A 108,967-nucleotide genomic window follows, 5' to 3' on the forward strand; every position below is an offset into this window, starting at 1 on the left:
GCATAGGAAATCAGGCCGCGTTCCTTGCCCAGCTTGTCCATGACGTCGTCGCAGGCATCGATGCACAGGGCGCAGGTGATGCATTCGAGTTGCTGGCCGTCGCGGATATCGATCCCCATCGGGCAGACAACGACACAGGCGTTGCAATCGACGCAGTCGCCGACGGGCTTGCCCTCGCTGATGGCCTTCTTGGCGTGCCGGGTCCGCGGTTCCCCGCGCCAGTCATTATAGGTCACGGTCAGGGAATGCTCGTCCAGCATGGCGGCCTGGATGCGCGGCCAGGGACACATATAGGTGCAGACCTGTTCGCGCATGAGACCGCCGAAAGTGTAGGTTGTGGCCGCGAGCAGGGCCACGGTCAGGTATGCAGAGGCCGGCGCCTGCAAGGCGAACACATCGGACCACAGGCTGGGCGCGTCGGCAAAATAGAAGATCCAGGCGCCGCCGGTGGCAACGCCGATCAACAGCCAGGTGCCGTGCTTGGCGATCCGCCGGGCCAGCTTGCCCGCCGACCATGGCGCGGCATCCAGCTTCATCCGCGCGTTCCGGTCCCCCTCGATGAACCGCTCGACCACGAGGAACAGATCGACCCAGACCGTTTGCGGGCAGGCGTAGCCGCACCATGCGCGACCGACGGTCGAGGTGATCAGGAACAGCCCGACGCCCGCCATCACCAGAAGGCCGGCGACGTAGTAGAATTCCTGGGGCCAAATCTCGATGAAGAAGAAAAAGAACCGCCGATTGGCCAGATCGATCAGCACGGCTTGGTCGGGAAGGTACGGACCGCGATCCCAACGAATCCACGGCGTGGCATAGTAGACGCTCAAGGTGAGCAGCATGACCAGCCACTTGAAGCGCCTGAAATTGCCATTGGCGCGCTTGGGGAATATCTTCTTGCGCGGGGCGTAGAGCGGCTGCCGGATCTTGGCGGAATTGACCGCTACGACATCATGGACCTCGTCGGCATCGAGTGTGGGCTGGTTTATGTTCGACATGATTTCTCGCCCCGTGACCCGGGCAGAACTCGCACCGAAGTGCGGGAGCGACTTTGACCTGCGTCAAGTGCGATGAGAAAAAGGAGGTGCCACGGCACCCCCTTATCGGACACGGTCATTGCTGCATGTTGTCCGCGCCGAATTGAAGGGGATTACTGCCCTCCGCCGAGGCCATGCACATAGACCGCCAGTTCCTTGATGCGGGTATCGCTGAGCTTGCCGGTCCAAGCCGGCATGACGCCGTGGCGTGGCTTGCCGATCTGCTGCTCGATCGCCGCCAATGAGCCCTGATAGAGCCAGATCTGATCGCTCAGATCGGGCGCGCCATTCTCCCTCATGCCTTTGCCCGTCGGGCCGTGGCAGGCCGCACAATTGTCGGCGAACAGTTGCCGGCCTTCGGGCGTATCGGCGCCACCTTCCAATCCGGACAGACTGGCAACGTAGCCGGCAACGCTCTGGATCGCCTGTGGATCGAGAATGCCGTCGGAGCCGAAATTGGGCATTAGGTTGAACCGCGTGTCGGGATCGGTTGGCGAGCGCGCACCGTGGGAGATGGTTGTATAGATATCGTCGAGGGTGCCGCCCCAGATCCAGGCGTCATCGTTCAGGTTTGGGTAGCCGGCGGCTCCCTCGGCCCCGGTGCCATGGCATTGGCTGCAGTTGACCTTGAAGGTCGAGGCACCCGACACCGTCGCGAAGCGGGAGAGATCGGGGTCGGCGGCGATCTCCTGGAGCGGCAGTGCGGCGATGCGCTGCACCGTCGCCTGCTGGGCGGCGCCGACATCGCTCATTTCCTTTTCGAGATCGGCACGGCTCGAATAGCCGAGCACCCCCGGCGTTGCAGAGGTCAGCAAGGGCCAGGCCGGATAGAGCACCGAGTAGATCAGGGCGATGGCAATGCAGCCGTAGAATGTCCAGAGCCACCAGCGCGGCAGCGGGTTGTTGAGCTCCTTGATGCCGTCCCATTCGTGACCGGTGGTTTCGACGCCGCTGAGTTCGTCGACAGGCTTGTTGCCGTGATCAGGCGTCATGGTGGTCGCCTTTCATGCCATCGGCATCAGATAGCGGGATCAAGGCGGCTTCGCGGGCGCGCTCGCGGGCTCCGGGACGGAAAATGAAGGCGGCCGCCAGCAGGAAGATGGCCAGCAAGTAGACCAGGCCCCAGGAGTCCGCGAAGTGTCTCAGATTGTCGTAGTGCTGCATGGTCGTCCCCCTACCTGAAGTTGGCTTTTGCGTCGTAGGTGTCGAAGTCGACCAGGGTGCCGAGCATCTGCAGATATGCGACCAGCGCATCCATCTCGGTCACGTGCCGGGAATCGCCGTCGAAGTCGCCAAAGACGGCCTTGGGATAGCGCGCGGCGACGTCGGCCGTGTCGGCATCCGGGGTTGCCTGGGCGAGCAAGTCAGCCTGGGCCGCCGCGATCATTTCGGGTGAATAGGGGACCCCAACATAGGCGTTGGCCTGCAGGTTGGAGGCGATGTTGCTGTAGTCCAGCGACGCTGTGCCCAGGAAGGCATAGCTTGGCATGATCGATTCGGGCACGACCGACCTCGGGTCGTTCAGATGCTGCACCTGCCATTCGTTGGAATAGCGTCCGCCGACACGCGCCAGATCGGGCCCGGTGCGCTTGGACCCCCATTGGAACGAGTGGTCGTACATGGATTCAGCGGCCAGCGAGTAATGCCCGTACCGCTCCACCTCGTCGCGGAACGGGCGGATCATCTGGCTGTGGCAGCCATAGCAACCCTCGCGGATATAGATGTCGCGCCCGGCCAGTTCGAGCGGGGTATAGGGCCGCATGCCCTCGACCTTCTCGATGGTGTTCTGGAAGTAGAACAGCGGCGCGACCTCGACGATGCCGCCAATGCAGACGACGATCAGCGATCCGATCAGCAGGTATGAAGCGTTCCGTTCGATAACGCCGTGTTTGTCCAATATCGACATGATGAGCGGTCCTATTGCGCGGGCTGGAGCTGGGCGGCGACAGGCATGGGCTTTTCATCGCGAACCTTGCCGGCGATCGTCATGGCGACATTGAAGGCCATGACCAGGCCGCCCGCGAGATAGAGTGCACCGCCGGCGGCGCGCATGACGTAGTAGGGATGCAAGGCAGCGACGCTCTCGGCGAACGAATAGACCAGGAAGCCTTCGCTATCGTATTCGCGCCACATCAGGCCCTGCATGATGCCGGAGACCCACATCACGGCGGCGTAGACAACGATGCCCAGGGTCGCCAGCCAGAAATGCCAGTTGACCATGCGCAGCGAATAGAGCCGCTCGCGGTTCCACAGTCGCGGCACCATGAAGTAGACCGCGCCGAAGGAGATCATGCCGACCCAACCCAAAGCGCCGGAGTGCACATGGCCAATGGTCCAGTCGGTATAATGGCTGAGGGCGTTGACCGACTTGATGGACATGACCGGACCCTCGAAGGTCGACATGCCGTAGAACGCCACCGCCAGCACCATCATGCGGATGATGGGATCGGTGCGCATCTTGTCCCACGCGCCGCGCAGCGTCATCAGGCCGTTGATCATGCCGCCCCAGGAGGGCATCCACAGCATGATCGAGAACACCATGCCAAGCGTCTGGGCCCAATCGGGCAGAGCGGTGTAATGCAGGTGATGGGGGCCGGCCCAGATATAGAGAAAGATCAGCGCCCAGAAGTGAATGATCGACAGGCGATAGGAATAGACCGGACGGTTCGCCTGCTTGGGCAGGAAGTAATACATCATCCCCAGAAAGCCTGCAGTGAGGAAGAAGCCGACGGCGTTGTGGCCGTACCACCACTGGGTCAGGGCGTCCTGGACGCCCGAAAACAGGGAATAGCTCTTGGAGCCGGCAAAGGACACCGGCACGGCGAGGTTATTGACGATGTGCAGCAGGGCGACAGTGACGATGAAGGCCAGGTAGAACCAGTTGGCGACATAGATATGCGGCTCCTTGCGCTTGAGCAGCGTCCCCATGAAGACGACGAAATAGGCGACCCACACAATGGTGAGCCAGATATCCACGTACCATTCCGGCTCGGCATACTCGCGGCTCTGGGTGATCCCCAGCAGGTAGCCGGTAGCCGCCATGACGATGAAAAGCTGATAGCCCCAGAAGGCGAACCAGACCAGGTCGCCGCCGAACAGGCGCGCCCGTGTGGTGCGCTGCACGACATAGAAGCTGGTCGTCATCAACGCCGTGCCGCCAAAGGCGAAAATCACCGCGGAGGTGTGCAGCGGGCGGATACGGCCGAAATTCAGCCAGGGCCCGAAATTGAGCTGGGGAAACGCCAATTGCATTGCCGCCGTCAGTCCGACAGTAAAGCCGATGACGCCCCAGAACACGATCATGATCGTCCCGATGCGGATCGGGCCGTCCATGTAGCTGTCGGGGCTTTCGACCACGCGGGTACCCGTTCCTCGCATCGCGTAGACAGCCGCGGCGCCGAGGATGAAAGCCAGCAGGCTCATATGAAGCCGGAAGGGATTGTCCACCGCCAGTCCGGCCATGAACACCGCTCCCAGCGCGCCGCATGCCAGCCCGATCACCCATCCAGTATATTTCACGGCCGCCCCCTGCTGCACGGACCCATTGGGCCTAGTCAGTTCGGAATAGCGGCGGCATCGGCCCGGCACATTGATCTATGTCAAAGTCGTCGGAGCGTTTCCGGCCGAGGCTTGGATGCTATCCCGCTAAGGGGAGGATGCCATGATGCCGGACATTGACGAGACTGCGCAAAGGGGCCCGAATTGACACTTCCGGTCTCCCTGGTTTGGGGTCTTTCGCTGGGCTTCGCATCCAGCCTGCATTGCGCGGGAATGTGCGGGCCGATTGGCTGTTCCATCCTGATGCTCGATCCGGCATCGGCCAGTCCCGCGTCCCGCGCCAAGCGAATAGCGGTGGCGCAGGCCGCTCGGATCCTGGTCTACGGAGCGGGCGGGGTGGCGTTCGGGATTTTCGGCGCTGGATTGTACGGCGTGGCAAACCTCGAGGCGGCACACGGCATCCTGCAATGGATCGCGGCGATCACCATTATGTGGACCGGTCTGTCGGTCGCGGGCCTGGCGCCGGCAATCGCCGGCGTTGACGGGTTCATGCTCCCCGCGGCGCGCCTGGTCTCGAAAATGCGCCATCGAGGTTCGGGCACCGATCTGATCGGAGCGACCCTTTCAGGTCTGGTCTGGGGCCTGACCCCCTGTGCGATCGTTTATACCGCTCTGTTCAACTCATTGCTGGCCGGGTCCATCGAAGACGGAGCAGCGTTGATGATCGCCTTTGGCATCGGTACCGTCCCGGCCGTCACAGCCTCCTCGCTCGGTCTCTACCGCGCGACGCTGGCGGTCCGCAGGAGTTCGCGGCTTTGGGCCGGAGCGGCATTGGTCGCGGGCGGGGCTATCGGGTTGTTGCTGACCGCCCCGGGCAGTCCGCTCTGCGTAACCCACGCCTGACCTGATCTCGATGTTCCCCTGACGTCCACCATAAAGAGAACTCGCTTCCGTACTCCCATCCTCAACAGTCGCACGCCATGTTTGCTGCGGCACAAAGAAAACTCCTGCGGAAGGCGGTAGCCATCATGCAGGAGGAGCCATGGGTGAAATCCGGAAGCTGGAGGATATGTCAGTGCTGGCGATCATGCAGAAATGGCCGCTGACCGTCGGCGCCTTCCTGGATTTCGGGCTGCATTGCGTGGGATGCCCAATCGGCCCGTTTCATTCGCTGGGCGATGCATCGCTCGAGCATGCAGTGGACCAACAGCTTCTGGTCGATGCCATTACGGCATCGATACGACGTTCAAAGCAGGCAAGGTGACTGGCCATCCGCAATCATCAGCAGCCGGTGCGGATCCTTCAGCAGCAGCTTCTGGCGCCCGCCTTCGACCAGTCCGGCCTGCTCCCAGGCCGTCAGGACGCGCGAGACGGTATGCAGCGTGGTGCCGGTCATCTCGGCGATATCCTGCTTGGACACCGGAAAATCAATCCGGATCCCGGCGGTTTCCTTCTTGCCCGACTGATTGCCCAATCGCAGAACCGCGTGGGCGACGCGGCGCTCCACCTCCTCGGTGGCCAGTTCGCGCAACCGGGCCTGAGCCTCCTGCAGCCGCCCACCCATGGTCTGCATCGCGTTGACGGCCAGCGCTGGGTACTTGTCCATGAACGACGACCACTTGCTGGTCGGCCAGGCCAGGGTGAAGCTTGGCGACGCCGCGGTCGCCGTGCCGGGATAATCGTCGCGTTGCAGGGCCTTGGCGATGCCGAAGAGATCGCCCGGATTGACCATGCGCACGATCACCTGCTGCCCCTCGCTCGTGACCTGCGTCACGCGCAGGCGACCGGACAGGAGCACGAAAAAATGGCTGGCGTCCTCACCCTGCTCGAACACGATCTCGCCCTGAGCCACGGACTTCCCCGTGGCGGCGGCGAGGATTTCGTCCAGCTGCACGTCGTCCAGCGCCGCGAAAATGGCGAGCGACTTGACTGAACCCCTATTGATGGTGGCCATGCATGGCTCCCTTTGATGTCGAAGCGCTACCGTACTCGATCCTGAAATGGCAACGCGGCATGTTGTACAGCGTCCGATCTCGGAGTCGCCAAAAACTCGATCTCACAGTACATTGCGGACAGTCAGTCTCAAGGATTCGGATGTTCCCGCTATTGACCCGCTTTGCCGGCCGCTGGAAGGCTCTCGTACCTGCCGCGGCAGCTTTGGCGTTGGGATTTGCGTTGCGCCTTGCCTTGAACGACGTCCTCGGGCCCTCAGGGGCGGGCCTGCTGTTCGTGCCCGCGATATTGCTTGCGGCCCTGTTGGGCGGCCTGATCCCAGGCGCTCTGGTGACGCTCGCCTCGCTGCCGCTCTCCTACTATTTTGCCGCAGGGCAACCCCCGGCGGCGGCCGCGGCGACCAACCTCTTCTTGCTGCTCACGGGTATCGTGGTTTCCTGGCTCGCGAACGCCCTGCGCCAGGAGCGCGAAAAATCCAGGCAGACGCTCGTTACCATCACCCGCCAGCAGGATCACCTGCAGTCAATCCTGGATACTATCCCGGATGCCACCGTGGTCATCGATGCCGCGGGCCTGGTGGAATCGTTCAACATCGCCGCAGTCCGACAGTTCGGTTTTCAGCCCAGTGAGGTCATTGGCCGCAACATCAGCATGCTCATGCCGGAGCCCTACAAGGAGCAGCACGACGGTTACCTGAACCGGTATCTGACGACGGGAGAAAAGCGCATTATTGGCATCGATCGCGTCGTGGTCGGCCAGCGCAAGGACGGATCCACATTTCCCATGAAGCTGACGGTGGGCGAGACACGTTCAAGCGAGCGTCGTTATTTCACCGGCTTCATCCGCGACCTCACCGAGCGGGAAGAGTTCGCGGCCCAGCTGCAGGTCGCCCATTCGGAGCTGGCGCGCCTGGCCCGGCTGAACGAACTGGGCGAGATGGCGTCAACTCTGGCCCATGAGTTGAACCAGCCCCTGTCGGCGATTGCCAATTACGTGCAGGGCTGCACGCGCCTGCTCGACCGGATCGACGATCCGAGTGCCGAGCAGCTGCGCGGCGCCCTGAACGAGACCGCCAAACAGGCGCTGCGGGCCGGGGACATCATTCGCCACTTGCGGGAATTCGTTACCCGCGGCGACACCGAGAAACACCAGGAAGACATCCGCAAGCTCGTCGAAGAGGCGGGCGCCCTTGCCTTGGTCGGCTCGCGCGAACGCGGCGTAAAGTCCGTGTTCGACTATCCGGTAGGGGATGGCACCGTCATGGTGGACAGGGTTCAGATCCAACAAGTCCTGATCAACCTGATGCGGAACGCGATGGACGCCATGAAAGACAGCCCGATCCGCGAATTGACCGTCTCGGTCAAAGGGCCTCACGCTGGCGAGCTGACGATTGCAGTGTCCGACACCGGGCCGGGCATTTCCGACGACATTGCGCCGCAATTGTTCCAGCCCTTCGTTACCAGCAAGCCGGGTGGAATGGGGATCGGTCTTTCCATATCCAAGCGGATCATCGAGTCGCATGGCGGCTCGATTTCCGCCGCCAGGAACCCGGCTGGCGGGGCAACGTTCGCGTTCACGCTGCCGGTGACAAGGGAGAGAGCGGTTGAGTAACGTCGATGTCGTGGTCCATATCGTCGATGACGAGGAAGCGGTCAGGAATTCGCTGGCCTTTCTTTTGGGAACCTCCGGGTTTGCCGTTCGGATCCACGAGACGGCGACCTCGTTTCTGGCGATAGCGCCATCGATCCGCAATGGCTGCCTGATTACCGACCTGCGGATGCCCGATATCGATGGCGTCGAGCTGTTGCGGCGGCTGGGCGAGATCGGCGCGATGCTGCCCGCCATTGTGATCACTGGCCACGGCGACGTTCAGATGGCGGTCGAAGCCATGAAGAATGGGGCCCAGGATTTCATCGAGAAGCCGTTCAGCGAAGACGTGCTCATCGGCTCGATCACTAAGGCGGTGGACCGTGCCGCCGCACGGTTGCAGGGCGAGGCCGCCAACGACGCCATCCTGGCGCGCATCGCGTCGTTGAGCGAGCGTGAGGGTCAGGTCATGGGCGGGGTGGTTGCCGGAAAACCGAACAAGACCATCGCCTTCGATCTGGGGATCAGTCCGCGGACCGTCGATGTCTATCGGGCGGGGTTGATGGGCAAGATGCAAGCCAAGAGCCTGCCCGAATTGGTGCGCATGGCCATGGCGGTCGGCTGGAAAGATCCGACGGCCTAGAGCCGAAATGGCGCCCGGGATTTGACCTAGCGCAATGCAGCGCCGCGTTTCCCCGCTACGATGACCTCAGCGCCCGTCACTAGGTGACATTACTTAGAGCCGAAGCGGAATTTCCCGAGAACCCCGACGCAGACAGTATCGGCCCATTGATTTCAGCGGGGCGCGATAATGTTCATTCAGACCGGTTTCAGGCAGCAGACCAATTCCAGCGCTTGCCGCACTATGTCGCCCGATGTTCCCGCGCTCCTCGCCCATACCTGCCCAAGTGCGGTGAGCCTTTATACGCCCAATAGCGAGATCTTTGCCCAGGGCGAGCGTGCAGGTCCCCTTTATCTCGTTGAGTTCGGCACCGTCCGCATCTGCCGCCTGACGGCCGATGGCCGCCGCCAGATCAGCGCCTTCCATTTTGCCGGCGAAGTTTTCGGTTTCGAGTATGGCACGGAACACCATTTCTATGCCGAGAGTGTCGACAGTTCGGGCATTCGCGTGCTTCGTCCCAGGCTGGACGACATGATGGCGGACGCCATATTGCCCTTGGCCCTGAAAAGCCTCACCCGCGCGCAGGAGCATCTGCTGGTCCTGGGCCGACAGAATGCAGCCGAGAAGATGGCGGCATTCCTGCTGGATCTCGCCGATCGGCAGGGCAACACCAGCGTGATCGATTTTTCCATGCAGCGGAACGATATTGCCGACTACCTCGGGCTTTCGTTCGAGACGGTCTCGCGCATCCTGACGCGGCTCAAGCTCGCCAAAGTCATCTCCATCCCTCATGTGAAGCAGATCGAGATGCTCGATATCGAGGCGCTCGAAGACCTGCGCGGATAGCGGCTGGCCTGCTGGTGTCGACCCCGGTTGAATAGCGAAATGCCGCGCAGATGCGCGGCATTTTTGTGTCTCCGGCCGGGCCGCGCGGACGTCGCCGGCGCGTCATTAGACCCTAACCGTGCCCGACAGTTCAGCCATGTCGAAGTCGCCACTGCGGGCCTCCGCCCGTACCTTCCAGACGCCATCGATGCTCAATTGCACGCCGTCCGTGGCCCAAGTTCCGTCGGCGGCCATTGCGGCCGTGCTCTTCAACAGCGGCATGTCGGTTCCGGGACGCGAAAAATACAGTGTAACGGCCTGGGGATGCAGGGAAGCGCCCCGTGCAAGCGTCAATTCGCCCATCCATCCGTCGCCATGCAGGTGAGCCACGATTGGTGGGGCCGAGGCGGCAATTGCGGCCCTGGGCGGCGGCGTGAAGCGCCACAAGGCAACGGAGGCGAAAATCGCCGCAACGAGCACGACTTCAACCAAGATCGCCCATCTGAGCAACCAGGCGGCCAGCGGAAAACCAGCCAGCGCTGGGCCCGTCAGCAACCAGCGATTGACGAAGGCCGTGGCCAGTAGCGCAAATACCAGCGTCAGCTTGCCCAACAGGATGGCGCTATACCAGCCAAACCAGCTGGGCCCAGGAACGCCCAGCTGGATAATGGCCAGAACCAGCCCCGAAATGGCGAGCACCGCGACCGGGTAAGGGATGAATTGCGAGAACAGCAAGAGACTTCGGAGCGACGCCTGGGACCTGCCCGACATCCTGACGGCCAGAAAAGGCAATGCGCCGACCCAAAGCGTCAGGCTGGCGACATGCAGGACCACGGCCGGTCGGGTCAACCATTGCGGCGCCGCAGTAGCGGCCTGGCCACTGGAGGCCATGGCGGCGGATACCGCAACCAGGGCGCCCAAGGCGAGCACGAGCGACCAACGGCTGGGGAGAACGAAGGACGCCGCGCCGAACGCAATGGCCACCAAAACCAGGATCGTCTTGGTGCCGAAGGACGATTGCAGCGGCATCTGCCAGGCCGCTACATTGAAAAAATCAAGCGCCGGCAGACCGAGCATATAGGCGCCCTGCATCGGCAGCACCGCCAGCGCGGCCAGCGCGCCGCAGGCCAGCATTGAGAATGCGTAGATGCGACCCAGTCTCGTTGTGCCTCCGCTCGCCGCGCAGAACGCTGCACCACCGATGCCGAAGAAGCTGCCGAGATAGGTCAAGGCAATGGCCAACCAAAGTGGAAACACCACCGCATTAGTGCTGTGCGCGGCCACTGTCGCGGCGCTGTCTGCAGTGCCCGACGACAGGGCGACGGTCCCGGCCACCGGATGGCCATCGTCCGAAACAACCCGCCAGTACACGAGAAAATTGCCCTGGGCCATATCGCCCGGCAATTTCACCATGATCTGCCCGGCAGTCCGCTCCGCGCTCAATGTCAAAGTCGATCCATCAGGAGCCACCAGGCTGAACGCGATGGGCTGCACGGTCTCGCTGAAGGTCAGCGCGACGGCAGACGGCAGATGTGCAAGGCTGGAACCGTCGGCAGGCCGGCTGGCCAGCAGGACGGCGTGAGCGTCGCTCGCTGTCACCGACGCAAACAGCAGCACAAATACCAGCGTAAGTCGTTGCACTGCTTTCAAGGGGCACATGGGGCTGGTCATTCCGCCAGTGTGATGGTCATGGACAGAGCCGGCATCTCCGCATCGGTGGCTCCGGACGTATCGATCCAAGGGTGATCGAGTTCGCCGCAGGTCTGGATGAGCGGAAATGAAACCCGGCTGTAGACCGGCAAGGTGGCGTCGATGGAGCTGCGAAACACGAACTCGTCGTGCCAGTCGTCTGGCAGCTCGCCACCTGACCAGCTGATCTCCGTCACGCCCTGCGTTACCGCCTTGCCATGGGAGTCGTAGCTTTTGGCGTAGTCGCCCGTCACTGTCGCCAGCGTCCGGCCCGCCGTCGCTTGAGGTTGCTCCGGGGAAATATGGGCCCAAGCCGGTTGGGCGAGCAAAGACTTGCTGAATTTCATGGGATTCCCCTTGGCGCGACTGCCGTGCCTTACAGATCTCACGTCACCGACCGGCCGACTTTGACCCGGATCAAGAAGCCGAAAATTGGCCAGCGCGGCTTGCGCCAGCTCAAAGAAGGGTCGGTCGCCGGGCGCTAGACCACTGATCTGGCGAAAGGGTGAACCGTTGACGCAAGCGCAATCGAAAATCAGGACCCCCGTCCCTCGCGGGCTCGGCCGGACCGGACCCATCATCCTGTCCTACGGCTTCCGGCCGTTTTTCCTCGCGGCGGGGGTCTGGGGAACGCTCGCCATGGTGCTGTGGATAGCGGCCCTGGGTTTCGACCTTGAAATCGGCGGCACCTATGGCCGCGCCGCCTGGCACGGCCATGAAATGCTGTTTGGCTATTCCTCTGCCGCGCTGGCGGGGTTCCTGCTGACCGCAGTGCCGAACTGGACTGGCCGATTGCCGGTGGCGGGACTACCGCTGGCAGGTCTGCTTGCACTGTGGGTGGCGGGCCGACTTGTGCTGCTTTGCCCTGACGTCCTTGGTCTCGTGCCCTCGATGGCGATCGACGCGGTCTTTCTGCCGGCCCTGCTGGCGGTCTGCGCGCGGGAGATCATTGCCGGCAGGAAATGGAAAGATCTCAAGATACTGGCCGGCATCGCGGTGCTCGCCTGCGCCAATGCCGGCTTTCACCTGTTCGACCTGGCCGGGTGGGGCACAGCGTTGCCGGGCCGAGGCGCCGTCGCCGGATACGTATTGCTGATCATGATCATCGGCGGGCGCATCCTGCCGAGCTTTACCCGCAACTGGCTGGCCAGGAATGGCACGAACCGCTTCCCTGCCCCCTATGGCCGTTATGATACGATGGCGATCGCGGTCGGCCTCGTGGCGCTGGTGTCATGGGTGTGGGACGCCGAAACGCTGGCGACCGGCATCCTGGGCCTTGCCGCCGGGGCCCTGCATCTAGTTCGCCTCTATCGGTGGCGCGGATGGGAATGCGCACGGGAGTCCCTGGTCCTGGTGCTGCACATCGCCTATGGCCTCATGGCAACGGGCCTCGCCGGCATCGGAGTGGCCGCCCTGGGATATTTCCAGCCGGTCGGGGCCTTGCACATCCTGACGGTGGGGGGAATTGGCACCATGACCCTGGCGGTCATGTCGCGGGCCAGCCGGGGTCATACCGGGCTCCCGCCGCAGGCCTCGTCATTGACCATTTGCAGCTATGTGGCGATCACCATAGCCACACTCCTTCGCCCAATCGCCTGGATCCTGCCCGATAGCGAGATGATGCTGCTCGAGGCAGCTGGCTGCGCCTGGGTGATCGCGTTCGCCCTGTTCAGCTTCGAATACGCTCCGATACTTCTGTTTCGCCGCAAGGAATTGCCGATCTCGCGGGTAACCGCCTGAGGCTTGCGCGGGGCGCCTGCCAACGGCGTCGCTTCTCCCCATCGCGTTCCGTCATCGCCATCGATAAGGACAACATCATGCCATCCGCCCGGTCTGTGGCCTGGGCGGCTAGAACCCGTTCATCAGGGCCCCCGAGGCGAGGCGGTCGCAGGCGGCCGCCAACCGGGACTGCCGTTCGGGGCCGTCGTATTGCGATATACTCTCGACCAGCTCGCCCAATCGCTCGGAGACCTCGACGATCAGCGAGGCGCTCTGCAGCGGAAACGCGACCATCGCGCAATCGAGCATCAGGTCCGTCCAGAGCCGCAGCTCGGACGAGCCGAGCAGCTGCGTGGCGAGCGACATCCAGTCCCAATCCACTTCCGGCAGCGAGCCGAGGGTCAATGCCGCTCGAAACAAAGCATCCATGCGCTGCTCCGCCTGTTCCCAGCGATTGCCGACCAGACGATTGAGGGACGCATGAAGCGCCGGCTCCCGGCGCGCCCGGTCGCTGAACAGCGCCACCAGGACCGCCGGATCAGCGTCGTCGAAATAGGTGGACGGATCCAGGGAAGAAAAGGGCATTCGCGATCCGAAGTGACGTCGACCATGGGCGATCGCCGGACGGGCTGCGGACAATACCGCGGCCCGCCTCGATCGGCCTAGAGACCTGCGGCGACGAAGTCGGCTGCAAGGCGCTCGGTGGCCTTGGGCGGGAGTCTGACAGCCTTCAGTGCTTCGACATTGGTTGGGGCGTCACCCACGACGACCAATGCGACCATACCCATGCCGACATGGGGGGAGCACTTCACCGCATAGGCTCCGGACACCGTGAACGTGACGACGATCTCCTTGCCGGATTGGCCCTTGAAGGGCTCCGCACCCTCGGGAATCATGTCCTTGATGCTTTCGGCATTGTGTCCCTTGTCGGTGGGAACGAAGGTGACGGTGTCGCCGACGGCCACCTTGGTGTAGCTGGGCTCAAATACCATGGTGCCCGCTGCCCCCTTGTTCAACATCTGAACCTGGAAGTCGGCCGCGTAGGCCGGGAAGGCCGCAGCCGCAAGAACGGCGACGACAGCGAGCTTGTTAAGCAATTTCATTTGGTAACTCCGAAGTTAAGGATACGGCCCAAGCCGAACCTTTCGCCGCTATATCCTCCCGTCGTCGCGAACGTTCTTTGACGCGCATCAAACTACATCGACGTTCGCGAGTAATTCTTTCCAGCGATTGCCTGCTTTATTTGACCCGCATCAAAGAGGGCCGACCGGGCTGGCACTATCCAGATGACGACCACGGGCCGATGCGCCCGATCAGGAGAGACCGGTTATGGAAAACGACGAACACATCAACGTTTCGAGGCGCACCCTTCTCGCCGGTGCAGCCTTTGCCGGCGTCATCGGCTCGGTGTTGGTGAACCTACCGTCAGCAGCCGAAGAAGCCGTGCCGGTCGGTCCGGCTCCTGACCTCGGTTCGCTCCAGCGCGTCAAGGTGGACTTGGTTAAGCCGCCGTTCGTTCACGACCATGAACAGGTAGCGACCGGTGGCCCGAAGGTTGTGGAATTCACCCTGACCATCAAGGAAATGCCGCTTACGATCGACGATGCAGGCACGGTGATCCAGGCGATGACCTTCAATGGCTCGGTACCCGGCCCGTTGCTGGTCGTGCATCAGAACGACTATGTCGAGCTGACGCTGGTCAATCCCGAGACCAATACCTTGCAGCACAATATCGACTTCCACGCCGCCACGGGAGCTCTCGGCGGTGGCGGATTGACGCTCATCAACCCTGGCGAACAGGTTAAATTGCGCTTCAAGGCCACGCGTGCCGGAGTATTCGTCTATCACTGCGCGCCCGGCGGCCCGATGATTCCGTGGCATGTCGTATCGGGGATGAACGGCGCGATCATGGTCCTGCCTCGTGAGGGCCTCAAGGACGGCGCCGGCAACGCGATCACCTACGACAAAATTTATTATGTCGGCGAGCAGGACTTCTACGTCCCTCGCGATGAGGACGGCAATTACCGGGCCTATGAATCGCCGGGCGACGGCTATGCCGACATGCTCGAGGTGATGAAAACGCTGACGCCAACGCATGAAGTATTCAACGGCGCGGTCGGATCGCTAACTGGCGACAAGGCGATGACCGCAAGTGTCGGCGAGACTGTCCTGATCATCCATTCCCAGGCCAACCGCGATACGCGGCCCCATCTGATCGGCGGCCATGGCGACCATGTCTGGCCGGGCGGCAAGTTCGCCAACAAGCCGGACGTGGATCTCGAGACCTGGTTCGTTGCCGGCGGCTCGGCGGGCGCAGCCGTCTATACGTTCCTGCAGCCGGGACTTTATGCCTATGTCAATCACAACCTGATCGAGGCCGTGGAACTGGGGGCGACCGCCCATTTCAAGGTCGAAGGCACCTGGAACGACGACCTGATGGCCCAGGTCGAGGCACCAACGCCGATCGCCTGACCGATCCCGCGGCCCGCCTCCGGGCGGGTCGCCCCTTTTGCCGGAGGCAGGCCATGGTTTCCCTTGCGCTCAAACGCCTGGATGCAGTTCCGCTGTTCGTTCCTGCCATCCTGCTCCTCGGATTGCTGGGGGTCGTGGCGGGCCAACTGGATCAGCTGCCGCATTCGGTTGCGGCTGCGCCCTTTCCCGAGACCGTGCGGATCGAACCCCGCCCCTATTCCTATCGGGCGTCTGGCGATTTCCAGCAGGACGGCGTCCCGATCAATGGACCACTGGTTTCGCTCGCCGCCCCCGCCCCCCTCGACATCATGCGGTTCGAAGTCCGCGAGGACGAGTACCGCCGATGCGTCGAGGCCGGGGCCTGCGAGGCGACGTCTGCCCGCGGCATTCGGGACGATTTTCCGGTGACCGGCGTCAGCTTCGAAGACGCGACCGCCTATGCCCGCTGGTTATCGAGCGCCACGGGACAAACATGGCGGCTGCCAACAATAGAGGAATGGGCGTTCGCGGCAGGCTCCAAAGCGGTCGATCACGCCCTTAAGGTGGAGACCGATGGGTCCAATCAGGCCGATCGCTGGCTCGCGACCTATGACCAGGAAACGGCCGCGGTGGTGGAGGGTCCTAGCGCGCCCGGGCCGTTCGGCAACTTTGGAGTGAACGAATTCGGCGTCGCCGATCTTTCCGCTAACGTCTGGGAGTGGACCGAGACCTGCCTGACACGCACGACCCTGCCCACCAATCCACACGACGATGCCACCTCGATCGTCTCCTGTGGCGTGCGTTATCTCGAGGGGCGCCATCGCAGTCCGATGAACGTCTTCGTCCGTGATGCCCGTGGAGGGGGATGTTCGGCTGGCGTGCCACCGGAGAACCTGGGCTTCCGACTGGTCAGGCAGGCGCCTTGGTATGCCGGCGTGGTGGGCTGGTTTTCCTGGCCTTGAGCGAAACGGCTTACGTTTTGGCCTGGAGTGGTGACTGCCAGGAATTGCCGGTGCGAGCTTCTGACTCAGATCACATTCGACGCTGACCATCCTCATCCCGCGACTCCGGCCTGCAGTCCCGAAATGGCCCCGACGGCAGCGCCGACCGAAGCGACAGCGCTCCGGCGCCATAAAAATCGGCTCCACCGAACGCGCCGGCCCGCCCTCACCGCGGGCCAGTGCCTTTTCGAGTCGAAAACAAATCGGACTAAAGTTTGTGCCGACTTGATCTACGGCAAGAGACGCCGCCGACAAGGGGCGTAGCAACAACCAGAACGCCACGAATCCAGTCGATGGTGGGAGCCGTCTTCATGCCGCGCGTACTGATCGTTGCCCCCGACTTGGACCTACGACGATCGCTTGAGTTTTTGCTCGAGGCGGAAGGTTACGCCGTCGTTTCCTGCGCAAGTATCGGCGCCGCTCGCGACGTGGGCAGTTTGGATTGTGCAATCCTGGACCATCAGGCGATTTCGCCTCCACACGAGACTGTGCTGGCGTTTTGTCGAGAGGCGAGGCCCGTGATCCTGCTGTCCGGATCAGCCGACCCGTGGCTGGCGGAAGGCATTTTCCAGGTCGTGCAGAAGCCGCTGCTGGGCAAACCACTTCTTGCCGCCGTCGAGGACGCCCTGCGTTCGATGGAGATCAGCGAGACAAGTCTATAGAAGCCAACCGCCGGCCTGTCGCCGCCCTTCCCCACGCGCTGCGGGCTTTACGGTAAAGTGGATCAAATCCAGATTTCAGTCGATTGGGTGTTTCGCTGGCTTTCGGCCTTGAATGGGGCCGGACGCAACGCGGCGAGGAAGGTCACCAACGCCCTGCGGGATTTCGCACCCTCGCTGAGCGACCGCCCGCGCATAAAAATGTCTCAGTCCATCGTCACTGGACTGAGACATCTGCTCTGCCTATGGCAGCTACTGATCAGGCCGGCACGGCAACCTTGGCGGCGATGCCCGTCGCGGTGCCCTCTGAGAAGTCCAGCACCACGCGCCCCTCGATCTTGCCAGCGGCCAGCCGTTCGAAGACGGCATTGATCTCGCTGAGCGGCGCCTTGGTGATATGGGCTTTCACCTTGCCCTCAACCGCGAAGGCGACGGCTTCATCCAGATCGCGCCGCGTTCCCACGATCGAGCCACGCAGCGTGATGCGCTTCAGCACGACGTCGAAGATGGAGGTGGGGAAATCGCCCGGTGGCAGACCCACGAGGCTGACCGTTCCCCGGCGTCGAACCATCTGCAGCGCCTGCCCGAAGGCGGGCGGAGATACCGCCGTGACCAGCACGCCATGAGCGCCGCCGCCGGTGGCCTTGAGCACCGCTTCTATGGCGCCCGGAGAGCGCGCATCAATGGCCAGATCGGCTCCGGCTGCTCTGGCAAGCGCGAGCTTTTCGGGTGCAATATCCAGCCCCACCACATGCAGGCCCATGGCCTTGGCATATTGGACCGCCACATGGCCCAGACCGCCCAGGCCGGAAATGACGACCCATTCGCCCGGCTTGGCTTCGGTTTCCTTGAGGCCCTTATAGGTTGTCACCCCGGCACACAGGATCGGCGCGATGGCAGCGAAATCGACATTGTCCGGCAGCCGCGCGACGAAGGCCGCGTCGGCAATGACATATTCGGCAAAGCCGCCATCGACGCTGTAGCCGGTATTGTGCTGGCTCTCGCACAGCGTCTCCCAGCCGGTCTGGCAGTACTCGCAGTCCCGGCAGGCGTCATGCAGCCAGGCAACGCCCACGGCGTCGCCTGGTTTGAACCCGGTGACGCCAGGTCCCATCGCGGCCACCCGGCCGGCAACTTCATGGCCGGGAATGAATGGCGGCGTCGGCTTGACCGGCCAGTCGCCATTGGCGGCATGCAGATCGGTGTGGCACACGCCGCAGGCGATAACCTTGACCAGTATTTCGCCCGGACCAGGCACGGGAATTGACACATCCTCGATCGTCAGCGGCTTGCCGAATGCCCGCACGACTGCGGCTTTCATTGTCTTGACCATGTTTGGCTCCTGGCAGCCCAAGCGGCTGATTTCGGCCGGAACATTGCACCGATCGGCACCCCATTCCTTGATCTAGCGCAAAGCAAGAACTGGCCAGAAGGTGAATATGGCGAGATCGACGCAGGTCTGGCCGTGGAGGCCGAACCCGCCGGCTACAAGGATAGAACCATGTCCCAGCACTCGCTCCAATTCGTCCGCACCAAGGGCCACCTGCCGGCCCGGTACGACAACTTCATCGGCGGAAAATGGGTCCCCCCACTCGATGGGCAATATTTCACGGACTACAGCCCGATCGATGGGGAGCGCCTCGTCGATGTCGCCAAGTCGACGGAGGCGGATGTCGAGCTGGCCCTCGATGCCGCCCACAAGGCCAAGGATGGCTGGGCCCGGCTGTCACCCGCCGAACGGTCGCGCCTGCTCAACAGGGTCGCCGATCGCATGGAGGAAAATCTCGAGCTGCTGGCGATCGCCGAAACACTCGACAATGGCAAGCCCATCCGTGAAACGCGGGCCGCGGATGTGCCCCTCGCTATCGACCATTTCCGTTATTTCGCCGGCTGCATCCGGGCCGAGGAAGGCGGTATCTCCACCATCGACAACGACACCATCGCCTATCACTTCAAGGAGCCATTGGGCGTGGTCGGACAGATCATTCCGTGGAATTTCCCGCTCCTGATGGCAGCCTGGAAGATCGCCCCGGCCCTGGCCGCCGGCAATTGCACAGTCATCAAGCCGGCCTCCAACACGCCCCTGACCCTCTTGATGCTGGCAGCCATGACCGCCGACATCCTGCCGCCTGGCGTGCTCAACGTCGTGACCGGTCCTGGCGGCTCGGTTGGCCGAGCGATCGCGGCCAACCCGCGCATCGCCAAGATTTCGTTCACCGGCGAAACCACGACCGGCAAGCAGATCATGGGCTACGCGGCCGAGCACCTGATCCCCCAGACCATGGAACTGGGCGGCAAGTCGCCCAACATCTTCATGGCCGATGTCATGGATGCCGACGACGAATTTTTCGACAAGGCCCTGGAAGGCTTCGCCCTCTTTGCCTTCAATAAGGGCGAAGTCTGCACCTGTCCGTCGCGGGCGCTGATCCAGGAATCGATCTACGACAAGTTCATGGAGCGCGCCGTTGCTCGCGTCGCCGCAATCCGGGTCGGCAACCCGCTTGATCCACTGACCCAGATGGGCGCCCAAGCGTCCCAGGATCAGATGGTCAAGATCCTCGACTATATCGAAATCGGCAAGCAGGAAGGCGCCAAGTGCCTGACCGGCGGGGAGCGCGCCAACCTCGGTGCGAATTTCGAGAAGGGCAATTTCCTCAAGCCCACGGTCTTTTCCGGCAACAACAAGATGCGCATCTTCCAGGAAGAGATTTTCGGGCCGGTTCTATCGGTAACGACGTTCAAGACACTGGATGACGCTATCAGCATCGGCAATGACACGGTCTATGGCCTGGGCGCCGGCGTCTGGTCGCGCAATGGGACGGACGCCTACCGGATCGGGCGGGGCATCCAGGCGGGCCGGGTTTGGACCAATTGCTACCATGCCTATCCCGCGCACGCCGCCTTTGGCGGCTATAAGGCATCCGGCTTCGGTCGGGAGAATCACAAGATGATGCTCGATCACTATCAGCAAACCAAGAACCTGCTGGTCAGCTATTCGCCCAAGGCGACTGGCCTGTTCTAGCGTTCACTGGACGACCCGACATCGGGATGGGGGCAAGCGTCCCATCCCGATGCCTTGCATCAGGCGCCGCAGGCTTGGGCGATGTTCGGCGCTATGGCGCCAAGGTCTTTTCCAGCATGACCAGCGTGGTGTCTCCCGGATATGCCGCGGAGGTAAACCCCAGTTTCTTTTCCAACTGGATCGCGGCCTACGTCTCCAGGCAGATGCCCGGAACCCTCTCGCGGGTACATGACATGATCCTTGCCAAGGAGATCTGGGTCGGCAGGTTAGCCGGATCGGAGAAGCCATACTCCTCGATCTTGATCCGAGCCGATCAGGTCAAAGCTGTCATCGCGCCGGATAGCTTGGATACATGGCAGGTCGCCAAAGCCGCGGGCCTTCGCTACAGGTTGGTCAAGGAAATGGTGGCCGCGGGCCACCTGGTTTCGGAGGTGAGCATGAACCCGGCGGGCCGATTGGCGAGACGGACTTTCGACCAGTCGGAGGTCGACAAGGTGCGCTCGAGCTTTACCGACCTCACGTCGCTGGCGAAAAAGAGCGGCCACCGCGCCAGTGCGGTCCTGACCAAATTGGAGGCAGCTGGCGTGGAGCCGATCCGTGCTGTCAAAGACGGCAAGGTCATCCTCCGGCTACATCGACTAGAGGATCTGCAAGAAGTCAGCTTGTAACAAGAAACCGATATCTGTTCAGGCCTGCCACCTTGGGCGACCCTTTTTTCGTCTATGCTTATCTCCAATATTGGAATTACCGCTGTCGCATTGAAAATTCCGACATTGCTGAAGGGCCAAGACCGATGCTTTGGGCCTTTTCTGGAAAATCCGTTATCGTCGCAACACTTGACCGCTCGGTCACCCTCACAGAAGCTGTGCGAAAAGCTGCTTCGCTTGCTGCGATCCTACCAAAATGCCCGGAAAGCCCAGACATGAAAGCCGTTGTCATCCACGCTGCCAGGGATCTTCGCCTCGAAGATTGGGATATGGCAGCAATCGGAGCGGGTCAGGTCGGCATCGCCATTGCTGCCGGGGGGATCTGCGGGTCGGACTTGCATTATTATCAGCATGGCGGGTTTGGCGCCGTGCGGTTGCGTGAACCCATGGTGCTCGGCCATGAGGTAGCGGGAACAGTCTCCGCAGTCGGCTCAGGCGTGGCAGGGCTCAAGAGTGGCGATCGCGTCGCGGTATCGCCTTCCCTGCCCTGCAATCGCTGTGAATACTGCTTGAAGGGGCAGCAAAACCAGTGCTTCGATATGCGCTTCTACGGCAGTGCGATGCGGATGCCGCATGTTCACGGGGCTTTCCGGCAGCAGCTGGTTGCCGATGCGTCGCAGTGCCATCAACTGGCCGATAGCACGACTTTTGCCGAAGGTGCGTTTGCCGAGCCGCTGGCGGTCACGCTGCATGCGGTGAACCGTGCTGGATCGATGCTGAACAAGCGCGTGCTGGTGACCGGCAGCGGACCAATCGGCGCCTTATGCATATTGGCCGCCCGGGCCCATGGCGCCCGGGAAATCGTCGTGACCGACATTCACGACGCACCGCTGGCATATGCAGATGCCGTGGGCGCCGACCGAACCATCAATGTCGCCACCTCAGCCGAACAGCTGGCCGAATATGCCGTTGGCAAGGGCAGCTTCGATGTGATGTTCGAATGCTCCGGCAACGCGGCAGCGCTCACCACAGGCATCAATGTGCTTCGCCCACGCAGTGTGCTGATCCAGCTCGGCCTTGGTGGCGAAATGAGCCTGCCGCAGAATCTCGTCGTGTCCAAGGAGATCGAAATCCGTGGCTCGTTCCGGTTTCACGAAGAGTTTGCCCTAGCGGTGGACCTGATCAACCAGCGCCGCGTCGATGTAAATCCGTTGCTGACGGACACCTTCGGCATTGATGACGCCGTTGCTGCGTTTGAGGCGGCTGGCGATCGATCGCGGACCATGAAAGTGCAACTGGCATTTTCATGATCGAGGCAAAGCGAGGTCATCCAATTTGGTACTGGTTGCTCACTATCGCGGCACTGCTGCTCCCGACCCCGGCGCAGGCGAACAACGACGCAGCCAAACGCGCTGCGCTGCTCGCTGGCTATCCGGGTCTGTTCACCTTTGAAGGCAACGATCTGGTCTTTCCCGACGGCAAGCATATCGTCTGGGACGATGGCAAAAGCCGAACGGCGCAACAGTTGATCGAGGCGCCGGATGTCGAGGACATGTTCCATTACGCCTATCCGCTGGCTGACAGGGGCGAGCTGATACCGGCGCTGGATTTCGATCCGGGCCGGGTTCGCAATGAGGAATTCTTCAAGGAAATCTACGGTGCCAGCGCCAAAGCAGTTGGCGCACATATTGTTTCGGCGCAATGGGTTGGCGGCAAGCAGCCGGTAACGAAACTGTTCGGGATCGACCGGCGGCTCGCCGCTGTCGCCGCAGCGATGACCGGTCCGTTGCATGACTATGGTCGCAATCCGGGTGGCGGTTTTGTCTGGCGGGTCATTGCCGGCACCAGCCAGCTGAGCGTTCACTCGTTTGGCGCCGCCTTCGACATCAATGTCGACTATTCCGATTACTGGCGCTGGGCCAAAAGTACCGGTGGCACCATTGCCTACAAGAACCGCATTCCGCTCGCCGTTGTGAAGCTGTTCGAGGCGCAGGGCTTCATCTGGGGCGGACGCTGGTATCACTATGACACCATGCACTTCGAATATCGCCCCGAACTGCTTGCTTATGCCAAAGCACATTAGGCACGAACGACATCGTCCTGCCACATCCGGCGCGTCTTGATAGCGCGATGTAACGTTCGGGCCGCTTACCCGTTTCGCTAAAACTTTATCGAATTGGTTCTGAGCGCCTTCAGGCTGTTTCCAGACGTCCCCTTGCCCGCAAGGTTCTGGTCATTTCCATCGCCGAATGTAATGGCATCAGGGAGCCGGCCAAATGCACACTAGCGCTGAAAAATCGGTGGTTTACTCGTGGTGGAGCCGCGAACAGCGTCCATTCACGCTGGGTGAACTGATTGCCGATGGCGTGGTGCATATCATCGGCCTGGTCCTGGCCATTACCATCGGCTCCGTCCTGCTGGTTTATGCGCTGACCAATACCGCTCCCCACGAATTTCCCGCATTGGTTCTGTATGTCGGCACGCTCGTCGCAGTGCTCAGCGTCTCGTTGGCCTATAATTTGTGGCCGGTCTCACCGGTCAAGATGGTGCTGGCCCGTTTCGATCAGGCCGCGATCTTCCTGTTCATCGCCGGAACCTACACGCCCTTCCTCGCCGTGCTCGGCGGGACGACTGCGGGCACGCTGTTGACCACCTTCGTCTGGGGCGCCTCGCTGGTTGGGATTGCGCTCAAGCTCATCGTCCCCGAGCGCTTCGGGCGCCTGGCTATCGCACTTTACCTGGCGATCGGGTGGAGCGGCGTGTTTGTGTTCAAGTCACTCGCCACCAATCTGCCGCCGCTGACCATGTGGTTGATGCTGGCCGGCGGGATCGTCTATTCCCTGGGCATCGTTTTTCATCTGTGGGAAAAGCTAAAGTTTCAGAACGCCCTGTGGCATGTCTTCGTTGTCGCGGGCGCCAGCCTGCACCTATGGGCGATCCTGGAATGCATGGTGATCAGCCGCCTCTGACAGCTATTTCAGCGTGCTAACCCGCGGATGAACCATCGTATCACCGGCCTTGAGGCCGATTTCCACCGAACGTCCACCTGCGATTTCCAGCACGAACTGTACCGGCGCGCCTGACGGAATCGCTGTGGTATCCAGTGGCCGCGCGTTCACATGAACCGATTTAACCACGCCCTTGGCGTCGATGAACACCATATCGAGCGGGATGAGCGTGTTCTGCATCCAGAACGACACCGGGCGCTGTTCCTTGAAATCGAACAGCATGCCGGCATCCGGGGCCAGCTCCTGCCGGAACATCAGCCCCTTGGCGCGGCCGGAAGGCGTATCGACGATTTCGAGATTGAATGCGAAATCACCCTTGGCGGTATGCATTGTCAACCGGTCTTCCTGACTGCACGCAGCCAGCGTCAGGCTCAACAGGAATGCGACAGTCAGTGCCGCGGCCCGGACCGGGCGCGCCGAAAAGCTCAGGCGGGGTGCCAAGCTGAACATGAATTCAAATCCTAGTGGGACGAAGGAGCGTCACCCCAACCATCGGGCCGGATTTCGGCGACCATAAGACCTTTGGGTCCATTGCCGTAACGCACCAGCACAAACTGGCCCGGCCGCAACTCGGTGATGCCGAAGCGCCGCAGTGTTTCCATATGCACGAAGATATCCGGGGTGCCCTCACCCGCCGACAGGAAACCGAAGCCACGGATGCGGTTGAACCACTTCACTTCCAGCCGCACCATGCCCGAGGTCGCCTCGACCGTGACATGGGTCCGCGGCGCCGGCATTTGTGCCGGATGGCGCGCGGTGGACTCGTCCATGGAAATGATCCGGAAGGCCTGCATGCCACCCGGACGGTTGAGCGCCTCGCAGACGACACGCGCACCTTCATAGGCGGTCTGGTAGCCGTCGCGGCGGAGGCAGGTTACGTGCAGCAACACGTCAGGCTTGCCATCGTCTGGAACAATGAAACCGAAGCCCTTGCCGGCATCGAACCACTTGATAGCGCCAACCACCTCGATGGTATCGAGGCTGCTGTCGCGAACGCCATCATTAGCTCCAGCAACATTGGACATACCGGCCTCTTCAAGCCGGATATCACTATCGCTGTCTTCGCCAGACGACTTGGCCCCCATATTCCTCTTAGCCTTTTCGCACTCGCCCCGCCGCCGCGAGGTACTCCACAATACGAAAGCACATTGGCCGATTCATCGCCAAAAGTTAAGAAGATGTTGCCACTTTGTTTGAAAACCGTCCATACCCGCACATGCAGGATCAATTTGCCTGCCGGGCATGCTCTTGCTGACCCGATTATCTAATGAAATCAGCCCCGAGGAACCGGCAATGCAATATCTCCACACGATGGTGCGCATCACCAATGTCGACGACAGCCTCCGATTTTACTGCGAGGGCCTTGGCCTTGCCGAAGTGCGTCGTCACGACAACGAGAAGGGCCGCTACACGCTGATCTTCCTCAAAGCGCCTGGCGATTCGGGCAGCGAGGTCGAACTGACCTATAATTGGGACCCGGAGGAGTATACCGGCGGCCGCAATTTCGGCCATCTGGCCTATCGCGTGAAGGATATCTACGCGCTTTGCCAGCATCTGTCGGACATGGGCGTGGTGATCAATCGCCCACCGCGCGATGGTCACATGGCGTTTGTGCGTTCACCCGATGGCATTTCCGTCGAACTGATCCAGGATGGCACCCTGCCCCCGCAGGAGCCGTGGCTGTCGATGCCAAACACTGGCAAGTGGTAGACCTCGGCTAACGCTTTGCTAACCACGGCGATTAGGCCGTGGTTAGCGACATTGATCGTATTTTAGCGACTTCGAAGGACCCGGTATTGTGCGTTGCGCAACTGCAACAGCCGGGCCTGGGAAGTCGCTATGAACCGTCTTGTCGCACTCGCCGCCGTCCCCCTTGCAGCAGCCATGGTCCTGACCGGCTGCGTGCCGCTGGCCATGTTTGCCAGCAGCAGCGGCTCGGCCTATCGCGGTTTGAAGTCCGATTGGGGAACCTACGTGGCCAGCCGGGACGTCAATGCCCTGTGCCTGACGCCCAAGCTACGGCTCGCCATCTGGGATTTTGAAGGCCATTTCGGCCGCAAAGTGGTGATGAATTCGGGGTTTCGCGACGAGAGCCACAATGCGGCGGCCGGTGGTCAGGACAATTCCTACCACAAGAAATGCATGGCGGCGGACTTCCAGATCCCCGGCGTTCCCAAATCCGAACTGATCAAATTCGCCATGTCGAACGACAGCGTCGGCGGATTGGGCTGCTATCCCGCGCGCGATTTTATCCATGTCGATGTGCGAGACCGGCCACGCGGCTACCGTCGCCCCGTCACCTTCAGCGGCTGCTGAAAAAACCCGCCACCTTGATGACAAATTGGGGTTGCGCATCACCAACAAGCCAAATATACGAACCCAGCACTTAGCGCGCCCATCGTCTATCGGTTAGGACGGCACCCTTTCACGGTGCAGAGCGGGGTTCGATTCCCCGTGGGCGTACCATCCCTTCCTGTCAGGGATAGCCGCACTTCTAAGACTTCAGAGCCTGGCTACGCGCCCATCGTCTATCGGTCAGGACGGCACCCTCTCACGGTGCAGAGCGGGGTTCGATTCCCCGTGGGCGTACCAGCATCTTAGCAGCACATCTTCACAAATTGAATCAATGCCGGTTCCGGTCAGGAACGCGCGACATATCATCGGCAGAATGACCTTGAGGTCGAGTCTGGGCGATCACTGCGGCGCTTCCGCTGCGTGCCGCCCCATGCTAGGCAGACCGCGCAGTAACGGCGGGAGCGCTCCGTGACACCAGATTTCAGCGGCCGGATCGGCTTTGTGTCCAGCGGTACGCCCGAAGCCGACGCCGCCGCCAACGAACTCCGCGTCATCTATGGCGATACCCCGTTCAGCGAGGCTGCGGTTGTTGTCGCGCTCGGTGGGGACGGCCTGATGCTACAGACGCTGCACCGGGTCATGCGCAAGGGCATCCCGGTCTATGGCATGAATTTCGGCTCGGTCGGCTTCATGATGAATGCGCTGTCGCAAATCGACCTGTTAGAGCGCCTCGCTGCCGCGCAGCCAACCCAGATCTACCCGCTTTCGATGCAGGCACTCGACCGCTCAGGCGCAATCCATTCGGCGCTGGCACTCAATGAAGTATCGCTGTTTCGCTCCAGCTATCAGACCGCCAAGATCCAGATCGTGGTGGATGGCGAAGTGCGGCTGGACGAGTTGATCTGCGATGGCATCCTGCTGTCGACGCCTGCCGGCTCCACCGCCTACAATCTGTCGGCGCATGGGCCAATCCTGCCCATCGAGGCTCAGTTGCTGGCGATGACCCCGATTTCCCCCTTCCGGCCCCGCCGGTGGCGCGGTGCCATCCTGGGCAACCGCGCCACCGTCAAGTTCATTGCCCGCGAAGCCGAAAAGCGCCCGATCAGCGCCGTGGCGGACAATGTTGAATTCCAGAATGTGCTTGAAGTCACTGTGCGCGAAGACCGTAGCCAGGGCGTTACCTTGCTGTTCGATCCCGGCACGAGCCTGGAAGAACGGGTTCTGAGCGAACAGTTCCGCTACTGATCAGGCCGCCGGCAGGGCCAGCAGATTGTCCTGCCCAATAGCCGGGATACGCATCGGCGTAGTGGTCTCGCTGGCGAATGACGACATCACCCCCCGGGCAGCGCGGCGTGCCAGCATGATGTTCTGTTCGCTGAGGTAAGCGAAGGCCTCTTCCAGATCGCTCGGAATGACGCCGTCGTGTTCTACGATCAGTTCGTCGGTCAACGCGGTGACAACGAAATGTCGCGCTGCCACGTCGTCGGCCAGATCAGCCGAACGGGCATGCAGCACCAGCCGCACCAACAGATTGCGCACGCCCTCGCCCAGCCCGCAGCGGACGAGCAAAGCATTGAGTGCAGCACGGCTGCCATTTTCGAGCAGCGTGAAAACCTTCTCGCGCGGGCTCTCGCTTAGCTCCGACAGGCAATCGGCAAAAAACATCACATGGCCGCTGACAATGGAATGCAGCATGACCCGCGTGCTGAGCTGATCGGCAGCAACCAGCGCAGCGGCATAGACCATGCCCGGCTGCCCAGCTTCACGCTCTCCGATCACCGCCAGCGCCGTATCGGTGCTGTCCCGCAACAAGCGCGCCAGGCGGTCCGCCGCAATCGCACCTTTGACGATGCGCGCGCCAGCCAGCGCCTCGGTCACCTGATGCACCAGCAACAGTCGCGCCTCGGCCGGCAAATCCTTGCGTCCAAGCAGCGCCCCGCGCAGTTCAGCGTCATTGGCACAGGTTTTGGCCAATTCCAGCAGGCAGGCGTCGCCCAGCGCCACATCGGCACGACGCGCCAGTCGCATCGTTACCGGCCGCTCATTGCGGGCCAGCAGCGCCAATGCCAGTCGTGAACTCACGGCGGTGCGCAAGGTCATCGACAGCAGCATGGAGAGGTCTGCGCTTTTGACCAGGCCGATCATGTCGGCATCGATCAGGACCGGGCAATATTGCAGTACGGCGCGCGCGATAATGGCGCTGTCATGCAGCAGCGCCAGCATGATCGGGCGCGGCGCAGTGGTCGCGTGCAGCAGGCCATAAGCGAGCGCGGCGCGCACTTTGACGGAGCGATCGTCGAGGAAACCGATCAACGACGCATAGAGCGCCGCCTGCTCGTCAGCCGGACCATCATGGTTGAGATAGGCCAGCGCCGCCAGATGTGCCGCCGTACCGCGTTCCTCGCTGTCACTCGATTGCGACAAGTCAAAAAACTGCTGATACGCGACCATCGAACTCTCCACACACCTGCGGAGAACCCTAAAGAACAAGGTTTAAGGAACGGTTCACCATAATCGAACGCTAGAAACGAAAAAGCGCGATGGAAACCACCGCGCTCGGTTAGCCTTTGGACTTCTATGTCAGACGGCGCTGGCCACGAACTGGAACAGCGAACTGGCGGTGGCACTCACTACGAACACCAGGGCCCAGGCACCCGCTGCGAGGCCCACAATGGTCCAACCGCGCGGAATGGGACGGCGTACGGTTTTTGCGGCAGAAGAGGCATGTTTCATCTCAGAACTCCTCCGTTCCAGACTGGTGTTCCTTGCCTCCCGATTAAGCGCCGGGGGTTTTAACGAGTCGTAAATTGGCTCGCTAAGGCTTTCTGCAAACGCCTTCTTTCATGGACGCTTTGGAACACTGGCTAACGAGATATTAACGGCGCACCGTCGGCGCCGTTCCGCTACTTCGCATAAAGTTGAGTGAAGAACGCACTGCCACCGGCGTCCGGCGCCGCTTCCAGCGGCGTCGACACACCCGTTTCGGGCTCGGTGCGGAACAGCCCGGTGAACGACATGTTCTCCGGCGAGAACCGCGACGGCAGTGCATGCTCGACCGGTCGGCCGGTGGATTGGCTCGGCTGGCTGGCCATTTGCTGCACGTTGAAATTGGTCGACGCGCCGCCGTTCACATCGTGCTTGGCCACCAGCGCGCGATACACATCGCGAATGGTGCGCGCCTGCCCGCCAGAGTAAAATATCGCCTTGTTGGCCGCTGCCTGCTTGGGGAACAGATCAGCCGCGATCTGATCGGGATCGCTCAACCCGGCGGTGAACATCTTCTCGGCGCCCTGCGCTCCCAGAAAATGGGCGATATAGAGTTCACCGGCGCTCGGCATCCGCCCGAACTTGGCGCGCAAATAGTCGCCGTTGGATTTGGTATAGGCCGCCGCCAGATCGGAGGCGATCTGCGGATCTTCGCGCAGTTTCAATATCTTGGCCCGCATATCGGGATCAGCCACGGTATAGCCGCCATCGCCATCTGACTGAATCTGATCCGCATATTGGTTGTAACCAAGCCGTGGACCTTCCTGCTTCATCACCTGCATCCAGGTGCCGGAGAGGAACTGGAACAGCCCGGTGGCGCTGGAGGTGCCGGCCTTGGCCGTGGGGTCGAGGCTGCTTTCGCGCATCGCGGTTTGCAGCAGATAATCGAAATCCACCCCATTCCTGTCGCCCGCAGCGTTCAGGACATAGGCCAGACTTTGTGGAACTGCGATCGCTTGCACGGCCATCGGGCGACGGTCTTCCCGGAATCACTTTGCGTTAACATTGCGCTAATGTTGGTTAACCCCGCGTTAACCCTGCCAACGCGTAACGACAGCATCCAGGTCGGGACGGGGACGATCCTCGATTACAGCGGTCGGGGTGCCGATATGAACGAACCCGACGAACCGTTCGCCCGGCCTGGCGCCGAGCATCGCGGCAGCAGTTTCATCATAGGCGAACCACCGCGTCACCCATTGCGCGGCAAAGCCCAGCGCATAGGCGCCGTGGACGAGGTTCAGCGCCACATTGCCGGCCGAGATCAACTGTTCGAACTGCGGTATCTTGACGTGCTCCTGCGCCGTCGACAACACGCCGATGGTCAGTGGCGCGGGCAGGAACTGCCGACGTTCATTGTTCAGCGCCGCCTCTTCAATAGCCGGGTTCTTCGCCTTGGCGATCTGCGCCAGTTTCTCGCCGGCAGCGGCACGCGCGTCGCCATCGATCACGACCAGCCGCCACGGCGCCAGCTTGCCATGATCAGGCACTCGCGTCGCAATGGTCAGCAAGGTCTTGAGCTGGCCGGCATCCGGTCCGGGCTCCTGCAGAAACGCCAGGCCGACGGAACGGCGGGTCAACAGATAGTCGCGCACGGCGGCATTGGCAGGCATCTTGTGTCCTTTGGCTCGAACGAGCAGCAGTCATTCCACAATCTCTCGCACAGGTCACCGGCCCTGCCGAACCCGCCCACATGAAATCGCCGTGATGGGCGCGCCAACTGTTTCAATCCTGCTGGCGCTATGACACAGCTTCTCCCCAATCTGCACCTAGCTTTCGCCGCAAGAATCCGTTGTCTTGCAACGGCGAGCTGCACATGGCCTGTGCGAGGGAGACGACATGCGGCTGAAACACTGTCTGGCATTGCTGGTATTAGCCTTGGCGCCGCTCGGCGTAGCCTTGCCGATGTCGATTCCAACCGCTGCCTTTGCCCAGGACGCCACAAGCGAAATGCCGCCAATGCCCAAGGCCCGCCCAGAGCACAACCCGGGCGATCCGGTGTTGCCGGCCGATGCCAATAGCAATCCCGACGAAGTCGATGCGCCCGCACCCGCACCGGTGCCCGCTGACAACCCGGCCACGGCCGCCATCTCAGCCGCAGCAGCAGCACCGCAGCCAGTGACACTGACCGCCAGCATCACCGATGGCGGCGCGACCATTCCCGATGGCCTGGTCTGGCGCATCTTTGACACCAAGACCGACGCCGCTGGCGAACTGGCGCTAGTGGCCAAATCTGACTCAGCCACTGCCAAGGTTGAACTGCCGCCGGGTGAATACGTGGTTCACGTCGCCTATGGCCGCGCACAAACCAGCGATACCCTGACCGTAGTGGACGGCGACAACACCAAGGCTATCGTGCTCGGCGCAGGCGCACTGCGCCTCAACGCCGCCATCGACGGCGACATTCCGATCCCGATCAACCTGGTCAGATTCGACCTGTTTACCGCCGGCTCGGACGCCGACCGCCAGATGGTAGCGGAAAACCTGGCGCCCAATGACATCGTCACGCTCAATGCCGGCACCTATCACGTGGTGTCGCATTTCGGCACCATCAATGCCGTTGTGCGCGCCGACCTGCGCGTCGAAGCCGGACAATTGACCGATGCCACGCTCTATCACCATGCCAGCCAGATCTCGTTCAAGCTGGTGTCCGAATCCGGCGGCGAAGCCATTGCTGACGTTGAATGGACCGTCAAAACCGCCGATGGCGCCACTGTGTTCACCGATCTCGGAGCGTTCCCGGCCACCGTCCTGGCGGCGGGCGACTACCTCGTCCTCGCCAAGCAGGGCGACAAGGTGTTCAACCGCGAGTTCCAGGTGCTGCCCGGCGCCAGCAAGGAAATCGAAGTCCTGACCACGGTCTACTGACGGCAAGCAAGCTGGCCGATGACCATGCCCGGCATCCCCCCTTTAGGTATTGCCCCGTTGTGCCGATTGGACCATCTTGCGCACCAAGCCTGCCACCATTGGAGAACCGTACGATGAATTGGAAATTTCAATCGCGCAAACGCCTGGCGGCAGTGGCCGCAGCATGCCTGATCTCGGTGGCCCTCCCCGCCATACCGGCCACGGCAGCCAAAATCAAAGACAAGGGCGCCTCGGGCGGCATGGCTCAGCCGGCCGCCCCCGCCGCACCGATGGAATACAAGATCGACATCCCGACCATTGAAGCCATCGGCGCCAATGTCAGCGACGCAGTGTTGCGCGAAATCGCCAGCGGCAATATCGCCGGCCATGCCGAAGAACTGGCCAAGCTCGAAGCCACCAGCATCACCATCCCTTCGGTCACCATGACCTTCTCCGCACCCGGCGCCGACGGCGCGGTGGTGAGTAGCGAAGTCACCTATCATGATCTGGTGCTCGACAAGGTTGTCGGCGGTGTTGCCACCAGCACCTCGATTGGTGGCGCGGACGTTTCCAGCAGCACCGGTGAGTTCAAAGCCAGCTTCGGCAAGATGTCGACCGGCACGCTCGATATCGGCGGCACCCTGGGCATTTATGGCCTGGTCCCCGCAGCGGCCGACGCAGGTTTCAAGCCGATCTACACCGATCTTGCCATGGCGGGCGGCACGCTCTCGGCGACCAACGTCGATTGCAAGATCGGCGCGATCAGCGTCGCCTCCTTTGAGGCCAGGCCGCTCAAGACCAGCTTCAGCGAGATGATGAAGATCGCTTCCGACATGGAAGCTCAGAAGGGATCGCCCTCCCCTGAATCGATGGGCAAGGTCTTCAAGATGTATGCCGACTTCCTGACCGCGTTCAAATCGTCGCCGATGGACTTTGGCGGCATCGATTGCTCCGGCAAAACCGATGATGGCCAACCGATGACCATCGCGCTTGGTGGCATGACCATGAGTGGGTTTGAACCCGGCCACTACCCGGAAATTTCGCTGAACGACATCAAGGCCGATGTCGGCACCGACGGCAAATTCAGCCTCGCCAACTTTACCTCCAAGACCTTCGATCTCACCAGCGTCATCGCCGCCATCGAAGCGGCGCCCGCTGCCGTCGATGAGGCCTGGTTGACCGCCAATGCCCGCAGCCTGATCCCGTCCTATGCTGGCCTGTCGTTCAAGGATTTCGCAGTCGATGCGCCCAATCCGGACACGCCGAGCGAGCGCGTCAAGGCCACGATCGCCGGCTTTGATCTGTCGCTGGCCAAATATCTCAACGGCATTCCAACCGCGATTACGAGTTCGGCCAGCAACGTGGTGATCGGCATCCCGACCGATACCACCGACGAGCAGATGAAGACCTTGATCGACCTGGGCGTTACCAAGCTCGACCTGGGTTTCGGCCTTGACCTGGCTTGGGATGAAGCCACCCAGAGCATTGCGATCAACGACCTGTCGCTGACCGGTGCCGATCTGGCCACCGTCAAGCTGGCGGGCGGCCTGGGCAATGTACCCACGGCGCTGTTCTCGATAAGCAATGACGAAGCGATGGGCGCTGCCATGGGCATTGTGGTCAAGACGCTCAATCTCGACGTGCTCGACGCGGGTCTGTCTGACCTGATCCTGAAGCGCGCCTCAGCCGATCAAGGCATGGACCCAGCCACCATGCGGACCGTGTTCTCGAGCCTCGCCGAAGGCACCATCATCAGCTATCTGGCCGGCGCCGCCGAAGGCGGCAATGTCGGCAAAGCCGTCAGCAAGTTCGTTTCCGGTACCGCCAAGTCGCTCAACATCAATCTGGTTGCCAAGGACGAACCGGGCCTGGGCCTGATGGACTTCATGGCCGCTGAAAGCGATCCGACCCAGTTGATCGGCAAGGTCAACATCACTGCGACCGCGAAGTAGATTTGCTGGCTCTGCTCCCCTCTCTGAGGAGAGGAATGTTCACTCTGGATTCTGGGCGCAGCCAACTCACCCCCACCCCTGTCCCCTCCCCACAAGGGGGAGGGAGACCTGACTGTTACTTCGATTCCTGCGGAAAATCCGCAGTCGTCTCCCTCCCCCTTGTGGGGAGGGATCAAGGGTGGGCTACGCGCGCCCGCCCAAGAGTTTCAAAATAAAAGTTCCCCTCAAGCGAGGGAGCCGTGCGGCGCACGCGGAAACAGCGGCACCTTGTCAGGCTTACTCTTCCTCGACGCCAGTGCCGCGCATGCGCTTGATCGCGCCGCGCTGCGCCTTGCTTTCCAGCCGCCGGACCTTGGAGCCCATTGTCGGCTTGGTCGCCACCCGGGGCTTGGGCGGAATGGCCGCCTGCCGCAGCAACATCACCAGTCGCGCCAGCGCTTCCTGACGATTCTGCGGCTGTTCGCGGTAGGTATTGGAGGTGATGACCAGAACGCCGTCCTTGGTCAACTTGCTGCCGGCAATGCCGATGGCCCGCAACTTGAGCCCCTCCGGCAGGGACGGCGAGTTGCGCAGATCAAACCGGATCTGCACCGCGCTCGAAACCTTGTTGACGTTTTGCCCGCCCGGGCCGGAGCTGCGGATAAAGCTCTCGGAAACCTCGGTGGGATCGAGAAAGATGGTCCGGGTGATGGCGATTGGCTCTACCACGGACCAGCCCCTCAGCGCTTGGAGCGGCCGCGCCAGGCCTGCTCGTCGTGAATGTCGATGCCCTTGTCGGTAATCTTGTATTTATCCGCCGGGCCGGCGGGCTGAATCCAGCCTTTTTGCAGCATCAGTCCAAACACTTTTTCGCCGATGTCCGTGAAGTCATCGGGACCCAGCACGCCATCGGCGCCCATATTGCCAAGGACTTTGAGTTCGCGGTTGCTGGGACGTTGCGGCATGATCGGTCTCTATAAAAAGCCCGCACGGCAAGGCCATGCGGGCTCGATTGACGGGTTAGGCAGCAGCCTGCTTCAGGTCCGGCGCAGTGCCTTCGGCCATCAGCGCCACGATGGCATCCATTGCCGGCATGACCTTTTGGCCTTCGGCACCCAGACGACGCACCGACACAGTGCCCTCGTCGGCCTCGCGCTTGCCCACCACAAACATCAGCGGCACCTTGCCGACCGAGTGCTCGCGCACCTTGTAGTTGATCTTCTCGTTGCGCACGTCGAGCTCGGCCCGGATACCGGCATCGCGCAACTGGCGGACCAGCTTTTGCGCATACTCGTCGGCTTCCGAAACGATGGTTGCAACGACCACCTGGGTCGGGGCCAGCCACATCGGCATGCGACCGGCATAGCTTTCGATCATCATGCCAAGGAACCGCTCCAGCGAGCCGAAAATGGCGCGATGCAGCATCACCGCGAACTGGCGCGAACCGTCTTCGGCCACATAGGTGGCGTTCAGGCGCTCCGGCAGCACATAGTCGAGCTGCAGCGTGCCCACCTGCCACGAGCGCCCGATGGCGTCCTTGAGGTGGAATTCCAGCTTGGGCGCATAGAACGCTCCCTCGCCCTCGGCGATCTCGAAATCATAGCCGGTGGCGCGCAGCGCATCGCCTAGCGCCTTCTCGGCCGCGTCCCAGCGCTCGACGGTGCCACCGAACTTTTCCGGACGGGTGGCCAGCTTGATCACCACATCGGCAAAGCCCATGTGCTCGTAGACCGAGTACAGCAGATGCACGAAATGCTCGGTTTCGGCCTGGATCTGGTCTTCGCGGCAGAAAATATGCGCGTCGTCCTGGGTCATCTGCCGAACGCGCATAAGCCCGTGCAACGCGCCGTGGGCTTCGTTGCGGTGGCAGCAGCCGAACTCGGCCATGCGCAGCGGCAGGTCGCGATAGGACTTGATGCCCTGGTTGAAAATCTGGATATGGGCCGGACAGTTCATCGGCTTGAGCGCCATCAGGTCGCTCTTGCCCGACAGCACCGGACCTTCATCATCGGTCCCCGGCACTTCATCAGGCACCACGAACATGTTTTCGCGGTACTTGCCCCAGTGGCCCGACTGTTCCCAGAACTTGGACGACATCAGCTGCGGAGTTTTGACTTCCACATAGCCCGATTTGTTCAGCCGGCGACGGATATAGGCTTCCATCTGGTTGTACATGACGAAGCCCTTGGGATGCCAGAACACGCTCCCCTGCGCTTCGGGCTGGAAGTGGTAAAGGTCCATCTCCTGCCCGATCTTGCGATGATCGCGCTTTTCCGCCTCGGCCATCATGTGCAGGTAGGCGTCGAGTTCTTCCCTGGTCGCAAAGGCAGTGCCGTAGATGCGGCTCAGTACCGGATTGTTGCTATCGCCGCGCCAATAGGCGCCGGCCACCTTGGTCAGCTTGAACGCCAGACCAACATCCTTGACCGAACGCATATGCGGGCCACGGCACAGGTCGATCCACTGACCCTGCTTGTACATCTTGAGCGATTGGTCAGCCGGAATGGCATCGACCAACTCGACCTTGAAGTTTTCGCCGCGGGCATTGAAGAAGGCCTTGGCCTGATCGCGCGTCCAGATTTCCTTGGTGAAGGCAGCACCGCGATCAATGATTTCGGCCATCTTCTTTTCGATGGCCGGGAAATCCTCTTCCGAGAACGGCTCGTCACGCTTGAAGTCGTAGTAGAAGCCGTTGTCGATCACCGGACCGATGGTGACCTGCGTGGTTGGCCATAGCTCCTGAACGGCTTCGGCCAGAACGTGGGCCGCGTCGTGACGGATCAGACCCAGCACATCGGCCGAACCATTGTCGCGCGTTACGAACTCGATCTTGCCATCGGCCTCCAGCGGATCGGAAAGATCGCTGAGCACGCCATTCCAGCGCATCGCCACCGTCTTCTTGGCCAGCGACTTGGAGATGGATTCGACCACGGTGGTCCCGGTGGTGCCACGCGCAAAATCGCGAGCTGCACCGTCGGGGAACGTCACCTTGATCATTTTAGTCTCCATGAATTCAGTTGGCTCCGGCGATCATCGCCGGAAGGCCGGTTGTCTAGCACGGTTTGCGCGCGTTGCCAGCCCATAGCGCTGTGGCGCCTACCGCCACCGCCCATAACTCCAGGGCAGATACCACTTGGCTCCCGCCGGGATCGTCTCAGGCACCGGATCATAGCCATGCGTGCCGCCCGGGCGGCAGCGGCTGAAGCGGGCAAATCCCATCCAGCCGCCGGGCCAGAAGCCGTATTTCCAGATCGCTTCCTGGGTAAATTCCGAACAGCTCGGCGCATGCCGACATGTCCGCCCGGCAAAGGCCGAGAGCGTGTAGCGATAGATGGTGATCAGAAACACGGCCGCGAATTTGAACGGCAAGTCGATGATGAACCATAGCCAGTAGGTGAATCTATGCATCAGGACGCAACGCTAACCGATTCCGCCGGCTGCACTTTTGCCAGCGCATCGGCCACCGCATCAAACACCAGGAGCGTTGAAACATGCCGCGCCCGGTAGTCCCGCACCGGCTCCAGATATTTGAGGTCGCCCCATTTGCCGGCTGGCGGCATACCATTGTCCTTGAGCATGGCGTGCATCTGCGCGCGGAGACCGAGAAATTCTGCGACCGGCGTGCCGACAATCTCCCGCGCCACGATGGCAGTCGAGGTTTGGCCCAGCGCACAGGCGGAAATCTCGTGGCCGAATCCGACAATGACCGCATCGGCAACCCGGACATCCACCTCGATCAGCGAGCCGCAAATCCGGCTCACTTTTCGCGCCGACGCATCCGGATTGGCCAGCCGCACCGCCTTGGGGGCGTTTGCTGCAATATCGAGGATCTTTTCGGAATAGAGATCGCTGAGTTCCATAAACCGAACAATTCTGTTTCTTGTGAGCGTGGCACCACCTCCTATATAAGGTGCTGCAACCGGACTGTCAGGGCAAGGCGACGCTCTATTTGTGGTCCAATCGCGATTGCCGCGCGTTATAGCGAGGCCCAAAGCGAAGGAACTGAGCATGGACGCCAGCGTAACGCCGATCACGGCCGCCATTCCGGGTGACCTGCCCGTCCGTCCCACCCAGGAAGAAGTCGAAGCAGCGGTACGCACCCTGATCGCCTGGGCCGGCGACAACCCCCACCGCGAAGGCCTGCTGGAAACCCCTGCGCGCGTCGCGCGGTCCTATAAGGAACTCTTCGCCGGCTACGAACAAGACCCCAGGGCGATCCTGCAAAAGACCTTCAAGGAGGTCGGCGGCTACGACGATATCGTGCTGGTGCGCGATATTCCGTTCTCTTCCCATTGCGAACACCACATGGTGCCGTTCGTGGGCAAGGTGCATATCGCCTACCTGCCTCATGATGGCGTCGTCGGTCTTTCCAAACTTGCCCGCCTGGTCGAAGTCTATGCCCGGCGACTGCAGACGCAGGAAAACCTGACGGCGCAGATCATTGACGCCATCAACGAACACCTTGGCCCGCGCGGCGCCGCCGTGATGATCGAAGCCGAACACATGTGCATGTCGATGCGCGGCGTGCGTATCCATGGCTCGGCGACCATTACCCACCGCTTTACCGGGGTGTTTGCCGAAGACCGCGTCGAGCAGGACCGGTTCTTTGCCATGATCGGCAAGCGCTGACCGCACTTGCCTAAACCGCAATCCCAATCAAGTCTTGTGGGGTGGCCTGTGCCATAGACGGCGCTTGAACGCAGGAAACCCATGTCCGGCATTGCCAAATCCATCTGGTATATCGAAAGCCGCTTTCGCCAGGATGTCAGCCTCGACGATCTTGCCGATATGGCCGGCATGTCCAAATTTCACCTGTCCCGTGCCTTCAGCCTGACCACTGGCTATACCGTCAGCGGCTATCTGCGTGGTCGCCGGTTGACCGAAGCCGCGCGCACCCTGGCTGCCGGCGCACCCGATATTCTCGCTGTCGCGCTGGATTTCGGCTATGGTTCGCACGAGGCCTTCACGCGCGCTTTCCGCGACCAGTTCGGCCGAACCCCCGAAGAAGTCCGCCGCCAAGGCAATCTTGATGGGCTGCGGTTGGTGCAACCCATGTCCATGCACCCCGCCACTCCATCGACCTTGATCGAGCCAAGCATTGAAACCATTGGTCCGCTGCGTCTCGCCGGGCTGATCAGCCGGCACCCCGTTCAAACTGGGGCGAGCATTCCCGAGCAATGGCAGCGGTTTCAGCCCTTCCTCGGCAATATTGATGGCCAGGCCGGCGGCGGCAGCTACGGCGTCATTGGCGAGGTGTTTGACGACGGCACCTTCGACTATTTCTGCGGCGTCGCGGTCACCGATCCGGCCGATCTTCCGCCCGAATTGACCGGCATCGAAATCTCGCGCCGGCAATATGCCCGCTTTACCCATCCCGGCCACGTCACCACCATCCGCGCCACAGTCCACCACGTCTATGCCAACTGGCTGCCCACTGCCGGCCGCGTTCCCGATCCGGGCTGCGCCATGATCGAGCACTATGGCCAGGACTTCGATGGTCGCACCGGCTTCGGCACTATTGAAATCTGGCTGGGGCTCAAAGGCTGATTGGCAAGTCCGGCCGGGAGCGCTAAAACCCGCCCATGACCCTGACCTTCACCGATCCCAAAACCCTGACCCACGAAGAACTCGACGAAGGCACTGCCTTCGCGCCGCGTTTTGACGCCAATGGGCTCGTCACCGCGATCACCATGGAAGCGGGCACCAATGAACTGCTCATGGTCGGCTTCATGAACGCCGAGGCGCTGACGCTGACCATCGAAACCGGGTTCGTGCATTACTGGTCGCGGTCACGCGGCAAAATCTGGAAAAAGGGCGAAACCTCGGGCGAACTGCAGCGCGTCGTCGAACTGCTGGTCGATTGCGATCAGGACGCCATTCAGGTCATCGCCGAACAGACCGGCCGCGGTGCTGCTTGCCACACCGGCCGCAAGACCTGCTTTTATCGTCGGATCGAGACCGGCGATGGCGCTGTCGCGCTCAAGGACACCGGCCTTGTGCCGCTGTTCGATCCCAGGCAGGTCTACTGAGGTGGCATAACGCGGCGTTCAAACAGCCCGACCAGCAGCAGGCCGGCGATAAAGCCGCCGATATGGGCCTGCCAGGCGATCTGCAAATCCGAGCCAGTGAGCAGCGGCAACAACGGCACCGCGCCATTGGCGATCAGCCAGAACAGCGTGAAATTGCGGGCGCGCGGTTCGCGCATCAGGCCGCTCAGCGACGCCAGGCGCTGGCCCAGAATGATCCGCTTCCCTGTCGTCGGGTCTTCGCTGACCAGCAGCGGCTGGAACATGAAGCGCACCGCCGCGCCGGTCAGTCCGGCAATGCCGCCGGAGGCACCGACCAGAAACTGTCCGGTATAAAGCGTCGTTACCGCAAATAGCGCGGCGCCAGCGGCGGCGCACAGGAAGAACATCACCAGCGTCGGCACGGACCCGTAGCGACGGGCGACGGGCGTCGCAAAAATAGCCAGCCAAGCCATATTGAGCAGCAGATGCTCCCAGCCGGCATGGAGCAGCGCGTGGGTAAATGGCGTCCATAACAACGGCAGAGCCAGATCGATTTGACTGCTGGCGGCGGTGATCCGTGCCGGCAAAAATGCAAACCAGAACACCAGTTGCTGCTGACCCGCTTCGTTAAGAACCAGGGTTGCCGCAATATGAATGGCCACCATCAGGCCAATCAGGCCGGTGACCACATTGGGGAGCAAAAAGATCGGCTGATGCTCGCCATTGCCCCGATTGCGGGGATTTGGGCCCTGCTCACTCATACTCTGTCTCCGACTCGCAGGCGCTGCGCCTTCTCCCCGATGTTTTCCACATCCCGGCTGCCGCGTTAACCTTAAGGATTGTTTAAGGGCGCTTTTACCCGCCGATTTTGCCAATCTCGGTTTTGCGGCGGACGTTCCAGACCAGGAACCTCCCGAACTGTCAGCTGGGTTGGGGCGAATGAAAAAATCGAGCACGAAGACGCTGTACGACTACTGGAATGGTATCCGTGGTTCGCGCAGCGCGCCTGACCGCAAGGACATCGATCCGACGCGCATTCGCGACGCGCTCGCCAATACCTTCATTCTCGAACTCGACGACAGCAACGCGTTCACGTTCCGGCTCGCCGGTTCGCACCTCTGCACCGCCTATTCCCGCGAACTCAAGGGGCGCTCGTTCAACGCGCTCTGGCATGAGCGCGACAAGGAGGCCATGGGCACGCTGATCCGCGCCGTCACCGAGGATCATGCTGTGGCGCTGGTAACCTTTCAGGGCACCACCGCGGTCAATACCAAGACCAGCTTTGAAACCATCCTGATGCCACTGCGGCACAATGGGTCGACCCAGACCCGCCTGCTTGGCGCCATGACCGCAGTGGATGAGCCCTATTGGCTTGGCGTGCAGCCGATTCTGGAGCAGCGCATCACCGGCCTGCGCCTGATCTGGCCAGACGATGTGGCGTCCGATGATCTGGGGCGTGACGTGGCGGCCAAAGTCGCCGGCGAGGTGGCTTTCAGCCAGTCCATGGCTCCAAGCGGCATCCCTGCCATGGTCTATGGGCGCTCGGCCCGCCGCTATGCGCATCTGGCAGTAATCGATGGGGGGCGGCAGTAAACCTGCCCCTTCCCGCAAACCGACATTTTTGCCTGATTTTGCAGCAAGCTGCAGCGCCCATTCTTACTATGCGTTAACCAAAAGCCGATAGCTTACCGGGGATAACCACACCTCCCAACGGTTGGCGGGCGCATGCTCAGCGACGACATTCCCTCCCCGCAGTTCATCGCCCCTTTGCGCACCCGCGCTGAAAAGGCGAAATATCAGCGCGTCAAAGTCTCGGTGCTGGGCCGCTACATGCTGGCTGACCGCCGCGAATTTCCGTGTCAGGTGCTCGAAATGTCGCCCGGCGACGCCGTCGTCATCGCCCCGGCCTCCGGCCTCGAAGGCGAAAAGGTCATCGCCTATCTCGACCACATCGGCCGCGTCGAAGGCACCATCCTGTCGCCCATGGATGGCGGCTTCGTGATGGATATCACTGCTTCCGATCGCAAGCGCGACAAGATGGCGGCCCAGCTCACCTGGCTGGCCAACAAGGATATCCTTAATCTGCCCGAGGATCGCCGCCACGAACGTGTCGTGCCCGACAACCGCCACTCCACCGTGGTGCTGGACGATGGCCGCCGTTACAATTGCAAGATCATCGATATTTCGCTGTCCGGCGCCGCCATCGAACTGGCGGTTCGGCCGGCCATGGGCACCCCGGTGACGTTGGGCCGCATGCGCGCCCGCGTCGTCCGGCATTTCCAGAATGGCGTGGCGGTCGAATTCGCCTCGGCCCAGGAAATGCTCACTGTCGTGCAGCAGAACCTGCGGATCAACTAGCCCAACGCATTGGCGATATACGGCAATGTGTGTCGTCAAACCGTCATCATTGGCCTAGGGTCCGGCATGCGCCCACGCCTGCTCTCATTGCTCCCATGGCTCCTGCTCGTCGCAATTATCGGCGCGACGCTGTCGCCCATCCAGTTGCGGCCCCGAACGCCCGAGCCGGCTCAGGTCGAACGCTTCCTTGCCTATGCCTTGCTGGGGCTGAATTTTGCCGTCACTTTCCCAAAACATTGGCTGTTTACGCTGATCGGCTTGCCCGTGCTTGCACTGGCACTTGAACTTGGCCAGTTGCTGACCCCGGATCGCCATTGGGGCATGGCCGACCTGATCGCCAAAGCGTCGGGAGGGGTGGTCGGGCTGGCACTCGGACTGGCTCTAGTGTGGCTGGTAGCTTCGGTGCGCCACCGCACTGCACCTGCCCCAACCCCATGATCTGCAGACGCACAGCCGTTTTCGCGGCGGCTGTCCTTGCCATGACCACGCCGGTCGTCGCCGACGGGCGCGCTGACTGGCAGGACTACGCCTGGCAGACCATTGCCTATTCCGATTGCCCTGCCGCCGCGACGGACGCCCTTGGCCTGTGCCCGGCCTATCACCAGAAATGGGATTGGAAGCGCAACCAGTGGGTCGATATCGCCTTCCGCTTCAATCCCGCCAATGGCAAATTCATCCTCTCGCAAACCCTGACCAATAACGACCGCGCCGATGACGATGATGTCTGCGTCACGGCGCTGTTCGTGGATGCCAAGGGTCATGATCTCTACGTCTATCACCAGAACTGGCACAGCCTGGCGCGCGACGCCATGCGGCAGACGCTGCGGGCCACCTTGCGGCGCAGCATTTTCGCCACTGCAACCAAGGTGATCATCGGCTCCAAGCAGTGCCGCCGGGGCGCCCAGCAGGACGACGACAAATTTGCGGCCGTCAAAGCCACCATCGGCCAGTAAGTGCCTCGCCGGCCTGGTTAATCCGAACTGAATTCAGTCGATAAAACTTGCATAAAAACTGCATGGCAGTTTTCGGATCGACGAAATCGGCCCCCTTTAGGTTGGTCTCCATCAGGGAGATCACCAAATGCTCACACCGAAAAAGGGACTGCGAGGCGCCATCTGCGGCGTACTGATCGCGCTCTTTGCCGTCGCCACCCCGGCGCTGGCGCTGGACACCAACAATATCGCGTTCGTGCAGACCGCCAGCAAGCCAACCAGCATTCCGGTTGGCGCTGCCGAGTTCTGCAAGTCGCATGCCACCGAATGCCTGCCCAATGCCCATGTCGTTGAACTTATGGAGTTGACCCCGGCGCGCTGGACCCAGCTGCTGACCATCAACGCCAATACCAACAGCGCCATCGTTCCGGTCACTGACCAGGATCTGTATCACGTTGCCGAATTCTGGACTTACCCGAACGGCTATGGCGATTGCGAAGATATCGCGCTGGCCAAGCGCCGCGACCTGATCAATGCCGGCTGGCCCGCCAGCACGCTGTTGATGACCGTAGTGCGCCAGACCAATGGCGATGGCCATGCCGTGCTGCTGGTCCGCACCGATCGCGGCGATCTGGTGCTCGACAATCAGGAAGGCGCCATCAACGTCTGGAATGCCACGCCCTACCAGTACATCAAGCGCCAGTCGCAGGCCAATCCCGGCCAATGGGTCGACATGTTCGACAACCGTCCGATCATTGTCGCTGCCCTCGCCAAATAATCAGTTTCCGGACCCCGCCCCCTACCCCTGATAGGGGTCTGATGAATGAAGCCCGCCTCGGTTCTCCGAAGCGGGCTTCATTGTTTCTGGAATCTGAGAAGCAGTTAGTAGCGGATCGCCACGTAAGCGCCCATGAACAGTAGTCCGGTGATAAAGGCCCAGCCAAATGCCACCATGGCCGCGACCAGTGCGGAACCGACCGACAGCGTGCCGTCGTCCTCCTGGGTCCAGCCAAGTTGCAGCATCAGATACGGGCCGCAGATAAAGCTCATCGCCACATTGCCCATCGAGGCAACAAAGGTTTCGCCATCATAGCGCAGCAACGCGCGCTGGCGCGACACCCATTGATAAAGATGTGTGCCCGCCCCCGCGACGCACAGCCCAACACCCATGATGAAAGCCGCCAAAAGCAGTTCTTTGACCATCCAAGCCGTCCCCACTGTCCGTCGCTTGAACCCGCGCGGACTTATTAACCCTTCATTAATCATATTGACCCCCCTATCGACTGTCACCCCTTCTCGGCAAATCTGGTTAACAGCGGCGATGAGCACTCAAACCGTCCCCACCAACCCACCGCGGCAGGTCCATTCCATCGGCTACAACCTTGCGGGCATTGCCATTTTGGTGCTGCTGCTGGCGGTCGGTGCGGCCTATCTGGTCGATGGGCTGGAGCGCGCGGACAAGGTCCCGCCACCCAACCAGGCCGATATGCACAAGATTTCCGTGACCATTTCGGGCCAGGAGCTGGCTATTCCTGCGTCCTGGTTCCGCTACGAAGGGCAAATGCAGGAAGGGTTTTCCAGCCAGATCGATTTGCGGATGACACTGAAGTCGCGCGACGGTGCAACCAGTTTCCCGATCGACGTGACCCTGGTGCCCCGTAGCCGGGCACGCCCCAGCAGCGTGCTGCTCGATGGGGTCTATCTGCACCAGTTCGACAAGGCGGTGGTTTCGGGCGTGCCGGGCCTGGTGGGCAAGCCATTGCTGGCCAACGCCGGCTTCAGCGGCGAAACCGTTTGGTACGACGCGCTGTCGCCCAATCCATTCGTCGCCAAATGCCTGGCGCCAGTGGAAAAAAAGCTGGATGGGCGCTGCCTGCGCACGGTGTATCTGGAAAGCGGCATCGCGGCGATCTACAGCTTCGATGCCAAGGCTTTGGTGTCCTGGCAGAGTTTCGATACGCAAATGCAGAAGTGGCTGGCCGAGATCGGGGCCATCTGACCCCGACCCGACAGATCGGCCTTAGCTGATGTCTTCGAGATCGATATCGAGGATCGACATATTGAAAATGTAGGACTTGTCGCCATCCTCGTCATCGAGATGGATCAGACCGATCGACTCGTCACCGATAAACACCTCGACGGAATCGTTGAGCTTGGCGCGCGGGCGCACATCAATATTGCGGTTGCCAAACTTGAGCTGCAGAAATTTTTGCAGCTTGATGATTTCGGGGTGGTTCACGGGTTTGTCCTGCTTTTATGGCGATGCGCAACTGTAATGCCTGACGCCGCAGGGGCAAGCCCCACGGCCCGGCTTTAGCGGTGAAAACTTCAGTTCAGCCGTTGAGATCGTGAACCGTGATCATCTGGTCCATGACCAGCGCCGGCTGGGCGCAACCGGCTTCGCCAATCACTTTGGCCGGAACGCCGGCGACGGTGACCCGCGGCGGCACTTCCTTGAGCACCACAGAACCGGCACCAATCCGCGAGCAATCGCCGACCTTGATATTGCCAAGTACCTTGGCCCCTGCCCCGATCAGCACGCCATTGCCGATCTTGGGGTGACGATCCTGGTCCGACTTACCGGTGCCGCCCAGGGTGACCCCCTGCAGCAGGGAGACATTGTCCCCAATGGTCGCGGTTTCACCAACCACCAGCCCGGTGCCATGATCGAGCATGATGCCATGGCCGATCCGTACGGCGGGGTTAATGTCCACCTGAAAAACCTGGCTGGCGCGGCTCTGCAGATAGAGCGCAAAATCCCGGCGCCCGGCCTTGAACATGGCATGGGCAAAGCGATGGGTCTGGATCGCCTGATAGCCCTTGAAGAACAGCAGCGGCTCGACCGCCCGATGACAGGCGGGGTCACGCTCCAGCGTCGCTGCCAGATCGACGCGCGCGTCAGCGCCAACGCCGGGATTATCCACTAGCGTTTCGGCGAAGGCCTGCCGGATCAGGTCTGCAGAAACGTCGTCATGGTCCAGCCGTGCCGCCAAACGATGGGCAAGCGCCTGCTCGAAGGTGTCGTGATTGAGAATCGCGGAGATCACCATATTGGCCAGCGACGGCTCATTGGCCACGATCTGCCGCGCACCGGCCCGAACGGCCTCCCAGACAGGATCAACCGATTTGATCTCCGCCGACTTCTTGGCGCTGGCGCTCATCGCAATGCTCTCCACGTATCGCTGAATACCGATATAAGCCATGTCGTACCTGGAAACAAATCCCTCGCGCACATTTGGTTCACTACTGATGGCCTGGCGCGAAATTTCGTCCCAGGAAAGCCAGCACCGCCTCCTTGAATTTTGGATCGCCCGTCGCCCGCATATGATCGCGCTTGGCAATGACGAACGCCTCCCCTTGCGGCAGCAGATCGGCCAGTGCCTCCGGCGGCCCGGCCATGACATCCTCGGCACCCACCGCAACCAGCGCCGGCACATCGATGCGTCGCACATCCGAGCGCGGCATCGGGTCGCGCGAAGTTTCCATACAGGCCGCCAGCGCCGCGCGGTCGGCCTTGGTGTGATCGGCAAAAATCCGGAATTGCCGCGCCGTTGGATGGGTCAGTTCGGCCAGCGTCGGCGCGCGCAACCCCGCAATGATGTCGTTGCCGTCGCTCAGGCCGTTGATCAGATTGATCCCCATGCCGCCAAACACCGCACAGATCACCCGCTCAGGATTGGTAAAGCTCAGAAACGCGGCGATCCGCGCGCCCATCGAATAGCCCATCACGATTGCCTGCCGGATGCCCAAATGGTCCAGCAGCCGCAAAGCGTCATCCGCCATAGCTTGGGGATGATACAGTTCCGGATCATATGGCTTGTCCGACAATCCATGCCCCCGATTGTCGATGGTGATCGCCTGGTATCCGGCCTTGGTCAGCGTATCGACCCAGCCCGTATCGAGCCAGTTCACCTTGCCGCTCGAGGCGAAGCCGTGAATGCACAACACCGGCGGGCCTTCACCATAGACTTCATAGGCCAGCATCAGGCCATCGGATTGAAATGTGGGCAAGCTGGTCTCCTGCATGGTACGTCGTCATCGCCCGAATGAGCACAAACTTCAACCGGAACGGCAGCCAAACCCTTTCATTCCCGCCTGCCCTTCGCTAATGTCCGGCCAACCAAATCACCCTTGCAGGTCTTCTCTATGGCACACGGCACCACGCCCCATTTCCACAATACCGAGGGCCTTGCCCGGATCGCTGTCGGCTCCAAGGAATTCCAGTGCGTCGGCGCCCTTCCTCCCTTCGATCATCCCCATATCTATCTCGACATGGGCAAGGACAGCGAAGTGGTGTGCCCCTATTGCTCGACGCTCTTTGTTTATGACGCAGCCCTTGCCGTGGGCACATCGAACCCGCTTTCGGCCATTTTTCACGCCGACGCGGCTTGAGCCAACCCGATAGCCCGGCCCCCGGCCGTACCTTCTATATCGTCGGTGCCGGCATTGCCGGGCTGACGCTGGCCTTGGCCTTGGCCAAGTTCGGCGCCACCGTCGTGGTGCTGGAGCGCAACGCCGCCATATCCGAGTTCGGCGCCGGCCTGCAGATCAGCCCCAACGCGCGCCGCGTCCTCAATCAGCTTGGCCTCGACAGCGCCATCGCCGCCAAAAGTCTCGAACCGTCAGGCATCGACATTTTCCCTTATGGCCGCAGGAAGCCACTGGTGACCCTCGCTTTGGGTTCTGCCGTCCGCAGCGAATTTGGCGAACCCTATGTGGTGATGCATCGCGCTGATCTTGTTGACGCGTTGTTCAAGGCCTGCCGACGCTTCGCCAATATCGACATTGTCTTCAACGTGCGTGAATGGGACGCCATCAGCCACGCCCGTGGGGCCTCGATCACTGTCGATCAGACCACCGGCGGCGGCCGCAGTGGCCGCGCCTTCGCAGTTGTTGGCGCCGACGGCGTCCACTCGCAAGCCCGAACCCGGCTGCTCGAAGGGCCTGAAGCCAAATATGCTGGCCGCGCCGCGTGGCGCGCGCTGGTGCCGATGGCGGAGCTGAGCGATGTGCTGTCCACCGAACGCACCTCGGTGCTGTTCGGCCCGGACTTTCACCTCGTGGCCTACCCGCTGCCGCACCGGGGCCAGTTCAATATCGTGCTGTTCTCCAAAATGCGCGTCAGCCAGGCCCGCAGCAACAAGGTCCAGACCACCCCGGCGCTGCCGCGTGCCCTTCTGCCAAGCGCCCGGCTCAACGCCATTCTAAGGGCAACCAGGACCCACTGGACCTTCTGGCCGATGTATAAGGTCGACACGCCGCGCTGGTCGGCCGGCGCCATCGGCCTGATCGGCGATGCCGCGCACGCCATGCTGCCATTCCAGGCCCAGGGTGCAGCGATGGCCATCGAGGATGCCGCCATTCTGGCGCCGCTGCTGATGACCGAGCCGGACGCCGTCAGCGCCTTTGCCCGCTATGAGACAATCCGCCGGCCGCGTGTTGCCAGAGTCGCCCGCACAGCGGGCGCCAATGGCAAAATCTTCCATCTGAAATGGCCATGGACGATTGGCCGCGATCTGGTGCTCCGGCTGCAGGGCCCCACCAGCCATTTCAGGCGGCTGCGCTGGCTTTACGACTACCACGTCGCCCCGGAGACAAGTGGCAAAGTGATTTCACCACCCCCCCGTTGAACGGCATTCGGTCTTGCTTTGACCACCACGCCTGTGTCAACTGCGCGTCATAATTAGGAAATCAGCGACCACCGTATGCCGTCAACAGCCCGATCAAGACTGACTCTGGCCTGTATATTGGTCACGATTCTGCTCGACATGGTTGGTGTCGGCATCGTCGTTCCCGTGCTGCCTGAATTGCTCAAGGAATTGACCGGCGGCAGTGTCGCCGACGCCGCAGTCATTGGCGGCTATCTGGTCTTCGCCTACGCTTTCATGCAGTTCGTGTTTTCGCCGGTTCTGGGCAATCTGTCTGACCGCTTTGGCCGCCGCCCGGTGCTGCTGGCCTCACTGCTTGGGCTGACCTTCGACTACACCATGATGAGCATCGCGCCCTTCGTCTGGTATCTGTTTATCGGCCGCATCATTGCCGGCATCTCCGGCGCCGCCGTTGCCACCGCCACCGCCTACATGGCCGATATCACCCCGCCGCATAAACGCACCCACCGCTTCGGCCTGATCGGCGCCGCCTTTGGGCTGGGCTTCATCATCGGCCCGGTCATCGGCGGCGAACTGGGCGCCTGGGGCCCACGCGTCCCGTTCATGGCCGCTGCCGGCCTTGCCATCACCAATTTCTTCTTTGGCCTGCTGGTGCTGCCGGAAAGCCTGCCGAAAACCTCGCGTCGCAAGTTCGATATCCGCCGCGCCAATCCGTTTGGCGCGCTGGCGTCGTTGCGCCAGTATCCGGTCGTGCTCTGGCTGCTGGCCATCTTGTTTTCCTTCTCGCTGGCGGCACAGGCATTGCCATCGGTGTTCAGCTATTTCACCGTCGAAGTGTTCAATTTCACCTCCAGCCAGATCGGGCGATCGCTCGGCGCCTTCGGCGTCGGTTTTGCCATCTGCCAGGCCTTTATCGTCGGCCCGCTGGTCAAGCGCGTCGGCGAAACCCCGGTGGTGTTCCTTGGCCTGTTTGCCGCCATTGCCGCCTTTGCCGGCGTCGCGTTCACCAGCGAGGTCTTCTATCTCTACGTGTTCATCATGGTCGGGGCGATCAGCGGCCTTGCAGCGCCCGCCATCAATGGCGTGCTGTCGCGCCAGGTGCCCGATAACGCCCAGGGCGAGTTGCAGGGGGCGGTAAACGCCTCCAATTCGCTGGCAACCATCATCGGCCCGCTCGCCGCCACCCAGATTTTTTCCTATTATACCCACTCGCCCAGCGCGCCCGACTATTTCCCCGGCGCGCCATTCATCGCGGCGAGTATCGCCGTCGTACTGGCGCTGGTGCTGTTTGCGCTGGCCAACTGGCGCTTTGGGCTGTCGCGGCGCCCCAGCATTGCCGACAAACCCATCGTGCCGGAAATGGCCCCGCCCGGTCAGATCCTGGTCCCCCGCGACGAAGCCGGCAAACCCGATGCAAATCCGCCTCGCCGCTAAGGCCGATTATCCCGCCATTCTCGCCATCGTCGCTCCGGTACTGCGCGCCGGACAAACCTATGCCTTGCCGACCGATTTCACCGACGCGCAAACGCTGGCCTATTGGCTCGGCCCCACCCACGAAGTGTTCGTCGCCGAGGCCGATGGCGAAATTCTTGGCACTTACTACCTGATGGCCAACCAGCAGGGCGGCGGCAGCCACGTTGCCAACTGCGGCTACATCACCGCACCGGCCGCCCAAGGCAGAGGCATCGCCCGCCAGATGTGCCAGCACTCGCTGATCCGGGCGGCCGAACGCGGCTTCCGGGCCATGCAGTTCAACCATGTGGTCTCGACCAATACCCGCGCCGTGGCGCTGTGGCAGTCGCTGGGCTTTGCCATTGTCGGCACCCTGCCCGGCGCGTTCCGTCACCCCCAACACGGCTATGTCGACAGCTACGTGCTGTTCAAGACGCTTTAGAGCCCAACCAAGCATTTACCATCGCCATCACGGCAACGGACTGGGACAAGTAAAACTCCATAACTTCATCCCATTTTTACGGATAACTGTGAAAAGTACTCGCATAGTTTGGGCGCTTTGCTCTTCCGAGACCGTTTATGCAAACAGTTTTGTCGACCCTGTTTTACCAGCACGATCTGCGTCTTGTTGCGCTCGCTGCGTTGATCTGCGGTCTATCCTCGTTTGCCGGGATGAGCCTGCTCAGCCACGCGCGCAAAGCCTCCGGCGCCATGAAACATGCCTGGCTGGCCGTTGCCGCCGTCTCGGTCGGCTTCGGCGTCTGGTCCACCCACTTCGTCGCCATGCTCGCCTACGCCATCGGCATGCCCACAGGCTACGATGTGATGACCACGCTGATATCGCTCGTAGTGGCGATCTGTTTTGCCGGCGCGGGCTTCTGGTGGGCCACTGTGGGCGCTCGCCGTTCGGACGCGGCTCTCGGCGGCGCCATTGCCGGCGTCGGTATCGCCGCGATGCACTATGTGGGCATGTCGGCGCTCAAGATGGGCGGCGCCATCATCTGGGACCCGGTTCTGGTCTCGTCCTCGCTGATCCTTGGCATCACCATTGGCGCCATAGCCCTGTTCGTCGGGTCGATCGGCCATGAGCTGCGCTGGCGCCTGGTGGGCAGCCTGCTGCTGACAGTGGCGATCTGCGCCATGCACTTCACCGGCATGGGGGCAGCCGACACCAGCCACTGCTATCCAACCGTCAGCATCTCCGACGCCACTCCACAAAATCTGGCGTTCGGCATTGCCGTGGTCAGCATCATGATCCTGGTAGCAGCACTGGGCGGCATCTATCTCGATCTGCGCGACCAGCGCCGCAGCGAGCTTGAAGGCAATCGCATGCGCGGCCTGGCTGATGCCGCAGTCGAAGGCCTGATAGTCTGCGACGGCCAGAGCATCGTCACGGTCAACGCCAGCTTCCTGCAACTGGTTGAGCGCCCCAATGCCGATCTCGCCGGGCAAAAGCTCGGCAGCTTCTTTTCGGCGGAGACCTGCAGCGCCCTCGTCGGCCGGCCCAACACGCCGATCGAGACCGAACTGACTGTCCGGGGTGGAACCGTCATTCCGGTCGAAGCCATTCTGCGGGATGTTGATTATGGCGGTCACCCGCACCATGCCATCGCGGTGCGCGACCTCAGCGCCCGCAGGCAGGCCGAACAACACATCCGTTTCCTGGCCCATCATGACGCGCTGACGGGCCTGCCCAATCGCGCCAACTTCAATCGCCAGCTTGAAAACGAAATCGCCCACGCCGAACGGCAGGGTCAGCGCTTCGCTGTGTTCTGCCTTGATCTTGACCGGTTCAAGGAGGTCAACGATCTGTTCGGCCATCCGATGGGCGATCTGCTGCTCCAGCGTGTCGCCCAGTCGCTGCTCAAATCCGTCGGCGACAAGTGCATTGCCGCCCGCCTCGGCGGCGACGAATTCGCCGTCATCGTGCCGGATATCCACATCGCCGAGCGCGCCGGACGTGTTGCCGAGCAGGTGCTGGACGGCTTCCGGTCCAGCAATAGCGAAACCACCGAAAACGCCGCGATCTCGGCTAGCATCGGCATTGCCATCTATCCTGACAATGCTGAAGACGCGCAGCACCTGATGATCCACGCCGATACCGCACTCTATCGTGCCAAACACGACGGCCGCGGCATCTATCGCTATTTCGAGAGCGAAATGGGCGCCAAGGTGCATGAACGGCGCATGCTGGAAAACGACCTGCGTCACGCCATTTCGCGCAACCAGTTGCGTCTGGTCTATCAGCCGCAGGTCGACATCAAGAGCGGCGAAGTCACCGGTTTTGAGGCCCTGGTGCGCTGGGACCACCCTGAACGGGGTGCCATACCCCCCGGCACCTTCATTCCCATCGCCGAAGAAAGCGGACTGATCCTGCAGCTCGGCGAATGGGTGATGAAGCGCGCCTGCACTGACGCCGCAGCATGGACCAGCAAGCTCTCGGTGGCGGTCAACGTTTCGGCAATGCAGATGCAGAGCGCCCAGCTCGCCCCGATGATCGTTGAAACGCTGGTGCTCACCGGCCTGTCGCCGAACCGTCTGGAAGTCGAAATCACCGAAACGGCCCTGGTCCGCGATATCAATCGCGCGCTGACCACCTTGCGCCAGCTCAAGGCCATGGGCGTCCGCATCGCCATGGACGATTTCGGCACCGGCTATTCGTCGCTGGCCAACCTGCGCGCCTTCCCGTTCGACAAGATCAAGATCGACCAGTCGTTCATCAAATCAGTTGATACCAATGAGCAGTCGGCTGCGATCGTCCGCGCCGTGCTGGGCCTCGGTGCTGGCCTTAATCTGCCGGTGATCGCCGAAGGCATCGAGCGGATCGAGGAGCTGGACTTTCTGCGTGGCGAAACCTGCGCCGAAGCCCAGGGCTTCTTCCTCGGTCGCCCGGCCGACATTGCCACCTTCTCGAGCATCACCGACGGCACCGAGAAGTCGCTTCCCGCACCTGCTGCAACCGAGATCAAGCGCGCCGGGTAGCTGACGCTCAAGCGGCTAAAGGCTGCTTGCGCAACAACTGGTGCGCCAGTGCGTGATAGATGCCTTCAGGGCAGATCAGCTTGGACACTACGCTGGCGATGAAACAGGCCAGCATGGCTGGCAGGATCAGCGCCTGATTGCCGGTCATTTCGGTGACGATGACAAACGCCGTGATCGGCGCCTGCAGCACTGCTGCCAGATAGGCCGCCATGCAGATGATCGTCAGCGCACTGACCGGCATGCCGGTGAACGGATCGAGCACGCTGGCAATCCCCGCCCCGATCGACAGCGCCGGCGCAAAGATACCGCCGGGTATGCCGCTCACTGATGTTGCTATCGTCGCGATGAATTTGAGTGGTGCAAACCATGCCGTGACCTGTTCGCCGTTCAAGATCTGTGTCGCCTGTTCCGAACTGGTGCCGAACACTACCCCGCCGGAGGCGACGCCACAGATGGCGACCAGCAATCCACAGCCGGCGGCGAAAGCGATGGGGTGCGCCTTGATCAGCCGACCAAGCCGCCCCGGTAACCCGCGATTGGCGGCAATGATTGCGGCACTGAACAGCCCGCCAAAAATGCCGCAGATGACACCGACCACGGGTATCCACAGCAGGTTCCCATCAAACGCCATGCCAATGTCCGACCGGCCAAAATAGGTGTAGTTGCCCACCAGGGCCAGCGAGGTCATCCCGGCGGCAATGACCGTGCCCAGCACGAGGCCACTGGTGCGCAGCTCAAAAGAGCGGCTCATTTCTTCGATGCCGAAGACAATGCCGGCCAGGGGCGCGTTGAAGGCCGCTGCTACGCCGGCTGCAGCACCTGCCAGCAACAGGCCGGGCTGACGGTGCGGCGCGAAACGTCCTAGCCAGAGCATGATCGCCGCGCCCACCTGCGCCGTCGGACCCTCGCGTCCGGTCGACGCGCCAAAGGCCAATCCAAGATTGAGCAGCAACACTTTGCCAATTGCGACGCGCGGCGAAACCAGATGTGCCTTGTCGACAAATTCATCGATCTGCCGGGCAGCAATGACCTGTGGCAGCCCGCTCCCCTGGGCGCCGGGCGCAAACCGCCGGGTCAGCCAGGCCAGCCCGGCAAACGCCGCCGGCGTCAACACCAGCGGCAGCAGCGGCAATCGGCGTTCGACAGCAAAAAATCCTGCGGAGGCGGTCTGCGCCAGATAGGCCATCAGGATCGCGGCCAGACCGACCAATACACCGCCGATCAGAAATAGTGCCCGGCGCCGCAATTTAGGCATCCAGATACGCCGCCAGCGCAGACCAAAACTCTGGCGAAACGTCCGCGAAGCCATCATTGCCCTCCAAAAACTTCGGGGGCCACTCGGCCCCCGTTTATCGTTTTGCTTACTTGCCCAGCGTCGACGGCCAGGTGCCGTGCTGGTCGGGACCACGTCCGGCGATTTCGAAGCCATGGGCGCCGAAGAAGTCGCGCTGGCCCTGGATCAGGTTGGCGGTGCCCTGCGCCTGACGATAGCTGTCAAAATAACTCAGCGCCGCCGACAGGCAAACCATCGGGAATTCGCCCACGGCAGCGGCGGCAACCACCTTGCGCAGCGACGGATGGCTATCCTTCATCAGCGCCACGAAATCCGGCACCACCAGCAGATTGGTATTGCCGCCCTTGGCGTAGGCAGCGGCCATCTGGTCGAGAAAACGCGAGCGAATGATGCAGCCAGCGCGCCAGATCTTGGCAATGGTCGACAGCGGTAGCGCCCAGCCATTTTCGTCCGAAGCCTTGGCGATGACGGCAAAGCCCTGTGCATACGACACGATCTTGCCGGCCAGCAGCGCCTTTTCGAGGTCCGCCAGCGTCACATCGGCCTTCTTGGCGGTGCGCTTGCCATAAATGCTTTCTGCGGCAACGCGCTCATCCTTGCGGGCCGAGATCGAACGGGCAGCGACCGCGCCTTCAATGGCCGTCGCCGGCACGCCCATCTGCTGCGCCGCGATGGCGGACCAGACGCCGGTGCCCTTCTGGCCGGCCTTGTCGAGGATCAGCTCAACCAGCGGCTTGCCGGTGGGACCGTCGACGGCAGCCAGAACGTGACCGGTGATTTCGATCAGGTAGGAGTTGAGCGGACCCTTGTTCCATTCCTTGAAGACTTCCGCGCAAGCAGTTGGATTCATGCCCAGACCGTCGCGCATCACGCCATAGACTTCGGCGATCATCTGCATGTCGCCATATTCGATGCCATTGTGGATGGTCTTGACGAAATGGCCAGCGCCGCCTTCGCCCAGATAGGCGCAGCAGCTTTCGCCGTTGAATTTTGCCGCAATCGCGGTCAGCACCGCTTCAGCGTTGTGCCACTGTTCCTTGGAGCCGCCGACCATGATCGACGGGCCATGACGCGCACCTTCTTCGCCGCCGGAAACACCGACGCCGAGATAACCGATGCCCTTGGGCTTGAGATAATCGAACCGGCGCTGCGTATCGGTGAACAGCGAATTGCCGCACTCGATGATCGCGTCGCCCTGTTCCAGGTGCGGCAGGAGATGTTCGATCATTTCATCGACCGGAGCGCCGGCCTTGACCATGATGATGATCGAGCGCGGGCGCTTGACGGTCAGCACGAAGGCGGCAAGGTCGGCCTCGGGAATGATCTTGCCATCGAGCCCCTGCTCTTTGGCGGCGACGACGAAATCGTCGATCTTGGCAGCAGTGCGGTTGTGGACCGCGATGGTGTAGCCCTTTTCGGCAATATTCAGCGCCAGATTGGAGCCCATAACCGCCAAGCCAATAAGACCGATGTCTGCCGTCGCCATGCTTAGTCCTTCCGAGGATCACGCTGTAGAACCACGCAGGCAGCCCCGCGCGGCGCGGGGAACTGACCACAAACTGCGCCTAGACGGAAGTCTAATCTGCGCACTTTTTGGCCATTCTGGCCTTTCGCTGCGCAAACTGGTGCTTGCCCAAGTCCGAGCCTGCATCATAGGCTCCGCGAAAAATCGGAGTTGCCGCGTGGACACGCTTTCTCTCTTCAGCCTCAAGGGCAAACGCGCCCTCATTACCGGCTCCAGCCGAGGGATCGGCTATGCGCTAGCCGAGGCATTTTCCGGTGCCGGCGCCTCCATCGTGCTCAACGCCCGCGACACGGTTGCGCTGGGCTCTGCCGCCAAGGATCTGGCAGCCAAAGGCGCTGCGGTCAGCGCCGTGGCCTTCGATGTAACCAGCCGCGACAGCGTCAATGACGCGATCAGCCATATCGAGGAAGAGATCGGCCCGATCGACATTCTGGTCAACAATGCCGGCATGCAGTTTCGCGGCGCGCTGGATTCATTCCCGCCCGAAAAATTCGACCAACTCATGACCACCAATGTCACCTCGGTGTTCAATGTCGGCCAGGCCGTGTCCCGCCACATGATCGCGCGCGGCCATGGCAAGATCATCAATATCTGCTCGCTGATGTCGGGTCTTGCTCGTCCATCTATCGCTCCATACGCGGCTTCCAAAGCCGCCGTGGCCAATCTGACGCGCGGCATGGCCGTCGACTGGGCCAGGCATGGCCTCAACATCAACGGCATCGCGCCCGGCTATTTCGCCACGGAGCTCAACGAGGCATTGGTGAAGGACGAAAAATTCACCGCCTGGGTCGAAACCCGCACCCCGATGGGCCGCTGGGGCCAGGTCGAAGAACTCGGCGGCGCGGCGATCTTCCTTGCCTCCGAGGCCGCCAGATTCGTCAACGGCCATATCCTTTATGTCGATGGCGCCTTCACCGCGACCGTCTGAGATGATCCCAGCCCGCATCATCATCGTCATGGGCGTCAGCTCATCCGGCAAAACCACTGTCGGACAATCCATCGCGCGCCGCTTGCACGCACCGTTCCTCGATGGCGACGATTATCACCCCGCTGCCAACAAGGACAAAATGCGCGCCGGTACACCGCTGACCGATGCGGATCGCTGGCCCTGGCTGCAAACGCTGGCCCAGGCACTGGCCGTAGCCGCCAATGGCAAGGGCTGTGCCGTCGGGGCGTGTTCGTCGCTCAAGCGCGCCTACCGCGATTTCCTCACCCAGCAGGCCGGCGAGCCGATCCTGTTCGTCTATCTGCAAGGCACCAAAGAGGTCATCGCGGCCCGCATGGCGCAGCGCCAGCACGAATACATGCCCACCAGCCTGCTCGACAGCCAGTTCGCAACACTGGAAGTTCCTGACCCGACGACCGAAAACGTGCTGATCGTACCGGTGACCGACCCTATCGAAAAGATTACGCTCGCCACCCTGAAAGCGACGCCGCATTTGAAGGCTTTCAAGCGCTGGCAATAGCCAATCTGCGCAGCTATCGGGCGATAGCTTCACGACCGCGTGATTGGACCGGTGTTGTTGTTAAGGACAAGTGCAAAATGATTCGAATGTGACTTGCACAAGGCCGTCCGCTGGCATTTGATTAAAACCTCAACCGAGGTTGGCCGTTGGGGGGTCAATGTCAAATGTCGTTCGAGATCAAGGATTGCCAGCTACTCTATTTTGGACCGCACCCGACCTTTAAGGGCCGGATTACCGGCGTGGTCCGCGTGAAAATTCACGAGAATTTCCTTGGCAACGACAGCCTCTACAAGCTCGATCTGAAGGTGCGCACCGAAACCGGTGAGGGCATGCCCACGGCCGATGTCCGGCACGCCCTGCTCGCGCACGCGGCCCACCAGCTCAACCGCCTCAAGTCACGCCGCATCAACGTGCCCGCCATGGCAGCTGAATAGTACCTCGCCAGGGGAAAATTTCTAAAACCCAAATCCGAGTTGCCCGGCTTCGCCCGGCAGCCCACGCACGCCCTCCAGCGCCAGCATCCGCATCTTGGCATCGGCGCCGCCCGGCGCTGAAAACCCGCCGCGCTTGCCGGCGCTGGCCAGTACCCGATGGCACGGAATAATCAACGGGATCGGATTGGCGCCCATCGCCTGCCCAACGGCGCGCGATAGCTGCACATCGCCCAATTGCCGCGCCAGCGCGCCATAAGTGGTGACTTGGCCATAACCGAAGCGAACCAGCAGTGCGTACGCTTGGCGATGGAATTGGGGCGTGCCAGCCAGATCGAGTTTTACCGCCTTAAAGTCCACCTGTTCGCCATCGGCATAATCCTCGATCGCGCCGATGACCGCCTCGACCCAATTTGGCGGCTCGCCGGGCGTGGCTCCTGCTCGATTGATCCGCGCCAACAGCGCATCCGGTTCCAGCCCCGGCAATTGCACGCGGGCGATGCCGTCATCGGTCCAGCCGATGCCGAACCTGCCCAGTGCCGTCTCGAAGGTGGTGGTTTGCATAGGCGGCAGACTACCTCCGCCACGCTCCAACCCAAACAGCAAAAAACCGCCCCGAGGGGCGGCCTTTCACCGTAGCCAACTGAGTGACTTAGTTCTTCAGCGCGTCGCGGGTCTTATCCTTGGCTTCGCCGACCTTGCTCTGGACCTTGCCCACAGCCTTATCGACCTTGCCTTCAGCTTGCAGCTTGGTGTTGCCGGTAAGACCACCGACCGCGTCCTTCACGGCGCCCTTGGCCTGGTTGGCGGCGCCTTTAACCTGATCTTTGTGCATGAAAGCCTCCTCTGGGTTGTTGTGCCTGAACAACTCGCGACCCAGAGAGCAGGTTGCATTACAAATCGATCAGACCGCTGGATTGGTCGGGGCCGCCGGCCCTTCCGCCGGGCCGCCATGACCGATCCAGCCCGCCGCCTTGTCCTTGAGCTTGCCAAACTTCTTGGACACCGAGGTCAATCGTGCATCCCACTGCGCATCCGGCACCTGGCCTTCGATGGTCTTGAAATAAACCTCCATCATACAGGCAATGGCGAATGGCTCGATCAACGCTGCCTTCACCGCCCAGGCAAAGATGATGGCGAAGACGAAGCCGCCGGCCGACCAGCCGCCCGGGATCAGCCAGACCACCGCTGCGGCGGGAGCCAGCATGACAAGGAAGACCAGGAATGACAGGCCATAGGTAATCACCGTCAGCCAGGCGGCGTTCTTGAGCATCACTTTGTAATTCTGCCCATACAGCACCAGCGCGGTGCGCGCCGAAGCCCATGGGTTTTCGGCACGCGTGCGGATCGCGTAGGCCAGGATCACTTCGTCCACGAGCCCCACCGCAATCTTGAGGAACGCCCGGATCAGCCCGACAAACTGCTGCAGGCCCGGGATCGGAATGAACGAGGCAATGCCCTCGACCAGCCCGGTGATCGCTCCCAGTACGCCCTTGACCAGTTGATCGATGGCAAACAGCACATTGGCCTCGGCAAACCGCGCCTTGACCACGCTCGAGGCATAATCGATCTGCGAGCGCCCCTGCGGGATCGGCCGTCCGTCCATCAGTTCCACCAGCACGGCAATGTGCCCGGCCTTGACGATGTAGAGGATATATTCCCGCAGGAAATACAGCACGCCGGCCGTGAGCACGAAGCCCAGCCCGCCGCCCCAGAACGTGGCACTGATGTGGAAATCCTCATCGCCAAAGGCGCCAACGCCCCAGCCAATGCCCGCACCAATACCGGTCACCAGCACATAGGCCACGGCGATGCCGAAATAGACCACCATGCGGAATAGGATAAACGGCATGGTCTTGCCCATCATGCCCAAGGCCCGGCTAATCGAAAAATCCCACATGCTGTGTCCCTCAGCAATTGATGATGCAGTTTCCAGCGAGTCCAAGACGCGCACAATATCTTTACGGCAACAGGTCCAACTGTTTTTGCACGCAAAACCCTGCTAACAGGCGCGCATGCCCGGACCCATGCCGACCCTGACCAATTACTTTCCGCCACTTGAACCGTATCTGAACGTCGTCCATGTCGATGACGATATTCTGGTGCTCGACAAGCCCAGCGGCCTGCTCAGCGTCCCCGGCAAGGATCCCTCGCTGTGGGATTGCCTGGAATACCGCGCCCGCAAATCCTACCCCACGGCCGGCATGTGCCATCGCCTCGACAAGGACACCTCCGGCATTCTGGTAATGGCGCTCAACAAGCGCGCCCATGGCAAGATCGGCAGCCAGTTCGAACACCGCCAATCCACCAAAAGCTACGTCGCCCGCGTCTGGGGCGAGATGGAAGCCGAGAACGGCCTTGTTGACCTGCCCCTTGCCACCGATTGGGAAAACAAGCCGCGCCAGCGCGTCGACCCTGAAAATGGCCGCTCGTCGCAAACCGAATGGCAGGTGATGGAGCGCGAACCCGGCATCACTCGCGTGCGCCTCACCCCGCTCACCGGGCGCACCCATCAACTCCGGGTACACATGAAGGCCATCGGCCATGTGATTCTGGGCGACGTGTTTTATGCCGATGCCGAGCCCCTTGCCGCTGCCGACCGGCTGCAACTGCATGCCGAAAAACTCGGCTTCACCCATCCAACCACCGGCGAATTCGTCACCTTCATCGCGCCCTGCCCGTTCTAGCCGAACGGCAAGGGCCGCGCTAAGCTCGGCCGACCAAATCGGATCCGCTCGATGAAACCAGGTCTGTTCGTCGCTCTGTTGCTGATGCTGTCATGCCCCGCCATGGCATTCGAGCCGCTGGATAAATTTCTGCCGGTGCTACCGGCAAATCTCAATGAAGCGCCGGTAGTCTTCACCTATACCGCGCCCCATAGCCTGCAAATGTCCGAGACCGGCAAAACCGCCCTGATCGGCACTACCGACCAGGGCCTCAATGCCGCTTTCTATGATGCGGCCACCGCCAAAACCGCAACCGGCATCGACTTTGACCTCGTCTATGGCGTGCTGACAGCAGGCGACCCGCCGCAGAACGTCACCGTCCTTCTCGGTGAGGATCGGTTTGCCGCGGACGCGCCGACAGTGCTGACCGCCCATGGTTACACCACATCCGAAATCGCCGGACTGCCGGTGCTCAGCGTGGGCGAAGACTATGCGCCGAGCAGCGAACGCGTCGGCGATCCACTCGGTTCCGGCGTGGGCAAGGCCGTCCGCCTCGCGATCGGCGACGGCTTCCTGCTGCGCGTCGCGGCGACCGAGGGCATCGCCTACGTCGCGGCGGCGATGAACACGCCGGACGCTTGTGTCAGCTGCAAATTCTGGAAAGCCCTGCTCGACGCCTTGAACACCGCATCGGGTCCTACCTCGTCGCTCGATGCTGCAACCGGCTTTACCCCGCCGGCGTTTTTCCAGCCCAGCGATTCCGGCGCCGCGCCATCGGAACTGCCTCAATACGGCCTGGTCATTCTCGCCGCGACCAGCACCGACACTAGCAGCACGGCCCACGTCGCCGTCATCTTCCCCAGTGTTTCCGACGCCCGCACCGGCGCCAAAATGATCAGCGATCGCCTGCTGCAGCAGCCGCTGCCTGCCAACGTGCAACCCAGCACGCCCCGCATCGCCATCACACCCGGCCCCGGCGGCAATATCGCGGTGATTTCCATCGACTTCCCCGCCGATGGAGCACAGGACGGCGTCGATACTTATTTGAACTGGCTCAACCAGATCTACGGTCGCAGCTTTCCACCGCTGGCGCTGGCGAACTAGGCTTCGCCGAGATAGCCAACCTCGATGCGGTGAAAGAAATCGCCGGCCTTCATCGTCTCCAGCCAGCGATGAAATGCCGCCACATCGGCAAACCCGGCGCGCCTGGCATCGGCATTGGTGACGTCATGCGGGCTCATCTCGACGATGGATTTGATCGCCAGCAGCCCGACCTTGGTCTTCAGCGTGCCACCCGGCTTCACCGTCGGACGGCTCCAGCGGCGAAAGATCACGTCAACTTTCCCGGCTTTGATTTCTTCCAGCAGTTCACGCTTCAACAACATCGCAGTTCCAGTCATCAATCTCGCTTTGGCCCCTCAGAGCCAGAACCACAGCGTGGCGCAGAACAAAGCCAGCGCCAGCCGCCAGGTATAGCCAGCACCAAGGCTCACTCAGCCAAACCGCTCGGCCAGCCAGGCCATCTGCCGCCGGTCCTGAAACGGTCCGCCGCCTTCGTGATTGTTGAACTCGTAGTCGACAATGGATTTGTCGGCGCCGGCAAAGGCGTTGAATGCACCGTAAACCGTCGAAGGCGGGCAGATGTCGTCCATCATCGCGGCAGAGAACAGCGCTGCAGCACGCGATTGACGGGCAAAGCACACGCCATCAAAATAGCGCAGCGTCTCGAACACCGGCCCGAGGGCATCCCGATGCTGCGCCAGATACCGGGCGATCTCGCCATAGGGATCGCGCCCGGCCACCCGCACCGCGCGCGGAAAATCGCACAGGAACGGCACGTCCGGCATCACTGCCTTGACCCTTCCATCAATTCCCGCCACCGCGATGGCAATGCCGCCGCCCTGGCTGCCACCCAGCACCGCGACGCGGCTGGCATCGACAAAATCCAGCCCGATCAGCGCATCGATCGCCCGTACCCCATCGGTGAACACCCGGCGATAATAGTAATCGTCCTTGTGCAAAATCCCCTTGGTCATCGACCCCGGCTGCGCCGGAGTCGAACCGACCGGGTCGGCCGTGGCGCCGGTGCTCCACACACTGCCCTGCCCGCGCGTATCCATGCGGAAATAGGCATAACCTGACGCCGCCCAATGCAGGTGCTCATGGGCAAAACCACGCCCGCCGCCATAGCCGACATATTGCACCGCCAGCGGCAGCTTGCCGCTCCGCTGCGTCGGCAACACCAGCCAGCCCTTGACCGGATGCCCGCCAAAGCCCGGAAAAGTCACGTCAAACAGCTCAACCAGCTTCAATGTCGATTGAACCGGCTCGATGCTGACCGCCCCGCCCGCCACGCGCGCCTCGGCAATGGTCCGCTCCCAGAACGCCCCAAAATCGGTAGGCGTCTGCACCGCGCTCTGATAGGCGCCCAGCGCTGGATGAACGAGATCGGGAAACGGCATGGCGACACTCACAGGCTGGAATGGAAGACGGCGCGACAATGCAATGCCAATGCCCACAGCACCAGCCACCAAGCCCGTCAGGTCACATATTTGATTGCGCCCGACATCAGCCCAGAACGGCAGTCGCCAGCATTTCGACGCGCAAACCGTCGGCCAGTAGTTCCTTAACCACCACCGTGGCCCGCACCGGATAAGGCGGCTTGAACAGCTCGCCATAAACCGCGTTCATGCCCCTGGCATCGGCGCGATCGATCAGAAATACCTGCACCTGCACGATATCGGCCAATGTGCCACCCGCCGCCGTGATGGCGATCTGCAAATTCTCGATCACCCGCCGCGTCTGCGCTTCGATGCCGCCCGGCACGATCTCGCCCGTCACCGGATCCTCCGCAATCGCCACCAGCCAGACCTGCTGCCCCACCCGCACCACATCGGCAACCGGGGACGACGATGGCGCAATGCCGGTTTCGATTTTGGAAAACATCAAATCCCTCAAAACTGGTGCGGGCGGCGGGGCTCGAACCCGCACGAGGATACCCTCTCAGGATTTTAAGTCCTGTGTGTCTACCATTCCACCACGCCCGCAGCGGTCAGGCGCGTCTAGCATGGCCCGCTGGGCATGCCAACGGCATTGCGGTCAGTCACCGGCACCAAGCTCGATTGGAAATGGCAAAGGCGTCCACAGGTCCTCGACGCCCCATTGTTTGACCCGTTCCTCGGACCACGTGTGGAGCATCTGCGCGACCGCTATCCGATTGCCGGCATCTGCCAACGCCGCCAGTTGCTTGAGCTGCTCCAGCGCATTCAGCCGCTCTATCCAACTTTCTAACGCTCGCTGCCAAAATTTATCCTTGGGGCGCCTGGCGTTCTCCGTCCGTGCGTCCTGCATGTATCTAAGGCTGAGGGGTTCCATAATGAGCATCGTTTGCGCCAATACGCGACCGGCCTATTCAAGCCGCCCCAGTGCCGCCAGCACTACCGCGTGAAATTCCCCGTTGCGGCTCAACTGCCATAGCCCCCCTGCGCCAGGCGGGCGCTGGCCGCTAGTCACCCGATAAAAGTCTTCAACCGAGGTGATCGGAGCGAGGTCCTTATCGATACAGGTGGTCAACTGGGCGACAAGACTTGTCCCGAAATCTGCATCCGTGGAGTGGCCGGTCGGTATGAGGCCGAACCACTCCGCCCGGAGCGTCGCCGGTGTGAATACCGGCCGAAAACCCCATTGCGGGCAGGGATTTGTCCTGTCCGCCGATCCAATGAAAAATATATCGCGGTGGACATGAGAAAATGGCAGCACGGTAAGTGTCCGCTGGCGCAGCACCACATCTTTGCGGCTCTCCCATATCGGGCGCGTCCACCGCTTGATTTCCGCCACTGTCGTCACCGCGGCACCCCTGGCCTGACTTCAATGACATAGAAGATAGCTGATCCGAAGTTTTTCACCACGACACCTGAATCGGCTTTAGCCGCGCCCGCCTTGCGGCGTCGCGGTTGCACGGTAACGGGCGGCCATTGGACCTTCCGAAACAGATAAAGTGGCCCAATGGCCGCCCGTCACGATCCGCTTTTATGCAAGGGTCCGGTTCGTGCGCACCATTATTGCAGATGCGCGCGCCGAGCTTCCACCCGAGCTGGACAGGCGCCCCCATCCCACGATCTCCCCGCCCGACCCTGCGTGGGGGCCGCGTGTGTGACGGGGATGGGTGGATAATGCCATGAGGTTTTGGGGGTGGGGATAAGTTTTTGACGGCTAGGCCGACGGCGGCATATCATTGCAATATCTTCAATGTCGAACGAAGACAATTCAGACGACGAAAAGGGCTGCATACATCAGCGGGTGTAATGGTAGACACACTGGACTTAAGATGCTGATGATATATAGGTACGGTTCGATCTACGTTGCCTGCACAGGACCAAAGGCAGTAATATGACTAAAATAATAATAATACAGGGCATCGCCAACACTTACAAAAGCACGTCAATCCGAGATTTTGCCGCTTTATACAATTTCAACATACTACAGCCCGGCGACTTCACAATTGCTAAGACGCTCGTCAAAGCACCTGCTACATTTCAAGCAGGCATCGCAACCGGTGGGGATACCGGTCTAATCGTCGCTAACAACCTACAGTTTTTTGTCGACCACAACTGCGATCTAATGATCTGCGCCTGCCGCACACATGGGGCTACGGTAACAATGCTCACCAACCAAATAGCGGCAAACGGGTGGACCGCCGTATGGATTCCTGTGCAAAGGCCAGTAGGCCCAATTCCCGCGCACGTTGCCGCGATTGTTCAACAGATCGACAGCAACATCTGAGTTGCGCGATTTCACCCACGATCAGCGCGAACGCTCCTGCTACAATTCGCGCCGATCAAACAGGATTCTTTCTAGCTAACAATGCGAAAACGCGGCCGCTCAGGCGGCTGCTCCAAACTAGGTAATCCGTACATCTCAATAAATTCTGAGACATGAAGCCTACTCATCGTCGCTAGTTCCTCAACTTTGTATCCCAAGTGAACTATGTGGCTTTCTACTATACTAGGAAGCACGCGGGGGCTTTCCGCAGCAAAATCCAACTCTGGCGGCTCGTGAGTACGCCATCCGCGGCTGCTGATCTGTGTCCACAAATACCTGCTCTGGTTGGCCGTAAGAAGTTTCAAACCCGACGCCCGCATCAACAGAGCCTGAATAGCCACCCTCCATTCTGGCTTTAGAGCAGCTAAGGTTTCCAGAGTAATTTTACGTCCCCGAAACGCCGCTCTAATCTCCCGCTCCGGCAAAAGAAATGCGGATGCAAATGCGTTCGCCTCCGCCTCCATTTCTGCAGTTGGAAATCTGTGCATTACCAAATGACCTATCTCGTGAGAGAGAGTAAATCGCAGCCTGTCAGCCGGGTGATGTTTATTTAACAGCACAAGTGGAGGCTTTCCGGGGGCACGAAATGTAACACCGCTTACGGCCGCGCCGCGAAAATCCGACATACCAACAATAATTCCGGCTCTCTCAGCCAGCTGAGTAACATTCTTTACTGGACCGGAGGGAACTCCCCAATGCGCGCGCACGGTAGCGGCAATTCTGCTTGGGTCGCCGTATTGCTCTACGTCCAGAGACGGGAGGTCAGTAGTCGGTCCGAAGTCGACGCCGTCCAAAAACCAACGAAGGTGAAAGAGGCGAATGTTGAGTTCTGCCGCGATCATATCGAGTTCACGGGCGGTCACATCAGCCTTCGCCCGGGTCATCGCGTGCACACTGACAGGCGGACCAAATACAGGCTCTTGAATCTCAAAAAAGCTCTGTGGCACCGAATAGACAGACGACGCCTTCAACAACAAGGCAGCGTCCACTTCCGCCACCCCACTTTCAATGCGAGACAGAACCGGCTGCGGGATGCCCAATTTTGTGGCAGCAGCAATCTGGGTAAAACCCAAACGCTGCCGCGCCAAGCGCAGCATGTCTCCTGGTATGGCCATCAAATCTACTCTTCATCACTATGCTTCTTGTCGGCAGGTATCTTAGGCTTGACCAACTCTGCGGTATCGTCGTCGTTAGGGGGCACGGGCCTCGGCGCGAACGGAAGAATTTGAGCACCAGCCGTTGATCCAAGTCCATACTGCCAAATTAATCGATTACCATCGCGAGCTGAAACAAGAACATCTTCGACCCGAGTTTGAATGTCATTGGCCATCCACACAAACTCAAGCTTGCTGCCCTCTGGGGCGAGACCAGGCAACATGCCATCCGGCATAACGAAGTCCATAACGGCCTGGGTCATGATATTGCGGCCCAACTTGTTCGCAGCCCCACGCTTGAAACGCGCGAGAAGATGACCGCCAAAAAAAACTTTCAGCGTCTGCGCTTCCATCCGGACGTAGACGTTATCGTCAGAACCGAACTCCTGAACGGCATTACTCGCAATCGCGTCGAACATCTCGTTCGATAAGGTTCTGCGATAAAGTCTCGGGCCAAAGCCAGATGACGCGCGGAATTCAGTTATCGCTCTGCATTCCTCCCAAGCCCGGTCCACGACTGCGCGGATGCGCTCATGAAAGGGTTCCAAAATGTTGCGAGCGTCTTCTTCGGATATCGTCGGCAATCCCAGACCTCCTGAGTCGATTGCCAAAAGCTTACATTGCTGAATTTTGCAAAACAACGCCTAATTATGCAAATTCTATTCCGATGGACTACTCAGTCCGTCCCGCCACCAATCGGCGCGGCGTAGGCCACGTCCAGGTCCCAGGGGAAGAAAATCCAGGTGTCCTGGCTGACTTCGGTGATGAAGGTGTCGACCAGTTCGCGGCCCATGGGCTTAGCGTAAACGGTGGCAAAGTGCGCGCCGGGGAGCATGTCGCGGACGGCGCGGGCGGTGGCGCCGGTGTCGACCAGATCGTCCACGATCAGCACCTTGCCGCCGTTTTTGGCGAGGTCGAGGATTTGTGGGGCGATGGGCTTGAGCACTTTGACCGTGCCCTGGTTCTGGTGGTCATAGGATTTGACCGCGACGCTTTCGACGACGCGGATATTGAGTTCGCGCGCCACAATGGTGGCCGGCACCAGCCCGCCACGGGCGATGGCCACCACGGCATCGAAGGTGCCCATGCCGGTGAGGCGCCAGGCCAGGGCGCGGCTGTCGCGGTGGAACTGATCCCAGGTGACGGGGAAGGATTTCTGGTTGGGGTTATTCACAAAACTGCTCCTTGCAACGCGCTGCACCCGCTTGTGGGACGGCGCGACATATCAAATCCCGGGCTGGACGCCCATACCTTCTCGTCAACAAAGGCCGTGCGGTCATTAATTCCCGTCGGGCGGGGCAATACCAGCCTTCTTGTGCGCCGCAGCCACCATTTCCCGCACTTTTCCCGCCGCTTCGTGCAGCAGCGCTTCGTCAGACGAGCGCAGCACCAGTTCGGTCATCACCTTGTTGACGCCCATCTGCGGATAGGAGCCCATTTTCACGTCAGGATATTGCAACTGCAATTCGCCCAGCGGACCGCCAACAGTCCCCTCGCCCACGGCGGCCTTGACCGTGACCGACAGCACTTTTTTGCCGGTCTGCAGGGTTGGCGCGATGGCTTCGAGCATAGCCCGCATGATCAGCGGCACGCCGGCCATCACATGCACATTGCCGATGCGAAAGCCCGGCGCGGCGCTGACCGAATTGACGATCAGGTCGGCGCCTTCCGGAATCCGGGCCATCCGCAGCCGCGCTTCGTTGACCTCGATGCCGCGCTCTTTCCAGCGGGTTTCGAGCATGGCGCGCGCCTGCGCATTGATCGGCAAGGCCACGCCGAAGGCCTTGGCGATGGCATCGGCGGTGATGTCATCATGGGTCGGCCCGATGCCGCCGGTGGTGAAAATGTAGGTGTAGCGCGCCCGCAGTGCGTTGACCGCCTCGACGATCTCGTCGGTCTCGTCCGACACCACCCGCACTTCCCTGAGCTCGATGCCCAGATCGGTGCAGAATTCGGCGGTCGCCCCGATATTGACGTCCCTGGTGCGGCCGGACAGGATTTCGTCGCCGATCACCAGCAGGCCCGCGGTTATCGATGCAGTGGACGTCATGGCTTGGCATTCCCATAGAGAGCCAGAATGGATGCCTGCCCTTGCCGATCAGGTCAAGCAAAGCTGCTGATGATCCCCTGCCAAAGCGCGCCAAGCCCTTCCAATCGACCGGGTCAGCGATTACGTTCGGTATTACCGCTCTGGAGTTAGCCATGATCAACTACGTCGAAGCCCCCGCCAAGGCCCGCCGCATGTCGGGGACCATCCCGCTGCACGGCCCGGAAGGCTTTGCCGGCATGCGCAAGGCCGGGCAACTGGCAGCGCGGGCGCTGGACCTGTTGACCGAACAGGTCGAGCCCGGCGTCACCACCGCTGCCCTCGACCAGATCGCCTATGAGTTTGCCCGCGACAATGGCGCGGTCCCGGCAACCCTGTTTTACAAGGGCTACCGGCACTCGATCTGCACCTCGATCAACCATGTCGTGTGCCACGGCATCCCCGATGACCGGCCGCTGCGCGAGGGCGATATCGTCAATATCGACATCACTCTGGTGGTCGATGGCTGGCATGGCGATACCAGCCGCATGTACCCGGTCGGCGAGATATCGCGCAAGGCCGAACGGTTGATCGAAGTCACCTATGAAAGCCTCGACGCCGGTCTCGCCGCTGCGCTGCCCGGCAATACCACCGGCGATATCGGCGCTGCTATCCAGACCCATGCCGAAGCCGAACGCACCAGCGTGGTCCGCGATTTCGTTGGCCATGGCCTGGGCAAGCTGTTCCACGACGAGCCCAATATCATGCATTTCGGCACGCCCGGCACCGGCCCGGTGCTCAAGCCCGGCATGATCTTCACCATCGAGCCGATGATCAATCTGGGCCGGCCGCATGTCAAAATCCTGGCCGATGGCTGGACGGCGGTGACCCGCGACCGCACGCTGTCGGCGCAGTGCGAACATTCGATCGGCATCACCGAAACCGGCATCGAGATTTTCACTGCTTCGCCTTCCGGCCTGTTCAACCCGCTCGCAGCCAGGGGCTGATTTTGCCAGCGGGGAAAAAACCGGACATCGGTGGACCGGCGGAAGCCCCCATCGTGCCGCACTATCATGGCCACCGCGAACGCGCCCGCGACCGCTTCAACACCGTTGGTGGCGATGCCCTGGCCGATTACGAATTGCTCGAACTGCTGCTGCACATGATCCTGCCGCAGCGCGACACCAAGGCGCTGGCCAAGGACCTGATCACCAAATTCGGCTCGTTTTCCGAAGTGTTGGGCGCCTCGCCGCAGCGCCTTGCCGAAGTCAAGGGGCTGGGCGAAACCTCGATCACCCATCTCAAGGTGGCGCAGGCCGTGGCCCAGCGCTATGGGCGCGACCAGATCAGCCTCGAAAAACCGGTGCTCGCCGCCTGGTCGCAACTGCTCGACTATTGCCGCTCGCAGATGGCGTTTGAAAAGCTCGAACAGTTCCGCATCCTGTTCCTCGACAAGAAGAACCGACTGATCGCCGACGAAGTGCAACAGGTCGGCACCATCGACCATACGCCGGTCTATCCGCGCGAAGTCATCCGCCGCTCACTCGAACTGTCCGCCACCGCGCTGATCCTGGTGCATAATCATCCTTCGGGTGACCCTGCCCCGTCCTCCGCCGATGTGCGCATGACCAAGGATATTGTCGATATTGCCAAGCCGCTTGGCATTACCGTGCATGATCACATCATTATCGGAAAATCCGGCCACGCGTCGCTGCGCAGCCTCAAGCTACTCTGAGCTGTGATTGGACGGGGTGCCGGTCACCCGGTTCCACAACTGGCCGGGCCAGCGCATCACGCCCATCAGTGTCCGGTTGGCCTTGATCCGCACGCGCGTGCGCTGGATCAACTGGTGCGCGCCCAGCACCACATCGCCGCGTGCGCTGAGCGGCACGTAATGCTGGCGCAGCGGGATCTGCACATTGCACCAATGCCGCTTTTCGTCGGTAAAACCGGCGCCCATGTCGAAGGTGCGAAAGCCCTCGTCAAACACCGTCTGCATCACCCGCAGCAGGCACTGTTTGCCGGGCGAGCCATTCTGGATGGCCAGATCCGCACTCATCGAGGAAATCAGGCAGAACATCTTGTCGCCGTGAACCACGTTGTAGCGCACCGCCACGATATCGCCGTTCAGCCGCAACACATGCAACCGTACATCGACGCCCGAACCGGGTTGCGCTGCGGCGTGATAGAACGCCACCAGATTTTCCCGCACAAACGTATCGGGAATCCCCATGGCCTTGAACCGGGCCGAGCGCTGGTTGAACATCGTGGCAATGATAGTGTGCGTCTCGGGGCCGGCGCGCACGTCTTCAAAGCGCACCGCACCCATGGCGTCCAGCCGTTCGCCCTGCTGGCGATCATGCTTGCGGCGCGATTTGCTGCGCTGCAACTGGTCGCATTCCGCCCAGCTCGAATAATGCGAGCGATAGAGCGTCTCAAATTCCAGCGACGTACCAAGGCTGTCGAAAATTCCGCCGACGCCACCAACTTCTACCGGCATGGCCCGCAGATACATCAGGTCGGCTGGCGGCAGGTGACTGGTCATCCTTGTCCACAGCGTCTTGCGCATATCCGCGCTCATCGCCACGACGCTCATCAGGTCGGTCAACGGGGAATAGGCGCCCACATTGGCGCCCGGAAACCAGGTGTAGAGCCGCACGCCTTTGACGGTCTTGCGGTGCAACGGCATCAAGGCGACTGGTCGGTCTTCATGGTAACCCACCACGAAAAACTGGTTCTGCGACGCGATGCGGCGCGTTTGAATCCACAGCTTGATGAAATCATAGCTCTGGCCCGGCGATTCCACGCTCTGGCCTTCCAGCGCCCGCCAGATGGTTTCGACATCTTCGATGTGGTGAAACAGCCTGACCGAAAAGCCGAACTGATCCCGTTCCGCTGCCAGGGACTGGGCGGTGGTGACCGGTTCATTGGCAATGGCCAGCGGTTGCTTGAGCAACGCGGTTTCCGAAGACATCCTGCAATCCTGACGGATTCTGTTGCCGGCTACACTGACGCCCAAGCGTAAACCAGCACTTAGGATGCACTCGGATATCGGATCTTACCGGGGTTTCTTGCGTCAGGGTTAAGGCAAACTTGCCTTAGCCAATACTGCCCAATGCCGGAAATGTTTCGAGAAACCAGAAGGCAATCCGGCTGAAATTGCCGGTCAGGAACAGCACGCCGGTGAGCACCAGCAAACCGCCCATCAGCTTTTCGACCAGGCCCAGATGGCGCTTGAAACCGTTGAAAAACGCCAGGAACGGCCCGATGGCGATGCCGGCAAGAAAGAACGGCACCCCAAGCCCCAGCGAATATACCGCCAGCAGCGATGCCCCTTCCAGCGCCGTATCCTTGCCCGCGGCCACGGAAAGGATCGCAGCGAGGATCGGGCCGATACACGGCGTCCAGCCAATGGCAAAGGCCAGCCCCAGCAAAAATCCGCCCACCGGGCCGCTGGCAATGCCCGGCCCCTGGTGCCTGACCTGCCGATCCAGCAGCGCGATGCGGAATACCCCGAGAAAGTGCAGGCCCATGGCAATGATCATCAGCCCGGCCACCGGGGTCAGGATCGGCAGCAACTGCCGGAACTGCTTGCCAAACGCCGTTGCCGTGGCCCCCAGCGTGACAAAAATCACCGCAAATCCGAGAATGAAAAACAGCGAGGTAACCATCACCCGCCGCTGCAGCGCTCCGGGCGTGGTGCCTTCGCTGCGCAACTGGTCAAAGCTCGCGCCGCTCATATAGGTCAGGTACGGCGGCACCAAAGGCAGCACGCAGGGGCTGAGAAAACTCAACACCCCGGCCCCAAACACCACCGGCAAGGAAAACTCCACGGCCACACGCTCCAGTTGCGCTGCTGTTCTATCGCGCCGTCAGAACAAAGCAATGCGCGGCCTGTCGCATCGACGGCTTGTGAACGCCACGACGTTTTCGCCGCTCGTTCGACATCCACAGGATATCGCTGTCCTTGCCAGCCATCTTAAATATAAGCTGCGGACTGGATGCTTAAGAAGTTGTCAAAAGAAGAATGCGCCCAATCAAGACGATTGCGCCATTCTAGGGCAACGAAAAGGGCGCAAGCTCTAGCTTGGCAATTGATTGATTTTGCTGGATTGAATTCAATGTCAGTAAATCCCTGAAATTGCCCAAGCCTTCTAAGCCAATCTCGATGGGGAAAAAGTGCCCGCAAATATAGCCAATCGTAGAACGCAGTTGGCGGAGACAGCGGGAAGCTCGATGAACCTAATTTGAATGCGATTAAATGGCCGGAATTTTGCAGCCGAGGGTCAAGTTTAGCTTCTCTTGGAGTCCTATGGTAAAGATCCGTAAACGGTCCACCGAATTCGAATACTTTGCTCCCCTGGAATATTGCCTCAACAGTCGTTTCGATATTGTCGTGGACATAACGCAAGTGGAAGGCGCTGAGACGCCTCCCTGCCTCGAAATCCGACTTGCTGGATGTTTCCAGCAGCGGATAGAGCCCCAACGCGTGTGCAGCCGAATGCAATTCGGCGACATTTTTCTTTTTCTGGACGGGCGCCATGCCCGGATGCCAAGGAAATTCCACTCGAGCTGTTTGCACAAGTAGCAGCCCCTCGCGCTGGGGAAGGAATACCGGTCTCTCAGCCATTCAGATTTCGGATATATTCGGGTGGTACGTGGAGAGGTACTAAGACCTCCCACTTCTTTGCGCCCTTTAAGCGTTCTTGAATTGCGGGATCGTTCCAGTCCGTCCGAGTGTAAAGGACTTGCCAGTCTGCTTTCGGTAGTAGCGCCATTGGCAACTGCGGCACCACGCCATTTTTATTAGAAACTTGGTCGGTTACCATGACGCCGGGCAAAAGCAGAACATTTGGATTGATCTTCAGCCAACGAAGGTCAACGATTCGAGCCTCCCGTTCGGCTCGATAAGCCATGGGGTGATCGCGCTTTAAGCAAAGGTGGACATACTTGTCCATACCGCAGGCAAGGTCTGCGCCTAAACTGACGTCATTGCCGCCGGGCAATGTTTCCAGTCCAAGCCGCCTTATTTCATGCATGGACAACAAACCATATTTGCCAATCCCGACCAAATTTGGCGCGGCGGTAAAATGAAAGAAATAAATATTGTTTTTCTCTAGCCAAATAACGAGCTCGTTAATCGTCATGCGCCGCCCCAATCGATAGCCGCATGCTAGCATGGCTACCGCCGTGCCGAAGCTTTTGTTGCGACGTCCGCGCCCGTGCGCGGCTTTTGCACGCCCCGCCCTTGTCCCCGGCCACCCATGGCGCTAAGGCATGCTGAACACACCCCGCGAGAATGTCATGACCCGCCCCATTCGCATCGCGCCTTCGATCCTTTCCGCCGATTTTGCGCGGCTGGGCGATGAAGTGCGCGCGATCGACGCCGGGGGCGCCGATTACATCCATATCGACATCATGGACGGCCACTTCGTGCCCAATATCAGCTTTGGTCCACTGATCATGCAGTCGATCCGCCAGCTGACCACCAAGCCCTTTGATGTCCATCTGATGATCTCGCCGGTCGATCTTTACATTCCGGCCTTTGCCAAAGCCGGCGCCGACATCATCACGGTTCATGCCGAGGCGGGTCCGCACCTGCACCGCACCCTTCAGGCGATCAAGGCCGAAGGCAAGAAGGCCGGCGTGGCGATCAATCCCGGCACCCCGGTTTCGGCGCTGGAAACCGTGATCGGCGATATCGATCTGCTGCTGGTCATGTCGGTCAACCCGGGCTTTGGCGGCCAGAGCTTTATTCCCGAGGCGCTGACCAAGCTGCGCCAGGCCAAGGCGCTGATCGGTAGCCGCGACATCGATCTCGAAGTCGATGGTGGCGTTTCCGCAGCCAATGCCCATGAGATCGCCGCCGCTGGCGCCAATGTGCTGGTTGCCGGTTCATCGGTTTATGGCGGCAACAATGCCGCCGACTACGCGCCGCGCATCAAGGCCATCCGCGACGCTGCTTCCACCTCCCGCGCCTGACTCATTTTGTGAACCCGAAAGCCTAAGCCCATGATTCCGCGCTATTCCCGCCCCGAAATGGTCTCCATCTGGTCGGCCGAAGCCCGCTTTGCCATCTGGTTCGAAATCGAGGCGCACGCCACCACCAAGCTGGCCGAACTCGGCGTGGTGCCGAAAGAAGACGCGCAAACCATCTGGGACGTGATGAACGCCCGCAAGGCTGCAACGGGCGACTATGGCTTCGACGTGGCGCGCATCGACGAAATCGAGCGCACCACCAAGCACGATGTCATCGCCTTCCTGACGCACCTGAGCGAAATCGTCGGCCCTTCGGCCCGCTTCGTGCATCAGGGCATGACCAGCTCGGACATTCTGGACACCACGCTGTCGGTGCAGATGGCCCGCGCCGCTGACCTGCTGATCGCCGATACCGACGCCCTGCTCGCCGCCCTCAAGCGCCGGGCCTATGAGCACAAGAACACCATCACCATCGGCCGCAGCCACGGCATCCATGCCGAACCGACGACTTTTGGCGTCAAGCTGGCCGAGGCCTATGCCGAGTTCAGTCGCAACCGGGCCCGCCTGGTCGCCGCCCGCGCCGAAATCGCCACCGCCGCGATTTCGGGCGCCATCGGCACTTTTGCCAATATCGATCCGTCGGTTGAAGAATATGTCGCCGAAAAGCTGGGGCTGAGCATCGAGCCGGTATCGACGCAGGTGATCCCGCGTGATCGCCACGCCATGTTCTTCGCCACGCTGGGCGTCGTCGCCTCATCCATCGAGCGCGTCGCCATCGAAATCCGCCACCTGCAGCGCACCGAAGTGCTGGAGGCCGAGGAGTTCTTCTCCCCCGGCCAGAAGGGCTCGTCGGCGATGCCGCACAAGCGCAATCCGGTGCTGACCGAAAACCTCACCGGGCTGGCCCGCCTTGTCCGCGGCATGGTGGTCCCGGCGTTGGAAAACGTGGCGCTCTGGCACGAGCGCGATATCTCGCACTCGTCGGTCGAACGCATGATCGGCCCCGACGCCACCATCACGCTGGACTTTGCGTTGTCGCGCCTCACCGGGGTGATCGACAAGCTGGTGGTCTATCCGCAGAACATGCGCCGCAACCTCGACCTGCTCGGCGGCCTGCACAATTCCCAGCGCATGCTGCTGGCGCTGACCCAGGCCGGCTACAGCCGCGAGGACAGCTACGCCGCCGTGCAGCGCAACGCCATGAAGGTCTGGCAGATGGATGGCGACCGCACCGGCCAGTTCGCCAAGAACCTCAAGGCCGATCCGGAAGTCACTCTGGGCGATGCGCAAATCGACGCCATGTTCGACGACGCCTATCACCTCAAGCACGTCGATACGATTTTTAACCGCGTCTTTGGCGAGGCGTGATGAGCATCATCTGCGCCCAGGAAACCGGCCTTGCCGCTGAAGAATATATCCACTGCGTCAGCCAGTCCGCACTTGGCCCGACGCGGCCGCTCGGCAACCCCGAGCGCGTCCAGGCCTATCTGGACAACTCGCCACTGGTGATCACGGCGCGCACCGCCCAGGGCGACCTCGCCGGCGTATTCCGCGGCGTCACCGATTGGCATTGGGTCTGCTATTGCGCCGACCTTGCCGTGGCCGAGCCCTATCAGGACCAGGGCATCGGCAAGCAGTTGATGGCCAAGGCCGTCGAAATCCTCGGACCGGGCATCGGCATCACACTGTTCTCGCTGCCAGGCGCCAAAGGCTTTTACCAATCCATCGGCCTTGAGCAGACCGACGACGCCTTCTTCCACAACAGGACGATCAGCACATGAAGATCGTTGAAGCCGACTTCATCATTGTTCCCGGCCTTGGTGACAGCGGCCCCGGCCACTGGCAGCGCCGCTGGTCGGAACGCCTGCCCAACGCCAAGGTGGTGGCTCAGGAGAACTGGGATCATCCCGAACTGGAGCCGTGGGTTGCCGCCATTGCCCGCGATGTGATGATGGCCACCCGCCCGGTCGTGCTGCTCGCCCACTCGCTCGGCGTCATCGCCACGGTTCACGCCGCAGCGCGCCTCCACGACACCAAGGTGCGGGGTGCTTTCCTCGTCGCCGCGCCCGATGTCGAGCTGCATCCGGAAGTGCCGCCCGAAACGGCGCCATTCCGGCCGATCCCGCGCGACCCGCTGCCGTTTCCGTCCATGCTGGTGGCGTCCACCAACGACCCTTACTGCTCGATCGAACGCGCCGCAGAGTTCGCCAATTGCTGGGGCTCGGATTTCCACGAAGCAGGCGAAGCCGGCCACCTCAACGCCGCCTCCGGACACGGCCCCTGGCCCGAGGGCCTGCTGATGTTTACCCGGCTGATGCAGCGATTGAAGTAAGATTGAGGCGACTTCGTGGATTTTTACTTGGAAAAGACAAACACCTGCCGCAATCCAGAAATTGCGGCAGAATTTCTACTTACCAAAATTAAGAATCCTTAAGTTGAGCGCCATATTGGACAGATTTAGGTTCGGCCTTGCAAGTTTGGACCGCGCCGGCACGTCCCCGATGACCTGCGACACGACGCGATCTGTAAACCTGCCAGTCTGCGGTCGCCAAGCGACCGTTCGTCTTAATGGACATCTCAAATGCGCAAGATCATCCTGCCAGTTGCCCTCGCAATCGCACTGGGCTCTTCCGGTATCGCGTTCGCTGCCGCTCCGAACACAGCGGTCAACACCGTCAAGTCCTTTGACCTCAAGGCCCATACACTGACGCTTGAAAATGGCGTCAACTATGTTCTTCCTGCCACCTTCAAGGATCCCGGCCTCAAGGTCGGCGCCAAGGTCACGGTGAAGTGGGAAATGAAGGGCAAGGCGATCCAGGCCGACAGCGTAACGCTGGGCTGATCGTTGCAGGCGCCAGCCGGCTGAAATCGCTGGCGCCGGTAGCAAGGCGGAGCTAATACCCCCGCCTTGCCGCCAAACAGGCGGCGGACCTTAAGGGCCAACTCATGCCGCTATCAGACTACGTCATCACCTCCGGCATCCCCGGCCAGGAAGAATTTCGCGCCCTGCGCGTCGCGGCCGGGTTGAGCCCCAAGACCCAGGCCGCAGCCGAAGCCGGCCTGCCCAATACGGTGTTTGCGGTGATGATCCGGCACGAGAACCAGTTGATCGGCATGGGCCGCATCATCGGTGACGGCGGCATGGCCTTCCAGATCACCGACATTGCGGTGCGCCCCGAGCATCAGGGTCGGGGTCTGGGCAAGGCAATCGTCGGCCGCCTGGTGGCCTATCTGCGCGAAAACGCCCCCAAAAGCGCTTACGTCAGCCTGATCGCCGACGGCGCCGCCCAGCATCTCTATGCCAAATTCGGCTTCGAGCCGGTGACGCCTGAGGCCATCGGCATGGCCTTCCGGGTCGAATAGTTACCCATCCTGCCCGGCCGGTCATCGCCGCACGGATTTCCAGAAATACGCTACGGCTTGGGATAGCTCACCGCATGGATTCCGGCCTGCGCCAGAATGACCCGGTGCTAAACCTACTCCGTCACAATCTGCTGCTGCGCCACCGCGACCAGCTGCACCATCTTGGCGCGAATCGCTTCGTCGGCAACGCTCAGGCCCTTGGCCTTGATGTCGGCGGCAACCTTGCGGAACACGTCTTCATCGCCGGCTTCTTCAAAATCGGCGGCCACCACTTCGGCGGCATAGGACTTGGCAGCATCGCCGCTCAACCCCAGCAGTTCAGCGGCCCACAGGCCCAGCAATTTGTTGCGGCGTGCCTCGGCGCGAAATTTCTGTTCAGCGTCCAGCGCGAACTTGGCTTCCTGGCCCTTCTGGCGATCATCGAATCCGGACATTTTGTCTCCGCTTGCGTCAGGTTCACGCTCTCTGGCGTTGCGCCTTGCACATAAGGGGTTCGGCCCATCAAATCAACGGCGGCACCCCGCCGCATGTCTGCCCCGCCCGGCCCCTCGCGCAAAAGAGCTTGCATTTTCGCCCAATTCAAGCGCATGAAGCGGCCAAATATCACCCTGTCCCCTTCATCGATAAACGGCAGAGAGACAATGAACCGTCGGCGCAAAATCTATGAAGGCAAAGCCAAGATTCTGTACGAGGGCCCCGAGCCCGGCACGCTGGTTCAGTATTTCAAGGACGATACCACCGCTGGCGATGGCGCACGCCATGAAGTCATCGATGGCAAGGGCGTCCTGAACAACCGAATCTCGGAATTCATCTTCACCAAGCTCAACGGCCTTGGCATCCCGACTCACTTCCTCAAGCGCATCAACATGCGCGAGCAGCTGATCAAGGAAGTCGAGATCATCCCGCTTGAGATCATCGTGCGCAATATCGCTGCCGGCTCGCTGGTCAAGCGCCTGGGCCTCGAAGAAGGCACCCAGTTGCCGCGCTCGATCATCGAGTTCTGCTACAAGGACGATGCCTTGCACGATCCGATGGTGAGCGAGGAGCACATCACCGCGTTCGGCTGGGCCACTCCGGCCGAGCTGGACGACATCATGTCGCTGGCCATCCGCGTCAACGATTTCCTGTCCGGCCTGTTCATGGGCGTCGGCATCCAGCTCGTCGATTTCAAGATCGAATGCGGGCGCCTGTACGAAGGCGACATGATGCGCATTGTGCTGGCCGATGAAATCTCGCCCGACTCGTGCCGCCTGTGGGACCTGAAGACCCGCAACAAGCTCGACAAGGACCGGTTCCGCCAGAATCTCGGCGGCCTGCTCGATGCCTATCGCGATGTCGCCCAGCGCCTTGGCATTCTGGTCGAAACCGAAAACGCGCTGACCACTGGTCCGCGTCTCGTTCAGTAACCTGCTCAAGGACTATCGATGAAAGCGCGCGTCACTGTCACTTTGAAGGCCGGCGTCCTCGATCCGCAGGGTCAGGCCATCGAAGGTTCGCTCAAGGGCCTCGGCATTGCCGGGGTCGGTGCCGTGCGCCAGGGCAAGGTGTTTGACCTGGTTTTGCAGGCAACCGACGAAGCCGCTGCGCGTTCTCAGGTGGCGACCATGTGCGAGAAGCTGTTGGCCAATACTGTGATCGAAAATTACGCGATCGAAATCTCTAATTAACAGCTTTGGGTCATAACTTTTGGCGCGTCGCCCCACCGCGCAGGACACCGAATATGCTTAAGACCGTTTCCCTTTCCGTCATGTTTTTTGCCACTCTCGGGCTCATGTTCGCTGCCTACGCCTTCGTTCCGGCCTAGTCTGGCAAGGCTCCGGCCAATTTAGCTAAAACCTTCTGCATTAAGCATTTTCCTTAATCCTGGCGGCAGCTCGTCGTTCAGGTTTAGCGGGATATTTGGTACGGTGACGCTCCTGTCCAAGGAACGATTTCCGTGGCCGATAATGCGCAACGATTGAACTGGGTTGATACGGCCAAGGGCCTGTCGATTCTGCTCGTCGTGATGATGCACTCGGCTTTCGGCGTCGGCGAACTGACCGGCGGCACCGGCGTGCTGCACTGGATCATCGCTTTTGCCACCCCATTCCGCATGCCGGAATTCTTCGCCATTTCCGGCCTGTTCCTGTCGCTGGTCGTCGCCCGCGACTGGAAGCCCTATGCCGACCGCCGCGTCGTGCATTACCTGTATTTCTATGCCGTCTGGGCACTGATCCATATCGTGTTCAAGGTTGGCCTCGGCACCGGCGACCCGGCTACCGCGCTCAACTATCTCGTCTGGGCCGTGGTCGAACCTTATGGCGTGCTGTGGTTCATCTACCTGCTGGCGGCCTTCAGTGCCGCCGCCAAGCTGCTGCACACCCTGCGCGCCCCACACTGGCTGGCACTGGGGCTCGGCGCTGCGCTGCAGATCGGCTCCGTCCATACCGGCCTTTATGCCGTTGATCAGTTCGCCGCATATTTCGTCTATTTCTATGCCGGTTATGCGCTCGCCCCGCTGCTGTTCAAGCTGGTCGCATGGGCCGATACCACCCCGGTGATGGCACTGGCCGCCATTGCTGCCTGGGCCGTGGTCAACGCCGTGCTGGTCTTTTCGCCCGGCTTTGCTGTGCTACCCGGCCAGATCGATATGGGCCTCGCGGCCCAGCCCGGCCTGCATCTGCTGCTGGCCCTGGCCGGCACGGCGGCGCTTTGCGTCATCGCCAGCCTGCTCTCCGACCTCCCGGCCATGGATTGGCTGCGCTGGCTGGGGTCGAAATCCATCGTCGTCTATCTGGCCTTCGCCATCCCGATGGGGGCCTTCCGCGCCATTTTGTTCAAGTTGGGCGTCAGTGACACCAGCGTGCTCAGTGTGCTGGTGATGGCCGCCTCGGTCACCACGCCGCTGCTGCTCTACTGGGCTGTCCAGCACACCAGCCATGGCAAATTCCTGTTCGAACGCCCTGCCTGGGCGCATCTGCCCGGCACGCCCGGCGCCCGCCAGCCCCGCGAACAGGTTTCCGCCACGCCAGCCGAATAGTCCTTGCCTTTTGGGCGAGGAATCTCGAAAAGGGCGGCATCCGCACCCCTTTGCGAGGACTGCTCGATGAAATCCGCTGTCATCGTCTTCCCCGGCCTGAACCGCGACCGCGACATGATCGCGGCGCTGACCAAGATTTCGGGCACCGCGCCCGCCATCGTCTGGCATCAGGACGCCGAAATTCCCGATGTCGATCTGGTGGTTATCCCCGGCGGCTTTTCCTATGGCGATTATCTGCGCTGCGGCGCCATCGCTGCCCGCTCGCCGATCATGGATCGCGTCCGCGAGCACTCGGCCAAGGGCGGCAAGGTGCTCGGCGTCTGCAATGGCTTCCAGATCCTGATCGAAGCCGGGATGCTCCCCGGCGCCCTCATGCGCAATATGAGCCTCAAGTTCGTCTGCCGCGAAGTCAAACTGGAAGTCACCAACGCCGACACCAGCTTTACCCGAGGCTACACCAAGGGCCAGATCATCCGCTGCCCGGTCGCCCATCACGATGGCAACTACTTTGCCGATAGCGAGACCATCGCCCGCCTTGAGGACAATGATCTTGTGGCGTTCCGCTATGCCGAGGGCACCAATCCGAACGGCTCGATCAACGACATCGCCGGCATTCTGAACGACCAGAAGAATGTGCTGGGCCTGATGCCGCATCCCGAAAACCTCATCGAAGCGGCCCATGGCGGCAGCGATGGCCGCGCCCTGTTCTCTGGCCTGCTGGATCAGGTGGCCTAGGATGAACCCGCGCGCGCCGGTCAACCCGCGCCGCTTGCTGGTTTGGCTCGGCCTGTTCTTCGGGAGTGTCGCGCTGGTTCTGCAGTTCACCCTGTCGATGCAATTGCACGCCGCCAACGGCCGCGACCTGCCCGGCGCCATGGGCAATTTCTTCAGCTACTATACCATCCTCACCAATATCGTTTTGGTGCTGATCTACCTGTCGCTGGTGCTCAAGGCCAAATGGCTGGAGCCGTTCCGCAGCCCGGTGACGCGCGCCATGATGGCGGCCAATATCGCGTTGGTCACCCTGTTCGTCTATTTCGTGCTGCGCCATCTCTATGCGTTCGAGGGCCTGTTCGACCTCGCCGATCGCATGCTGCACTATCTGTGCCCGACCCTCTACCTGCTGTGGTGGCTGTTCGCGCAGCCGCATGGCGGATTGAAATGGCTTAGCCTGCCGATCATGCTGCTGCCCACGCTGATCTATTTCATCTACATCATCGCCCGCGGTGCCTGGGTGCAGGAATATCCCTATCCGGTGATCAACGTTATCGATCTCGGCTACCCGCAGGTGCTGCTCAATGCAGTGCTGATGACCATTGGCCTCGCCGTGCTGACCGCCATCGTCATCCTGCTCGACGGCTTCATCGCCAGACGCGCGGTGGCCCATGACTGAAACCGGCACCCGCACCAGCATCGCCATCCTGATCTTTGACGGCGTCGAGGAACTCGACTTCGTCGGCCCTTGGGAAGTCTTCACCATGGCCAAGCTGGTCGGCGCGCCGATCAGCGTGTTCACCGTTGGCTGGCCCGGCGAGGAAGTGCGCTGCGCCAAGGGCCTGCGCGTCACCGCCGATTATGCCTTTGCCGATGCGCCCATGGCCGATGTCGTCATCGTCCCCGGCGGTCGCGGCACCCGTCCGCTGGCCAAGAACTGGGATTTCATCGGCGCCTTGCGGCCCTATCTGGCCGCCGCCCGCTTTCAGGTATCGGTCTGTACCGGCGCCGGCCTGCTGGGAAAAACCGGTTTTCTCGATCATCGTCGCGCCACCACCAACCGCGAAGCCTTCGATTTCTTCCGCGAATGCGCCCCGCTGGCGACGCTGGTGGAAGACAAGCGCTGGGTTCACGACGACAACGTCATCACCTCGGCCGGCGTCTCTGCCGGCATCGACATGTCGCTCTGGCTGGTCTCCTACCTGTTCGGTGAAATTCCGGCCCGCGACACCCAAAAGTACATGGAATATTTTCCAGAACCTCCCTTCGGAAAACCCGCTGCATGACCTATCAGAACAACATCGCCATCACCCCCAAGCTCGTCGCCGATCATGGCCTCAAGCCCGACGAATTCGACAAGATCGTCGCGCTGATCGGCCGCCAGCCGACCTATACGGAACTCGGGATTTTCTCGGCGATGTGGAACGAGCACTGCTCGTACAAATCGTCCAAGAAGTGGCTGAAAACCCTGCCGACCACCGGCCAGCTGGTGATCCAGGGACCCGGCGAAAATGCCGGCGTGGTCGATATCGGCGATGGTCAGGCCATTGTCTTCAAGATGGAATCGCACAACCACCCCAGCTTCATCGAGCCCTATCAGGGCGCCGGCACCGGCATGGGCGGCATCCTGCGGGACGTGTTCACCATGGGCGCCCGCCCCGTCGCGGCGATGAACGCGTTGCGCTTCGGCGCCACGGACCATGCCAAGACCCGCCATCTGGTCAGCGGCGTCGTCGCCGGCATCGGCGGTTATGGGAATGCCTTCGGTGTGCCCACCGTCGGTGGCGAGGTCGAATTCGACGCCCGCTACAATGGCAATATCCTGGTCAACGCCTTTGCGGCGGGCCTCGCCGATACCGACAAGATTTTCTACTCCAAAGCCGAAGGCGTCGGCCTGCCGGTGGTCTATCTCGGCGCCAAGACCGGCCGTGATGGCGTCGGCGGCGCCACCATGGCCTCGGCCGAATTCGGCGACGATATCGAGGAAAAGCGCCCCACCGTGCAGGTCGGCGACCCCTTCACCGAAAAGCGCCTGCTCGAAGCCTGCCTCGAACTGATGGCGACCGGCGCCGTCATCGCCATCCAGGACATGGGCGCGGCGGGCCTCACCTGCTCGGCCGTCGAAATGGGCGCCAAGGGCGACCTCGGTGTCGAACTCAACCTCGACATGGTCCCGGTGCGCGAAACCGAAATGACCCCCTATGAAATGATGCTCAGCGAAAGCCAGGAGCGCATGCTCATGGTGCTGCATCCCGAAAAGGAAGCCGCCGCCCGCGCCGTGTTCGAAAAGTGGGAACTGGACTTCGCCACCGTCGGCTATACCACCGACGATCTGCGCTTCCGCGTCATGTGGAAGGGCGAGGAAGTCGCCAACCTGCCGATCAAGGAACTGGGCGACGAAGCGCCGGAATATGATCGGCCATGGACCGCACCCAAGGTTGCCGCTCCGCTCGCCGCCGATGACGTGCCGCAGATGGATGTCGCCGATGCCCTGCTCAAGCTGGTCGGCGGCCACCAGATCGCCTCCCGCCGTTGGGTCTATGAGCAATACGATACCCTGATCCAGGGCAATTCCTTGCAGCGCCCCGGCGGCGATGCCGGCGTCATCCGCGTCGAAGGCCACCCCACCAAGGCCCTGGCCTTCACCTCCGACGTCAACCCGCGCTATTGCGAGGCCGACCCCTATGAGGGCGGCAAGCAGGCCGTGGCCGAAGCCTGGCGCAACCTGACCGCCACCGGCGCCGATCCGCTCGCCGCCACTGACAATCTCAACTTCGGCAATCCCGAGCGCCCCGAAATCATGGGACAACTGGTCCATGCGGTGAAGGGCATTGGCGAAGCCTGCCGCGCGCTGGATTTCCCCATCGTTTCGGGCAATGTCTCGCTCTACAACGAAACCAACGGCAAGGGCATTCTGCCCACGCCCACCATCGGTGGCGTCGGCCTGTTGCCCGATTGGTCCAGGATGGCGCGCATCGGCTTTGCCGCAGCGGGCGAGCTGATCCTGCTGTTCGGCGCGCCGCCCGCCTGGGGCACGCATCTGGCGCAATCGATCTACATGCGTGACCTGCACGATCGCCGCGACGGCCCGCCGCCGCCGGTCGATCTGGCCCATGAACGGCGCGTCGGCGATTTCGTTCGCAAGCTGATCCGCACTGGTCAGGCCACCGCCTGTCACGATCTGTCAGATGGGGGCTTGGCTGTAGGCCTCGCCGAAATGGCGATGGCCTCAGGCATCGGCGCGCAGATCGCCCAGCTCAACGATGTCGATTCGATCCCGGTGTTCTTCGGCGAAGATCAGGGCCGCTACCTGGTGACCATCCGCGATTTCAACGATATCGAACTGTTCACCCAGTTCATGGACGACATCGAAACCGCCGGGATTTTTGCGCCGTGGATCGGCACCACGGGCGGCACTACGCTGGTGCTTGGCGACGCTCGTCCGGTGCCGGTTGCTGAGCTCAAGGCAGCGCATGAGGGCTGGTTCCCCGCGTTCATGGATGGCAAGGCGGCTTAGGTAAATCTCTCAGTCGGGTCACCCTCCCCCTTGCGGGGAGGGTGTCGACTGACAAATGGTCGACACCACCCCAACTTGAACCACCCCATCCCGCGTGCCATATCATTGTGACCACGCTCCACCCAACGAGGTCCTGCCATGGCAATGGAAGCCAACGAAATCGAACGCCGCATCAAGGCCGGTATTCCTGATGCCGAGATCGAAATCCGCGACCTTGCCGGCGACGGCGACCATTGGGCCGCCACGGTGATTTCCGAGACCTTCCGGGGCAAAACCCGGGTGCAACAGCACCAAATGGTTTATGCCGCAGTCGGCGGCGACATGGGCGGCGCGCTGCACGCTTTGGCCCTGCAAACCAGCGCTCCAAAATAGCGGTGAGCCTGCGCGACTCGCTCGATCTGATCGCCATGGTCCGGCCCGAAGCCGGCACCAATGCGCTGCAGAACGAGATCATGGCCGAGCGCGCCTCCTCGCTCGGCGCGGCCGAGCGCAAGGTGATCGCCGCCATCACTGCGCTCAATTCTGCCCCTGATATCACGCGCGACCAACGCCTTGCCGAAGCCCGGCAAGTGGTCTGGGAATATTTCGTCCAGCGCGAACTGGTCGGCTTCCGCCGCCACACCGATGTGATTCAGGAACTCGGCATTCCCCCGCAAGTGCTTGTCGGCCTTGGCGCAATGCCGGTCCGCCGCAAGTGACGCGCGCGGTTATCTTCGATGTCGATGGCGTTCTGGTTCACGGCTATCACGCCCGCCCAGATTTGACGCGCCGCTGGAACGAGAACCTGCTGGAGGATCTCGGCGTCGATCCGCAACGCTTCAACGACGAATTCATCTTCGATATTTTCATCAAGAAAGTCGTCGTCGGCCAGGTTTCGCTGATCGAAGCGCTGGAACGCCGCCTGCCTGCGCTTGGCTACAGGGGTTCACCGATGGTTTTTGCCCATTACTGGCTGACCCATGACAGCGCCCGCAACGAGGACCTGGTCAAAGCCATCCGTGCCTTCAAGGCGAGCGCTGACGTGCGGCTGTACATTGCCACCAATCAGGACCACCTGCGCGCCATGTGGCTGTGGGACATGCTCGGTCTCAGCGACATCTTCGAGGACATTTTCTATTCGGCCCGCGCCGGTATCCGCAAACCCGAAACCGGCTTCTTCGATTTCGTGCGCGACCGCATCGGCCCGCAAACCGAGCCGCCGCTGTTCTTCGATGATACGCCCAAAGTCATCGCCGGCGCCCGGGCCTATGGCTGGGAAGCGGTGGAGTATAACGCGCTCACCGATTTCACCCAGCATCCGTGGGTGGCCGGACATCTGCACGGCTCGCAAAGCTGATGCCAGGTCAAAACATCGTTGTTTTACGATGGTGACCTCGACACCGGCGGCTTGATGGCCTATTTATTCCAGCAACTCCTCCGGCCCATGCATCCGGTATTCGAAAGGCTTGTCCCATGACCGATATCAACGATTTCATCGATAACAAGGTGAAGACCAACGACGTGTTCCTGTTCATGAAGGGCTCGCCCGATTTTCCGCAATGCGGTTTTTCCGGTTCGGTCGTGCAGATCCTGAACTATCTTGGCGTGGAATATGACAGTGCCAACGTGCTCGAAAGCGCCGAACTGCGCGACGGCATCAAGGCCTACACCAACTGGCCGACCATTCCGCAGCTCTACATCAAGGGTGAATTTGTCGGCGGCGCCGACATCGTCCGCGAAATGTTCCAGGCGGGCGAATTGCAGACCCACCTCACCGACGCTGGCATCGCGGTCAAAGCGCCGGCATAAGGCGGCTGCCCAGGCTGAAATTCAAAACGCCGGGCCCAGCGCCCGGCGTTTTCATTGCGCCACCACGTCCGCCGACAGCCGCAATTCGCGCAATGGCTGCACGCGCCGGGTCGCCTCGGCGTAAGTTGGATGCGCCTTGTAGGCTGCCAGCGCCGCCGCATCGGCAAATTCGGCATACACCACTATGTCGACCTCGTTGGAAATCTGGTCAACCTTGGTGTTGCCTGCCACTTCGAAATGACTTGCATGCGGAATGGTGCCCAACAGCGCCAGGCCCGCACAGATCGCGTCGAGATTGTCGTCGGTCTTGGCGGTGAAAAACACGATATGGCGGATCAAGCTCAGGCTCCGGTTCGGGGTGGCCTTCTCGCCGCTGGCGCGCCAAGGGTCAACCCCATCACCAAAACCGATAGCATCCATAAGACAAAATCACTTTGCGTGATGTCGTCGCAGGCCTAGTCTGTCCGCTCATAGCCGGATGCCCCAATGACCTCCTCCACGCTTCGCCCCGCCGTCCCCCTGCTCGCGGTGATTATCTGCGGCTGTATCATTGCCGCCATCGGCAATGGCATCCGCACCAGCTTTGGCCTGTTCACCCTGCCCATCGTTACCGATCTGGGCCTGACGCGTGAGGGCTATGGCATGGCCATGGCGATCCAGAACCTGGCCTGGGGCATCGCCCAGCCGTTCGCGGGTAACTTCGCTGACCGCGTCGGCACGGCGCGCACCGTTGCCGCCGGCGCCGCGCTCTACGCACTGGGCGTTGTACTGATGTCGATTTCGCCCAATGCCGGCATCCTCACCCTCACCGCTGGCGTCATCACCGGCGTCGGGATTGCGGTCTGCTCGTTCAGCGTCGTCATGGCCGCTTTCGGACGCTCGGTGCCGCCAGAAAAGCGCACGCTGATTTTCGGCGTCGCCACCGCCGCATCATCGTTCGGCCAGTTCATCTTCGCCCCGATCAGCCAGGGCTTCATCAGCGCCTTCGGCTGGCACACGGCGCTGATCTATCTGGGCTCGATGCTGCTGCTGATCATCCCGCTGTCCTTCGCCCTGCGCGGTCGCACCGAGCATCCGGTTGGCCAGGCTGACCTCAAGTTCATGCAGGCGCTGTCCAAAGCCTGGGGGCATGGCTCCTATCGCTTGCTGGTCATCGGCTTCTTCGTTTGTGGATTCCATCTGGCGTTCATCAACGTCCATATGCCCGCTTATCTGGTGCAATGCGGCCTGTCGCCAGCTGTGGGCAGCTGGACCATTGCCGTCATCGGCCTGTTCAATATCGTCGGCTCGCTACTGTCCGGCTATCTCGGCGGCCGGCTGCCCAAACAGATGTTGCTGGCCTCGATCTATTTCCTGCGCGCTTTGGCGATCGGCATTTTCCTGATCGTTCCCGTCAGCGAGATCAGCGCCTATACTTTCGCCGCCGCCATGGGCCTGCTCTGGCTGTCCACAGTGCCGCTGACTGCGGGCCTCGTCAGCCTGTTCTTTGGCGCGCGCTACATGGGCATGCTGTATGGCGTCGCCTTCTTCTCGCACCAGCTTGGCTCGTTCGTCGGCGTCTGGCTCGGCGGCTATGTCTATGACCTGACCGGCTCCTATAGCCTGGTCTGGTATCTGGGCATTCTGCTCGGGCTTGGCTCCGCTGCAATTCATCTGCCGATCCACGAGCGCGGCGCCCCCGCCTTTGCGCTTAAACCAGCCTGATCAGCACCTTATGAGTCACAGCGAAATTACTTTCACAACGCTTGGCGTTCAAATCATCGTCCTTTGCCGATGGCGGTCTTGCCAAACCACAACCTGAAGTCCAAGCTCTCGCCATATTGACGCCCGCCGTTCCTCCGGCGCGCTTTTTCGAGATTCATACATGTCCAAACACCTGACGCGGGTTTTATCCCGTCCGGAATTCATTGCTCTTGTCGCGGCCCTGATGGCGCTTAATGCGCTGGCCATCGACGTCATGTTGCCTGCCCTGCCCTATATGGGTGAAGCCCTGGGCGTCGATTCGCCCAACGAGCGCCAGTTTGTAGTTTCCGCCTATATGCTTGGCCTCGGCATGGCCCAATTGGCCTTCGGCCCGCTCTCGGATCGCTTTGGCCGCCGCGCGCCCCTGCTCATCGGCATCGCCGTTTATATCGTCGCGGCACTCTGCGCCGCCTTCGCGCCCAGTTTCGCCATTCTGCTGGCCCTGCGTTTCACCCAGGGCGCCGGCGCGGCGGGAACGCGGGTGATCGCCACCTCGATCGTGCGCGACATGTTCTCCGGCCGCGCCATGGCCGAAGTCATGTCCCTCACCTTCATGGTGTTCATGGCCATCCCGATCGTCGCGCCGGGCATCGGCCAAGTCATCCTGTTGACCGGCCCATGGCACCACATCTTCCTGTTCATGGCCATCCTGGCAACGATATTCGGTCTCTGGGCATACTTCCGCCTGCCCGAAACCCTGGCGCCCGCCGATCGTCGCCCGCTGACTTTCCGCGCCGTGGCCGATGGCTTCCGCATCGTCATCTCCAACCGCACAGCGTTCTTTTATGGCCTCGCCGGCATGTTCACCTTTGGCGCACTGTTCGGCTTCATCAGCACCGCGCAGCAGGTCTATGTCGGCATCTATGGCCTCGGGCCGTATTTCCCCGTCGCCTTCGCCGCCGTGGCCGCGCTGATGGCCGTTGCGTCCTTTACCAATGCGCAGATCGTACGGCGCTTTGGCATGCGCCGGCTTTCACATCTGGCGATGCTGGTGTTCATAGGCGCCAGCGCCGTGTGGCTCGGGCTCAGCATTGCCGGCTTCATGCCGCTCTGGCTGTTCTTCCCGTTCCTCGCGGTTGTGATGTTCTGCTTCGGCTGGGCCTCGTCCAACATGAACTCGCTGTCGATGGAGCCGCTCGGCGCCGTCGCCGGCACCGCATCATCGGTGTTCGGGTTCATCCAGACCGTAGGCGGCGCGCTGATCGGCAGCTTCATCGGCCAGCAGTTCAACGGCACGGTCGTCCCCGTCGCTGCCGGCTACTTCAGCATGGGTTCACTGGCGCTGATCTGCATCCTGATCGCTGAAAATGGTCGCCTGTTCGGGGTCGGCAAGGAATATGCCGGAACGCCGGTCGCTGTCGAAGCCCACTAATCGAAGTGGCCGGTCGTCCCGGCCATTTCACGCCAGCATCGGCTTGCCGGCGCCCAGCTCAAGATCGAAGATGTCGACCCGGTTACGGCCGCCATGCTTGGCCGCATAAAGCCGCTCGTCGGCAGTTCGATACAGTTCGCCAAACGAGGTCTTTCGCGAAAACGCCGTGCCGCCAAGGCTGACGGTCAATGGATAGGCGCGGCCGTTTGGGGCGAAATGGCTCTGATGCACCCGCTGCCGGATCCGCTCCGACAAATCCTTGGTCAGATCGAGCGATACTCCTGGCAGGAAGACGCCGAACTCTTCGCCGCCAATGCGTCCAACCACGTCACCCTCGCGCACCGCGCCTTGAATTGTGCTGGCGATCAGCCTCAGGGCTTCGTCGCCCACATGGTGACCGAATGTATCGTTGACGGATTTGAAATTATCCACGTCGATGACGAGCAGCGCGCCATCGCTGCGGGTCTGCAGCACCGCAAGCCGCTCAAGATATCCTTCGACCACAGCGGTAAATGCCCGCCGGTTCAGCACCAGCGTCAGGCTATCGGTGGCGGACAGCGAAATCAGTTCCTGATGCGCAATGGCCAGCTCGCGCAGCTTGGTTAGCAGAAACCAGAAAAACGGTGGCGCCAGAATCAGCGGAATCAACACGTCATTGATGGGCGCCGCCGCCCAGCGCCATTGCATGGTTTCAAACGAGAAGTTGTCGAACGCCAGCGCCACTGCGATGCAGAAGAGCGTGCCTGCAAACGTCAAAAAGTAGACGCGCGCCCGTCCCTGCTTCGAAAAATCCAACCGGCCAGCCATCATGCCCATTCCATCTGCTACCGGCTTAAAATACGCCCCGGCAATTAATGAGCTGTTGCAGCTTTATCCGGCCTTCGATCACGAATTGGGGTTTGGCGGACTTTCTCCACGGTCGGCCTGCACCATATCGACCAATCCCCAGGCCTTGGCCTGCTCCGGCGACATGAAGTTATCGCGCTCCAGCGCCTTCTCCACTTCCTCGTAGCTGCGTCCGCAATGCTTTGAGTAGAGCCCATGCGTCAGCCGTTTGAGCCGCATGCTTTCCTCGGCATGCAAGACGATATCGGTCACCTTGCCCTGATATCCGCCAGAGGGCTGATGCAACATGATCGACGCGCTGGGCAGACACACCCGATGTCCGGCCTCGCCGGCCATGAGCAGCAATGAGCCTGCCGACATCGCCATGCCCAGGCACAGCGTGCCGACCGGCGCTGCAATGAACTGCATGGTGTCGTAAATGGCCAAAGCCGCCGTGACCACACCGCCGGGTGAGTTGATATAAAGGTTTATCTCCTTTTTCGGATTCTCCGCTTCAAGGAACAGCAACTGCGCGCAGATCAGCGCCGCCATCTGGTCCTCGATCTCGCCATTGACGAAAATGATCCGCTCCCGCAGCAGCCGCGAGTAAATATCGAACGAGCGCTCCCCGCGGCTCGATTGTTCCACCACCATAGGGACGAGTTGGCTCATGTCGCGCATCGGCGATCTCCGTTCAGAAGTTGGGGTATTGCTTGGCTGGCGGCTATGCCGCCATCGCCATCGCCACATTGCTATTGGCGGCTACCGGCACAGCCACCGGCGCATGCGTTAGCCGGAACCAGGTTCCACCATCTGCGGTCGGCGTCAGCTCGAAGGTCACCAGGCTATCTTCGGCGCCAAGGATCGCCCCCTGCCCGCTCTCGCGCCAGCGATAGGTCAGCGACTTGTTCTCCTCGGCGCTGACCATCGCCATGTCCACCTCGGCGGCACCATCGGGCTTCAGCCAGCGCTCCAGATATTCCCGCACAGTCAGCGCGCGCCAGACCTTCTCCGGCGCAGCGTCCAGCGTGCATTCAAATACCAGCGCGTCGGGGGTCGTCATTGGTCCATCTCCTTGAGCAAATCCTTGAGCGCATCGATCCGGGCTGGCCAGAACGCCTCGTACCGCGCCAACCATTGCCGCAATGGGGCCAATCCTTGCGATTCAACCTTGTAGTTGACAAACCTTCCATCACGCCGTTCGCTGATCAGCCCGGCCCCGCGCAGCACTGCCAGGTGCTGGCTCATCGCCGGTTGCGAAATGGCAAAGCCTTCGCGCAGCGCCGTCGCCGTCATTTCGGCGCTCGCCAGCCGCTCCAGCACGGCGCGTCGGGTCGGATCGGCCAGCACCTTGAAAATATCTGTATCGCTCATGAGTAACACATAAGCACAAACTTATGAGTCGTAGCAAGGGCTTTGCAAGCGCAACCCAGCCACCCGCGACGACGCCGTTTCAACCGCCGCCCCGCCGCGCTACACCTTGGCTGACACGACGCTAACGAACCGGAGTTCGCATGACCTATCGCGCAGGACGCAGCTATCTGGCCATCCCCGGTCCATCGCCGGTGCCAGATCGTGTTCTCAACGCGATGCATCGCGCCTCGCCCAATATCTATCAGGGCGAAATCGTCGACCTGACGCGTGGCCTGATCCCCGACCTGCGCCGCGTCGCCATGACCACGCACCACGTTGCCATCTACATCGCCAACGGCCACGGCGCCTGGGAGGCAGCCAACGCCAATATGTTTTCGCGTGGCGACCGGGCGCTGGTCTGTGCCACCGGACGTTTCGGCCACGGCTGGGCGGAAGCGGCGCGCCGCATGGGCATCGATGTCGAACTGATCGACTTCGGCCGCAGCTCACCCGCCGATCCGGCGCGCATTGCAGAAGCGCTGCGTGCCGACACCGGCCATAAAATCCGCGCCGTGCTGGTGACCCATGTGGATACCGCTTCAACCGCCCGCAGCGATCTTGCCGCCATCCGCGCTGCGATCGACGCAGCCAATCACCCGGCGCTGTTCGCCGTGGACGCCATTGCTTCGCTGGGCTGCGATGAACTGCGCATGGATGACTGGGGCATCGATGTGCTGGTGGGCGCCAGCCAGAAGGGCCTGATGTTGCCGCCCGGCCTTGCCTTCGTCTGGGCATCCGACAAGGCACTGGCCGTCTCAAAATCTGCCGATCTCGCCACCCCCTATTGGGACTGGAAGCCACGCTTCAGCGCCGAAGAATTCTACCTGTATTTCGGCGGCACCGCGCCGACGCACCATCTGTATGGCCTGCGCGAATCGCTCACCATGCTGCTGGACGAAGAAGGCCTGCCCAACACCTGGGCCCGCCATGACACGCTGGCCAACACTGTGTGGGCCGCGTTCAACGCCTGGAGCAAGGGCAGCGACATCGCACTGAACATGGCCGATCCGGCAACCCGCGGCCGCTCGGTCACCGCCGCCCGCATTCCCAAAGGCGGCGCCACCGCCTTGCGCACCTGGCTGGAGACCGAGACTGGCGTCACCCTGGGCATTGGCCTCGGCATGGCGCTGTCAAGCGAGCCCGCCTACCACGATTTCCTGCGCGTCGGCCACATGGGCTACGTCAACGCCCATATGACGCTGGGCGTCCTCGCCAGCATGGAGGCCGGCCTGCAGGCACTTGATATCCCGCACGGTTCGGGCGCGTTGGAGGCCGCCGCCGCAGTTGTTGCGGGGAAATAACCCTCAGAAGGAAAACACTTCCCTGCGCAGTTCGTCCCAACTGGCCTTGTCCGAGGCGATCAGCAGTCCGCCATCGGTATGGCTGGGCAGATATGCCGAACCATCCAGCCGCGCCGCATAGCCACCAGCCTCCTGGCTGATCAGCACGCCGCCCAGGTGATCCCAGGGCATCAGCTTGTTATACATCATGAATTGGCTGTGGCCCGAGGCAAAGGTGCGGTACTCGTGACCCGCGCAACGATAGCTGGTCGACACCCGCACCTTGGCGGTATTGGCCAGAATGCGCGCCTTGTCGGCACTCGGAATGAACGCCACCGACGCGTTGCCCACCATCTGTGCCAAAGACAGCGGAGCAGCCGCGTGCAGCCGCACCGCCTCGCCGTTCGGGCGTCGCAGCCAGGCGCCGCCCCCCTTCTCGGCCATCACCCAGTCATCGCCCATTGGATCGTAAATGATCCCGGCAATGGTCTCGCCCTTGCTGACCACCGCAGCCATCACTGCAAACACTGGCAGCCCGGCGGCATAATTGGCGGTGCCGTCGATCGGATCGACCACCACCGCCAGATCAGCACCGGCCAGGGCCGTCAGCAGCGCCGGATCGGCAGCGACCGACTCTTCGCCCACGAACAGCGCCGTCGGCATCAGTTTTTCCACCGCCGCCTTGACGAACCGCTCGGCGGCCTCATCGGCCTCGGTCACCAGATCGATGGCTTCGCTCTTGATCTTGACCATGCCCGCATCCAGCCGCCGGAACCGCGGCAGCACCTCGGCCTTGGCCGCCTCGCGCAAAATGGTCGCCAACTGGGCAATTTCAAAATGCGACATTGTGCGCTCCTAAATGGTTCCGATGATTTCGCGCCGCACCACATCCCAGCTTTCGCGGTCAGGCGCGGAAATAATCCCGCCTGCCGTCTCGCCCGGGCGATATGGGCTGCCGTCAAACTTGGCGGTATGGCCACCCGCCTCCTGATGCACCAATACACCCGCCAGATGATCCCATGGCATCAGATATTGATGACCGGCGAAATGCACCCGCCCCGTCGCCACCATCCAGTATTCGTAAGCTGAACAGCCATACGACATCATCAGCCGCGTCTTGGCCAGATTGGCGCCCACCTGCGTGCGGAGCGGTTCGCGCATATAGGTCGAGGTCATCGCCCCGATCATCTGATCAAGCGACACCGGCGGCGCCACCGCAATCCTGCGGCTTTGGCCATCCAGCCGCCGCATGAACGCCCCGCTACCGCGTTCGGCCACCAGCACATCGCCCTGCAATGGATCGCAGATGATCCCGGCCACCGTCTCGCCCCGGCGCGTCACCGCCAGTAAGGTGCCGAACAGCCCGATGCCGGCCGCAAAATTGAAGGTGCCATCGACAGGATCGATGACGAAGGCCAGTTCAGCCTCGGCCAATCCGGACATGACGCTCTTGTCGGCGGCATAGGCCTCCTCGCCCAGAATCATCGCCGAGGGATAAAGCGCCCGCAGCGCCGCCGTTATGTGCAACTCCGCGCCAATATCGGCCTGCGTCACCAGATCGATGTCAGAAGCCTTCTGCCCGATATCGCTGGCCTCGAGGTTGCGGAACCGTGGCACGATCTCGACGCGCCCGGCTTCACGGACGATTTCGATCAGTCCATCGACATCAATGTTCATCGGGCAGCGCCCAGCGCAGCGAAGTCAAACAGCTTTGGGTCGAGCAGGTGGCTCGGGTTCACATTGCCCAGCGCGCGGATCATCACGTCCTTGCGGCCTGGCATGCGCTTTTCGATGTCGTTGAGCATCGCCTTCATCGCATTGCGCTCCAGCCCGTCCTGCGACCCGCACAGGTCGCACGGAATGATCGGAAACTGCATGGCGTCGGAGAACTTCTGCATGTCGTCCTCGCCGCAATAAATCATCGGTCGCAGCACTTCCACAGTGCCCTCGTCGTTCATCAGCCGCGGCGGCATTGCTGCCAGCTTGCCGCCATGAAACAGGTTCATGAAGAAGGTTTCGAGACTGTCGTCACGATGATGGCCCAGAACCAGCGCCGAACAGCCCTCTTCGCGGGCAATGCGATACAGATTGCCGCGCCGCAGCCGCGAACACAGCGAACAATAGGTCGCACCCGCCGGCAGCTTTTCGGTGACGATGGAATAGGTGTCCCGATATTCGATCCGATGCTCGATGCCCAAACCTGTCAAAAATTCGGGCAGGATATGCTTGGGAAAATTCGGCTGCCCCTGATCGAGATTGCAGGCCAGAAGCTCGACCGGCAGCAGTCCGCGCCATTTCAGGTCGAGCAGGATGGCCAGCATGCCATAGCTGTCCTTGCCGCCCGAAAGCGCCACCAGCCAGCGTTCGCCGGCCCGCGCCATGGCAAACTTTTCGATTGCCTCGCGCGCATTGCGGATCAGCCGCTTGCGCAGCTTGTTGAACTCCACCGAGCGCGGCGCCAGCGCGTAAATCGGGTGCGCGCCCATACTGGTCGCCTCGTCCTCGATCTGCTCGGCCAGCACCAATTCGTTCATTCCGAAACTCTCCGCCCAAGGCTCCGTTGCTGATAACGCCTCAGGCCTTTGAGGGGAAGGAAAACCGGCGATCTTCGTGGATCACCAACATTACCAAGCTTTAATTCGGAATTCTTGCTTAAGTCGTTTTGCGTCAGTTAGATGACACAATCTCCCCGCCCACCAGGAGTCTCCGGTGTTCCGCTCATTCTTCCCCAATCCTAGACTTTTCTTCCTGTCGGCAGCGGCATGGATAGCGCTCACCATGCTCATCTGGTTCACCATCGGCGGCGCCGTCGAGCCCTATCTCAGCCTTGGTGGGTTGCTGGGCGTTCCGGTGACCGAAGCCAATCCGGCGCCGTTCTTCGACACCCACAAGGTCTGGCTCTACCAATATGTGATTGTTGCCGGCTACCTGTTCTGCGTGCCGTGGTTTTTCTGGAACGACAATCGCCGCTGGTACTGGTGGAGTGTTGTCGGCTCGGTCACCATCATCGAGGTGGTCTATTTCAATGTGCAGGTCAGCGCCTGGCTCAACGATTGGTATGGCTCGTTCTACGATCTGATCCAGACCGCGCTTGATCCGGCCAAGAAGGGCACGGTTACCCTCGAAGAATATTTTGGGCAGATCTCGACGGTCGCCCTCGTTTTTGCCGTCAACATCTTCGTGCTTGTCATCAATGCCTTCCTCAATGCGCATTACCTGCTGCGTTGGCGTCGGGCGATGACCTTCTACTACATGGCCAACTGGCCGCAGGTGCGCACCATCGAAGGCGCCGCCCAGCGCGTGCAGGAAGACACCCAGAACTTCTCGTCGATCGTTGAAGGCCTTGGGCTCAACATCATCTCGTCCTTCATGACGCTGATCGTGTTCCTGCCCATCCTGTGGAACCTTTCAACCCACATTATCGACATCCCGATCTTCGGGGCAGTCCAGGGCAGCCTGGTCTGGCTGGCGCTGTTCCAGGCGATCTTTGGCACCGTGCTGTTCGCCACCGTCGGCATACGGCTGCCGGGGCTGAACTTTGCCAATCAGCGGGTCGAAGCTGCATTCCGCAAGGAGCTGGTTTACGGCGAGGATGACGGCAATCGCGCCGAGCCGGTCACTGTACGCGAGCTGTTCAAGAACGTGCAGCGCAACTACTTCCGCATCTATTTCCACTACACCTACTTCAACGTCGCCCGGTACGCGTTCATCAACGCCTCGCAGTTCTTCCCCTATCTGGCGATGGGGCCGAGCATCATCGCTGGCGTTCTGACCTTTGGCTTGTTCCAGCAAATCCTGTCGGCCTTCGGCCAGGTGGCCGATTCATTCAGCTTCCTGATGAATTCGTGGACCACGATCATCAACCTGATCTCGATCTACCAGCGCCTGCGCGGCTTTGAAAAGCAGATCCCGCTGGAGACCAAGATTTTCGCCAACGACTACGACGATCTACGCTACCTCGACTCGCGGGGGGGCATTGCCGATCCACTGCCGCCGGGTGCGGTCGCCTGACAAAGACAGGGCCGCTCTCAGGAGCGGCCCTTTTCTCACCTGCACATCACCCAAAACAAAAGGGCCGCTCCAAGGAGCGGCCCTTTCCAATTCTGCGATCGATCGAATTAACGCGAGTAGAATTCGACGACCAGGTTCGGTTCCATCTGGACCGGATAGGGCACGTCCGACAGCGACGGCTTGCGCACATAGGTCGCGGTCATCTTGTGGTGGTCGGTCTGCACATATTCCGGAACGTCGCGCTCGGCCAGCTGGGTGGCTTCGATCAGCACTGCGAGCTGCTTGGAGCGCTCGCGCACTTCGATCACGTCGCCGATCTGCACCTGGTACGATGGGATATTGACGCGCTTGCCATTGATCAGGATGTGACCATGGGAAACGAACTGACGGGCAGCAAACACGGTTGCCACGAACTTGGCGCGATAAACGATCGCGTCCAGGCGGCTTTCCAGGAGGCCGATCAGGTTTTCGCCGGTGTCGCCCTTGACGCGGGCAGCTTCGGAATACAGACGCTTGAACGCCTTTTCGGTGATCGAGCCGTAATAGCCCTTGAGCTTCTGCTTGGCGCGGAGCTGCAGACCGTAGTCGCTCATTTTGCCCTTGCGGCGCTGACCATGCTGGCCGGGGCCATAGGCACGGGCATTGAGCGGGGACTTCGGACGACCCCAGATATTTTCGCCAAGACGGCGGTCGATCTTATGCTTAACTGAACTGCGCTTCGACATCGCGTATCCTTTCAAGAAACGTCGAAATGGATCGCGCCCTCCTCTGCCATCCGGAGAACCGGATGACCGACAGACCCCAAATATTAAGGAGATCCCGGGTGCGCCTATGGGCTCGAAAGCCTCGGTAGGTGCGCGCGTGATAAAGCGGGGAGCGCCCGAAGTCAAGCGCAGCCGGGCAATTGTCCGGCCCTAGGCCATTTTCTTGTCGAGCGTTTTCTGCTCGCGCAGGCCGGGGAACGCCCGGCTCCAGATCAGGGCAATCGCCATCGACCCGAACCCGCCGATGACCACCGCAGTCACCGGACCGAGCAGGGCCGCAACAGTGCCGGCGCGGAATTCGCCCAACTCGTTCGAGGCCCCGATAAACACCGAATTGACCGCGTTGACGCGCCCGCGCACCTCTTCGGGCGTCCACAGCTGCATGATGGTTTCACGGATGGTGACGCTGATCATGTCGCAGGCCCCGATCAGCGCCAACAGCGGGATCGAAATCCAGATCGTGGTCGAAAACCCGAACAGGGCAGTGAACAGGCCAAACAGGCCAACGAACAGGAATAGCGTCTTGCCGGCATTGTTGCGGATCGGGAAGCGCGTCAGCACCAGCCCCATCACGATGGCGCCAATGCCCGGTGCGGCACGCAGCATGCCCAAAGCCTGCGGCCCGGCATGCAAAATGTCCTTGGCATAGATCGGCAGCAGCGCCACCGCGCCGCCCATCATCACCGCGAACATATCCAGCGAAATTGCGCCGAGCACGATCTTGTTGGAGAAGATGTAGCGAAACCCGGCCAGCATGGTGCCCAGGCTGGTTGCCTGATGCGATTCCCGTCGCGGCGGCTTGGGGATCATCAGCACGGAAACCAGCGCGACCACGATCAAGACAGCGCCGGTGCCAAAAGCCGCGCTCGGCGCAATGCCGTAGAGCAGGCCACCGATAGCCGGCCCGATGATGGAGGCCGATTGCCAGGCCGCCGTATTGACGGTGATGGCGTTGGCCAAGGCTTCGCTGGGCACCAGATTTGGCGCCAGCGACTGTGCCGCCGGGTTCCAGAAGGCGCGCGCGGTGCCCAAGGTCACGAGGATGACGAAAATCGGCCAGACTTCGTGGGCCTTGGCGCCGACAAACGCCAGAAAGCCCAGCGCGCACAGCAGTTCCACCCCAAGGCAGATCGCCATGATGCGGCGGCGGTTGAACCGGTCGGAGGCCAGCCCCGTCACCAGGATCAGCAGCAGCGCCGGCAGGAACAGCGACAAACCGACGAGCCCGAGCAGGAAGGCGCTGCCGGTGACATCGTAAATCTGCCAGGCGATCGACACCGACATGATCTGGACAGCAAAACTCACCAGCAACGTCGTCAACCAGAAAAACCGGAAACCGGTATAGCTGAGCGCTTGCGTGGAGGGGGTGGCTGCTGCGGAGGGCTGGGTCATGGTGCCGCATCCATGCCATCAAGCTGCCGCCTGGTCAAAGCCGAAACCGTCCGTTCCGCCTATTTTTTGTGCGTGATTGCGAACGCGCCGACCTATTCCTGCGGCTTTTGCCGCTGCGGATTGGGCCGCTCATGCTTGCGATCAAGCGACGACAGCACCCCCCGCAAGGTCCGGATTTCCTGGCTGGAAAAATTTCCACGCGTCAGCATGGTGCGCAGATTGTTGATCACCGTTGGCCGCTTGTCCGGCGCGGTGAAGAAGCCGGACTGATCCAGCAGGCCTTCCAGATGCCCGAACAAGCCCACCAGTTCCTCGCGCGGCGCGGCATCCGCCAGCACATCGCCAAATGGCAGCGCCGTCCCCAGATCGCTCTGTCGGCGCCATTCATAGGCCAGGATCAACACCGCCTGCGCGATGTTCAAGGAAGCAAACGCCGCTTCCACGGGCAGCGTCACAATGGCGTCGGCCAGCGCCACCTCCTCGTTCAGCAAGCCCCAGCGTTCGCGACCGAACAGCAGGCCAGCCCCGCCACCGCCAGCAATATGGCCCACCAGGTTGCCGCCTGCCTCTTCGGGCCCAAATACCGGCTTTTGCAGGTCGCGTGGCCGCGCCGTGGTGGCATACACCATCGACAGATCGGCAATCGCCGCCTCGACGGTTTCAAACACCCGCACCCGCTGGATTACATGGTCGGCGCGCGACGCCGCATTGGTCGCCCGCTCGTTTGGCCAGCCATCGCGCGGACGCACCAGGCGCAAATCCCACAGCCCGAAATTGGCCATGGCCCGCGCTGCGGTGCCAATATTCTCGCCCAATTGCGGTTCGCACAAGATCACCGCTGGCGTCGGCCGCAAGACAATGTCGATGGAGGAGTCGGTGCCGGCCATGTGCTGAGTTCCCGTCAAGAGCCCGGGACATAACCCAACACAGGCGCATCACGCAAATAGCGGCTGCTAGGCCACCCGGTTCTGCCGCGGAATTTGATGCACCTTGCTCGACGGCCGCCATTCGCGATCGAGAATGGCAAAGTGCAATTCCTCGTCCCACTCGCCCTGGAACAGCGCGTGTTCGCGATAGTGTGCTTCGAGCCGCATGCCCATCTTTTCAAACAGCTTGGCCGAATGATGATTGCGCCCGTCGCAGCGCGCAAACACCCGATGAATATGGAAATGGTCGAAGGCGATATCGAGCACTGATGTGATCGCCTGGGTGGCAAGGCCCTGCCCCACATAACGCGGATGCAGGATGAAGGTCAGTTCGCCCTGCCCGGCCGTCGCATCCGACCAGCGCAGCGACACGTGCCCGATCACCGCCTCTTCGCCAGCCTTGACGATTGCCAGCGTGAAGATATCACCCGGCCGCTGCAGATTGACCTGCTCGCACATTGCCGCCACCGCCGCAGCCACGTCGCGCTTGTTGCGCATGACGCCATCAACATAACGCTGCGCATCTGCGAGGCAGATATAGCTGGCGACGGCTTCGGCGTCAGAGCGCTTGAATGGCCGCAGCGTCAGCAGATCGGTGTTGATCGGTAATTTCAACGACGTCATGGAAAGCTCCCTTCGCTCCGGCCCTGGGGCAGAAACGCGAAGGATTCAGGGAGGTTCCGCCGGTGTAGCTGGAATATCTTACCCACTGCGAAGGAAGGAATTCTATGCGGCTCCAGCGCTCTGCCGCTTGCGCCATTCCTGCCATAAAATGGCATAGATGAACTCTTCGTCCCACGAGCCTTTGACCAGGGCGTGTTCGCGGAAATGCGCTTCCCGCCGCATGCCAAGCCGCTCCATCAGCCGCCACGACCGCTCATTGCCTGTATCGCACCGCGCCATCACCCGATGAATATCGCCCGGCCCAAAGGCCAAAGCGAACAGCGCCTCCGACGCTTCGGTGGCATAACCCTTGCCCTGATATGTGGGGTGAAAAATCCAGCCGATTTCGGCCTGCCGATTGTCGGCGCTGCGCCAGATCAGCGACATCTCGCCGATAATCTGGCCGGTCTCCAGCAGTTCAACCGCGACAATGATCTTGTCGCCTTCGCTCTCGAAGGCGACCTGCCCGATCCGCTGCTGCACCGCCAGGGCACATTCGTCCCGGCTCAGGGCCACATCGAACAAAAACTGCGCCACATCCTCGCGCCGCCGATAGTCGAACACCGCATCGATATCGCCCCGCGTAAACGGGCGAAGCCGCAAGCGCGCTGTCTGCAGCGGAAAATCGGGATAAAGCGCCATAAACCCTCACCTCGGCGCACTTTGCCCACGCAGCGATCAAATGCAAGGCCCCGCTTGCCAGCCTGCGCCGCGCCATGCGAGTCTTGCGCCATGGAACGCCAACCCCGCCCCATGCTGGACCTGACGGCAGGCTGCGCCTGTGGCGCCGTCACGGTCACCCTCAAGGGCCAAGTCCAATCCATGCTGTTGTGCTCCTGCCGCGATTGCCAGCGTGCAACCGGCACCGGACATTCCAGCGTGGCGATGTTTAAGGCGGCCGATGTAAGCATCTCTGGCCCAGCCAAAAGCTATGCGCGAACAGCCGATTCCGGCGCAATCTTCACGCGCCACTTCTGCCCGCAGTGTGGTACTCCGCTTTACGGCAGTTCCAGTCGAGCACCCGATAGGCTGCTCGTTCCAGCTGGCCTGTTCGGCGACGCGGCAGACTGGTTCGCGCCCAATCAGCTGATTTTCGCCCGCAGCCATCACGGCTGGGATGTTATCGATCCCGACCTGCCCCAACATGAGCGCTATCGCGACAGCACGAGCCCCTGACCATGTCCGACCAATTGATTGAACTGTCCAACCGTATCCGTGACCTGCTCGATGGCGATCCACGCATCACCGAGAAGAAAATGTTCGGCGGGCTGAGTTTCCTGCTCAATGGCCACCTGTTCATCTCGGCCAAAAAAGACGGTCGCGCCATGATCGCCGTCGGCAAGGACAATTATGAGGCGGCCCTTGAACGCCCCGGCGCCCGCCCGATGACCCACGGCAAGGGGGCCATGACCGGCTTCATCTGGCTTGATGCTGATGAAGCCGAGTCAAAAGACACGCTGCGCGAGTGGATCGTGCTGGCCGAGCACCATGTGAAGACGCTCAAACCCAAGACCAAATAGCGCCTACTTGGCTTCGTATTTGGAAAACACCAAAGCCGCATTCACGCCGCCAAAGCCGAACGCATTGGCCAGCACGTGCTTGAGCGCCTTGGCCTTGGCGACGTTGGGGACCAGATCGAACTTGTCGGCCGCTTCGTCGGGCTGATCCAGGTTCAACGTCGCCGGCACCATGCCGTGACGGATCGCCTCGATCGACACGATCGCCGCCAGCGCCCCGGCCGCGCCGAGCAGATGGCCCGTTGCCGATTTCAACGCCGTCACCGCCAGATCCTTGCCGCGCCCGGCAAAAATCGCCGACAGGCCAGCGATTTCGGCGGCATCGCCAATTTCGGTCGAGGTGCTGTGCGCGCTGACATAGTCGATATCCGCCGCCGTCAGCTGCGCCATCTTCAGCGCATTGTTCATCGCAATCTGCGCCCCGGCGCCATCTGGCGAACCCGAGGTCAGGTGATAGGCATCGGCGGAAGTGCCATAGCCTGCCAGAATCGCCAGTGGCGTCGCGCCACGTGCCTTGGCATGGCTGAGCTTTTCGATCACCAGCACCGCCGCGCCTTCCGACAAAACAAAGCCGTCGCGCCCGGCATCGAACGGCCGCGAGGCCTTGGACGGCGCATCATTATGCGCCGTCGACAGCGCCCGCGCCGCGCCGAAACCGCCCAGCGAGATCGGATCGACCGAACCTTCAGCCCCACCAACAATGGCCACCTCGGCCTCGCCGGTCATGATCAGGCGCATGCCATCACCGATTGCCTGCGCCGAAGCCGCACACGCGGTCACCGGCGTGCCGATCGGACCCTTGAAGCCGTAGCGGATCGAAATCCAGCCGGCGGCCAGATTGGCGAGGAACGATGGCACAGTGAATGGCGATAACCGCCGCGGGCCTTTCTCGGCCACCGTCAGCGCGGCCTTGGCCATCACCGGCGAACCACCAACGCCCGAGGCGATCACCGTCGCCGTGGAAATTTGCTCGTCCAGCGTCTTCGGTTCCCAACCGGACTGCGCAATCGCCTCGGCAGCCGCGACCAGACCGTACTGGATGAACAGGTCCATCTTCTTGACGTCCTTGGCATCAATCGCCACCAGCGGATCAAAGCCTTCCGGATCGGTTTCCTTGCTCGGCACCAGACCGGCGATGGTCGCGGTAAAGCCGGTCGTGTCGAACCGGTCATTGTGAACAATGCCGCTCTTGCCCGCCATCAGCCGCGTCCAGTTGGTCTGCACACCAACGCCCAGCGGCGAGACGACGCCCATACCGGTCACCACGATCGGATCAGCGCTATCGGGAATGAGCATTCAATTCTCCTGTGTATCTACACGGTTGCGGGCGTTGATCGCCCATTTCAGTCAATTTCAAAGGCTCGCCAGCAGCCGCAGCGTGCTGACGGTTTCGTCCATCGAATGCGGCGCCAGCGCATCGCGCAGCTCCGCCTGCGCCTTGCGCCATTCCGGCACCAGCGACGCCGCCAGCACCCGCCCCGCCTCGGTCAGCGCGCAGACCCGGCCATTTCCTTTGGCCGCGTCATGCCGCTCTACCAGTTGCTTGCGCGCCAGCACATCCAGATTACGCGACAGCGTCGAGCGCTCCATCGCAATCGACTGTGCCAAATCCGTGACCGATCGATCCGGACTGGAGGCAATGGAATTCAAAATCGTAAACTGCGCCGCCGTAATCCCGAATGGCCGCAGCCGCCGGTCATAGCGCCGCGTGATCGCGCGGGCCGCCATGCGGGTGTTGAGCACCAGACACTGATCGAATTCCCTGTCCATGCGCCATCATGTAGGCGTGTAGATACACGCAGTCAAGAATGGGCGTTATCGCCGTTCCGGGCATGCCCCCTTGCCCAGCCAGCCTTTGCGCTTTGCCCGGCGAATGCTATATGGGCCAAGACAGTGGCTGCGGCCAAACCACAGATTTCAGGGAGCTTTTGTATGTCCAAGATTAAAGTCGCCAACCCGGTCGTCGACCTCGACGGCGATGAGATGACCCGCATCATCTGGCAGGCGATCAAGGACAAGCTGATCCATCCCTATCTCGATCTGCCGATTGAATATTATGACCTCAGCGTCGAAAATCGCGACGCCACCAATGATCAGGTGACCATCGATTCTGCCCACGCCATCCAGAAATACGGCGTCGGCATCAAGTGCGCCACCATCACCCCCGATGAGCAGCGCGTCGAGGAATTCAAGCTCAAGAAGATGTGGAAGTCGCCCAACGGCACCATCCGCAACATCCTGGGCGGCGTGATCTTCCGCGAACCCATCATCTGCAAGAATGTGCCGCGCCTGGTGCCCGGCTGGACCCAGCCGATCATCGTCGGCCGCCATGCTTTTGGCGACCAGTATCGCGCCACCGATTTCCGCTTCCCCGGCAAGGGCACGCTGACCATCAAGTTCACCGGCGAAGACGGCAAGGTCATCGAGCACGAAGTCTACCAGGCGCCAGGCGCCGGCGTGGCCATGGCCATGTACAACCTCGACGATTCGATCCGCGACTTCGCCTATTCGTCGCTGAACTACGCCTATGATCGCGGCGTGCCCTGCTACCTCTCCACCAAGAACACCATCCTCAAGGCCTATGACGGGCGCTTCAAGGATATCTTCCAGGACATCTACGACCGCGAATTCAAGGAAAAGTACGAAGCCAAGAAGATCTGGTACGAGCACCGCCTGATCGACGACATGGTCGCTTCGGCCCTCAAGTGGTCCGGCGGCTATGTCTGGGCCTGCAAGAACTATGACGGCGACGTGCAGTCCGACATCGTAGCGCAGGGTTTTGGCTCGCTCGGCCTGATGACTTCGGTTCTGGCGACCCCCGATGGCAAGATCGTCGAAGCCGAAGCCGCCCATGGCACGGTGACCCGTCACTACCGCCAGCATCAGCAGGGCAAGGAAACCTCGACCAATTCCACCGCCTCGATCTTTGCCTGGACCCGTGGCCTCGCCCATCGCGCCAAGCTCGACGGCAACGACGCCCTCAAGAATTTCGCCCTGACCCTCGAAAAGGTGACCGTCGACACCATCGAAGAAGGCAAGATGACCAAGGACCTGTCCCTGCTCGTCGGCCCGGATCAGCCATGGCTCTCCACCATCGGGTTCCTCGATGCCATCGACCAGAACCTGCAGAAGGCCATGGCGTAAGCCAGACCCAAGCATTTTCGAAGAGGCCGGATCATTGATCCGGCCTTTATTGCCCCTGCGCCGCCCAGCATGTGCCGAAAGCCGGCACCCCCGGAAGCGCAGGGCGACGAAGACCAGTTAAATACGAAGGCCGTCGAGCATTGCAGCGAGCGACTCTTCGACATTTTCCCGCCACTCGCCCGGCGCATCGACCTGCCCGAGCAGCATGGCGGCTTCGGTCAACGCCCCCAGCAGCAGGTGCGCAAGTGGTTTGACTGGCCGACGCTTGATCGACCCACTGTCCATCGCCGCCTCAAGCGCGCCCTGCAGCAGGCCCAAACCGTATTTCGCGTCCATCTCCCGCCAACGCAGCCACCCCAGCGCCGCCGGCCCGTCGACGAATAAAATTATGCGCATTTCGGGTCGCTCACTGAGATCAAGAAACACCTGCATCCCGCGGTGCAGCGCTTTCCAGGGGTCTTGAACGGTGCGCGTCGCTTGCGCGATCGCAAGATGCATTTCCTGCATCAACGCCTCGACCACCGCAGCAAACAGTTCAAGTTTGCCGTGGTAGTGATGGTACAGCGCACCACGCGTCAACTTGGCCGCCCTGGCCAGATCTTCCGTGCTGACCTCGGCAAACCCCCTGAAAAATTCCCTGCGCGCGACGTTTACCAACGTTGCCCGGGTCGCTTCGCTGTGCTCGGCATTGCTCATTGACATTACATACACACCGTTTGTAAGTTGCATACAGACAGACTGTATGTATCAACAGGTGGGCGGGATACACATGGAGAAACTGTATTTTTTTTCGGCATTGGGGTCGATGACGATAACAGCGGCCTTGCTGTGGCGTTGGTTTATCTCGCCTTGGGCGCGGTCGCTCCAGCCCGTTGCCGGCTTGCAAGTGCTGTTGGTGGTGCACTGTTTTAGATTTATCAGCCCCATTTCCCTGATGCCGGGCGTCACCATGCCCGGCCTTTCGACCGAGTTCACCTACCCGCAAGTCCTGGGTGACATGGCCACCACAGCCTTCGCCTTGGTGGCAATTGCGGCACTAAGACAGCGTGCACGTTGGGCGATCGGATGGGTATGGTTCACCAACTGTTTTGGCCTGCTGGATTTGGCTGTCGTCACCGTGCAGGGGTTGCGGTTTCAGTTTGCCGAGCATGTCGGGGCGATGTTTTACGTCATCGCTTGGTTCGTGCCATGGCTGATGGTCTCGCATCTGCTCCTGTTCAAGGCGCTGCGCGAGCGCTCTTGAGGGAGATTCACCGGCGCAAATATCAAGGCTGGGTCCATCCCACCCAGTCTTTTGCACTTGCATTTGCCCGTCAGCCAGACCCACACTATAACCAAGGCGGAGGCAAGAAGATGACCCAAGGGAGCGGCACGAAAGACGATCCCTGGCAGCTCAAGACGCCGCCCAATACCTCCGACATCCTGATGTATCGCGACGAAACCGCCAGCCCACCAGCGCTGGTCTGCTTCGCCAGCGGCACCGAATTACGCTACCAGCTTCGCTGCATTGAGGATGCCGTCGCCATGCTCAAGGCCCATGGCGACTGGATGGAACTCGGCAATGCCGACGAACAAAAGCCCGCCAAGGAAGGCACGCTGGAAGCCTGGGCCCGTTCCCCCGACAACCCCGTCGGCGGCTTTTACGGCATCAAGAAAGGCCTGCGCGGCCGCTTCGGCAACTACGTCTCGCCAGTGCTCGAAGTGCTGGGCCTCGCCGAATTGGAGCATGGCCCCCGCAACAATCGCATCCGCGCCAGGTAGCGCTTTTTCGTCCTGCCTCTTTGTTTTCATGTCGGCCATCATATATTCTCCATCCAAGGAGACCATCATGGCCAAGGCAAGCAGGCAGCAGGCAAGCGAACATCATCAGGGCATTCTGGACGCGGCGTCGCATCTGTTTCGCAAGCAGGGTGTCGCGGCCACCAGCGTGCCCGAAATCATGCGGGCCGCCGGGCTGACCCATGGCGGCTTCTACGGCCATTTCGCCTCCAAGGAAGCCTTGGCCGCCCAGGCAACCGCCCACGCCTTCGACTGGCTCGATGACCTGTTCACCACCATCACCACGCGCAGTGCGGGCAACAACGCCGCCGCGCGCCGCGACCTGCTGCAGACCTATCTCTCCGCAACCCACCGTGACGATCCCGCCAATGGCTGCGTCGTCGCCGCGCTGGCCAATGATATCGGCCGCAACCCTGCCGATACCGGCACGGCCAATGCCTTTGTTAAGGGGCTCGAGGCAGCAATCGCGCGCATGGCCGGCGACACTGGCATCAGCACCGACCGGGCCGGTGCGCTGGTGGATTATGCCACCGTTGTCGGCGCCATCACCCTCGCCCGCGCCACCGCAGGGACGCCGCTGTCCGAAGAAATCCTCAGCACCGTCAAGACCGCCCTGCTCACCAAGGCCTAGGCGCAAAATTCTTTTCGTGACCTCTCTTGCATATTTATATGATGACCATAATTTAAGTGACACCACGCTGGGTGGTGCAAGATTTTGGAATGTTGAAATGACCGAAGCACATAATGGCAAGACCGCGCTGATCACCGGCGCATCCGAAGGCATCGGCGCCGTCTATGCCGACCGGCTGGCCACGCGCGGCTACAATCTGGTGCTGGTGGCCCGCAGCATCGACAAGCTCGAAGCGCTCGCCACGACCTTGCGCCAACAAACCGGCCGCAGCATCGAAATTCTTCCTGCCGATCTTGCCAACCGCGACGATCTGCAGCGCGTCGAGGCTCGCCTTGCCGCCACTCCGGCGGTGGATTTGCTGGTCAACAATGCCGGCATCAACAAGGGCGGCTCGTTCGCCGAGCTCAGTTCGGCCTCGGTCAGTGCCGTGGTCGATCTCAACGTCACCGCCGTCGCTCGCCTTGCCTGGGCTGCGTCTGGCCCGATGGTCGCCCGCGGCAGCGGCACCATCATCAACATCGCATCGGTGATGGCATTGATGCATATGCCCACCTCGGCGCTCTACAGCGCCACCAAGGCATTCGTGCTGACGCTGACGCAGGCGCTGGATGTTGATCTGGCCGGCAAAGGCGTCCATCTGCAGGCCGTTCTGCCCGGCGCCACCCGCACGGCCATCTGGGCCAAGTCCGGCACGCCGGTGGAATACCTGCCCCAGGAAATCGTCATGGAAACCGAAGCCATGGTCGATGCCTCCCTCGCTGGTCTGGATCAGGGCGAGCTGGTCACCATCCCCGCCCTGCCCGAACGCGCCCATTGGGATCAGTTCGAGGCCGCGCGCCATCAGCTGGCGCC

130 protein-coding genes and 3 tRNA genes (1 of these 133 cut by a window edge) are annotated in these 108,967 nt (G+C 61.4%); 70 read left to right on the plus strand and 63 right to left on the minus strand.

Annotation, left to right across the window (positions count from 1 at the left end):
- The 5 genes from ccoG to ccoN form a co-directional block, all read right to left on the minus strand.
- The coding region (gene ccoG, locus ABIT12_RS01815; protein ID WP_348042781.1) for a cytochrome c oxidase accessory protein CcoG at positions 1-995 on the minus strand (995 nt) is incomplete at its 3' end.
- A gap of 152 nt (positions 996-1,147) precedes the next feature.
- Entirely contained in the window at positions 1,148-2,026 is an 879-nt protein-coding gene (ccoP, locus tag ABIT12_RS01820) for a cytochrome-c oxidase, cbb3-type subunit III (RefSeq protein WP_348042782.1), read from the minus strand.
- On the minus strand, positions 2,016-2,198 hold the full coding sequence (locus ABIT12_RS01825) for a cbb3-type cytochrome c oxidase subunit 3 (protein WP_348042783.1): 183 nt from the start codon (positions 2,196-2,198) through the stop codon (positions 2,016-2,018). Before ABIT12_RS01825 ends, ccoP begins: the two co-directional genes overlap by 11 nt.
- 10 nt (positions 2,199-2,208) lie before the next feature.
- Positions 2,209-2,940: a cytochrome-c oxidase, cbb3-type subunit II gene (gene ccoO, locus ABIT12_RS01830; protein ID WP_348042784.1), complete on the minus strand. Its 732-nt coding sequence runs from the start codon at positions 2,938-2,940 to the stop codon at positions 2,209-2,211.
- A gap of 11 nt (positions 2,941-2,951) precedes the next feature.
- Positions 2,952-4,553 (minus strand): cytochrome-c oxidase, cbb3-type subunit I, encoded by a 1,602-nt coding sequence (ccoN, locus tag ABIT12_RS01835; protein ID WP_348042785.1) that lies wholly within the window; start codon positions 4,551-4,553, stop codon positions 2,952-2,954.
- A 183-nt stretch (positions 4,554-4,736) separates the two neighbouring features.
- Here ccoN and ABIT12_RS01840 point away from each other — a divergent pair, with 183 nt between their 5' ends.
- The gene (locus ABIT12_RS01840) at positions 4,737-5,435 is read left to right on the plus strand and encodes a sulfite exporter TauE/SafE family protein (RefSeq protein ID WP_348042786.1); all 699 of its coding nucleotides are present in this window, start codon (positions 4,737-4,739) and stop codon (positions 5,433-5,435) included.
- Between the two features lie 139 nt (positions 5,436-5,574).
- Positions 5,575-5,796 (plus strand): DUF1858 domain-containing protein, encoded by a 222-nt coding sequence (locus tag ABIT12_RS01845; protein WP_348042787.1) that lies wholly within the window; start codon positions 5,575-5,577, stop codon positions 5,794-5,796.
- Here the strand turns inward: ABIT12_RS01845 and ABIT12_RS01850 are convergent.
- On the minus strand, positions 5,779-6,486 hold the full coding sequence (locus ABIT12_RS01850; protein ID WP_348042788.1) for a Crp/Fnr family transcriptional regulator: 708 nt from the start codon (positions 6,484-6,486) through the stop codon (positions 5,779-5,781). The genes ABIT12_RS01845 and ABIT12_RS01850 overlap by 18 nt on opposite strands.
- Positions 6,487-6,638: 152 nt before the next feature.
- Here ABIT12_RS01850 and ABIT12_RS01855 point away from each other — a divergent pair, with 152 nt between their 5' ends.
- From ABIT12_RS01855 to ABIT12_RS01865, 3 genes are all read left to right on the plus strand, one after another.
- Positions 6,639-8,096, plus strand: coding sequence for a PAS domain S-box protein (locus tag ABIT12_RS01855; protein WP_348063273.1), 1,458 nt, complete (start codon positions 6,639-6,641; stop codon positions 8,094-8,096).
- Positions 8,089-8,715: a response regulator FixJ gene (gene fixJ, locus ABIT12_RS01860; RefSeq protein ID WP_348042790.1), complete on the plus strand. Its 627-nt coding sequence runs from the start codon at positions 8,089-8,091 to the stop codon at positions 8,713-8,715. The genes ABIT12_RS01855 and fixJ overlap by 8 nt, the downstream gene beginning before the upstream one ends.
- A gap of 168 nt (positions 8,716-8,883) precedes the next feature.
- Positions 8,884-9,540 (plus strand): helix-turn-helix domain-containing protein, encoded by a 657-nt coding sequence (locus ABIT12_RS01865; RefSeq protein ID WP_348042791.1) that lies wholly within the window; start codon positions 8,884-8,886, stop codon positions 9,538-9,540.
- 105 nt (positions 9,541-9,645) lie between these two features.
- Here the strand turns inward: ABIT12_RS01865 and ABIT12_RS01870 are convergent, their stop codons facing one another.
- Positions 9,646-11,160, minus strand: a complete 1,515-nt coding sequence (locus tag ABIT12_RS01870) for a copper resistance protein CopC (protein ID WP_348042792.1) — start codon at positions 11,158-11,160, stop codon at positions 9,646-9,648.
- 26 nt (positions 11,161-11,186) lie between these two features.
- Positions 11,187-11,555: a DUF1775 domain-containing protein gene (locus ABIT12_RS01875; protein WP_348042793.1), complete on the minus strand. Its 369-nt coding sequence runs from the start codon at positions 11,553-11,555 to the stop codon at positions 11,187-11,189.
- A 166-nt stretch (positions 11,556-11,721) separates the two neighbouring features.
- Between ABIT12_RS01875 and ABIT12_RS01880 the strand changes: the two genes are divergently transcribed.
- The gene (locus ABIT12_RS01880; RefSeq protein ID WP_348042794.1) at positions 11,722-12,948 is read left to right on the plus strand and encodes an NnrS family protein; all 1,227 of its coding nucleotides are present in this window, start codon (positions 11,722-11,724) and stop codon (positions 12,946-12,948) included.
- A 108-nt stretch (positions 12,949-13,056) separates the two neighbouring features.
- Here ABIT12_RS01880 and ABIT12_RS01885 read toward each other — a convergent pair whose 3' ends face one another.
- Positions 13,057-13,512: a hypothetical protein gene (locus ABIT12_RS01885; protein ID WP_348042795.1), complete on the minus strand. Its 456-nt coding sequence runs from the start codon at positions 13,510-13,512 to the stop codon at positions 13,057-13,059.
- Positions 13,513-13,589: 77 nt separating this feature from the next.
- Positions 13,590-14,030, minus strand: a complete 441-nt coding sequence (locus tag ABIT12_RS01890) for a pseudoazurin (protein WP_348042796.1) — start codon at positions 14,028-14,030, stop codon at positions 13,590-13,592.
- Between the two features lie 226 nt (positions 14,031-14,256).
- On the opposite strand from ABIT12_RS01890, the gene nirK reads away from it, so the two are divergent.
- The 3 genes from nirK to ABIT12_RS01905 all read left to right on the plus strand — a co-directional run bounded on the left by nirK (position 14,257) and on the right by ABIT12_RS01905 (position 17,041).
- Complete coding sequence (nirK, locus tag ABIT12_RS01895; protein ID WP_348042797.1) at positions 14,257-15,399, plus strand: copper-containing nitrite reductase; 1,143 nt, start codon at positions 14,257-14,259, stop codon at positions 15,397-15,399.
- A gap of 53 nt (positions 15,400-15,452) precedes the next feature.
- Entirely contained in the window at positions 15,453-16,340 is an 888-nt protein-coding gene (locus ABIT12_RS01900) for an SUMF1/EgtB/PvdO family nonheme iron enzyme (protein WP_348042798.1), read from the plus strand.
- A gap of 350 nt (positions 16,341-16,690) precedes the next feature.
- Positions 16,691-17,041, plus strand: a complete 351-nt coding sequence (locus tag ABIT12_RS01905) for a hypothetical protein (protein WP_348042799.1) — start codon at positions 16,691-16,693, stop codon at positions 17,039-17,041.
- 256 nt (positions 17,042-17,297) lie between these two features.
- Here the strand turns inward: ABIT12_RS01905 and adhP are convergent, their stop codons facing one another.
- Positions 17,298-18,371, minus strand: coding sequence for an alcohol dehydrogenase AdhP (gene adhP / locus ABIT12_RS01910; protein WP_348042800.1), 1,074 nt, complete (start codon positions 18,369-18,371; stop codon positions 17,298-17,300).
- 168 nt (positions 18,372-18,539) lie between these two features.
- On the opposite strand from adhP, the gene ABIT12_RS01915 reads away from it, so the two are divergent.
- The 5 genes from ABIT12_RS01915 (at position 18,540) to ABIT12_RS01935 (ending at position 23,676) form a co-directional block, all read left to right on the plus strand.
- Positions 18,540-20,060 (plus strand): aldehyde dehydrogenase family protein, encoded by a 1,521-nt coding sequence (locus ABIT12_RS01915; RefSeq protein WP_348042801.1) that lies wholly within the window; start codon positions 18,540-18,542, stop codon positions 20,058-20,060.
- 74 nt (positions 20,061-20,134) lie between these two features.
- Positions 20,135-20,728, plus strand: coding sequence for a hypothetical protein (locus tag ABIT12_RS01920; protein WP_348042802.1), 594 nt, complete (start codon positions 20,135-20,137; stop codon positions 20,726-20,728).
- A gap of 254 nt (positions 20,729-20,982) precedes the next feature.
- On the plus strand, positions 20,983-22,017 hold the full coding sequence (locus ABIT12_RS01925; RefSeq protein WP_348043275.1) for an L-idonate 5-dehydrogenase: 1,035 nt from the start codon (positions 20,983-20,985) through the stop codon (positions 22,015-22,017).
- 35 nt (positions 22,018-22,052) lie between these two features.
- Complete coding sequence (locus ABIT12_RS01930) at positions 22,053-22,790, plus strand: M15 family metallopeptidase (RefSeq protein WP_348042803.1); 738 nt, start codon at positions 22,053-22,055, stop codon at positions 22,788-22,790.
- A 193-nt stretch (positions 22,791-22,983) separates the two neighbouring features.
- Positions 22,984-23,676 (plus strand): hemolysin III family protein, encoded by a 693-nt coding sequence (locus tag ABIT12_RS01935; RefSeq protein ID WP_348042804.1) that lies wholly within the window; start codon positions 22,984-22,986, stop codon positions 23,674-23,676.
- Between the two features lie 3 nt (positions 23,677-23,679).
- Here ABIT12_RS01935 and ABIT12_RS01940 read toward each other — a convergent pair whose 3' ends face one another.
- Both ABIT12_RS01940 and ABIT12_RS01945 read right to left on the minus strand, forming a co-directional pair.
- A complete protein-coding gene (locus ABIT12_RS01940) occupies positions 23,680-24,165 on the minus strand; it encodes a DUF192 domain-containing protein (protein ID WP_348042805.1) in 486 nt (161 codons plus the stop codon).
- A gap of 11 nt (positions 24,166-24,176) precedes the next feature.
- On the minus strand, positions 24,177-24,740 hold the full coding sequence (locus ABIT12_RS01945) for a cold-shock protein (protein WP_348043277.1): 564 nt from the start codon (positions 24,738-24,740) through the stop codon (positions 24,177-24,179).
- 268 nt (positions 24,741-25,008) lie between these two features.
- On the opposite strand from ABIT12_RS01945, the gene ABIT12_RS01950 reads away from it, so the two are divergent.
- From ABIT12_RS01950 to ABIT12_RS01970, 5 genes are all read left to right on the plus strand, one after another.
- Complete coding sequence (locus ABIT12_RS01950; RefSeq protein WP_348042806.1) at positions 25,009-25,425, plus strand: VOC family protein; 417 nt, start codon at positions 25,009-25,011, stop codon at positions 25,423-25,425.
- Positions 25,426-25,554: 129 nt separating this feature from the next.
- Positions 25,555-26,031, plus strand: coding sequence for a D-Ala-D-Ala carboxypeptidase family metallohydrolase (locus ABIT12_RS01955; protein ID WP_348042807.1), 477 nt, complete (start codon positions 25,555-25,557; stop codon positions 26,029-26,031).
- Between the two features lie 75 nt (positions 26,032-26,106).
- Positions 26,107-26,181: transfer RNA gene (locus tag ABIT12_RS01960), tRNA-Glu, on the plus strand.
- 51 nt (positions 26,182-26,232) lie between these two features.
- Positions 26,233-26,307 (plus strand) — tRNA-Glu (locus tag ABIT12_RS01965).
- Between the two features lie 171 nt (positions 26,308-26,478).
- The gene (locus tag ABIT12_RS01970) at positions 26,479-27,255 is read left to right on the plus strand and encodes an NAD kinase (RefSeq protein WP_348042808.1); all 777 of its coding nucleotides are present in this window, start codon (positions 26,479-26,481) and stop codon (positions 27,253-27,255) included.
- On the opposite strand, the gene ABIT12_RS01975 is transcribed toward ABIT12_RS01970, so the two are convergent.
- The 4 genes from ABIT12_RS01975 to ABIT12_RS01990 form a co-directional block, all read right to left on the minus strand.
- Positions 27,256-28,461 (minus strand): DUF2336 domain-containing protein, encoded by a 1,206-nt coding sequence (locus ABIT12_RS01975; RefSeq protein ID WP_348042809.1) that lies wholly within the window; start codon positions 28,459-28,461, stop codon positions 27,256-27,258. It lies immediately after the preceding gene.
- Positions 28,462-28,590: 129 nt separating this feature from the next.
- Positions 28,591-28,743, minus strand: coding sequence for a hypothetical protein (locus ABIT12_RS01980; RefSeq protein ID WP_348042810.1), 153 nt, complete (start codon positions 28,741-28,743; stop codon positions 28,591-28,593).
- Between the two features lie 170 nt (positions 28,744-28,913).
- On the minus strand, positions 28,914-29,744 hold the full coding sequence (locus ABIT12_RS01985) for a transglycosylase SLT domain-containing protein (RefSeq protein WP_348042811.1): 831 nt from the start codon (positions 29,742-29,744) through the stop codon (positions 28,914-28,916).
- Between the two features lie 63 nt (positions 29,745-29,807).
- On the minus strand, positions 29,808-30,386 hold the full coding sequence (locus tag ABIT12_RS01990) for a nitroreductase (protein ID WP_348042812.1): 579 nt from the start codon (positions 30,384-30,386) through the stop codon (positions 29,808-29,810).
- A 226-nt stretch (positions 30,387-30,612) separates the two neighbouring features.
- Between ABIT12_RS01990 and ABIT12_RS01995 the strand changes: the two genes are divergently transcribed.
- Positions 30,613-31,641 carry a hypothetical protein gene (locus ABIT12_RS01995; protein ID WP_348042813.1) on the plus strand — a complete coding sequence of 343 codons (1,029 nt, stop codon included), beginning with the start codon at positions 30,613-30,615 and terminating at the stop codon, positions 31,639-31,641.
- 113 nt (positions 31,642-31,754) lie between these two features.
- Positions 31,755-33,572, plus strand: coding sequence for a hypothetical protein (locus tag ABIT12_RS02000; protein ID WP_348042814.1), 1,818 nt, complete (start codon positions 31,755-31,757; stop codon positions 33,570-33,572).
- A 276-nt stretch (positions 33,573-33,848) separates the two neighbouring features.
- Here ABIT12_RS02000 and arfB read toward each other — a convergent pair whose 3' ends face one another.
- The 5 genes from arfB to ABIT12_RS02025 all read right to left on the minus strand — a co-directional run bounded on the left by arfB (position 33,849) and on the right by ABIT12_RS02025 (position 37,411).
- Positions 33,849-34,280, minus strand: a complete 432-nt coding sequence (gene arfB, locus ABIT12_RS02005; protein ID WP_348042815.1) for an alternative ribosome rescue aminoacyl-tRNA hydrolase ArfB — start codon at positions 34,278-34,280, stop codon at positions 33,849-33,851.
- 11 nt (positions 34,281-34,291) lie between these two features.
- A complete protein-coding gene (locus ABIT12_RS02010; RefSeq protein WP_348042816.1) occupies positions 34,292-34,516 on the minus strand; it encodes a hypothetical protein in 225 nt (74 codons plus the stop codon).
- A 55-nt stretch (positions 34,517-34,571) separates the two neighbouring features.
- Entirely contained in the window at positions 34,572-36,548 is a 1,977-nt protein-coding gene (thrS, locus tag ABIT12_RS02015) for a threonine--tRNA ligase (RefSeq protein WP_348042817.1), read from the minus strand.
- A gap of 99 nt (positions 36,549-36,647) precedes the next feature.
- Entirely contained in the window at positions 36,648-36,959 is a 312-nt protein-coding gene (gene yidD, locus ABIT12_RS02020; protein ID WP_348042818.1) for a membrane protein insertion efficiency factor YidD, read from the minus strand.
- Entirely contained in the window at positions 36,959-37,411 is a 453-nt protein-coding gene (locus tag ABIT12_RS02025; protein ID WP_348042819.1) for an iron-sulfur cluster assembly scaffold protein, read from the minus strand. Before ABIT12_RS02025 ends, yidD begins: the two co-directional genes overlap by 1 nt.
- A gap of 148 nt (positions 37,412-37,559) precedes the next feature.
- On the opposite strand from ABIT12_RS02025, the gene folE reads away from it, so the two are divergent.
- From folE to hisI, 3 genes are all read left to right on the plus strand, one after another.
- A complete protein-coding gene (folE, locus tag ABIT12_RS02030; RefSeq protein ID WP_348042821.1) occupies positions 37,560-38,180 on the plus strand; it encodes a GTP cyclohydrolase I FolE in 621 nt (206 codons plus the stop codon).
- Between the two features lie 81 nt (positions 38,181-38,261).
- Complete coding sequence (locus ABIT12_RS02035) at positions 38,262-39,098, plus strand: AraC family transcriptional regulator (protein WP_348042823.1); 837 nt, start codon at positions 38,262-38,264, stop codon at positions 39,096-39,098.
- 35 nt (positions 39,099-39,133) lie between these two features.
- Positions 39,134-39,580: a phosphoribosyl-AMP cyclohydrolase gene (hisI, locus tag ABIT12_RS02040; RefSeq protein WP_348042825.1), complete on the plus strand. Its 447-nt coding sequence runs from the start codon at positions 39,134-39,136 to the stop codon at positions 39,578-39,580.
- Here the strand turns inward: hisI and ABIT12_RS02045 are convergent.
- The gene (locus tag ABIT12_RS02045) at positions 39,574-40,320 is read right to left on the minus strand and encodes a rhomboid family intramembrane serine protease (RefSeq protein WP_348042827.1); all 747 of its coding nucleotides are present in this window, start codon (positions 40,318-40,320) and stop codon (positions 39,574-39,576) included. The genes hisI and ABIT12_RS02045 overlap by 7 nt on opposite strands.
- 178 nt (positions 40,321-40,498) lie before the next feature.
- On the opposite strand from ABIT12_RS02045, the gene ABIT12_RS02050 reads away from it, so the two are divergent.
- From ABIT12_RS02050 to ABIT12_RS02070, 5 genes are all read left to right on the plus strand, one after another.
- Positions 40,499-41,152 carry a PAS domain-containing protein gene (locus tag ABIT12_RS02050; RefSeq protein ID WP_348042829.1) on the plus strand — a complete coding sequence of 218 codons (654 nt, stop codon included), beginning with the start codon at positions 40,499-40,501 and terminating at the stop codon, positions 41,150-41,152.
- A gap of 132 nt (positions 41,153-41,284) precedes the next feature.
- Complete coding sequence (locus ABIT12_RS02055; RefSeq protein WP_348042831.1) at positions 41,285-41,917, plus strand: PilZ domain-containing protein; 633 nt, start codon at positions 41,285-41,287, stop codon at positions 41,915-41,917.
- Between the two features lie 66 nt (positions 41,918-41,983).
- A complete protein-coding gene (locus tag ABIT12_RS02060) occupies positions 41,984-42,355 on the plus strand; it encodes a VanZ family protein (RefSeq protein WP_348042833.1) in 372 nt (123 codons plus the stop codon).
- A gap of 41 nt (positions 42,356-42,396) precedes the next feature.
- On the plus strand, positions 42,397-42,870 hold the full coding sequence (locus ABIT12_RS02065) for a hypothetical protein (protein ID WP_348042835.1): 474 nt from the start codon (positions 42,397-42,399) through the stop codon (positions 42,868-42,870).
- A gap of 127 nt (positions 42,871-42,997) precedes the next feature.
- Positions 42,998-43,627, plus strand: coding sequence for a transglutaminase-like cysteine peptidase (locus ABIT12_RS02070; RefSeq protein ID WP_348042837.1), 630 nt, complete (start codon positions 42,998-43,000; stop codon positions 43,625-43,627).
- 104 nt (positions 43,628-43,731) lie between these two features.
- Here ABIT12_RS02070 and ABIT12_RS02075 read toward each other — a convergent pair whose 3' ends face one another.
- Complete coding sequence (locus ABIT12_RS02075; RefSeq protein WP_348042839.1) at positions 43,732-44,052, minus strand: DUF6949 family protein; 321 nt, start codon at positions 44,050-44,052, stop codon at positions 43,732-43,734.
- A gap of 118 nt (positions 44,053-44,170) precedes the next feature.
- On the opposite strand from ABIT12_RS02075, the gene ABIT12_RS02080 reads away from it, so the two are divergent.
- Complete coding sequence (locus ABIT12_RS02080; RefSeq protein WP_348042841.1) at positions 44,171-44,848, plus strand: hypothetical protein; 678 nt, start codon at positions 44,171-44,173, stop codon at positions 44,846-44,848.
- Between the two features lie 21 nt (positions 44,849-44,869).
- Here the strand turns inward: ABIT12_RS02080 and ABIT12_RS02085 are convergent, their stop codons facing one another.
- The 3 genes from ABIT12_RS02085 to ABIT12_RS02095 all read right to left on the minus strand — a co-directional run bounded on the left by ABIT12_RS02085 (position 44,870) and on the right by ABIT12_RS02095 (position 46,875).
- Complete coding sequence (locus ABIT12_RS02085; protein ID WP_348042843.1) at positions 44,870-45,088, minus strand: DUF3126 family protein; 219 nt, start codon at positions 45,086-45,088, stop codon at positions 44,870-44,872.
- 94 nt (positions 45,089-45,182) lie between these two features.
- Positions 45,183-46,016, minus strand: coding sequence for a serine O-acetyltransferase (gene cysE, locus ABIT12_RS02090; RefSeq protein WP_407065577.1), 834 nt, complete (start codon positions 46,014-46,016; stop codon positions 45,183-45,185).
- A 76-nt stretch (positions 46,017-46,092) separates the two neighbouring features.
- Entirely contained in the window at positions 46,093-46,875 is a 783-nt protein-coding gene (locus ABIT12_RS02095) for an alpha/beta hydrolase (protein ID WP_348042847.1), read from the minus strand.
- 120 nt (positions 46,876-46,995) lie between these two features.
- On the opposite strand from ABIT12_RS02095, the gene ABIT12_RS02100 reads away from it, so the two are divergent.
- The 5 genes from ABIT12_RS02100 (at position 46,996) to ABIT12_RS02120 (ending at position 52,892) form a co-directional block, all read left to right on the plus strand.
- Entirely contained in the window at positions 46,996-47,241 is a 246-nt protein-coding gene (locus ABIT12_RS02100) for a zinc-finger domain-containing protein (protein WP_348042849.1), read from the plus strand.
- On the plus strand, positions 47,238-48,479 hold the full coding sequence (locus ABIT12_RS02105) for an FAD-dependent oxidoreductase (protein WP_348042851.1): 1,242 nt from the start codon (positions 47,238-47,240) through the stop codon (positions 48,477-48,479). Before ABIT12_RS02100 ends, ABIT12_RS02105 begins: the two co-directional genes overlap by 4 nt.
- Before the next feature lie 117 nt (positions 48,480-48,596).
- Positions 48,597-49,892, plus strand: a complete 1,296-nt coding sequence (locus ABIT12_RS02110; protein ID WP_348042853.1) for a TCR/Tet family MFS transporter — start codon at positions 48,597-48,599, stop codon at positions 49,890-49,892.
- Positions 49,870-50,352, plus strand: coding sequence for an N-acetyltransferase (locus tag ABIT12_RS02115; RefSeq protein WP_348042855.1), 483 nt, complete (start codon positions 49,870-49,872; stop codon positions 50,350-50,352). The genes ABIT12_RS02110 and ABIT12_RS02115 overlap by 23 nt, the downstream gene beginning before the upstream one ends.
- Positions 50,353-50,489: 137 nt before the next feature.
- Positions 50,490-52,892, plus strand: coding sequence for an EAL domain-containing protein (locus ABIT12_RS02120; protein ID WP_348042857.1), 2,403 nt, complete (start codon positions 50,490-50,492; stop codon positions 52,890-52,892).
- Positions 52,893-52,899: 7 nt separating this feature from the next.
- Here ABIT12_RS02120 and ABIT12_RS02125 read toward each other — a convergent pair whose 3' ends face one another.
- Entirely contained in the window at positions 52,900-54,201 is a 1,302-nt protein-coding gene (locus ABIT12_RS02125) for a chloride channel protein (RefSeq protein ID WP_348042859.1), read from the minus strand.
- Positions 54,202-54,253: 52 nt separating this feature from the next.
- Entirely contained in the window at positions 54,254-55,672 is a 1,419-nt protein-coding gene (gene gndA / locus ABIT12_RS02130) for an NADP-dependent phosphogluconate dehydrogenase (protein ID WP_348042861.1), read from the minus strand.
- A gap of 196 nt (positions 55,673-55,868) precedes the next feature.
- Between gndA and ABIT12_RS02135 the strand changes: the two genes are divergently transcribed.
- The 3 genes from ABIT12_RS02135 to ABIT12_RS02145 all read left to right on the plus strand — a co-directional run bounded on the left by ABIT12_RS02135 (position 55,869) and on the right by ABIT12_RS02145 (position 57,611).
- On the plus strand, positions 55,869-56,639 hold the full coding sequence (locus ABIT12_RS02135) for an SDR family oxidoreductase (protein ID WP_348042863.1): 771 nt from the start codon (positions 55,869-55,871) through the stop codon (positions 56,637-56,639).
- A 1-nt stretch (position 56,640) separates the two neighbouring features.
- Positions 56,641-57,177: a gluconokinase gene (locus ABIT12_RS02140; RefSeq protein ID WP_348042865.1), complete on the plus strand. Its 537-nt coding sequence runs from the start codon at positions 56,641-56,643 to the stop codon at positions 57,175-57,177.
- 164 nt (positions 57,178-57,341) lie between these two features.
- Positions 57,342-57,611, plus strand: coding sequence for a hypothetical protein (locus tag ABIT12_RS02145; RefSeq protein ID WP_348042867.1), 270 nt, complete (start codon positions 57,342-57,344; stop codon positions 57,609-57,611).
- Positions 57,612-57,632: 21 nt separating this feature from the next.
- On the opposite strand, the gene ABIT12_RS02150 is transcribed toward ABIT12_RS02145, so the two are convergent.
- The 3 genes from ABIT12_RS02150 to ABIT12_RS02160 all read right to left on the minus strand — a co-directional run bounded on the left by ABIT12_RS02150 (position 57,633) and on the right by ABIT12_RS02160 (position 59,508).
- Complete coding sequence (locus tag ABIT12_RS02150; RefSeq protein ID WP_348042869.1) at positions 57,633-58,172, minus strand: methylated-DNA--[protein]-cysteine S-methyltransferase; 540 nt, start codon at positions 58,170-58,172, stop codon at positions 57,633-57,635.
- An 88-nt stretch (positions 58,173-58,260) separates the two neighbouring features.
- A complete protein-coding gene (locus ABIT12_RS02155) occupies positions 58,261-58,443 on the minus strand; it encodes a CsbD family protein (RefSeq protein ID WP_348042870.1) in 183 nt (60 codons plus the stop codon).
- 69 nt (positions 58,444-58,512) lie between these two features.
- A complete protein-coding gene (locus tag ABIT12_RS02160) occupies positions 58,513-59,508 on the minus strand; it encodes a hypothetical protein (protein WP_348042871.1) in 996 nt (331 codons plus the stop codon).
- A gap of 115 nt (positions 59,509-59,623) precedes the next feature.
- On the opposite strand from ABIT12_RS02160, the gene ABIT12_RS02165 reads away from it, so the two are divergent.
- Both ABIT12_RS02165 and ABIT12_RS02170 read left to right on the plus strand, forming a co-directional pair.
- Positions 59,624-60,295, plus strand: a complete 672-nt coding sequence (locus ABIT12_RS02165; RefSeq protein ID WP_348042873.1) for an RluA family pseudouridine synthase — start codon at positions 59,624-59,626, stop codon at positions 60,293-60,295.
- A 51-nt stretch (positions 60,296-60,346) separates the two neighbouring features.
- On the plus strand, positions 60,347-61,378 hold the full coding sequence (locus ABIT12_RS02170) for a hypothetical protein (RefSeq protein ID WP_348042875.1): 1,032 nt from the start codon (positions 60,347-60,349) through the stop codon (positions 61,376-61,378).
- Here ABIT12_RS02170 and ABIT12_RS02175 read toward each other — a convergent pair.
- From ABIT12_RS02175 to ABIT12_RS02220, 10 genes are all read right to left on the minus strand, one after another.
- Entirely contained in the window at positions 61,375-61,659 is a 285-nt protein-coding gene (locus ABIT12_RS02175) for a hypothetical protein (protein ID WP_348042877.1), read from the minus strand. The two genes, ABIT12_RS02170 and ABIT12_RS02175, sit on opposite strands and share 4 nt — an antisense overlap.
- A gap of 108 nt (positions 61,660-61,767) precedes the next feature.
- Complete coding sequence (locus tag ABIT12_RS02180) at positions 61,768-62,736, minus strand: acetylxylan esterase (RefSeq protein ID WP_348042879.1); 969 nt, start codon at positions 62,734-62,736, stop codon at positions 61,768-61,770.
- Positions 62,737-62,842: 106 nt separating this feature from the next.
- On the minus strand, positions 62,843-63,220 hold the full coding sequence (locus ABIT12_RS02185; RefSeq protein ID WP_348042881.1) for a RidA family protein: 378 nt from the start codon (positions 63,218-63,220) through the stop codon (positions 62,843-62,845).
- 15 nt (positions 63,221-63,235) lie between these two features.
- Positions 63,236-63,321: transfer RNA gene (locus ABIT12_RS02190), tRNA-Leu, on the minus strand.
- 52 nt (positions 63,322-63,373) lie between these two features.
- A complete protein-coding gene (locus tag ABIT12_RS02195; protein WP_348042883.1) occupies positions 63,374-63,658 on the minus strand; it encodes a hypothetical protein in 285 nt (94 codons plus the stop codon).
- Between the two features lie 24 nt (positions 63,659-63,682).
- A complete protein-coding gene (locus ABIT12_RS02200) occupies positions 63,683-64,111 on the minus strand; it encodes a hypothetical protein (protein WP_348042885.1) in 429 nt (142 codons plus the stop codon).
- A gap of 1,016 nt (positions 64,112-65,127) precedes the next feature.
- Positions 65,128-66,210: an XRE family transcriptional regulator gene (locus ABIT12_RS02205; RefSeq protein ID WP_348043279.1), complete on the minus strand. Its 1,083-nt coding sequence runs from the start codon at positions 66,208-66,210 to the stop codon at positions 65,128-65,130.
- Positions 66,211-66,215: 5 nt separating this feature from the next.
- Positions 66,216-66,833: a hypothetical protein gene (locus ABIT12_RS02210; RefSeq protein WP_348042889.1), complete on the minus strand. Its 618-nt coding sequence runs from the start codon at positions 66,831-66,833 to the stop codon at positions 66,216-66,218.
- A gap of 92 nt (positions 66,834-66,925) precedes the next feature.
- A complete protein-coding gene (gene gpt / locus ABIT12_RS02215; RefSeq protein ID WP_348042891.1) occupies positions 66,926-67,423 on the minus strand; it encodes a xanthine phosphoribosyltransferase in 498 nt (165 codons plus the stop codon).
- Between the two features lie 105 nt (positions 67,424-67,528).
- Entirely contained in the window at positions 67,529-68,299 is a 771-nt protein-coding gene (locus tag ABIT12_RS02220; RefSeq protein ID WP_348042893.1) for a molybdopterin-binding protein, read from the minus strand.
- Positions 68,300-68,451: 152 nt separating this feature from the next.
- Between ABIT12_RS02220 and map the strand changes: the two genes are divergently transcribed.
- Together map and radC are read left to right on the plus strand one after the other, a co-directional pair.
- A complete protein-coding gene (map, locus tag ABIT12_RS02225; protein ID WP_348042895.1) occupies positions 68,452-69,282 on the plus strand; it encodes a type I methionyl aminopeptidase in 831 nt (276 codons plus the stop codon).
- A 2-nt stretch (positions 69,283-69,284) separates the two neighbouring features.
- Positions 69,285-70,010, plus strand: coding sequence for a DNA repair protein RadC (gene radC, locus ABIT12_RS02230; protein WP_348042897.1), 726 nt, complete (start codon positions 69,285-69,287; stop codon positions 70,008-70,010).
- Here the strand turns inward: radC and ABIT12_RS02235 are convergent.
- The 4 genes from ABIT12_RS02235 to ABIT12_RS02250 all read right to left on the minus strand — a co-directional run bounded on the left by ABIT12_RS02235 (position 70,002) and on the right by ABIT12_RS02250 (position 73,422).
- Complete coding sequence (locus ABIT12_RS02235) at positions 70,002-71,249, minus strand: GNAT family N-acetyltransferase (RefSeq protein ID WP_348042899.1); 1,248 nt, start codon at positions 71,247-71,249, stop codon at positions 70,002-70,004. The two genes, radC and ABIT12_RS02235, sit on opposite strands and share 9 nt — an antisense overlap.
- A 124-nt stretch (positions 71,250-71,373) precedes the next feature.
- On the minus strand, positions 71,374-72,114 hold the full coding sequence (locus tag ABIT12_RS02240) for a cytochrome c biogenesis CcdA family protein (RefSeq protein ID WP_407065572.1): 741 nt from the start codon (positions 72,112-72,114) through the stop codon (positions 71,374-71,376).
- A 140-nt stretch (positions 72,115-72,254) separates the two neighbouring features.
- Positions 72,255-72,905 (minus strand): DUF6977 family protein, encoded by a 651-nt coding sequence (locus tag ABIT12_RS02245; RefSeq protein ID WP_348042903.1) that lies wholly within the window; start codon positions 72,903-72,905, stop codon positions 72,255-72,257.
- Entirely contained in the window at positions 72,898-73,422 is a 525-nt protein-coding gene (locus ABIT12_RS02250) for a DarT ssDNA thymidine ADP-ribosyltransferase family protein (RefSeq protein WP_348042905.1), read from the minus strand. The genes ABIT12_RS02245 and ABIT12_RS02250 overlap by 8 nt, the downstream gene beginning before the upstream one ends.
- A 157-nt stretch (positions 73,423-73,579) precedes the next feature.
- Here ABIT12_RS02250 and rpe point away from each other — a divergent pair, with 157 nt between their 5' ends.
- From rpe to ABIT12_RS02280, 6 genes are all read left to right on the plus strand, one after another.
- Positions 73,580-74,257: a ribulose-phosphate 3-epimerase gene (gene rpe / locus ABIT12_RS02255; RefSeq protein WP_348063275.1), complete on the plus strand. Its 678-nt coding sequence runs from the start codon at positions 73,580-73,582 to the stop codon at positions 74,255-74,257.
- Between the two features lie 30 nt (positions 74,258-74,287).
- Entirely contained in the window at positions 74,288-75,622 is a 1,335-nt protein-coding gene (gene purB / locus ABIT12_RS02260) for an adenylosuccinate lyase (protein WP_348042909.1), read from the plus strand.
- On the plus strand, positions 75,622-76,035 hold the full coding sequence (locus ABIT12_RS02265; protein ID WP_348042911.1) for a GNAT family N-acetyltransferase: 414 nt from the start codon (positions 75,622-75,624) through the stop codon (positions 76,033-76,035). Before purB ends, ABIT12_RS02265 begins: the two co-directional genes overlap by 1 nt.
- A complete protein-coding gene (locus ABIT12_RS02270) occupies positions 76,032-76,586 on the plus strand; it encodes an alpha/beta hydrolase (protein WP_348042913.1) in 555 nt (184 codons plus the stop codon). The genes ABIT12_RS02265 and ABIT12_RS02270 overlap by 4 nt, the downstream gene beginning before the upstream one ends.
- A 249-nt stretch (positions 76,587-76,835) precedes the next feature.
- Complete coding sequence (locus ABIT12_RS02275) at positions 76,836-77,096, plus strand: DUF1344 domain-containing protein (RefSeq protein ID WP_348042915.1); 261 nt, start codon at positions 76,836-76,838, stop codon at positions 77,094-77,096.
- A gap of 104 nt (positions 77,097-77,200) precedes the next feature.
- Positions 77,201-77,617, plus strand: a complete 417-nt coding sequence (locus ABIT12_RS02280) for a GNAT family N-acetyltransferase (RefSeq protein ID WP_348042917.1) — start codon at positions 77,201-77,203, stop codon at positions 77,615-77,617.
- Positions 77,618-77,730: 113 nt separating this feature from the next.
- Here the strand turns inward: ABIT12_RS02280 and ABIT12_RS02285 are convergent, their stop codons facing one another.
- On the minus strand, positions 77,731-78,051 hold the full coding sequence (locus ABIT12_RS02285; protein WP_348042918.1) for a DUF1476 domain-containing protein: 321 nt from the start codon (positions 78,049-78,051) through the stop codon (positions 77,731-77,733).
- Between the two features lie 207 nt (positions 78,052-78,258).
- Between ABIT12_RS02285 and purC the strand changes: the two genes are divergently transcribed.
- The 11 genes from purC to grxD all read left to right on the plus strand — a co-directional run bounded on the left by purC (position 78,259) and on the right by grxD (position 86,655).
- Entirely contained in the window at positions 78,259-79,023 is a 765-nt protein-coding gene (gene purC, locus ABIT12_RS02290; protein ID WP_348042920.1) for a phosphoribosylaminoimidazolesuccinocarboxamide synthase, read from the plus strand.
- Between the two features lie 18 nt (positions 79,024-79,041).
- A complete protein-coding gene (gene purS / locus ABIT12_RS02295) occupies positions 79,042-79,284 on the plus strand; it encodes a phosphoribosylformylglycinamidine synthase subunit PurS (protein WP_348042922.1) in 243 nt (80 codons plus the stop codon).
- A 269-nt stretch (positions 79,285-79,553) separates the two neighbouring features.
- Positions 79,554-80,636 (plus strand): acyltransferase family protein, encoded by a 1,083-nt coding sequence (locus ABIT12_RS02300; protein ID WP_348042924.1) that lies wholly within the window; start codon positions 79,554-79,556, stop codon positions 80,634-80,636.
- Positions 80,637-80,702: 66 nt separating this feature from the next.
- Positions 80,703-81,371, plus strand: coding sequence for a phosphoribosylformylglycinamidine synthase subunit PurQ (gene purQ, locus ABIT12_RS02305; RefSeq protein ID WP_348042926.1), 669 nt, complete (start codon positions 80,703-80,705; stop codon positions 81,369-81,371).
- Position 81,372: 1 nt separating this feature from the next.
- Complete coding sequence (locus ABIT12_RS02310) at positions 81,373-82,029, plus strand: Pr6Pr family membrane protein (protein ID WP_348042928.1); 657 nt, start codon at positions 81,373-81,375, stop codon at positions 82,027-82,029.
- Entirely contained in the window at positions 82,022-82,636 is a 615-nt protein-coding gene (locus ABIT12_RS02315; protein ID WP_348042930.1) for a DJ-1/PfpI family protein, read from the plus strand. The genes ABIT12_RS02310 and ABIT12_RS02315 overlap by 8 nt, the downstream gene beginning before the upstream one ends.
- Positions 82,633-84,867 (plus strand): phosphoribosylformylglycinamidine synthase subunit PurL, encoded by a 2,235-nt coding sequence (purL, locus tag ABIT12_RS02320; protein ID WP_348042932.1) that lies wholly within the window; start codon positions 82,633-82,635, stop codon positions 84,865-84,867. The genes ABIT12_RS02315 and purL overlap by 4 nt, the downstream gene beginning before the upstream one ends.
- Before the next feature lie 138 nt (positions 84,868-85,005).
- Positions 85,006-85,239: a BolA family transcriptional regulator gene (locus tag ABIT12_RS02325; RefSeq protein WP_348042934.1), complete on the plus strand. Its 234-nt coding sequence runs from the start codon at positions 85,006-85,008 to the stop codon at positions 85,237-85,239.
- 2 nt (positions 85,240-85,241) lie between these two features.
- Positions 85,242-85,565 (plus strand): DUF6665 family protein, encoded by a 324-nt coding sequence (locus tag ABIT12_RS02330; RefSeq protein WP_348042936.1) that lies wholly within the window; start codon positions 85,242-85,244, stop codon positions 85,563-85,565.
- Entirely contained in the window at positions 85,562-86,203 is a 642-nt protein-coding gene (locus tag ABIT12_RS02335) for an HAD-IA family hydrolase (protein ID WP_348042938.1), read from the plus strand. The genes ABIT12_RS02330 and ABIT12_RS02335 overlap by 4 nt, the downstream gene beginning before the upstream one ends.
- Positions 86,204-86,319: 116 nt before the next feature.
- Positions 86,320-86,655, plus strand: coding sequence for a Grx4 family monothiol glutaredoxin (gene grxD, locus ABIT12_RS02340; protein WP_348042940.1), 336 nt, complete (start codon positions 86,320-86,322; stop codon positions 86,653-86,655).
- 51 nt (positions 86,656-86,706) lie between these two features.
- Here the strand turns inward: grxD and ABIT12_RS02345 are convergent, their stop codons facing one another.
- A complete protein-coding gene (locus ABIT12_RS02345; RefSeq protein WP_348043281.1) occupies positions 86,707-86,994 on the minus strand; it encodes a Dabb family protein in 288 nt (95 codons plus the stop codon).
- Between the two features lie 147 nt (positions 86,995-87,141).
- On the opposite strand from ABIT12_RS02345, the gene ABIT12_RS02350 reads away from it, so the two are divergent.
- Both ABIT12_RS02350 and ABIT12_RS02355 read left to right on the plus strand, forming a co-directional pair.
- Complete coding sequence (locus tag ABIT12_RS02350; RefSeq protein WP_348042942.1) at positions 87,142-88,359, plus strand: MFS transporter; 1,218 nt, start codon at positions 87,142-87,144, stop codon at positions 88,357-88,359.
- Between the two features lie 160 nt (positions 88,360-88,519).
- A complete protein-coding gene (locus ABIT12_RS02355) occupies positions 88,520-89,770 on the plus strand; it encodes a multidrug effflux MFS transporter (protein WP_348042944.1) in 1,251 nt (416 codons plus the stop codon).
- Positions 89,771-89,797: 27 nt separating this feature from the next.
- Here ABIT12_RS02355 and ABIT12_RS02360 read toward each other — a convergent pair whose 3' ends face one another.
- The 4 genes from ABIT12_RS02360 to ABIT12_RS02375 all read right to left on the minus strand — a co-directional run bounded on the left by ABIT12_RS02360 (position 89,798) and on the right by ABIT12_RS02375 (position 91,969).
- Positions 89,798-90,577, minus strand: a complete 780-nt coding sequence (locus ABIT12_RS02360; protein WP_348063276.1) for a GGDEF domain-containing protein — start codon at positions 90,575-90,577, stop codon at positions 89,798-89,800.
- 78 nt (positions 90,578-90,655) lie between these two features.
- Positions 90,656-91,276: an ATP-dependent Clp protease proteolytic subunit gene (locus tag ABIT12_RS02365; protein ID WP_348042951.1), complete on the minus strand. Its 621-nt coding sequence runs from the start codon at positions 91,274-91,276 to the stop codon at positions 90,656-90,658.
- A gap of 43 nt (positions 91,277-91,319) precedes the next feature.
- The gene (locus tag ABIT12_RS02370) at positions 91,320-91,658 is read right to left on the minus strand and encodes an SRPBCC domain-containing protein (protein ID WP_348042953.1); all 339 of its coding nucleotides are present in this window, start codon (positions 91,656-91,658) and stop codon (positions 91,320-91,322) included.
- Positions 91,655-91,969: a metalloregulator ArsR/SmtB family transcription factor gene (locus ABIT12_RS02375; RefSeq protein WP_348042955.1), complete on the minus strand. Its 315-nt coding sequence runs from the start codon at positions 91,967-91,969 to the stop codon at positions 91,655-91,657. The genes ABIT12_RS02370 and ABIT12_RS02375 overlap by 4 nt, the downstream gene beginning before the upstream one ends.
- 140 nt (positions 91,970-92,109) lie before the next feature.
- On the opposite strand from ABIT12_RS02375, the gene ABIT12_RS02380 reads away from it, so the two are divergent.
- Entirely contained in the window at positions 92,110-93,309 is a 1,200-nt protein-coding gene (locus tag ABIT12_RS02380) for an aminotransferase class V-fold PLP-dependent enzyme (RefSeq protein WP_348042957.1), read from the plus strand.
- 3 nt (positions 93,310-93,312) lie between these two features.
- Here the strand turns inward: ABIT12_RS02380 and ABIT12_RS02385 are convergent, their stop codons facing one another.
- From ABIT12_RS02385 to ttcA, 3 genes are read right to left on the minus strand one after another with little or no spacing between them, the layout of a single operon-like run.
- Positions 93,313-94,134: an inositol monophosphatase gene (locus ABIT12_RS02385; RefSeq protein ID WP_348042959.1), complete on the minus strand. Its 822-nt coding sequence runs from the start codon at positions 94,132-94,134 to the stop codon at positions 93,313-93,315.
- A 9-nt stretch (positions 94,135-94,143) separates the two neighbouring features.
- Entirely contained in the window at positions 94,144-94,965 is an 822-nt protein-coding gene (locus ABIT12_RS02390; RefSeq protein ID WP_348042961.1) for an inositol monophosphatase, read from the minus strand.
- Positions 94,962-95,822, minus strand: a complete 861-nt coding sequence (ttcA, locus tag ABIT12_RS02395) for a tRNA 2-thiocytidine(32) synthetase TtcA (RefSeq protein WP_348042963.1) — start codon at positions 95,820-95,822, stop codon at positions 94,962-94,964. The genes ABIT12_RS02390 and ttcA overlap by 4 nt, the downstream gene beginning before the upstream one ends.
- Before the next feature lie 175 nt (positions 95,823-95,997).
- Here ttcA and sbmA point away from each other — a divergent pair, with 175 nt between their 5' ends.
- Positions 95,998-97,299, plus strand: a complete 1,302-nt coding sequence (sbmA, locus tag ABIT12_RS02400) for a peptide antibiotic transporter SbmA (RefSeq protein ID WP_348042965.1) — start codon at positions 95,998-96,000, stop codon at positions 97,297-97,299.
- A 107-nt stretch (positions 97,300-97,406) separates the two neighbouring features.
- Here the strand turns inward: sbmA and rpsD are convergent, their stop codons facing one another.
- From rpsD to ABIT12_RS02425, 5 genes are all read right to left on the minus strand, one after another.
- Positions 97,407-98,024, minus strand: coding sequence for a 30S ribosomal protein S4 (gene rpsD / locus ABIT12_RS02405; protein ID WP_348042967.1), 618 nt, complete (start codon positions 98,022-98,024; stop codon positions 97,407-97,409).
- A gap of 189 nt (positions 98,025-98,213) precedes the next feature.
- Positions 98,214-99,455 (minus strand): MFS transporter, encoded by a 1,242-nt coding sequence (locus ABIT12_RS02410; protein WP_348042969.1) that lies wholly within the window; start codon positions 99,453-99,455, stop codon positions 98,214-98,216.
- Between the two features lie 92 nt (positions 99,456-99,547).
- The gene (locus ABIT12_RS02415) at positions 99,548-100,342 is read right to left on the minus strand and encodes an RNA methyltransferase (RefSeq protein ID WP_348042971.1); all 795 of its coding nucleotides are present in this window, start codon (positions 100,340-100,342) and stop codon (positions 99,548-99,550) included.
- Between the two features lie 66 nt (positions 100,343-100,408).
- On the minus strand, positions 100,409-101,005 hold the full coding sequence (locus ABIT12_RS02420; RefSeq protein WP_348042973.1) for a GNAT family protein: 597 nt from the start codon (positions 101,003-101,005) through the stop codon (positions 100,409-100,411).
- Between the two features lie 102 nt (positions 101,006-101,107).
- Complete coding sequence (locus ABIT12_RS02425; RefSeq protein WP_348042975.1) at positions 101,108-101,686, minus strand: GNAT family protein; 579 nt, start codon at positions 101,684-101,686, stop codon at positions 101,108-101,110.
- Positions 101,687-101,797: 111 nt separating this feature from the next.
- Between ABIT12_RS02425 and ABIT12_RS02430 the strand changes: the two genes are divergently transcribed.
- On the plus strand, positions 101,798-102,220 hold the full coding sequence (locus ABIT12_RS02430) for a GFA family protein (protein ID WP_348063278.1): 423 nt from the start codon (positions 101,798-101,800) through the stop codon (positions 102,218-102,220).
- Between the two features lie 2 nt (positions 102,221-102,222).
- Positions 102,223-102,564, plus strand: coding sequence for a TfoX/Sxy family protein (locus ABIT12_RS02435; protein WP_348042979.1), 342 nt, complete (start codon positions 102,223-102,225; stop codon positions 102,562-102,564).
- Between the two features lie 3 nt (positions 102,565-102,567).
- Here the strand turns inward: ABIT12_RS02435 and fabF are convergent, their stop codons facing one another.
- Positions 102,568-103,857, minus strand: coding sequence for a beta-ketoacyl-ACP synthase II (gene fabF / locus ABIT12_RS02440; protein ID WP_348042981.1), 1,290 nt, complete (start codon positions 103,855-103,857; stop codon positions 102,568-102,570).
- 57 nt (positions 103,858-103,914) lie between these two features.
- Positions 103,915-104,331: a MarR family winged helix-turn-helix transcriptional regulator gene (locus ABIT12_RS02445; protein ID WP_348042983.1), complete on the minus strand. Its 417-nt coding sequence runs from the start codon at positions 104,329-104,331 to the stop codon at positions 103,915-103,917.
- A 162-nt stretch (positions 104,332-104,493) separates the two neighbouring features.
- Between ABIT12_RS02445 and ABIT12_RS02450 the strand changes: the two genes are divergently transcribed.
- Positions 104,494-105,705, plus strand: a complete 1,212-nt coding sequence (locus tag ABIT12_RS02450; RefSeq protein ID WP_348042984.1) for an NADP-dependent isocitrate dehydrogenase — start codon at positions 104,494-104,496, stop codon at positions 105,703-105,705.
- Positions 105,706-105,822: 117 nt separating this feature from the next.
- Here the strand turns inward: ABIT12_RS02450 and ABIT12_RS02455 are convergent, their stop codons facing one another.
- Complete coding sequence (locus tag ABIT12_RS02455) at positions 105,823-106,401, minus strand: TetR/AcrR family transcriptional regulator (protein WP_348042986.1); 579 nt, start codon at positions 106,399-106,401, stop codon at positions 105,823-105,825.
- A gap of 73 nt (positions 106,402-106,474) precedes the next feature.
- On the opposite strand from ABIT12_RS02455, the gene ABIT12_RS02460 reads away from it, so the two are divergent.
- From ABIT12_RS02460 to ABIT12_RS02475, 4 genes are all read left to right on the plus strand, one after another.
- Positions 106,475-106,948, plus strand: a complete 474-nt coding sequence (locus ABIT12_RS02460) for a hypothetical protein (protein ID WP_348042988.1) — start codon at positions 106,475-106,477, stop codon at positions 106,946-106,948.
- A 110-nt stretch (positions 106,949-107,058) separates the two neighbouring features.
- Positions 107,059-107,466 carry a DUF6855 family protein gene (locus ABIT12_RS02465; protein WP_348042990.1) on the plus strand — a complete coding sequence of 136 codons (408 nt, stop codon included), beginning with the start codon at positions 107,059-107,061 and terminating at the stop codon, positions 107,464-107,466.
- A gap of 67 nt (positions 107,467-107,533) precedes the next feature.
- Positions 107,534-108,115, plus strand: a complete 582-nt coding sequence (locus tag ABIT12_RS02470) for a TetR family transcriptional regulator (protein WP_348042991.1) — start codon at positions 107,534-107,536, stop codon at positions 108,113-108,115.
- Between the two features lie 97 nt (positions 108,116-108,212).
- On the plus strand, positions 108,213-108,967 hold the 5' portion of the coding sequence (locus tag ABIT12_RS02475) for an SDR family oxidoreductase (RefSeq protein WP_348042993.1). 40 nt of this gene lie beyond the right edge of the window; only the first 755 of its 795 coding nucleotides appear in the window; the start codon lies at positions 108,213-108,215; its stop codon lies off the right edge, out of view.

Origin of the sequence: Devosia sp. (assembly GCF_039927955.1) — a bacterium.
GTDB lineage: Bacteria > Pseudomonadota > Alphaproteobacteria > Rhizobiales > Devosiaceae > Devosia.

Excerpts from the sequence above, each read along its gene's own strand:
- ABIT12_RS02165 (WP_348042873.1), top strand. The coding sequence starts at position 59,624 with ATGCCCGGACCCATGCCGACCCTGACCAATTACTTTCCGCCACTTGAA.
- ABIT12_RS02365 (WP_348042951.1), bottom strand. The coding sequence starts at position 91,276 with ATGCGCGACATGAGCCAACTCGTCCCTATGGTGGTGGAACAATCGAGC.
- ABIT12_RS02430 (WP_348063278.1), top strand. The coding sequence starts at position 101,798 with ATGCTGGACCTGACGGCAGGCTGCGCCTGTGGCGCCGTCACGGTCACC.
- ABIT12_RS02000 (WP_348042814.1), top strand. The coding sequence starts at position 31,755 with ATGAATTGGAAATTTCAATCGCGCAAACGCCTGGCGGCAGTGGCCGCA.
- ABIT12_RS01980 (WP_348042810.1), bottom strand. The coding sequence starts at position 28,743 with ATGAAACATGCCTCTTCTGCCGCAAAAACCGTACGCCGTCCCATTCCG.
- ABIT12_RS02350 (WP_348042942.1), top strand. The coding sequence starts at position 87,142 with ATGACCTCCTCCACGCTTCGCCCCGCCGTCCCCCTGCTCGCGGTGATT.
- ABIT12_RS02155 (WP_348042870.1), bottom strand. The coding sequence starts at position 58,443 with ATGCACAAAGATCAGGTTAAAGGCGCCGCCAACCAGGCCAAGGGCGCC.
- ABIT12_RS02385 (WP_348042959.1), bottom strand. The coding sequence starts at position 94,134 with ATGTCGCATTTTGAAATTGCCCAGTTGGCGACCATTTTGCGCGAGGCG.
- ABIT12_RS01935 (WP_348042804.1), top strand. The coding sequence starts at position 22,984 with ATGCACACTAGCGCTGAAAAATCGGTGGTTTACTCGTGGTGGAGCCGC.
- purS (WP_348042922.1), top strand. The coding sequence starts at position 79,042 with ATGAAAGCGCGCGTCACTGTCACTTTGAAGGCCGGCGTCCTCGATCCG.
- ABIT12_RS02220 (WP_348042893.1), bottom strand. The coding sequence starts at position 68,299 with ATGACGTCCACTGCATCGATAACCGCGGGCCTGCTGGTGATCGGCGAC.
- purL (WP_348042932.1), top strand. The coding sequence starts at position 82,633 with ATGACCTATCAGAACAACATCGCCATCACCCCCAAGCTCGTCGCCGAT.
- ABIT12_RS01845 (WP_348042787.1), top strand. The coding sequence starts at position 5,575 with ATGGGTGAAATCCGGAAGCTGGAGGATATGTCAGTGCTGGCGATCATG.
- ABIT12_RS01825 (WP_348042783.1), bottom strand. The coding sequence starts at position 2,198 with ATGCAGCACTACGACAATCTGAGACACTTCGCGGACTCCTGGGGCCTG.
- ABIT12_RS01990 (WP_348042812.1), bottom strand. The coding sequence starts at position 30,386 with ATGCCTGCCAATGCCGCCGTGCGCGACTATCTGTTGACCCGCCGTTCC.
- ABIT12_RS02265 (WP_348042911.1), top strand. The coding sequence starts at position 75,622 with ATGAGCATCATCTGCGCCCAGGAAACCGGCCTTGCCGCTGAAGAATAT.
- ABIT12_RS01900 (WP_348042798.1), top strand. The coding sequence starts at position 15,453 with ATGGTTTCCCTTGCGCTCAAACGCCTGGATGCAGTTCCGCTGTTCGTT.
- ABIT12_RS01875 (WP_348042793.1), bottom strand. The coding sequence starts at position 11,555 with ATGAAATTCAGCAAGTCTTTGCTCGCCCAACCGGCTTGGGCCCATATT.
- ABIT12_RS02270 (WP_348042913.1), top strand. The coding sequence starts at position 76,032 with ATGAAGATCGTTGAAGCCGACTTCATCATTGTTCCCGGCCTTGGTGAC.
- ABIT12_RS02050 (WP_348042829.1), top strand. The coding sequence starts at position 40,499 with ATGAAAAAATCGAGCACGAAGACGCTGTACGACTACTGGAATGGTATC.
- ABIT12_RS01940 (WP_348042805.1), bottom strand. The coding sequence starts at position 24,165 with ATGTTCAGCTTGGCACCCCGCCTGAGCTTTTCGGCGCGCCCGGTCCGG.
- ABIT12_RS02415 (WP_348042971.1), bottom strand. The coding sequence starts at position 100,342 with ATGGCCGGCACCGACTCCTCCATCGACATTGTCTTGCGGCCGACGCCA.
- hisI (WP_348042825.1), top strand. The coding sequence starts at position 39,134 with ATGACCCTGACCTTCACCGATCCCAAAACCCTGACCCACGAAGAACTC.
- ABIT12_RS02470 (WP_348042991.1), top strand. The coding sequence starts at position 107,534 with ATGGCCAAGGCAAGCAGGCAGCAGGCAAGCGAACATCATCAGGGCATT.
- ABIT12_RS01865 (WP_348042791.1), top strand. The coding sequence starts at position 8,884 with ATGTTCATTCAGACCGGTTTCAGGCAGCAGACCAATTCCAGCGCTTGC.
- ABIT12_RS02170 (WP_348042875.1), top strand. The coding sequence starts at position 60,347 with ATGAAACCAGGTCTGTTCGTCGCTCTGTTGCTGATGCTGTCATGCCCC.
- ttcA (WP_348042963.1), bottom strand. The coding sequence starts at position 95,822 with ATGAACGAATTGGTGCTGGCCGAGCAGATCGAGGACGAGGCGACCAGT.
- ABIT12_RS02435 (WP_348042979.1), top strand. The coding sequence starts at position 102,223 with ATGTCCGACCAATTGATTGAACTGTCCAACCGTATCCGTGACCTGCTC.
- ABIT12_RS02080 (WP_348042841.1), top strand. The coding sequence starts at position 44,171 with ATGAGCACTCAAACCGTCCCCACCAACCCACCGCGGCAGGTCCATTCC.
- ABIT12_RS01975 (WP_348042809.1), bottom strand. The coding sequence starts at position 28,461 with ATGGTCGCGTATCAGCAGTTTTTTGACTTGTCGCAATCGAGTGACAGC.
- nirK (WP_348042797.1), top strand. The coding sequence starts at position 14,257 with ATGGAAAACGACGAACACATCAACGTTTCGAGGCGCACCCTTCTCGCC.
- grxD (WP_348042940.1), top strand. The coding sequence starts at position 86,320 with ATGACCGATATCAACGATTTCATCGATAACAAGGTGAAGACCAACGAC.
- yidD (WP_348042818.1), bottom strand. The coding sequence starts at position 36,959 with ATGCATAGATTCACCTACTGGCTATGGTTCATCATCGACTTGCCGTTC.
- purC (WP_348042920.1), top strand. The coding sequence starts at position 78,259 with ATGAACCGTCGGCGCAAAATCTATGAAGGCAAAGCCAAGATTCTGTAC.
- rpe (WP_348063275.1), top strand. The coding sequence starts at position 73,580 with ATGACCCGCCCCATTCGCATCGCGCCTTCGATCCTTTCCGCCGATTTT.
- ABIT12_RS02045 (WP_348042827.1), bottom strand. The coding sequence starts at position 40,320 with ATGAGTGAGCAGGGCCCAAATCCCCGCAATCGGGGCAATGGCGAGCAT.
- ABIT12_RS02070 (WP_348042837.1), top strand. The coding sequence starts at position 42,998 with ATGCTCACACCGAAAAAGGGACTGCGAGGCGCCATCTGCGGCGTACTG.
- gndA (WP_348042861.1), bottom strand. The coding sequence starts at position 55,672 with ATGGCGACGGCAGACATCGGTCTTATTGGCTTGGCGGTTATGGGCTCC.
- ABIT12_RS02410 (WP_348042969.1), bottom strand. The coding sequence starts at position 99,455 with ATGACCCAGCCCTCCGCAGCAGCCACCCCCTCCACGCAAGCGCTCAGC.
- ABIT12_RS02450 (WP_348042984.1), top strand. The coding sequence starts at position 104,494 with ATGTCCAAGATTAAAGTCGCCAACCCGGTCGTCGACCTCGACGGCGAT.
- ABIT12_RS02420 (WP_348042973.1), bottom strand. The coding sequence starts at position 101,005 with ATGACGTCGTTGAAATTACCGATCAACACCGATCTGCTGACGCTGCGG.
- purQ (WP_348042926.1), top strand. The coding sequence starts at position 80,703 with ATGAAATCCGCTGTCATCGTCTTCCCCGGCCTGAACCGCGACCGCGAC.
- folE (WP_348042821.1), top strand. The coding sequence starts at position 37,560 with ATGGACGCCAGCGTAACGCCGATCACGGCCGCCATTCCGGGTGACCTG.
- ABIT12_RS01885 (WP_348042795.1), bottom strand. The coding sequence starts at position 13,512 with ATGCCCTTTTCTTCCCTGGATCCGTCCACCTATTTCGACGACGCTGAT.
- ABIT12_RS02095 (WP_348042847.1), bottom strand. The coding sequence starts at position 46,875 with ATGCAGGAGACCAGCTTGCCCACATTTCAATCCGATGGCCTGATGCTG.
- ABIT12_RS01955 (WP_348042807.1), top strand. The coding sequence starts at position 25,555 with ATGAACCGTCTTGTCGCACTCGCCGCCGTCCCCCTTGCAGCAGCCATG.
- ABIT12_RS02125 (WP_348042859.1), bottom strand. The coding sequence starts at position 54,201 with ATGGCTTCGCGGACGTTTCGCCAGAGTTTTGGTCTGCGCTGGCGGCGT.
- map (WP_348042895.1), top strand. The coding sequence starts at position 68,452 with ATGATCAACTACGTCGAAGCCCCCGCCAAGGCCCGCCGCATGTCGGGG.
- ABIT12_RS02325 (WP_348042934.1), top strand. The coding sequence starts at position 85,006 with ATGGCAATGGAAGCCAACGAAATCGAACGCCGCATCAAGGCCGGTATT.
- ccoO (WP_348042784.1), bottom strand. The coding sequence starts at position 2,940 with ATGTCGATATTGGACAAACACGGCGTTATCGAACGGAACGCTTCATAC.
- ccoP (WP_348042782.1), bottom strand. The coding sequence starts at position 2,026 with ATGACGCCTGATCACGGCAACAAGCCTGTCGACGAACTCAGCGGCGTC.
- ABIT12_RS02140 (WP_348042865.1), top strand. The coding sequence starts at position 56,641 with ATGATCCCAGCCCGCATCATCATCGTCATGGGCGTCAGCTCATCCGGC.
- ABIT12_RS01905 (WP_348042799.1), top strand. The coding sequence starts at position 16,691 with ATGCCGCGCGTACTGATCGTTGCCCCCGACTTGGACCTACGACGATCG.
- ABIT12_RS02375 (WP_348042955.1), bottom strand. The coding sequence starts at position 91,969 with ATGAGCGATACAGATATTTTCAAGGTGCTGGCCGATCCGACCCGACGC.
- ABIT12_RS02245 (WP_348042903.1), bottom strand. The coding sequence starts at position 72,905 with ATGGCTGAGAGACCGGTATTCCTTCCCCAGCGCGAGGGGCTGCTACTT.
- ABIT12_RS01850 (WP_348042788.1), bottom strand. The coding sequence starts at position 6,486 with ATGGCCACCATCAATAGGGGTTCAGTCAAGTCGCTCGCCATTTTCGCG.
- ABIT12_RS02195 (WP_348042883.1), bottom strand. The coding sequence starts at position 63,658 with ATGCTCATTATGGAACCCCTCAGCCTTAGATACATGCAGGACGCACGG.
- ABIT12_RS01915 (WP_348042801.1), top strand. The coding sequence starts at position 18,540 with ATGTCCCAGCACTCGCTCCAATTCGTCCGCACCAAGGGCCACCTGCCG.
- ABIT12_RS02175 (WP_348042877.1), bottom strand. The coding sequence starts at position 61,659 with ATGTTGTTGAAGCGTGAACTGCTGGAAGAAATCAAAGCCGGGAAAGTT.
- ABIT12_RS02285 (WP_348042918.1), bottom strand. The coding sequence starts at position 78,051 with ATGTCCGGATTCGATGATCGCCAGAAGGGCCAGGAAGCCAAGTTCGCG.
- ABIT12_RS01950 (WP_348042806.1), top strand. The coding sequence starts at position 25,009 with ATGCAATATCTCCACACGATGGTGCGCATCACCAATGTCGACGACAGC.
- purB (WP_348042909.1), top strand. The coding sequence starts at position 74,288 with ATGATTCCGCGCTATTCCCGCCCCGAAATGGTCTCCATCTGGTCGGCC.
- ABIT12_RS02160 (WP_348042871.1), bottom strand. The coding sequence starts at position 59,508 with ATGTGGGATTTTTCGATTAGCCGGGCCTTGGGCATGATGGGCAAGACC.
- ABIT12_RS02205 (WP_348043279.1), bottom strand. The coding sequence starts at position 66,210 with ATGGCCATACCAGGAGACATGCTGCGCTTGGCGCGGCAGCGTTTGGGT.
- rpsD (WP_348042967.1), bottom strand. The coding sequence starts at position 98,024 with ATGTCGAAGCGCAGTTCAGTTAAGCATAAGATCGACCGCCGTCTTGGC.
- fabF (WP_348042981.1), bottom strand. The coding sequence starts at position 103,857 with ATGCTCATTCCCGATAGCGCTGATCCGATCGTGGTGACCGGTATGGGC.
- ABIT12_RS02310 (WP_348042928.1), top strand. The coding sequence starts at position 81,373 with ATGAACCCGCGCGCGCCGGTCAACCCGCGCCGCTTGCTGGTTTGGCTC.
- ABIT12_RS02390 (WP_348042961.1), bottom strand. The coding sequence starts at position 94,965 with ATGAACATTGATGTCGATGGACTGATCGAAATCGTCCGTGAAGCCGGG.
- ABIT12_RS02315 (WP_348042930.1), top strand. The coding sequence starts at position 82,022 with ATGACTGAAACCGGCACCCGCACCAGCATCGCCATCCTGATCTTTGAC.
- ABIT12_RS02380 (WP_348042957.1), top strand. The coding sequence starts at position 92,110 with ATGACCTATCGCGCAGGACGCAGCTATCTGGCCATCCCCGGTCCATCG.
- ABIT12_RS02010 (WP_348042816.1), bottom strand. The coding sequence starts at position 34,516 with ATGCCGCAACGTCCCAGCAACCGCGAACTCAAAGTCCTTGGCAATATG.
- ABIT12_RS02445 (WP_348042983.1), bottom strand. The coding sequence starts at position 104,331 with ATGGACAGGGAATTCGATCAGTGTCTGGTGCTCAACACCCGCATGGCG.
- ABIT12_RS02355 (WP_348042944.1), top strand. The coding sequence starts at position 88,520 with ATGTCCAAACACCTGACGCGGGTTTTATCCCGTCCGGAATTCATTGCT.
- ABIT12_RS02100 (WP_348042849.1), top strand. The coding sequence starts at position 46,996 with ATGGCACACGGCACCACGCCCCATTTCCACAATACCGAGGGCCTTGCC.
- ABIT12_RS02370 (WP_348042953.1), bottom strand. The coding sequence starts at position 91,658 with ATGACGACCCCCGACGCGCTGGTATTTGAATGCACGCTGGACGCTGCG.
- ABIT12_RS01945 (WP_348043277.1), bottom strand. The coding sequence starts at position 24,740 with ATGTCCAATGTTGCTGGAGCTAATGATGGCGTTCGCGACAGCAGCCTC.
- ABIT12_RS02060 (WP_348042833.1), top strand. The coding sequence starts at position 41,984 with ATGCGCCCACGCCTGCTCTCATTGCTCCCATGGCTCCTGCTCGTCGCA.
- ABIT12_RS02115 (WP_348042855.1), top strand. The coding sequence starts at position 49,870 with ATGCAAATCCGCCTCGCCGCTAAGGCCGATTATCCCGCCATTCTCGCC.
- ABIT12_RS02075 (WP_348042839.1), bottom strand. The coding sequence starts at position 44,052 with ATGGTCAAAGAACTGCTTTTGGCGGCTTTCATCATGGGTGTTGGGCTG.
- ABIT12_RS02185 (WP_348042881.1), bottom strand. The coding sequence starts at position 63,220 with ATGTTTTCCAAAATCGAAACCGGCATTGCGCCATCGTCGTCCCCGGTT.
- ABIT12_RS02250 (WP_348042905.1), bottom strand. The coding sequence starts at position 73,422 with ATGACGATTAACGAGCTCGTTATTTGGCTAGAGAAAAACAATATTTAT.
- ABIT12_RS02425 (WP_348042975.1), bottom strand. The coding sequence starts at position 101,686 with ATGGCGCTTTATCCCGATTTTCCGCTGCAGACAGCGCGCTTGCGGCTT.
- ABIT12_RS02455 (WP_348042986.1), bottom strand. The coding sequence starts at position 106,401 with ATGAGCAATGCCGAGCACAGCGAAGCGACCCGGGCAACGTTGGTAAAC.
- ABIT12_RS02280 (WP_348042917.1), top strand. The coding sequence starts at position 77,201 with ATGCCGCTATCAGACTACGTCATCACCTCCGGCATCCCCGGCCAGGAA.
- ABIT12_RS01890 (WP_348042796.1), bottom strand. The coding sequence starts at position 14,030 with ATGAAATTGCTTAACAAGCTCGCTGTCGTCGCCGTTCTTGCGGCTGCG.
- ABIT12_RS01925 (WP_348043275.1), top strand. The coding sequence starts at position 20,983 with ATGAAAGCCGTTGTCATCCACGCTGCCAGGGATCTTCGCCTCGAAGAT.
- adhP (WP_348042800.1), bottom strand. The coding sequence starts at position 18,371 with ATGGTCAAGACAATGAAAGCCGCAGTCGTGCGGGCATTCGGCAAGCCG.
- ABIT12_RS02465 (WP_348042990.1), top strand. The coding sequence starts at position 107,059 with ATGACCCAAGGGAGCGGCACGAAAGACGATCCCTGGCAGCTCAAGACG.
- ABIT12_RS02145 (WP_348042867.1), top strand. The coding sequence starts at position 57,342 with ATGTCGTTCGAGATCAAGGATTGCCAGCTACTCTATTTTGGACCGCAC.
- thrS (WP_348042817.1), bottom strand. The coding sequence starts at position 36,548 with ATGATCAAGGTGACGTTCCCCGACGGTGCAGCTCGCGATTTTGCGCGT.
- ABIT12_RS01985 (WP_348042811.1), bottom strand. The coding sequence starts at position 29,744 with ATGGCCGTGCAAGCGATCGCAGTTCCACAAAGTCTGGCCTATGTCCTG.
- ABIT12_RS02150 (WP_348042869.1), bottom strand. The coding sequence starts at position 58,172 with ATGCAAACCACCACCTTCGAGACGGCACTGGGCAGGTTCGGCATCGGC.
- ABIT12_RS02025 (WP_348042819.1), bottom strand. The coding sequence starts at position 37,411 with ATGGAACTCAGCGATCTCTATTCCGAAAAGATCCTCGATATTGCAGCA.
- ABIT12_RS02235 (WP_348042899.1), bottom strand. The coding sequence starts at position 71,249 with ATGTCTTCGGAAACCGCGTTGCTCAAGCAACCGCTGGCCATTGCCAAT.
- ABIT12_RS02360 (WP_348063276.1), bottom strand. The coding sequence starts at position 90,577 with ATGGCTGGCCGGTTGGATTTTTCGAAGCAGGGACGGGCGCGCGTCTAC.
- ABIT12_RS02065 (WP_348042835.1), top strand. The coding sequence starts at position 42,397 with ATGACCACGCCGGTCGTCGCCGACGGGCGCGCTGACTGGCAGGACTAC.
- ABIT12_RS02180 (WP_348042879.1), bottom strand. The coding sequence starts at position 62,736 with ATGCCGTTTCCCGATCTCGTTCATCCAGCGCTGGGCGCCTATCAGAGC.
- ABIT12_RS02460 (WP_348042988.1), top strand. The coding sequence starts at position 106,475 with ATGGAGAAACTGTATTTTTTTTCGGCATTGGGGTCGATGACGATAACA.
- ABIT12_RS01995 (WP_348042813.1), top strand. The coding sequence starts at position 30,613 with ATGCGGCTGAAACACTGTCTGGCATTGCTGGTATTAGCCTTGGCGCCG.
- ABIT12_RS02120 (WP_348042857.1), top strand. The coding sequence starts at position 50,490 with ATGCAAACAGTTTTGTCGACCCTGTTTTACCAGCACGATCTGCGTCTT.
- ABIT12_RS02055 (WP_348042831.1), top strand. The coding sequence starts at position 41,285 with ATGCTCAGCGACGACATTCCCTCCCCGCAGTTCATCGCCCCTTTGCGC.
- ABIT12_RS02035 (WP_348042823.1), top strand. The coding sequence starts at position 38,262 with ATGTCCGGCATTGCCAAATCCATCTGGTATATCGAAAGCCGCTTTCGC.
- ABIT12_RS02275 (WP_348042915.1), top strand. The coding sequence starts at position 76,836 with ATGCGCAAGATCATCCTGCCAGTTGCCCTCGCAATCGCACTGGGCTCT.